Raw genomic sequence first — 105,763 nt, 5'->3', positions numbered from 1 at the left:
ACACCTGACAGCGGGGCCGAGTTCTACGACCAGCGGATGGCGGACGAGGCCGAGGAACGGCGCGTGGCCCGCTCTCGCCAGACCGTGCTTCGCGGGCTGTCCCGTGAAGAAGTCGAGGCGCGGGCGGCAGCCCTTGGCGATGCTCAACGTCGCGAGCGTGATGCTCGAAGGGGAGGCGCAGATGCTTGACCTGCTCTCGAACCCGCACCTGACAATCTGGGCGACGGCGATCATCGTCGGCGCGGCGGCCTCCCACTGCACTGCCATCCTGAGCACGTACCTCGCGGAGGCCGCACGGACGAAGCGCGATCAGGCTGACGCCGCTCGTGATGTCGGGCGCGCCGCCCTGATAGCCGCGCACGCCTACGCGGCCCGTCAATCGGCGCCGGCCCGCGATGGAGGCTTCGATGACGGCCGCTGACCGCCTCCTTGAAGTCTTGGCCGGCGCGGCGCCCACCGGCATGTCCAGCGCGGAATTGTGCAAGGCGACCGGCCTCGGCCCAGCCCGTGCCTTCCCGGCGCTGCACGCCCTCGAACAGCGCGGCGCGATCTCGTCCGAATGGGAGAAGCCGGAGCCGGGATTCGAGCCACGCCGCCGGCTCTACTGGATCGCGGGAGGCGCCGATGCCCCGTAGCGCGCGAATCCCCGACCGGGCCGAGGTCACGGACGACACGCCGTTGCGCCTGGACGTGGCCGCAGCCATCGCTTTCCCTGGCGGCGCGATGACCGGCGCCGGCCTGCGCCGAGAGGCGGCCCGCCAGCGACTTGCCGTCTCGCGCGTGGCGGGGAAAGACTGGACCACACTTCGTGCGATTGCCGAGATGATCGAGCTATGCCGCGCCGCTCCGAAGGCCCCCACCTCAAGCTCGAACGAGCGGAGACCGATACCCAAGGTCGGATCACCCGGCACGCGTCATGGATCATCCGAGACGGAAGACGGAAAATCCGCACAGGCTGCCGCGCTGATGAGGCTGGAGCGGCTGAAAAGCGGCTCGCCGCCTACATCGCCGAAAAGCACGAGCCCGCGCGCGAGAGCGATCGTGACCCCGCTCAGGTCTGGGTCGCGGACGTAGTTTCGGTCTACCTCGACGACATCGCCAGCAAGAAGGCCCGGCCGAAGGAGATCGCGGGCCGGCTCGGCAACGTCCTCTCGTTCTTCGAGGGCAAGCGCCTCTCCACCGTCACCGGCCGCGCCTGCCGCGACTATGCCGAGCATCGCGGACTCGCGGTCGCCCGGCGCGAGCTTGAGGACTTCCGAGCGGCGATCAATCACTACCACCGCGAGGGCCATCTCGCCTCGCCCGTGCCGGTGGTGCTGCCGGAGCGCGGCGCGGCCCGAGAGCGGTGGCTCACACGCTCCGAGGTCGCCAAGCTGATCTGGTCGGCGTGGCGATACCGAGAAGTGCAGAAGGGCCACGCCACCGGCCGCCGTTCGCGCCAGCACGTCGCCCGTTTCATCCTCGTCGCGCTCTATACCGGCACCAGGGCCGGCGCGATCTGCGGTGCCGCCATCCGGCCGACCGTCGGCAGCGGCTACGTCGATCTCGAACACGGCACCTTCTACCGGCGGGCACCGGGATCGCGGCAGACCAAGAAGCGGCAACCGCCCGCGCCGCTGCATCCGAGGCTCCTCGCCCACCTGCGGCGCTGGGAGCGGACCGGCATTGCCGAGCGCTTCGTCGTCGAATGGCAGGGCAAGAGGGTAGGGCGGATCAACAAGGCCTTCCGCGCGACGCGCGAGGAAGCGGGCTTCGGCGCCGACGTCATCCCGCACTCGTTCCGGCACACGGCGATCACGCTGGCCCTTCGTGGCGGCTGCCCACCGTGGGAGGCCTGCGGCTACTTCGGCGTGACGCTGGAGGTCCTGCAGGACGTCTACGGTCATCACTGCCCCGAGCACTTCCAGGGCGCCCTCAAGGCCATCGGTGGGCGTATGAGTACCGGGACGCCTACCGGGACGCTATCCCGTGCACCGAACGTGAACAAAGCGGGCTGATCACTTGCGCTTCCCTTCGCAGAAAAGCGGCAGGAACGCACGGAAACGCGTTCGGGACGTGGGGGTCGCAGGTTCAAATCCTGCCACTCCGACTAATCTTTCCCGAGATTTTGCCCCAAGCCGTCCTTTGCAGCGCGCCGCTTTAGGCAAGAAAAAGCCCGCACGGTGAAATCCGGGCGGGCTCTTTGCGATCAGCGAGTGCGAGACGCGCTTAGAAGATCCCGGGACGCCCATACCCGTAGCCGCGACCGTAGCCACGCCCATACCCACGGCCGTAACCGTAGCGGTGTCCGTAGCCACGGCCGTAACCGTAGCCGCGACCACGGAAGTGCGGGCGGCCGTAGCCCCGGGGGCCGTACCCGAAGCGGGGGCCGCCATACCCGTACTGCACCTCGTGCACCGCACTCGCCGTTTCAGGGACAGCGCCGACGCCGATCTGAGCCGCGGATGCCTGGACGGGCGCGAAAAGCATGCCGGCCGCAAACAAGCCGGCCGTGAATGTCGGTACGTTGAACAATGGCTTACTCCGGGCCCCACCTGCCAACCTGCGGTGTGGGCATAGACAAACCCGCCAGCTTGTCGGAGCGTTCCGGTTTCGCATCCGCCTTGCTGTGTAGGCGGGATCGTCTCTCGATGATCGCTGCCGCGGGCTGCCAATTTGCGCCCGAGATCCTCCGGCGAAACGCCTGCGCCGGGCGCCCGATACGACAAATTTTATAGTGAACCATTCATCAAAACTGGGATTGATGGGTCATGGAGGTCGCCATGACAATACGTCGTCGCCTGATCACCGGAATGGGTCTTTGTTGTGCTTTAGCGGCGCCAGCCCAGGCGCAGGACCAGCATAGAACGACTATAAACGACCCATTATCGACTGAAAAAGTGCCTAATACGACGGCAGTCGGCCAGACCAAGCCGCCAAGCCGCGATGCAAGCCCAACCTCAATAAAAGCAATCGACAAACCGACTTCGCGCCAAGTCGTCGATGACGCCATCACATCGAAGGTTTGTACGGGGTGCCGGCGCGATCCAGCCACGACCGGAACGCTATCGACGCCGCCAGCCCCGAAAGTGGCGGAAGAAAAGCGGGATGTGAAGCTCGATGAGCTTCACGCGCTCGCTCCGCCGCAGAAGCAGTCCGATCTCAACACGGTCGAGCTCGCCTCCGCGCACCGGGAGCAAGCAAAGTCGATGGAGGAAAAGACCGACGGGCTTTGGCAATCCTGGCTTGTGTCGGTCTGCGAAGGGTGCGGTGATCAGAAGCCCGCCCGGGCGATGCGGTTCGAAGAGTGGCCCGCCCGCGATGCCGCGTTGAAACCGGGATCGGATCAGAAGAAGACGGCGACCGCGAAACCGCACCCGGCCGGCGACGTGAAGGCCGTTGCTCAACGTCATGGCGCCATCGAAGCGGACCTGTCATCCGACAATCTGGAGTCGATCCGTCGTATGCCGGAACGATGACGATCCCGCCTCGTGGCACCCTTTGGTCGGCGTAGGCGGGGTAACTCGGCAGTTCGAATTCGAACCGCTTTCCACCTTGAGCGTTCCCAGGTCGCAACGAGGAGGAAGGCACCATGAAGGTAATCTCTACGACCATTTTGGGTTTGGCCCTGCTGAGCGGCCTGACCCCGGCGTTGGCGCAGCCCTATGGCGGACGTGACTACGGATACGACCGGCGCGATTACGACGGCCGTGATCGCGATTACGATCCCCGTGACCGGCGTGGCTACGACCGGGACTATGACCGGGGCTCGCGCGGCGGGCGCGGCGACTTCGCGTTCGATGAGCGCGAGTATCTGCGCTGCAATCCCGACGTGCGCCGGGCGGTCATGGGCGGACAGATGAGGTCCGGTCTGTTTCACTACCAGACGTCGGGACGCCGCGAAGGCCGTCGCCTCAGCTGCTGACCGAGCCGTTAGCCCTCTACAATCGGCACGCCCGGCGATACTGTCGCCGGGCGTGCCGTCAATGCAGCAATACGCTTCTAGATTCAGCTGTACCCGATCTCCATTCTGTAAACGTAAAAGATCGAGTCCTTCAACTTGAACCAGCGTTGATGCGTCATCCGGTCGAATCCGTTGACGCGGTTCGATTTGGCGATGGACCGGACCAGTCGGTTGGCTAAAGCCACGCTGTCGATGTCGTAAGCGACCAGTTCCGGCGGACGCCCCACGTCGCCTTTTCGTTCCTTGATGAAAATTGAGTGCGGCATGCTTGTCACCGGCAAACAACGCGATGCCGGTCAACCTACAACCTGTGAGCGAGTTCACGGAGCGCGCAGGCAGAGTAAATAAAATGCAAAAATAGACGTCTTTGGTGGGGCGTGCCGGGATATATATGTGATTCAAGTATGTATTATCGTGGATTTTGCATTCAGACCCTCCTCGCAGCGCAGGATAACGTCTTATTCCCGGCAATTAGGGGCAAAGTGATAACCCTCTATTTACTACAGGAACCGTCCAGAGGCGCAGCTTCTGCAACTCAAAATTGAATCGGGAGGTTGGGCGGGGAAACTGGAGGCTTTGATGTCCACATCTCCACTTTCCCTTCTCGGTTCGTCTTTGCGATCTCTGGAATGGCTCGGCGGGCCGGGCGCATTCCTGTCTTCGACCGCTCTCTCGACATCACAATTGGGGAGCCTCGGTCCGATTGCGTCCCTCGTGGAAGGAGCGACCGATACTGGGTCCGGCAATGCCGATCCGTCGGCGCTCCCGGATGCCCTTTCGGCGCCGGCCAACGAGATCGTCCTCGACACCCATGCGCAGCTTGAGACCGTTGGCCATGAGGTCGCCCCCGCGAATGGGCCGCTTCATGGGCTGACGGCCCTGGGCGAGACCATCGGGCTCGGCCATCTCGGCGAGAACGGCAATCTCCTGACCGATCTCGGCGGCGTCGCCGCGAACCCAGCCGATGCCGGCAACCTCGCTCCGATCCTGAACGATGCGGCAAGCGTCGCCACGAGTGCCAATGGGCTGGCCGATACGGTCGCAGCGGCGCCCGCGGCCGGTAACGGCCTTGTCGGCAGCGGCAGCGTCCTTGCGCCGGCGGAGACGATCCTCAATCAGGCCGTGCTCCAGACCCATGCCACCCTGGAGGAGGCTGGGCATCAGAACCCCGTGCTCAATGCGCCGCTCCATGCGGTGACGGGCCTCGGCGAGACGGTCGGCCTCGGCCATCTCGGTGAGGCGGGCACGCTGCTGACCGATCTGTCGACGCTGCCCGGCTCCGTCCTGGGCGGCGGCGGGCTGACCTCGGTGAGCCCGGTGCTGACCGATCTCGCCCATGCCTTCGGTGCAACCGACACGCTGGTGGGCTCCCTGACCGGGACGCTGGGCAATGGCGGCCTTCTGGCCGGCGATGGTCCGCTGGCGCCGATCACCAGCCTTGCCAATTCCGGCATCCTCAATCTCCACACGACCCTCGAGACCGTGGGGCACGAGGTGGCGCCGCTGAACGATACCATCCATGGTCTGACCGGCCTCGGCGAGACCATCGGGCTCGGCCATCTCGGGCAGAGCGGGACCCTCCTCACCGATGTCGCGGCCCTGCCGGGCGGGCTCGTCGAAGGGCAGGGGCTGTCCGCGCTATCGCCGATCCTGTCCGATACCGGCGCGGTAGCGGGCGCGGCCGGCACTCTCCTCGGCGGCGTCACCGGCCTCGCGAGCGGTCTCGGGGGCGCGGGAACGCCTCTCGGCGGAACGGGCAGCCTGCTGGGTCAAGGCGCTCCGGCGCAGCCCGTGACCGATCTGGCCAACCAAGTGATCGACGGGGTGCACGCGAACCTGGAGCAGGTCGGCCACGCCATGCCGGTCCTCAACGATCCCGTCCATTCGGTGATCGGTCTCGGCAACACCCTCGGCCTCGGGGAGCTGGGCGAATCCAGCAACCTGCTGACCGATGCCGCGAACCTGCCCGGTGCGGTTGCGGGCGGCAACGGGACCCAGGCCATCGGCCAAGCGGTCGCGGATGCCGGGCATGGGGTCGAAGCAGCGAGCGGGGTGATCGGCTCGGTGACGGGCCTCCTCGCCAATGCCGGATCGGGCGGCGCGGGGACTCCGCTCGGCGGCCTCCTCGGGGGGCTGACGGGCGATGCGGCGGGAAGCCATCCGCTGGTCGATCTCTCGGCCGGCCCGGCGACGGCGACGCCCGCCGCCGACGTCGCCGTCCTGTCGCCGGGCACGGACGCCTCCCACACCGTCCAGGCGAGCGCGTTGACCGCACCGGCCGGCGAGCCGAGCGCGGTCAGCGCCAACCTTCTCACGGGGGACCACATCGCCTTCCCCGCGACCGGCGCCACGGCCGATTCCCTCGTCGGGCAGCTCCACGACATCGTGCCGGTGGCGACGGCCGCTCCGGCAGAGGCTGGAGCCTCGCACGACCTGATGGGCGATCTCGGCCTCGCCTCCCTCGACCTCGGCGGCCATGCGCAAGCGGCTCATGCCGATCCGATGGCGCATAGCGCGACGACGGGCATCCACCTGCTCGGCCTCTGAGCCCCGGAGCCCCCGCCACGTACCGTGGCGGGGGCCACCCGACCGCACTGTCCCCCGCACTATCGAGAAGCTGGAGTTGCGTCCGTGAGCGACGAGCGTGAGGTGCGTGCCGCGACACGGCGGGAATTCTGGGCGGCGGCCTGGGCCGGACGCGCCTCCCTTGTGACGGTCATGGTGGCCAGCGGCCTCGTCAACGTGCTGATGCTGACGGCGCCGATCTTCATGCTGCAGGTCTACGACCGCGTGCTGCCGAGCCGCAGCGTCGCGACGCTGGTGGGCCTCGCCGGCATCGCGCTGATCCTGTTCCTCATCCAAAGCATCCTGGAAATCTTCCGTGCCCGGATCCTCGCCCGGTTCGGCCGCCTCGTGGAGGAGCGGCTCGGCGGGCGCATCTTCCGCACCCTGCTGGCGCGCGGCGCCGAGATGCCCCGCACCGACGACGGCCCGCAGGCCCTGCGCGACCTCGACACCGTGCGCGGCTTCCTCGCGAGCCTCGCCTTCACGGCGTTCTTCGATCTGCCCTGGGTGCCGCTCTACATCGCTGTGTGCTTCCTGTTTCACCCGTGGCTCGGCACGGCCATCGCCGCCGGTGCGGTGCTCCTGTGCCTGCTGACCCTCGTAACCGACTGGGCCACCGCCGCCTCGACCCGTGAGGGCGTGCGCGTGGTGGGGGAGCGCCGTGCCTTCATCGACATGGCGCACCGGACGGCGCCCCTCCTGTCGGCGCTCGGCATGCGCGCGCGGATGACGGCGCTTTGGCAGGACCGGAGGAACCGGACGCTCGATACGGCGATCACCGGCAACGACCTCGCCATCGGCTTCGGCGCCGCCGCGCGCCTCACGCGCACCGTGCTGCAATCGGGCATCCTCGGCCTCGGCGCCTATCTGGTGGTGCGGGAGGAGGCGACGGCGGGGGTGATGCTGGCCGCGACCGTCCTCTCTGCCCGCGCCCTGGCGCCGGTCGATCTCGCCATCGCCAACTGGAAATCCTTCTCGGCGGCCCGCCAGGCCTGGACACGGCTCGTCGTCTTCCTGCCCCGGCGGGAGCCGGCCGCCCTCACGCCCCTCCCGGCGCCGCGCGAGAGCGTGCGGATCACCGCCCTGACCATCGCCGCACCCGGCACGGACACGCTGGTTCTCCACGACGTCAACGTCGCCCTGGCCCCCGGAAGCGCGCTGGGGGTGATCGGCCCCAGCGGGTCCGGCAAGTCGACGTTCGCCCGCGCCCTGGTCGGCCTCGCCCGGCCCAGCCGGGGGGTGATCCGCTTCGACGGCGCCGCCATCGATCAATGGGACCCCGACGCACTCGGCCGCGCGGTGGGCTACCTGCCACAGGATATCGAGATGTTCGACGGCACCATCGCCCAGAACATCACGCGGTTCGACCCGGAGCCCGACCCGGAGGCCCTTCTCAGCGCATCGCGGGCGGCGGGCGTCCACGAAGTCGTGCTGCGGCTGCCCGGCGGCTACGATGCGCGCGTCGGGCCAGGGGGCCTCGGCCTGTCCGGCGGCCAGCGGCAGCGGATCGCCCTGGCGCGAGCACTCTACGGCGACCCATTCCTCGTGGTCCTCGACGAGCCGAATTCCAACCTCGATGTCGAGGGCGACCGCGCACTGTCGGCTGCCGTGCAGGCGGTGCGGGCCCGGGGCGGCATCGCCGTCGTGGTCGCGCACCGGCCGAGCGCCCTGACGGCAGTGGACCGGATCCTGGTCCTCGCCGACGGCCGGGTGCAACTGCACGGGCCGCGCGACGACGTGCTCGCCAAACTCAACGCGCTGACGCGGCAGGTCCCGACGAGGGTCGCATGACGAAGCCCGACACGCCCCCAGCCGCCGCCGATCCCACGGCCGGCACGCGCCGCTCGCTGAGGCGCCACATCGCCGGGGTCGGCGCCATCATCGCGGTGGCGCTCGGTGCGGGGGCCTGGACCGGGGCGACGGAACTCTCCGGCGCCATCATCGCCTCCGGCTCCCTTGTCGTGGAGAGCAACATCAAGAAGGTTCAGCATCCGACCGGTGGCGTAGTTGCTGACCTGCTGGCGGAGGAGGGCACGCGGGTGCAGGCCGGCGACCTCCTGATCCGGCTCGACGCCACGACGGCGCGGGCCACCTTCGACAGCGTGAGCAAGAGCCTGTGGGAGATCGCCGCCCGCAACGCCCGCCTGGAAGCCGAGCGCGACGGCCGCGACGCGGTCGCCTTCCCGGCCGATCTGGCGGGAGCGGGTGCGGAGGTCGCCCGGATCGTCGATGGCGAACGCAAGCTGTTCCGGTTCCGGCGCGATGCAAGGGATGGCCAGAAGGCGCAGTTGGAGCAGCGGATCGGGCAGTTGCGCGAGGAGATCAAGGGGCTCGAAGAGCAATCGGCCGCCAAGGAGCAGGAGACGGCGATCATCGGACGGGAGTACGAGGGCGTGGAAGGGCTCTGGAAGCGCAATCTCGTCCAGCTCAACCGGCTTACCAGCCTGGAGCGGGACATGTCCCGCCTGAAGGGCGAGCGCGGCGTCCTCGTCGCGACCATTGCCCAGACCAAGGGCAAGATCTCCGAAACCGAATTGCAGATCATCCAGTTGGAGCAGAACCTTCGCAGCGAGGTCGCGAAGGAGTTGGCGGAGAACCGGGCCAAGGCCGCGACCCTGACCGAGCAGAAGATCACCGCCTTCGACCAGTTGCAGCGCATCGAGATTCGCGCGCCGCAGACGGGCTACGTGCACGAGTTGTCCGTGCATACCCGCGGTGGGGTGATCACGCCCGGCGAGCCGATCATGCTCATCGTGCCCACGGCCGATTCCCTGGTGGTGGAGGTCCGCGTGGCGCCCCAGGACATCGACCGATTGCAAACCGGGCAGGCCGCCGGCCTGCGCTTCCCAAGCTTCGACCAGCGCACCACGCCGGAACTGAACGGGCGGGTGAGCCGCGTCGCCGCCGACGTGAGCGAGGACAAGCGGACGGGGAGTTTCTACTATCTCGTTCGCCTCGGCGTCACGAAGGACGAACTCGGCCGGCTGGACGGGGCGAAGCTGATTCCCGGCATGCCGGTGGAAGCCTTCATCCGCACCGCCGACCGGACGGTCCTGTCGTACCTGACGAAGCCCCTGGTCGATCAGGCCCGCCGCGCCTTCCGCGAAAAGTGAGCGGCCCGGCGGGCCAGCCGACGTTCAGGCTTTCACCTGTATCCAGCGGCGACAGGCTTCAGCGAGAGACGACGATTTGGGCCTTGCTCATGATCGTCTCGATGGTCGTCTGATCTTCCTGAACCTCGAAGTTGCTGATCAGCCTGCCTTCTTTGTTCCGTGTCGCCACGGTGTGCAGGATGCTGCCGCCGTTGAATCGATGATCTATTCGGACGATCTGGTCAGTATTGACGAGAACCTTGTGGTTCGTGCTGTCCGTCAGCTCAATCCAAGCCATTGACGCCTACTTGTAAGATCGAGCGCACCGCACCTTGCTTGCCCTCACTGCACGCCGCCTTCATCCTCGTTCAAGCCGGCGGCCTTGGCGGCCTGGAGTACATCGGGGCCGCTTTTAACGAGTTGGAGGCCACGCGAGCTTCCGGTGACCGTGTCTTCCAGGATGCGTCGCGCGTCCGAGAGCGCTCTGGCGATTACCAGACACTGCACCTGCGCCATTCCCTTTGGTGCGCTGGCGTCGGGGCGGTCCCAGGTGAAGCGGAAGCCCGTGTATGCAAGATCAGTCATCCCGCACAATGCCACGCTCACCCGCCGCGACCAAGCCGGAACGCGCTGAACCGACCGCCGATCTCGCTGCTGTTGAGCGGACGATCACGCCACGCGGAGCTCTTCGCGCGGGGCGGTCAGCGCGTGATACGCGGAGATCGGCTGCGGCTTGCCGCGCAGGTAGCCCTGGAATTCCGCGCACTGATGCTGTCTCAGAAACGCGAGTTGGTTCTCCGTTTCGATACCCTCCGCGATCACCGGAACGTTCAAGCTGTTCCCGAGGCTGATGATGGCTCTGACGATCGCGGCTCCCTTCTCGGTGATGCCGATTTGCCCGACGAACGAGCGGTCGATCTTGATCTTGTCGAACGGAAACGCCTGCAGCGTGGCCAGCGAGGAATAGCCGGTCCCGAAATCGTCGATCGAGATCCGGACGCCGAGGGCCTTCAGGTCGCGCAGGATCTCCTGGGACCGCGCCGTCCGTTCGAGGAACAGGCTTTCCGTCACCTCGAGTTCGAGGCGGCTGGGCAGAAGCCCAGTTTCGTCCAGCACCTCACGAACGAGGTCGCACAGATTGGCCTGCCGGAACTGGGCAATCGACAGGTTAACCGCGATGCCGAGGGGCTGCGCCCAGGTGACGGCGCTGCGACAGGCCTCGCGCAGCACCCATTCGCCGAGCGGCAGAATGAGCCCCGTCTCCTCCGCCAGCGGGATGAATTGCACGGGCGAAATCGGCCCGAGGACCGGGTGCGTCCAACGCAGGAGCGCTTCGAACCCGCAGGCCTCGTCCGTCGCGACGTCGAACTGCGGCTGGTAATGCAGCTCGAACTGGTCCGTCCCGAGGGCCGCCTTGAGATCGAGGGCCAATTGCTGCCGCTCGCGCGCGGCCACATCCATCGCCGGCTCGTAGAAACGATAGCCGCCCTTGCCCACGTTCTTGGCGTGGACCAGCGCCATGTCGGACGCCGTGAGAAGGCGTTCGTAGGTGTCCCCGTCGCCGGGATACGAGGCGATGCCGATGCTGCAACCGATGTCGATCTGCCGTTCGCCCTCCGCGTAAGGGATACAGAGCGCGTCGATCACCGCCTGCGCAGCCATGGCGGGCGTCTTGAGTGCGTCGAGGTCGGTCGCCAACACGGCGAACTCATCCCCGCCGAGGCGGGCGGCGATGCAGTTCTGGCCGAGGAGATCGCTGAGGCGTGCGGCGACGTCGATGAGCACATGGTCCCCGGCAGCATGGCCGAACATGTCGTTGACCTGCTTGAAGCCGTCGAGGTCGAGGCAGAGCAGGGCGAACTCACCACCCGACGCGGAACAGTCGGACAATTTCTGCGCGACCAAATCCTCGAACTGGATGCGGTTGGGCAGTCTCGTCAGCACGTCGTGGGTAGCAAGGTAGCGCAAGCGTTCCTCGCTCCGGCGCCGCTCCGTGACGTCCTCGTGGGTGCACACCCAGCCTCCGCCGGGGACGGGGGCGCGCAGGACGCTGATGTCGCGATGGGTGTTCGTCTGGACGATGACCGGCGAGACGGATTGGGCGTCCGCATCGGGCGAAGTCGCCACGCTGTCCCAATTGCCCATCGTCGTCCCCCGAAGGCTCAGGAGATAGCCGCGCACGTCCTCCGCCCTGACGCCCGGCTGCCGGAGGTGATCGGGGATGTCGTAAAGCTCGACGAAGCGGGCGTTCATGACGACCAGCCGCTGATCGGCGTCGAAGAGGCAGAGGCCCTGGATCATGTTGTCCAGCGCGACGCCGAACCGCTCGTAATGCGTCCGCAATTCGCGCTCGCCGCGCACGCGCTCCTCGGCACCCGCCATGCGCCGGTCGGCCCGCGCCTGCCGCAGGAGGAGCAGGAGAAAGCTGCCGATGCACGTCACCAGGAGGATCCCCGCCATTCCGACGGCGAACGCCTGCCGGCGGAAGGGGGCGAGGCTCACATCGGTCGTGCGGCTGATGCTGAGGATGATCGGATAGCGGGCGAGGGCCTTCGTTGCGATAAGGCGTTCGAAGCCATCGATCGGGCTGACGTTGCGCAGAACGCCGCCGGCCGGATTCTTGGCCGCGATCAGGGCAGCACCCGTGGTCGAGAAGACTTTGCCGACGACGTCCTCGCGGCGAGGATGGCGCACGAGCAGCATGCCGTCGTTGCGAAACATCGAGACGACGGCGTCGTCGCTGGGCGAGATTTGTGCGTAGAGGCGCTCGAAGTAGCCGAGTTCGACCGCGCCGAGGACGAGCCCGAGAAACGTCCCATCGGGAGCCGTGATCTTGCGGGCGATGTAGATGGTCCAGGCGCCGTCACCCCGGTTGCGCACGGGCTGGCCGATGAAGCGCCGCAGCTTGGGGTCCGCCGCGAGCGCTGTGAAGTAGTCCCGGTCCGAGATGTTCACATCCGGGATCGGCCAATATCGGCTGAAGTTGAGAAGCTTGCCTGTGTGATCGATGACCGTGATGGCATTCACCTGCGGCAGTGCGGCGATGCGGGCCTTGAGGTCGACGTGCAAGGTCTCCCGGCGGGCCATCGCGGCATAGGTCGCGGGCGTTGCGACCTTCGCATCCGTGAATTCCTGGATGATTGCGTCCTGCACCATCTCCATGGCTTGGAGCGAGCGGTCGGCCTGATCGGCCAGCATGGTCGAAAGCCCGACCAGATTGTGCTCGACCTCGTCCACCGCTTGCCGATGGATGTCGGCGAGGAAGAGCGTCGCGCCCAAGGCGATCGAGATGGTCAGGACGACGAATGCCGCCACGAGCACCGCGACGGGGCGGTGGTGAGAAGCAATGATCGGCCTGATCTGCGGCACCGGGAGCCCGCCCACCTTTTCCCAAGCGCATAATCTACCGGCGTCAAGTTACTTGGACGTTTAGACACCGTAACATGGGCTAGTTTGCCGCGTGGTCGGGGAATCGGCGAATACAGGCATCCCGCTCGGGTCGACAAAGAAAGATCGACCCCAATCACTTCTGCTTTAGAATGGAACACGATCTGGGGAGCCGGGACCTAGATCCGAAGATACTCCCTGCCGGCGTAGCGCAGCCGCGGCGGCCGTCACCCTCATCGCCAGGCGGCCATCTTGGACAGGTTTGAGATGGTCAGGAAGTCGGCATACGGCAACCGCCGGCTGACGGGAAAGCCTTGAACCTGATCGCATTGCTCGGCGGCGACGAACATACCACGAGGGCGATGGTGCTCGGCCAGCCCGCCGCATCGGTACACGCGGTGCGGAGCACCCAGGCGCCGAGTTGCGCGATCAGGCCGGTCTGACCGTCTGCCGCTCGTGACCGAGGGGGATCTTCTTCCGCAGCACGTGGACCGGAACAGAAAAGAAAAGTCCGACAGGCCGAGGCTCGCCATGATGGTCGGGGGGACGACGCCCATGTCCCAGACGACATGCCCCGTGACCCGGTAGGAGGCCCGATCATGCCGAGGCAGGATGGCCCGGCTCGCGAAAGGTGAACCTTGAGATCAGGTGCTCGATTTATCGCTCATTAATCGTTCTCTCCACGCTCTCACACAGGTCGAAGACTCTCGTCAGCTTCTGGTGATAGCAGTTACGACTAAACGGACAGCGCAAAAGAGCAGAGCGATGCAGGCGGTAGCGGGCGGCAAGGCTGACACCGGGACGGTTCAGCTGTCGGAGATCCTCGGCGCCCTGAGCCACGCCCTCGATCTCACGGAGGGCCAGCCGGTCGGCCATTGCGTCCGTGCGACCTGGATCGGCGCCCATATCGGGCAGCGATTGGGCCTGCCGGAGACCGAACTCTGGGAACTGTACCACACGGTCATGCTGAAGGACTTGGGCTGTTCCAGCAATGCCGCCCGGATCTGCGAACTTTATCTCTCCGACGATCTCGCCTTCAAGCGTGACTTCAAGACAGTGAGCGACAGCCTGCCGAAGGTTCTCGGCTTCGTCTTCACGCATACCGGCCTGAAGGCGGGATTGGCGGAACGCTTTCGCGCCGTGCTCAACATCCTGCAGAACGGCGGAACGATCGTCGACGATCTGATCCAGACCCGCTGTCAGCGTGGAGCCGAGATCGCGCGGCAGCTGCGTTTCCCCGCAGGCGTGTGCCGCGCCATCCATGCCCTGGACGAGCACTGGAACGGCGCGGGCCGACCGGACCGTCTCGCGGGCACCGCGATCCCTCTCTACGCGCGGGTCGCCCTCCTCGCGCAGGTCGTGGATGTGTTCCACACCGCCGCCGGTCCCGCCGCCGCGCTGGCGGAGGTGCGGGCGCGCTCCGGGACGTGGTTCGATCCGGAAATCGTCGCCTGCTTCGAAGCCGTGGCGGCCGATCCCGACTTCTGGAAGACGCTCGCCTCCCCGGACGTGGAGACGGCCGTGCTCGCCCTGGCGCCGGCCAGTCCCATCGTCGTGGATGAGGATTACCTCGACGACATCGCCCGGGCCTTCGCACAGATCATCGACGCGAAGAGCCCCTTCACCTGCGGTCACTCGGAGCGCGTGGCGGTCTATGCCGACATGATCGCGGCCGAACTCGGCTGCACGCTGGAGCGCCGCCGCTGGCTGAAGCGGGCCGCCCTCCTGCACGACGTCGGCAAACTCGGGGTGTCGAACGCCATCCTCGACAAGAACGGCAAGCTCGACGAGGCCGAGTGGCGCGACATGCGCAATCACGCCTCGCTGTCCGAGACGATCCTCACCCGTGTGGCGGCCTTCCGCGAGCTGGCGCGCATCGGCGGCGACCATCACGAGCGCCTGGACGGCAAAGGCTATCCACGGGGGCTGGCGGGCGAGGCGATCCCGTTCGAGACCCGCATCGTCTCGGTGGCCGATGTGTTCGACGCCCTGACGGCCGACCGGCCCTACCGGGCGGCGATGCCCCTGGACAAGGCCCTCGGCATCATGCGGGCCGATCTCGGCAGCGCCTTCGATCCGATCTGCTTCGCGGCCCTGGAGCGGGCCTTGGCGACCATCGAGGGCGATCTCGCTCGCGCGGCCTGAGCGACGACGAAAGACGTGTTCGGCGGCGAGGTGCGCGGCGAACGACCGAGCCAGTCAGTCTTCGAATTCGATTCCGAGTTTCCGGCCGTCGCGCCAGATCATCCGGTAGGCCCGATCCGCGTACAGTCGTTCGCAGATGAAACGACCGGAGTTCGACACTTCGGTTTCGTCTTCGACTTCGAGCATGGCGCCGAACATGCTCAGATTCCAAACGAGACAGTCGGCGCACTGACGGCCTTCCGCGAAGAAGAGCGTGCCGGTCTTGAATGCATCGTCGCGCCGTTGTCGTCGCCGCTCCGTGTCCATTGCACTTCTCTCGCCGAGGACGAAGACCATCGGAGTCACGCCCCGGTTAACAAATGCCGTTCAGCGGCTTCGTCGGGTCGTCATCACCGGGCGGCATCACTCCGCCATGTCCCGAAGTGCACCCGCCGGAGGCGGTCATGATCGGTAACAGCGGGTAACCGGGAAACCGCGTGTTCATCGCGTCTGGGCCGGACTCGACATCGCGCGGGCGGCGTGATGTGTGCCTATCCCATGCTGTCTTCTCCTGGGATGGGGCGGTGCTGACCGAAGCGCAGCGGCAGGCGCTCGTGGCGCTGGCGGAATGCTTTGCGGAAGACGGCATCCTCATCGATGCCCAGAACATCCGCGCCGCCCTGGCCGCCGCCAACGATGCCGAATTCCGCGCCGCCTCGGCGGAGGCCGACGGCGTGCGCCTGCGCTCGCAGCTCGAGGACGCCCGTCAGCGCGTCGCGGCCCTCGAAGCCGCCGCCCTCGCCGGGGGCTGGAAGCAGCGCGCGGAGGAGGCGGAGACCGAGATCGAGCGCCTGAAGCGCGAGCGCAACGACGCGCGGGCCACCGCCCAGGGGATCCTCGCGTCCCTCAAGGAACAGGGGGAGGCCGCCGACGCCGCCGAGGCCGCGGCGGCGATCCTCTCGGACCGCGTGGCGGAACTGGAATGGGCCTTGCGCGAGGCGGTGTCCGCCATGCGCGGCTGCGTCGCCCTCACGGCCGCCGGCGCGGCGGGGCGCGAGGGACGGAACGGGGCCTCAGCGGGCCACGCCGAAGACGCGGCTGCGGACGAAGCCGAAGACGCTGTAGCAGGCGATCAGGCAGCCGACGCTCATGGCGCCGAGGCAGCTGATGGTCTTCACGGGCTCACCGCGCGCCAGGACGATGGCGACGGTAAGGGGAATGACGGCGAAGATGAACAGAGCGGTCATCGCGAACTCCCATCCGGATCGCCGGGACCGTAGGGGTCGAATGGTTAACGGTTCGGGGCTTTTGCCATCCGCCCGCCGCTGCGCCGGCTCACGAAAGCGGGGGTCTCCGTTGACTCGCGCGAAAACGGGTCTCTAATTCCTGTGGCATCAGAAGCACAGGAGGGAGCATGAGGTCTCTGCGCGTCACCGGCCACGGGGTGGATCTCGGTGAGAGCCTGCGCACCAGGGTCGAGGAACGGATGGCGGCGACGCTGTCCAAATATCTCGACACCCACATGCAGGATGGCTGCACCGGCCACGTCACCCTTCGCCGAGACGGGAGCGCGTACCGCACCGATTGCGTACTGCACCTCGTCTCCGGCCTCACCATGGAGGCCGTGGGCGCCGCGCACGATCCGCGGGCGAGCTTCGAGCAGACCGCCGACCGGTTGGAGACCCGCCTCCGACGCTACAAGCACCGCCTGAAGGAACACGCCAGCGCCGCCCGGGACGACCCCGCGATGGAAGCGGCCTACGCCGTCTTCGCCGCGCCGGACGAGGAGGATGCCGAGACGGAGGAGGAGGGCGACGCCCATCCCCCGATCGTCGCCGAGAGCACCAAGACGCTGCAGCGGCACACGGTGGGGGAGGCGGTCACAGCCCTGGACATGACAGGATCGCCCGTCGTTGTTTTCGTCCACGCTGGCACCGGGCGCATCAACATCGTATATCGGCGCAGCGACGGGGCGATCGGCTGGGTCGATCCTCCGACGGGCGGCGCCTGACTCACATCGGGCGTGCGCAGAACAGAGCCGGAACCGTCCTCGTTATCCGACTATTGGATAGGGGCGTGTCCGGCTTACGGCGGGCACGGCGATCTTGAGGGGGCCGGCTCCCCGGGGTGCTAGGCGGCGGGGCAACGGTCGTTCCATGCCACTTCTCGAGTTTCTGGCCCCGGATGCGGTGGTCTGCGCGCTGCGCGCCCGCTCGAAGAAGCAGGTGCTGCAGGACCTTGCGGCCCAGTCCGTGCGGCATCTGCCGATGCTCTCGGACCGGGCCGTGTTCGACACCCTGCTGCAGCGGGAACGCCTCGGCTCGACCGGAATCGGCGAGGGCGTGGCGATCCCCCACGGCAAGCTGGCGGGGCTCGACAGGCTGTTCGGCCTGTTCGCCCGCTTCGACCGCCCCGTGGATTTCGAGGCGCTGGACGGCGAACCCGTCGACATCGCCTTCCTGCTTCTCGCTCCGGAAGGGGCGGGGGCCGACCATCTGAAGGCCCTGGCGCAGGTTGCGCGCGTCCTGCGGGAGCCGGGCATGCTCGGCAGCATCCGCGCCGCCCGCGACGAGGCGGCGCTGTTCGCGCTGCTCACCCGCAACGCCGCCTCCCGAGCCGCCTGATGCCGATCCGCCATGCGTTTGTGACGCTCGCCGTCCTCGGCTTCGTCGCGGTGCCCGCGTTCGCCCAGGGCGGCGACACGACCTGTCCCCGTGACGTGGTGGTCGCGCAATCGATGCAGCGGCAAGCCATCGACCAATTGGAGCAGGCCGACATCGGCGATGTGGCGAAGAGCTGCCGCGTCTGGCGGCGCCATGTCGACACGATGCGCCGGGTGGCCGCCGTCTACGCTCGCTGCCTCTCGGGCACGGAGCGCAATACGGGCCTCGCCCAGGTCCAGGGGTCCGAGAAGGAATTCGCGGAGGCGATCCGCACCCGCTGCAAGGGGAACTAGCGGCGACTCAGTCGATGCCGCGCATCAGCGGCTCGGCCACCATCTTGATCGGCTTACGCCGGCCCAGCACCACCGCCGCCCGCGACCGCTCCGGATCGTCCTCGAACCGGGTGCGCACCCAGCTCACGAGGAACTTCACGTATTCCGAGGCCACGAGCCGCGCGACGGGCGGGCTCCGCCACCACGCGCCGGCATCGAACCCCTCCGTCACCACCGGGTGCGGGACGATCCGCTCGCTCTCCTGCAACGCGTGGTCGAGTTCCACCAGCGTGCGCGGCATGTGGTAGTTCGAGGTGACGACGGCCACGGTGCTGAAATGGTGCGTGCGCATCCAGCGACGCGTTTCGATGGCGTTGCCGATCGTGTTGCGCGCCCGGTAATCGAGATCGACGCAACAGGCGATGAGTTGGCGCTGGGTCGGGTTGAGCCGGGCGATCTCCTCCCGGCTCGTGCGCTCGTTCACGCCGGTGATGAGGAGGCGACGGCCGTAGCCCGCCGCCAGCAGATCGATGGCATCGCCGATGCGCTGGGCGCCGCCGGTGAGGGCGACGATCCCGTCCGTGCGCCCCTCGGGGATGCGCTCCTGGCGGGCGAGAAGGGCGACGAAGGCAAGAAAGCCGGCCACGAAGGCGACGAAGCACAGTCCGGCCGCGGCGGCGCCGCACTGCAGGGCCAACTCCCGATTCGTCCTGCCCGGCACCCTGCCGGACCCGTCGCCCATCCCCTTGGCCGGGGAGGCGGGCGCCTGCTCGTTCCAGACCCAGCCGATGGCTTCGGTCGCGAGAGAGACGGGAGCGCGCGTCATCCGCGTGTTCATCCTCCGGAGCCTAGCGCCGAATGCGGCGACGTGGAGGCAGCCCCGACGGCTGCCCACAGATCACTCTCCCAACTGGTTGCCAAACACTTAAGGACTGGCGACGGTTCGCGACCGTGAATGGGCGATGCGCGATCCGTCGCAATCAGGAGAGGTATCTCCTCACCGTGATGCGCGAAACGGCGCCAGTGACGAGGGAGGCGATTCCCCCGATCAGGGCGATGCTGAGGTAGCCGCGCCAGCCGATCTGGAAGGCACCGAACAGGGCCTCGAGTTCCTGTCCCGCCGGCCCTGAGGAAGCCGAGCCGGTGATGAGCCCGGCGACGATGAAGGCGAGGATGGCGCAGGCCGCCCCGATGCCGCCGCCGCGCAGGCCGAGGCCGAAGAACCGGGCCTGGAAGGCGCGGGCGATGTAATCGTCCCCGGCGCCCACGAAGTGGAGCACCTCCACCACCTCCTTGTTGCCGGCCATGGCGCCGCGCGTGGCGAAGGTGACGGCGAGCCCGGTCGCCACCAGCACCAGCACCACGAGGCCGACGCCCGCGCCCACGAAGGCGTTGGCGGCGGTGGACAGTCGCTGCAACCACAGAGCGTGGTCGTCCAGGCTCGCGACGCCGGGCAGGGCGTCCGTGAGCCGGGTGCGCAACCGGCCGAGATCGGTGCGCTCCCCCGACATCTTGAGGGCGATGAGGCGCGGCACCGGCAGGTCGGTGAGGTCCAGGCCGGTTCCGAGCCAGGGTTCGAGCAGCCGTTCGGATTCGGCCTTCGAGAAGATCCGCGTCTGGGCGATGCCGGGCTCGTCCTTAGCGATGGCCTGCGCCTTGGCGACGTCGGCATCGACATCACGGCCGGGGCCGGGACGGACCTGGATCGTGACTTCCTGGGCGACGCTGGTCTGCCACTGGCCGGCATTGGCGGCGACCATCTCGGCGGCGCCCGCGCAGAGGCCCGCGAGGAAGGTGAGGATGGCGATGACCGCCGCCAGCGAGCGGCCGGCGGCGGTGTCCGTGGGGACGAGGGGCGCGTTGCGCCGGAGGTTGGCGGGGAGGGTGGGGTCCACCGGGAACGCCGCCGCCGCGCGGGCCCGTGCCTTGGCCGCGATGCTCATTCCTCGATCCGCAGCCGGCCGGCGTTCAACACCATGCGGCGGGCGTTCACGGCATCCATGATGCCGAAATCGTGGGTGGCGATGATCACGGAGGTGCCGAGCTTGTTCAGTTCGAGGAAGAGGCGCAGCAGCCGCCGCCCGAGGGCGGGGTCGACGTTGCCGGTGGGCTCGTCGGCCAGCAGCAGGTCCGGCCGGGCGATGAGCGCGCGGGCGATGGCGGCGCGCTGCTTCTCGCCGCCGGAGAGCAGGGGAGGGAGCGCGTGCATCCGCTCGCCGAGGCCGACCCAGCGCAGCAGTTCCACCACCTCGGCGCGGTAGCTCGTCTCCGAGCGGCCCTGCACCCGCAAGGGCAGGGCGACGTTCTCGTAGGTGGTGAGGTGGTCGAGCAGGCGGAAATCCTGGAACACCACGCCCATCCGCCGCCGGAGCAGGGTGAGCTTCTCGCTGGAGATGCCGGAGACCTCCTCGCCGAAGATCGAGACGGTGCCACGCGTCGGGCGGACGGAGAGCAGGATGAGCCGCAGCAGCGTCGTCTTGCCCGCGCCCGAGGGGCCCGTGAGGAACTGGAAGGAGTGCGGCGCGATGCGGAAGCTCACGTCGGAGAGCACTTCCGGCCCGAGGCCGTAGCGCATCCCGACATGCTCGAACTGCACTACGGGCCGTTCGGCCCCCGGCAGCAGGCTCTTCATGGTTGCCTGAACGTTCAACGCCGTCCCGCCGCTGGCCCGAGGGCTGATTCACGATACATGCCGGCGGGCCGCGCCGCGCGGAGGCGGGGCGCCGCTCGCGGCTTCACGCGAGGTTAACCCCGTTCACGCACCATTTCTCAAGAGTTTTTCTGCCGTTCGGCCCCCTCGAAGGGCCATCGCGGCCGCGTCGAGTCAGCCGCCGATGTTGATCACCTGCCCGACCTGCGCCAGCAGTTACCGCATCGATGCGGCGAAGATCGGGCCGGAGGGCCGCTCCGTCCGGTGTGCCGCCTGCCGGGAAACATGGTTCCTCACCCCCGACGCCGCCGTCGAGGAGCCGCCGGAGCCGGCCCCCGAGGCGCAGGACGATCCGGTGGCCGATGCCGCCTGGGCCGAAGCCGCCGCTGCCGTCCGCGACACCGCCCAGCCAGAGGCGGCGCCCGCCGACGAGCCGGCCCCGCGCAAGCGCAAGGTGCCGGCGAAGAAGGCGAAGCCGAAGCGGCGCGCCCTGCCGAAAAGCCCCATCCTGTCGCCGCCCGCGATTCTCGGCCTCAGCCTGCTCGCCGCCCTGCCGGTGGCCTGCCTTGCCCGCAACGCCATCGTCGGCCTCGTGCCGCACACCGCCTCGGTCTTCTCCGCCATCGGCCTGCCGATAAACCGGCGGGGGCTGGAGATCCGTGATGTCGTCGCCTTCCAGAACCCGGCCGGCGAGGATAGCCCCGCCGAACTGGTAATCGAGGGCGATCTCGTCGGCGTCGGGCGGGCCGGCGTGCCGGTGCCGCCCCTGCGGATCGAGATCAGCGACGCGGCCGGCAAGCCGCTCAGGTCGTTTCCCGCCCCGGCCCCCCGGGCGACCCTCGGCACGGGGGAATCGGCGCGGTTCCGGGCGAAGCTCGCCGATCCGCCGGCTCAAGGGCGGTCGGTCGCGCTGCGCTTCGCGGACGCGTTAGAGCGCAAGGCGGCGCCTTGAGCCGCGACAGTCGGTTTCGCCCGGCGGGCTGCGCGGCGGCGCGGTGCCCGCTATAGGTGCTCGCGCACCCCGCGCCAGGGGCCGCACCGACCGGGATCCGCCGCGATGTCGTCCAACACCCTCGTACTCATCGCCTGCCTCGCCGTGGCCGTGGTGCTGGTCCTCGGCCTCGCGAACATGATGCGCGGCGGCAGCGCGAGCGTGTCCCAGCGGCTGATGCGCCTGCGCGTACTGCTGCAGTTCATCGCCATTGTCTTCATCATGGGCGTGGTGTGGTGGCGTTCGGCCTGAATCGAGTGTGACACGGCTGCCGCAGGGGTGGGGTTTTCCTGACAGGGCCGGATGAAACGGGGCTCAACGGCCGAGCTCCGTGGTAAGTTCGGGCAACGTTTCGCCTTCGCTACGCCCACCGAGCCCGCATGACCGCCACTCTCCGCGCCTTCCTCGCCGGCCTCGTCACGGCTGCCAATCTGGTGCCGGCCGTCGCTGCCGATCTCGGCGCCGCTCCCGCCCCGGCCTCTTACTACGCGGCTCCGGCGCAGCCTCTCAGCTTCGTCTCCGAACTGCGCATCGGCGGCGCGGTGCAGGATCCCGGCAGCGCCGAAGGCAAGGCACGGGGCTTCGCGAAGGAAAACGTCAACGGCGAAATCCTGTTCGCCAAGCCCGTGATCTTCCAGGATCCCTTCTGGCAGGCGTTCATCCCGCGCCCGACCGTCGGCGGCAGCTACAACACCGGCGGCCGCACCAGCTACGCCTATCTCGGCGCCACCTGGACCATCGAGGTCTTCCCGGAGACCCTGGGCCGCAAGGTGTTCATCGACGGCTTCTTCGGCGGCGCGGCCCATAACGGCTACACCGGCCCGAAGGTGACGACGCCCTACGGCTTCAACACGCTCGGCTGCTCCCCGCTCTTCCGCGAAGCCGTCGCCATCGGCTATCGCCTGACGGAACATTGGAGCATCATGGGCACGGTCGAGCACATGTCGAACGCCGGTCTCTGCCCCAACAACCGCGGGCTGACGAATTTCGGCGGCAAGATCGGCTATACGTTCTAAGCGCCTCGGGCCGGTTCGGCGGGGGACGCGCAGGAGCCTCCCTTGGTCAAGTTGAACCGGATCTACACCCGCACGGGTGACAACGGCACCACCGCCCTGGCCGATGGCCAGCGGCGCTCGAAGGCGGATCTCCGCATCGAGACCTACGGCACCGTGGACGAGACGAATTCCTGCGTCGGCCTCGCCCGCCTGCATGCCGACGAACATCTCGACCGGATGCTCAGCGCCGTCCAGAACGATCTGTTCGATCTCGGCGCCGACCTCGCCACGCCCGAGGGACCGGAGCCGCTGCCCTACGAGCCCCTGCGTATCATCGCCTCGCAGGTCGAGCGGCTGGAGCGCGACATCGACGCGCTGAACGCGACCATCCCGGCGATCAAGTCCTTCGTGCTGCCGGGGGGCTCGGCTTGCGCGGCCTATCTCCATCTCGCCCGCACCGTGTGCCGCCGGGCCGAACGCCTCGCGGTGCATCTCGCCGCGATCGAGGGCGAGATCGTCTCGCCGGAAGCCATCCAGTACCTCAACCGCCTGTCGGACTTCCTGTTCGTCGCGAGCCGCGCAGCGAACAACAACGGGGCCGACGACGTGCTCTGGGTGCCCGGCGCCAACCGCTGAGTCCGCTCTCCTTGCGGCCGATCGCGGCGGCTCCACGGCCCTGCGTTGACAAGGCAGAAATGTGGCCGCTACGGTCCCGCCGCCATTCGCGGGGGGCCGTCACGCGCGCGCGATCCGCGCCGGCCCGCACCTCCGCGACCAAGAATAACAGCGGGAAGGATCGAGTCCGCCATGAAGGTTCTGGTGCCCGTCAAGCGGGTGGTCGACTACAACGTGAAGATCCGCGTGAAGGCGGATGGGTCGGGCGTCGAGCTCGCCAACGTGAAGATGTCGATGAACCCCTTCGATGAAATCGCCGTCGAGGAGGCGATCCGTCTGAAGGAGAAGGGGAAGGCGACCGAGATCGTCGCGGTGTCCATCGGCCCGCAGCAGGCGCAGGAGACCCTGCGCACCGCCCTCGCCATGGGCGCCGACCGCGCCATCCTCGTGAAGACCGACGTGAATTGCGAGCCGCTGGCCGTCGCCAAGCTCCTGAAGGCCGTGGTCGAGAAGGAGAGCCCGCAGCTCGTCATCCTCGGCAAGCAGGCCATCGACGACGACTCGAACCAGACCGGCCAGATGCTCGCCGCCCTGCTCGGCTGGCCGCAGGGCACCTTCGCCTTCAAGGTGGAGATGGGCGAGGGCACCATCGACGTGACCCGCGAGGTCGATGGCGGCCTGCAGACCGTCTCGCTCCAGATGCCGGCCATCGTGACGACGGATTTGCGCCTCAACGAGCCGCGCTACGCCTCGCTGCCGAACATCATGAAGGCGAAGAAGAAGCCGCTGGACGAGTCGAGCCCGGAAACGCTCGGCGTCGATGTCAGCCCGAAGCTGACCGTGCTGAAGACCGCCGAGCCGCCGGGCCGTTCGGCCGGCGTGAAGGTCGGCTCGCCCGCCGAGCTGGTCCAGAAGCTGAAGGTCGAAGCCGGCGTCATCTGACGAAACCGCCCTGCCTTGCCGCGCTCCCGCTGGTCGGTCGAGCGCGGCTCCCATGCCATCGGGATAACCGCACATGACCACGCTCCTCTTCGTCGAGCACGCCAACGGGCAGATCAAGGACGGGACGCTGAAGGCGCTCTCCGCCGCCAACCAGATGGGCGCGCCGGTGCACGCCCTGGTGGCCGGTGCCGGCACCCAGGCGGTGGCCGAGGCGGCCGCCAAGCTGGAAGGCATCGAGAAGGTGCTGCTGGCCGAGGACGCCGCCTATGATCACGACCTCGCCGAGCCGGTTTCGGCGCTGATCGAGTCCGTCGCCGGCCCCTACGACACCGTCATCGCGTCGGCATCCACGACCGGCAAGAATGTGATGCCGCGCGTCGCCGCCAAGCTCGACGTGGCGCAGGTTTCGGACATCATCAAGGTGGTCTCGGCCGACACGTTCGAGCGGCCGATCTACGCCGGCAACGCGATCCAGACCGTACAGGCCCCCGGCCCGAAGCGGGTGATCACCGTGCGCACGGCGGCCTTCAAGGCGGCGGGCGAGGGCGGTTCGGCCGGCGCGGTGGAGCCCGTCTCGGCTGCGGCGGGTGCCTCGGGCTCGACCTTCAAGGGCGAGGAGATCGCCAAGTCCGACCGTCCGGAGCTGGCCTCGGCGCGGATCATCGTTTCGGGCGGCCGCTCGCTCGGCTCGGCCGACAAGTTCCACGAGCTGATCGAGCCGCTGGCCGACACCCTCGGCGCGGCGGTCGGCGCGTCCCGCGCGGCGGTCGATGCCGGCTATGCCCCGAACGACTGGCAGGTCGGCCAGACCGGCAAGGTCGTGGCGCCGGATCTGTACGTCGCCGTGGGCATCTCGGGCGCGATCCAGCACCTCGCTGGCATGAAGGATTCGAAGGTCATCGTCGCGATCAACAAGGACGAGGACGCACCGATCTTCCAGGTGGCGGATTACGGCCTCGTGGGCGACCTGTTCCAGGTGGTGCCGGATCTCCAGGCCGAGATCGCCAAGGCGAAATAAGGCGAACATCACCCGCGCGCGCCCGATGGGCGACGCGCGGGCCGGATTATTGCAGTGCACGCCCCCCCTGGGTTCCTTCATCCCTTGCGATTGGTCTAGAAAGCTGAGACGGCATTTGAATTCACGTGCCGCCTCGCGGTCTCGGCCGAGCCGCAGGCCGGCGGCGGGGCGGGCACGGATCGGGGGCAAGGTCTTCAGATGGGCATCGAGATCAAGCGGGTCGGCATCATCGGCGCGGGCCAGATGGGAAGCGGCATCGCGCAGGTCTGCGCCGCCGCAGGTCTCGACGTGTACATCAACGATCGTGACGCGGCCCGGCTCGCAAACGGCATCGACTCGATCGAGAAGGGTTACGCCCGCCTCGTCTCCAAGGGCGCCCTGGACGAAGGCGACAGCCACGCCGCGCGCGAGCGCATCAAGGCGGTCGGCACCTTCGCCGATCTCGCGCCCTGCGATCTGGTGATCGAGGCGGCCACCGAGAACGAGGCGACCAAGCGGGACATCTTCACCAGCCTCTGCCCGGTGCTCAGCCCCGAGGCGATGGTGGCGACCAACACCTCGTCCATCTCGATCACCCGCCTCGCGGCCTCGACCGACCGGCCGGAGCGCTTCATCGGCATCCACTTCATGAACCCGGTGCCGGTGATGCAGCTCGTGGAGCTGATCCGGGGCATCGCCACCGAGGACCAGACCTACGAATCCGCCAAGGGCTTCATCGCGAAGCTCGGCAAGACGGCGACGATGTCGGAGGATTTCCCGGCCTTCATCGTCAACCGCATCCTGCTGCCGATGATCAACGAGGCGATCTACACGCTGTACGAAGGCGTGGGTTCGGTCGAGTCGATCGACACGGCGATGAAGCTCGGCGCCAACCATCCGATGGGCCCGCTGCAACTGGCGGACTTCATCGGCCTCGATACCTGCCTGTCGGTGATGCAGGTCCTGTATGAGGGGCTGGCCGATTCGAAGTACCGGCCATGCCCGCTGTTGGTGAAGTACGTCGAAGCCGGCTGGCTTGGGCGCAAGACCAAGCGCGGCTTCTACGATTACCGGGGTGTAAACCCCGTGCCGACGCGCTAGGCGCGGCTTACTTCGGGGTGCCGCCGTTGGCGTTCTGCTGCGCCGGCTGCGGGTAGGACGGATTACCGCCGGGCACCGCCGTCGAGTTCGAGGTCGACGTGTTGGACGTGCCGTTCACGGAGCCGGTGATCTCCTTGCGGGAGGCATCCTGGCTCTGCGAGGCGTAATCCTTCGGCGAGTTCGCGCCGTTCCACGTGAGCAAGCCGATGGTGGCGACCGCGAGGAGCACGAGGCTTCCAACGAGCACCCAGAGCATGGACTTACCGCGCTCGCCCTGACGACCTTCCTGCGGCGTAAGTTTCTCGACCATCGACCAGCCCTCGCTCAAGTCACGCGACGCGCTGTTGGAGCGGCCGCAACACGATTGTGTTATCGGTCGCCAACGCGAGGCCGGAGGAGGGGTTCCGGTTTGGGCCGCCTTAGCGGCCCGTCGTCAGCACGATCTTGCCGAGATGCGTGCTCGTCTCCATCAGTTCATGCGCCTCCCGTGCACGCTCCAGCGGGAAGGTGGCGTGCGTAACGGTGCGGATGCGGCCGCTGCCGAGGTGGGGCCACACGTCCTTGCGCAGCCCGGCGGCGATGGCGGCCTTGTCCTCCTTCGAGCGCGGACGCAGCGTCGAGCCGGTAAAGGTCAGGCGATTGCGCATGATCGGGGTGATGTTCAGCCCATCGACCTTGTAGCCGCCCATCAGCGCGATCATCACGAGGCGACCGTCCTGGGCCAATGACTTGAGGTTGCGCTGGAGATAGCTCGCGCCGATCATGTCGAGAATCACGTCCACGCCGCGCTTGTCGGTGAGGCGTTGGATCTCCTCCGCGAAGTCGCTCTGCTTGTAGTCGATGGCGGCGCTGGCCCCGAGTTCTTCGCAGAACCGGCACTTCTCGGCCGAGCCGGCCGTGGCGAAGACCTTGGCGCCGAACAGCTTCGCCATCTGGATCGCGGTGGCGCCGATGCCGCTCGATCCGCCATGAACGAGGAACGTCTCGCCCTCGGTGAGCCGGCCGCGCTGGATCACGTTGGAATAGACGGTGAAGAACGTCTCCGGCAGTCCGCCCGCGTCGGTCAGCGAAATCGCGTCCGGGCGGGGCAGGCAATGGGCGGCCTCGGCCACGGCGAACTCGGCATAGCCGCCGCTGATCACCAGGGCGCAGACCTCATCACCTTCGGACAAGCCCTGCACGCCCTCGCCGAGGGCGGCAATGCGACCCGCCACCTCAAGGCCCGGAATCTCCGTGGCGCCGGGCGGCGGCGGATAGCTGCCGGCGCGCTGGGCGACGTCCGGACGGTTCACCCCGGCCGCGACGACCTCGATGAGCACCTGGCCCGGCCCCGGCGTCGGCACCGGCGCGGACTCGACGGCGATGACCTCCGGCCCGCCCGTTCCGTCGTAGCGGATTCGGCGCATCGTCTCGGGCAGGGTGCGTCCCATGGTCGGTCTCCGCTCGCTCGGTCGAGGTTATCTGCGCGCCGGGTGGCGTCCGGCAAGGCCGGATCAACGCGTGCCGTACATCCGGTCGCCGGCATCGCCGAGGCCGGGGACGATATAGCCGTGCTCGTTCAGGTGGCTGTCGATGGAGGCGGTCCAGACCGGCACGTCGGGATGGGCGGCGGCCAGACGGGCTAGGCCCTCGGGCGCGGCGAGCAGGCAGACGAAGCGCAGATCGACGGCGCCACGCGCCTTCAGCCGGTCGAGGGCGGCCACCGCCGAGTTCGCCGTGGCGAGCATCGGATCGAGCACCAGCACGGTGCGGTCGGCGAGATCGGACGGGGCCTTAAAGTAGTACTCGACGGCTTCCAGCGTCTCAGGATCGCGGTACAGCCCGACATGGGCGACGCGGGCCGAGGGCAGAAGCGAAAGCATCCCGTCGAGGAAGCCGACGCCGGCCCGCAGGATCGGGGCGAGGACGAGCTTCTTACCCTGGATCTGCCGGCCGGACATCGGGCCGATGGGCGTCTCGATCTCAAGGGATTCGAGGGGGAGATCGCGCGTCACTTCGTAGGCGAGCAGCATACCGATCTCGTTGAGCAGGCGGCGGAAGCCCTGCGTCGAGCGGTCCTTGTCCCGCATCAGGGTCAGCTTGTGCTGCACCAGCGGGTGATCGACCACCGTGACTGTCCCGCTCGACATCGCCCCTCCCGTGCCGTGACGGGCGAGTCATGCCGGAGGGCCGGGCAGGGCGCAACGGCCGGGGCGCATGCCAAGGGGGGAAATCCAAGCCGCCGCGCCCCGCTGGGAGGGCAGGGCGCGGCCGGGTCACGATCAGACGGAGAGCGTTCCGTCGGTGCCGCCGGCACGGCGCTGGGCCATGAAGGCGTCGAACTGCTCGCGATCCTTGGCGCGCTTCAGTTCCTCGACGAAGTTCGTGAAGGCGCGGCTCTCTTCCTCGAGGGCGCGACGCTGGGCCTCCAGCCGGTCGAGTTCCGCGCGGCGGTACTCATCGAACGCTGCGTTGCCGGTGCCCCGGTTGGCGGCCTCGAAGGCGCGGGCGAGGCGTGAGGCGGGGCGTGCCGCGTCCCAGCTTCCGAAGTTCCGGCGGGCGGCGTCCCGCATTTCGTTGACGGCCGGGTAGCCCGTCAGCTTCCACGCGAGCAGCGCGAGGCCCACCGGCCACCAGTAGACAAAGCCAAGGACGATGGCACCGATCTCCAATGAGCGGCGAGGGAAGGGACCGGAGCGGCAAGCGCGCCCGGTGGCATAGGGAGGGGTCGAGGTCGTGTTCACGGGCAAGCTCCGCATATCATGTGAACGGAGTTAACATGCGGATCGCGGAAGAGCGTTTCAAGGGCCGCCGGATCGGCTCCTCAATCGCGCCGGGCGGCGCCGTGGACGAGGGCGAGGACGCCCGCGCGCAGAAGTTCGTACTTGTCGGGAATGCCGGGGCCGGTGGGCAATTGCCCGGCGGCCGAGAGGGTGGCGAGCCCGTGGGCCAGCGCCCAGACTTCGAGGGCGATGAAGCGCGGGGCCACTCCGCCGAACCCATCCGTGAAGGTCGCCTGCAACGCCTCGACCAGCAGGTCGAACGGGCTCGGGCGGCTCTCTGCCTGCGGCGCGGCGTGGATGCCGCGCGTCTCGAAGATCGCCGCGTAATAGGCGGGCTCTTCCTCCGCGAAGGTGAGGTAGACCTCGCCCATGCGGGTGAAGCGTTCGAGCGGCGTACCGCGTGAGGTCAGGGCCCGCGCGAGCCGGCTCGCCAACTCGTTGAAGCCGCGCCCGGCCAACTCTTCGAGGAGGGCTTCGCGGCCGCGGAAGTGACGGTACAGGGCGGCAGGCGTCACGCCCACGAGACGTGCGGCCTCGACCAGAGTGAAGCCCCCGATGCCGCGCTCAGCAATGAATCGCCGCGCGGCCTCTACCAGAGCCTCCTTCAGGTTGCCGTGGTGATAACCGCGCCGGTCGCCCGGCCCTTCCCGCCAGTGTCGCAAGACACCGATACTCCCACTCGATCCTCGTTCCAGGCAGAAAGCCCGGCAAGCCCGCAGGGCATTACGAGCGAGCGCCGGGTTCGTTGCAACAGAACCTGCCAAACTGCCACAACCAGCGGGGGACAACGTCCTTTATCCGGCGGCGGCACTCCGAGCGTCGCCAGTTGACGGCGGCGATGCAACACTGTTTCACACCGCCAGACAGTCCGGATCCGTTAGGAGGGATCGCCGATGGCCTTCGTGAGCCTCAAGGCGTGGCGTGCCCGCTCGGCCGAGCGATCGGCCGTGGCCGCGCGGCTGAAGGGTGAGATCGCCCCGAGCCTCGGCCTCGGTCCCGACGATGCGCTCTCCGTCAACGAGATCGCCTGCGCCGATCCCGGCTGCCCGGACATGGAGACTATCGTTCTTGTGATGCGCGTTGGCCAGCCGACGCGGGCGCTGCGAATCCGCAAGGCGATGGAGACAGTTGACGCCGCCGACATCGCCGCCCTCGCGGAGGAGGAGCGCACGGGTGCGGCGTGATGGCGATGCGCTCCTCCGGCGCGGCGCGTATAGGGTTCCGGGAGGACCGTCAGAGTCCGACCGGGGAAACAACCCATGACGACACGCCGCCACATCCTCGCCCTTACACTGCTCGCCCTCGCTGCCGGCCCGGCCTTCGCCGCCGAGCCGGTGCCCTACGATCCGGCCGCGTTCGAGGCCGCCCAGAAGGCCGGCAAGCCGATCCTGGTCGAAGTGAGCGCGCCCTGGTGCCCGATCTGCAAATCGCAGAAGCCAATCATCGCCAAGCTGACACAGGATCCGCGCTTCAAGGACCTCCAGGTCTTCGACGTCGATTTCGACAGCCGCAAGGATGTGCTGAAGCAACTCAATGCGCGGATGCAGAGCACCCTGATCGCCTTTAAGGGCCAGACGGAGGTGGGACGCTCGGTGGGTGAGACGCAGCCCGAATGGATCGAGGGTCTGGTCGAGAAGACCCTCTGAGACCCGTCCTTCGGTTCCCGTTCAGGTCGCCCAACCGATAAGCCGTCGCGTGCCAGTCTCCGGCGCCGACGAGATGATTCCATGACGAGTCCCGCCGCCATCGTCGCGGTCCCGGTGCGCAACGAAGCCGAGCGCATCGTCGCGTGCCTGCGGGCGATCGATGCCCAGGAGGGCCTCGCGCCCGGCGCCCTCGGCGTGGTGCTGTTCCTCAACAATTGCACGGACGGCACGGGCGAGATCGTCGCCGGCCTGCTGCCGTCACTGGCGGTGCCCGTGCGGGTGCTGAACGAGGACTTCGCCGGCGCCCATGCCGGCTGGGCCCGCCGCAAGGCGATGGACGAGGCCGCCGCGTGGCTCGGCGAGGCCGGCGGGGCGATCCTCTCCACCGACGCCGACAGCCGCGTGCCACCGAACTGGGTGGTCCGCACGCTCGCCGCCATCGAGGCCGGCGCGGATGCCGTGGCCGGGCGGGTCGAACTCGATGTCGAGGAGGGCAAGCTCCTGCCCGCCATGCTCCATGCCCGGGGCCGGCTGGAAGACATCTACGACGGGCTCATCACCGAGGCCGAGGCGCGGATCGACCCCGATCCACACGATCCCTGGCCCTGCCACCGCACCACCATCGGCGCGACCCTGGCCGTGACCCGCGACGCCTACCTCGCGGTTGGCGGCATGCCGGAGATTCCCCTTGGCGAGGACGGTGCCTTCATCGCGCGGTTGATCGCCCACGGGAAGCGCGTGCGGCACGCGCCGGATGTCTGCGTGACGATCTCGGCCCGCCTCACCGGCCGGGCGCCGGGGGGCGTCGCGGACACGATCCGCTCCCGCTGCGAGGAGCCGGACGCTCTCTGCGACGCGCGGATGGAGACCTTCGCCCGCTGCGTGCGCCGCTACCTGTGGCGGGCGCGTTTCCGGCAGATGCACGCCACGGGCGCTTTGGCGCGGGACAGGGCGTGGTCGGACTGGCTCGGGATCGCGCCGGAGGAGGCCGCCCGCATCGCCTCCCTACCGCTCGGGCACGCCATTGGGGAGGCCGAGAAGGCGAGCCCCCGGCTTGCCTACCGGCCCATCGGCCCCCGGCACTTGCCGGCGCAGATCCGCCTCGCGCGGATCGGACTCGTGGCGATCCGCGCCCTCACGGGATTGCGCGGCCGAGGCAAGGCCGCCGTGCCAGCGTCAGTGATCGCGACGCGAGCAGCCTAGGCCACCCGCGAGAGATTGCCATTGGCGGCGCTCGGCGCGCCGGCATTGGCATAGGCGCGGTTGCGCAACGCGTTCTCGCTCGGCAGTTGCGCCAGCACGTCGCCGGAGGTCGGATCGACCACCTGGAACACGATGGCGCTCGTGTCGACGTCGCGCACGAAGCGAGCCTCGTGCGAATCGCTGCCGATATCGACCTTCACCGCCGGCTCGAGGCTCTTCGTCGGCGTTTCCCGGTTCTCGGCGGTCTGAGGCGGTGGGGCGGCAGTGGATGCCAGGGCATCGAGGCCCTGCGGCCCCTGCGCCACCGCGGAAATGCTACGTATGTCCATGACAGGCTCCTACGATCCTGTGATGGTCGGATTGCATCACCCCGCCATTAAGCAGCGCTTAATACGGGCATGCCCTCACAGTCTTCGACAGCCCGTTTGTGAGACGGCCTCAATATTCGGTAAAGGCGGCGCCTCAATTCCACGACATCTGGCCAAATCCCAGCGTCTAAATGCTGACAATTCCGTCAGCATCGGCACCGATCCAGCGCGCCCGCCGGGTGGCGGGCGCGCTGGAAGCTGTCACTCCGCCGCGTCGACGTAGAGCTTGCCGCCCTCAGCGAGGAATTCGCGCGACTTCTCGCGCATCCCGGCCTCGGCCTCAGCCTGCGACATGGCGGGGGCTTGGCCGATCACCTGCCCGGCCTCTTCCATCGCCAGCACCTCGGCGCGCAGATCCTGCGTGATCTTCATCGAGCAGAACTTCGGCCCGCACATCGAGCAGAAATGGGCGACCTTGTGGGCGTCCTTCGGCAAGGTCTCGTCGTGGTAGGTGCGCGCCGTATCCGGGTCGAGGCTGAGGTTGAACTGGTCCTCCCAGCGGAAGTCGAACCGGGCGCGGCTGAGGGCGTCGTCGCGCAGCTGCGCGGCGGGGTGGCCCTTGGCGAGGTCGGCGGCGTGGGCGGCGATCTTGTAGGTGATCACGCCGACCTTCACATCATCGCGGTCCGGCAGGCCGAGATGCTCCTTCGGCGTGACGTAGCAGAGCATCGCCGTACCGAACCAGCCGATCATCGCCGCGCCGATGCCCGACGTGATGTGGTCGTAGCCCGGCGCGATGTCCGTGGTCAGCGGGCCGAGGGTGTAGAAGGGCGCCTCGCCGCACTCGCGAAGCTGCTTCTCCATGTTCACCTTGATCTTGTGCATCGGCACGTGGCCGGGGCCCTCGATCATCACCTGACAGCCCTTGTTCCAGGCAATCTTGGTGAGTTCGCCCAGGGTCTCAAGCTCGGCGAACTGCGCGGCGTCGTTGGCGTCGGCGATGGAGCCGGGCCGCAGGCCGTCACCCAGCGAGAACGACACGTCGTAGGCCCGCATGATGTCGCAGATCTCGTCGAACCGCTCGTAGAGGAACGATTCGCGGTGCCCGGCGAGACACCAGCGCGCCATGATCGAGCCGCCGCGCGAGACGATGCCGGTGACGCGACGCGCCGTCAGCGGGACGTGGGCCAGGCGCACGCCGGCATGGATGGTGAAGTAATCGACGCCCTGCTCGGCCTGCTCGATGAGCGTGTCCTTGAAGACCTCCCAATCGAGCTTGAGCGGGTCGCCGCCGACCTTTTCCAGCGCCTGATAGATCGGCACCGTCCCGATCGGCACGGGCGAGTTGCGGATGATCCACGAGCGGATGTTGTGGATGTTGCGGCCGGTCGAGAGGTCCATGACCGTGTCCGCGCCCCAGCGGATCGACCAGACCAGCTTCTCGACCTCTTCGGCGGCCGACGACGTGACCGCCGAGTTGCCGATGTTGGCGTTGATCTTCACGAGGAAGTTCCGGCCAATCGCCATCGGCTCGACTTCGGTGTGGTTGATGTTGGCGGGGATGATCGCCCGGCCGCGCGCGATCTCGTCGCGCACGAATTCGGGTGTGATGAAGGCCGGCACCGCCGCGCCGAAATTCTCGCCGTCTGCCAGGGCCGCCTCGGCGCGCTCCAGCATCTGCTCGCGGCAGAGGTTTTCGCGATGGGCGACGTAGATCATCTCCTCGGTGACGATCCCGGCGCGGGCGAACTCGTACTGCGTCACCATCTGGCCGGGGGCGGCCTTGCGGAGCACGCGCTCGGCGGGGCAGGGGGCGACGAGCTTGTCGGCCGAGGCGAAGCCGTTGTCCTCCGGCTTCACGGCGCGGGGCTCGGCGGTCGCGTAGCCGCGCGCGGCGATCCACGGGGCGCGGATCTGCGGCAGGCCCGCCGACAGGTCGATGCGGGCATCGGTCTCGGTGTAGGGCCCCGACGGGTCGTAGACCCGCACCGGCTCTTCCTTCGGGTCGGTCAGCACGATCTCACGGAACGGGACGCGGATGTCCTCCCGGCCACCGACGGTCGCGTAGACCTTCCGCGAGCCGGAGACCGGTCCCGTGGTCACGGTCTCGGGGCTTCCCTTCACATCCTTGGGCAGCACGGGTGCGTTCATTTGGCCTCTCCTGGCGCTGGAGCGGTCCAATTGCGTGACGACGATAGGGGTAAGGTGCGGCATCCCGTGGCCGCAGGTTCCCGTCCCTCCGCCGGTACGAACCGGATCAGGTTCAAGGGTCAGGGCATTACGCCCAATCTCAGCCCGGTCAGGGCCCCCCTCGGAACGGTTCGAAACTCCGTCGTTTGCCGGATGTTGTCAATGCCGACGGGCGAAACGCCATAACAGCGGGCTTTACTCTGCGGCCTGCCGTCCCGATCCACCGAAGACGCCGGGAGACGAGGCTTGGGCAGACGCGAGCGCCTGTGGCGCGATGACGATCCGACGACCCACGGCCCCCAGGCCGCGGCGCCGGTCATCTGCCCGCTCTGCGAGAGGCCGATCCCGCGCGGTTCGAAATCGAGCCTGCACCACCTCACGCCCAAGCTGAAGGGCGGCACCCATCGGGGTACGGTGCGGCTGCATCAGGTCTGCCACTCGGCGATCCACGCCCGCTACAGCGAGGCCGAGATCGCCCGGCGCCTCGCCGATGTCGAGGCCCTGCGCGCCGACCCGGAACTCGCGAAGTTCGTGGCCTGGGTGCGCACCAAGCCCGACGACTTTTACGCCCCGACGCGCATGACGCGGGACCGACGGGCGGGAAAGCGCAAGGACTGAGGCTGCCTTACCCGGAGAAGGCGATGCCCGCGCGCTTGCCGTTCTGCCACGCGACGCTCGCCTCGTGCGGTGCCGTCTCCGGGGCGAGGCGCACACGCAACCGCTCCGGCAGGTCCACGGCTTGCTCGATCTCGATCAGGGCGCCGGTCTCGGTCACGTCCCAGACGAGGCAGCCGATCTCCCCTGCGCCGGTCTCCACGGCCCCGAAGGTGAAGGCGTTGCGGCGATAGGCGCCGCGCCGGTCATCGGACATGCCGTCTGCCTCTCCGCTCCGAACCGCCGACACAGGCTCACTCATCGTCCGGCACGCTGCGATAGCGGCGGCGCTCTCGCGTATCGTCGAAATCGTCGCGGCGCGGGCGGTACTCGTCGCGGTCGACATCACGACGGGGGCGGTACTCGTCGCGAGGGCGGTCATCGTCCCGCGAGCGATACTCGTCCCGTGGACGATACTCGTCGCGGTCGTCGCGGCGGGGGCGCTCCCGGAAGCCGCCGCCCTCGTTGCCGGTAAGGCGAGGGGCGTACCAGCAGGCCTTGCGCTGGTTGGGCGCCGGATCGCCGAAGCTCTGGACGTTGCACGCCACCGTGCCGCCCTGCGGGAAGGGGCGGCCGTTGGTCTTGCCCGGCACCCCGAAATAGACATTCGTCGGATAAGGCATCCGGCAGATGCCGCCTTCCTCGGCACAGGCGATGGTGTTGACCGTATCGAGGCGGACCTGGGACCATGCCGGAAGGCTTCCGAGGCCGAATCCGGTCATCGCGACGAGAATGGCAACCCGCACGATAGTGCTCTCCCCCTGAAACGGGCGGCACCATACGGAGGGACCCGCGCCGAAACCAGGGGCGGCAGGCCGGAATATTGGTCTGGCTAGTCCATCCCAGGCCACCATCCCGACGCGGGCCGGGTATCTTAACGGCCCCTTAAACCGCCGCATTTACAGCGTCTCAGAACGCGTCCGCAGGGCCGCCGCGACGTCATGTCAACGTCCGGTTGCGCGGCCTCGCGCGCGGGCGAGCAGCTTCGTGACGGGTGTCGATGGCGCAGAAGCGTGGCAGAGCCGAGCCGAATTTCGATGTCCCGGAAGGGCGGATCGGCCAGCGCGGCGACCTCGACCTGCGCCTCTCCCGCGAGGATCGGGCCGGCGGCGCCGAGACAGGGAGCAAGGAACGCGTGAGCAGGCAACCGGCGAAGCGGTCCTCCCCGTCCCGTGGCTCCTCCGGGGGCCGGGGCTCGTCGGGCAGGGGGCGCAGCGCGAAGCGCCGCCGCTCGTGGCTCGGCCGCATCGTCTATGGCGGCGTGGTGCTCGGCCTGTGGGCCGTGATCGGCCTCGCCGGGCTCATCGCCTACCACGCGTCGCAATTGCCGCCGATCGACCAGTTGGCCGTGCCGAAGCGCCCGCCGAACATCGCGATCCTGGCGAGCGACGGCACGCTCCTGGCCAACCGGGGCGAGACCGGCGGCCGGGTGGTCTCGATCAAGGAATTGCCGCCCTACCTGCCGCGCGCCTTCGTCGCCATCGAGGACCGGCGGTTCTACCAGCATTTCGGTGTCGATCCGGTCGGCATCCTGCGCGCCATCGGCCAGAACCTGACCCGGCGCGGTGTCGCCCAGGGCGGCTCGACGCTGACGCAGCAGCTCGCCAAGAACCTGTTCCTGACGCCGGAGCGCTCGGCCTCGCGCAAGATCCAGGAGGCGATCCTCGCCCTGTGGCTGGAGCACAAGTACACGAAGGACGAGATTCTCGAACTCTACCTCAACCGCGTCTATTTCGGCGCGGGCGCCTATGGCGTGGAGGCGGCGGCACAGCGCTATTTCGGCAAGCCCGCCAAGGACGTGAGCCTCGCCCAGGCCGCGATGCTCGGCGGCCTCGTGCAGGCGCCCTCGCGGCTGGCGCCGAACCGCAACCTCCCGGCGGCCCAGGCCCGCGCGGCGCAAGTGTTGGCGGCGATGCAGGAGCTGGGCTTCGCGCAGCCGCAGGACGTGAAGGTGGCGCTCGCCCAGCCGGCCCGGCCCGCGAGCATCCGCGGCGGCGGCTCGGCTAACTACGTCGCCGACCTCGTGATGGACGTGCTCGACGATTACGTCGGCAAGTTCGAGCAGGACATCACCGTCCAGACCACCGTCGATACCTCGCTGCAGGCCACGGCCGAGCGGTCGCTGGTCGATGAGCTGAACAAGCAGGGCGCGCGCTTCAATGTCGGCCAGGGGGCGCTGGTCTCGATGCGCCCGGACGGCGCCATCCGCGCCCTGATCGGCGGGCGCGACTACGCGCAGAGCCAGTTCAACCGGGCGACCACCGCGAAGCGCCAGCCCGGCTCGTCGTTCAAGCCCTTCGTCTACCTCGCCGCCGTCGAGCGGGGCCTGACCCCCGACACGGTGCGCGACGACGCGCCGGTCAAGATCGGCAACTGGGCGCCGGAGAACTACTCCCACCGCTACGAGGGCCCCGTGAGCCTGCGCTTCGCGCTGGCGCACTCGCTGAACACCGTGGCGGTGCGGCTCGGCCAGGAGGTGGGCCCGAAGGCCGTGGTACAGACCGCGCAGAAGCTCGGCATCACCTCGCCGCTGCAGGCCAACGGCTCCATCGCGCTCGGCACGTCGGAGGTGACGCTGCTGGAGATGGTCGGGGCCTACGGCGCCTTCGCCAATGGCGGCACCGGGGTCATTCCCTACGTCGTGTCCTCGGTGAAGGGCTCCGACGGAAAGTTCCTCTACAAGCGCGCCGACAGCGGCCTCGGCCGGGTGATCAGCCCCGACGCCGACGGCATGATGAACGCCATGATGCACGAGACCTTCGTGAGCGGCACCGCCAAGAAGGCCGACATCCCCGGCTGGGAACTGGCCGGCAAGTCCGGCACCACGCAGGATTATAAGGACGCGTGGTTCATCGGCTTCTCCGGCAGCCTCGTCACCGGGGTCTGGCTCGGCAACGACGACGGCGAACTCACGAAGAAGGTGACGGGCGGCGGCCTGCCGGCGGAGGTCTGGAAGACCTACATGGTCCAGGCGCTCAAGGGCCAGAATCCAGTCCCGCTGCCCAACCTGAACCGCTGGCGCCGGGCGCCGGAGACGACCGCCTCGGTCGCCAATGCCGGCCCCGCCGACGTGCTGAACCAGATCATCGACGGCCTGACGCCGGCCCCGCAGGCGGAGGCTCCGGCCCGCCGTCGGCGGGAGCAGCGCGCCGAGCCGAACTTCTTCGAGAAGCTGTTCGGCATCGGCGAGTAGGCGGCGCCTACAGCATTGGCAGGATGCGCGGACGCGGCCCGCGCGGGAAATGGCTCTCGATCAGGGCGATCTCGGCGGCGTTGAGCTTGATCTCGGCGGCCGCCGCGTTCTCCACCGCGCGCTCCGCCCGCACCGTCTTCGGGATGGTGAAGACGTTCGGCAGGCGCAGCAGGAAGGCGAGCACTATGGCGTGCGGCGAGGTGCCATGCGCGTCCGCGATGCTCTTCAGGACCTGCCCGCCGGGGCTCGCGGGCTCCGGGAAATCGCCGCTGCCGAAGGGCGAGTAGCCGACCAGCGCCACCCCATGGGCCGTGCACCACGGCAGGACGGCATGCTCGATGGCCCGCTCGGTCGGGCAGTAATAGACCTGATTGCAGGCGATGCGGTCGGGCCCGGCGATGGCGAGAAGGCGTTCGAGGTCATCGACGTCGAAGTTGCTGACGCCCCAGGAGAGGATCTTGCCGGCCCGGCGCAGATCCTCGAACCCCGCCACCGTCTCCGCCAGGGGGTGGCTGCCCGGCCAGTGCAGCAGGTAGCACTCGATCCGGTCCGTCCGCAGCCGGCGCAGGGACGCCTCGCAGGCCCGCACCACGCCACGACGCGTCGCGTTGCTCGGCACCACCTTGGAGACGAGGAAGATCTCTTCCCGGCAATCGGCCATGGCCTCGCCGACGATGGCTTCCGCCTCGCCATACATCTCGGCGGTGTCGATGTGGGTCATGCCGGCATCGATCCCGGCCCGCAGGGCGCGCACGGCCTCGGCGCGCTCGCTGCCGTCGATCCGCCACGTGCCCTGTCCGATGACGGGCACGGCGACGCGCGCCGCCCCGAAGCCCCTCGCGTGCATGCCGCTGCCTCCCCGGTCCTACCGCTCAGCCGGCGGCTCGCCGTGCGCCTTACTCGCGCCATCATGGCCGGGTGAGCAAGGCCCCGACGCTACGCGCATTCGTAGACTTTAAGCTAGGGTCGTGTCCGTGTCCCCTGCGCTCGACGCGAATCGCGAGGTGCGTTGATGCTGCCGCCACATCGCTGGTTCTGGGTGCTCATCGTCCTGGCGGCGGGCGCCGCCGGACTGCTCTACAATTTCATCTTCGCGGCGGGCGCGTCGCCGCTCGCCGGCCTGACCTATGGCCTCTGCATGGGCGGGGCCGTGCTCGCCTTCGACCGGGGGCTGATCCTCGCCGGGCTGCAGGCCAAGATCCGCCGCTGGCCCGCCTGGGCCTACGTGCCGGCCGCCGAGGCGGCCTACGTGCTGATGATCGCGGCGGGCTGCGCGCTGGGTGGCGCGGTGGTCTGGGCTCTGGGCCTTACGGAGGACAACCTCTCCACCGCGACGCGGCTGACGCCGCGCGTGCTGGCCTATTCGCTCGGCGTCTCGGCGATGCTGGTCTTCGTGATCCGCATGCGCGACCTGATCGGCGGCGAGGTGTTCGTGAACTTCATGATCGGCCGTTATCACCGGCCGGTGGAGGAGGAGCGCATCTTCCTGTTCCTCGACGTGGTCGGCTCCACCGCCTTCGCCGAGGCCCATGGCGACCTGCGGGCGCAGGAATATCTCGGTGCGGTCTTCGCCGCTCTCGCGGAGCCCGTGCGCAGGCACAACGGCTCCGTGGACGATTATATCGGCGATCTCGCCATGATCACGTGGCCGATGAGCCGGGGCTTGGCGGACGCGAAATGCGTCTCATGCCTCTTCGCCGTGCTCGACCGGATCGAGGCCGACGCGGAGGCCTGGAAGGCCCGGTTCGGCACGGTGCCCCGCCTGCGCGCGGCGCTGCACGGCGGCTCGGTGGTAACGGCGGAAGTGGGCGTGGACCGGCACAAGATCGCGTATTTCGGCGATGCCGTGAACGTCACCTCGCGGATCGAGGCCCTGTGCCGCCCGCTCGGTGTCGGCATCCTGATCTCGCAGGATCTGCTGGAACGCCTCGACCGCCTGCCGGCCGGGATCCGGGCCCGGTCGCTCGGCTCGCATGCCCTGCGCGGGCGCGGTGCGCCGCTGGCGGTCGCGACCCTGGAACGGGGGACGGTGCTGGGAGAGCCGGCGAACGCCACGGCGCCAGCGGGCCTGCGGGTGGCGGGGGCGCGGTAGGCGCCGCGCCGGCCTCAACCGTGGCGGGCGACGAGGTCCTTGAGGGCCGCGTTGATGCGGTCCTGCCAACCGGGACCGTCCTTCTGGAAATGCTCCAGCACGGTGCTGTCGAGGCGCAGGGTCACGCTCTCACGCACGCCGGGCGCTGCGGCGGGAGCCGCAGGCGCAGGAGCGGGATCGACCGGCTTGGTGGTCGCCTTGCGGAACGCCGCCTCGGCGGCCGCGCGGGCATCCGTGGGGCGGCGACGGTCGCGGGTCTCCACCATGGCGAGCCTCAATCCTTCTTGGCGGTCTTGCGGGCAGCCGTCTTGCGGGCCCGGTCCTTCGCGGCCTTGGCCTCGTCTGCCTCCTGCTTGGCGGTGGCGGCGGCTTGGGCGTCGGAGGCTTCCTTGGCGAGGCGCAGGGAGCGGAGACGCTTCGTGCGCTCATCCACGGCGACCTGCGCAGCCAAGTGCTCGGCCATGGCCTGGGCGCCCTCGCGCGCCATGCGCTCGGCGCGCTCGGCCCGCTCCGCCTTGTTCTCGGCCTTCAGACGAGCTTCGGTTTCCGCAGCGCGGATCTCTTCCGCCTCGTCGAGGTCGGTTTCGATGTCGTCGCTCATTGCTTCCCTTTCGTCCCGCGCCGGCGCAGCCGGCCACATCGAGGAGACGCGGCGGTCGGGGCGGGTCCGGCCGGTTCGAGGAGGGGGGAGGAAGGGCCGGATATCCCGACCCGATCAGACCGCCGGGTGGCAGCCCGTTCAAGCCGGAATGTTAAGGCCTTTAGCATGCCGGTGTCGGGTCTGGCGAATCCGCCGGGCCCGAAGACTGCTCAACGCACACGGTAATTCAGCGGGATCGTCACGGATAGGCTCGGCTGCGTGACGCCGGCCGGCGCCGCCGGAAGCCCGCCGCGCACGGCGGCGAGCGCCGCGCTGTCGATCTGCCCGACCCCGCTCGACCGGGCGAGGCCGGCGCCGGTGACGGAGCCCGAACGCATCACCGTGAAGCGGATCACGGCCGTGCCGCCCGACGTGCCGGCGGCGGCGCCGGGGTTCATGCGACCATGGATCGCGGCGCTGATGGCGCCCGTCCACTGCCGGAGCGCGCTGGGATCGCTGCCCGCCGCCGCGCGGCCCGCCGCGTTCTCCCGCGAGGACGAGGCCGAGGCCCGCTCGGCGCCCTGCCGCGCCTTCACTTCCCGCGCCTTGGCCTCACGCGCGGCCCTGACCTTCGCCTCCTTGGCCTCCCGGATCTCTTCCAGCCGCTCGCGGCGCTCCTCCTCCTTGCGCTTCTCCTCGCGGATCTTGCGCAGGCGGGCTTCCTTCTCGGCCTTCAGCTTGGCAAGGTCGACCTTCGGCTTCTCAGGCTCGACGGGCTTCTCCTCCTCGACCGGCTTCGCGACCTGCTCGGGCGGCGCGGCCAGGGGCTCGGCCTGCTCGGCGGTCGAGGTAACGACCTGATCCTGCGGCTGGACCGGAGTGACCTCCGTCGCGGCGACGGGGGGCGCCTCCTCGGGAGCGATCTCGGTCATCTCCGTGGGCGGGGGCGGCTGGGTCGCCTCTTCGACGGGCTCCTCGATCGGCTTGGCCTCGGGCGGGGTCGCCTGGACGGCCTGCTGCTCGGCGGGGGCCTGGGTCGGGGCCTCGGTCATCACGGGGGCGAGGTCGACCGTCACCTGCTGCTCACCGGGAGGCGCCGGGGGCGTCAGCCGCAGGAACATCACCGCCAGCAGGGCGAGGGCGTGCAGCCCCAGGGCCACGAGGAAGGCGGCGAGCAACCCGGACGGGCGGCGCGGGGGCAGATGCGTCGAAGTCAGCGCGGTCATCGGCTCAGCGAGCGGCGGGGGCGGATGCGGGCGCGGCGGGGGCGCCGCCCGGCGATTGGGCGATGAGCGAGACCTTGGAGAAGCCCGCCTGTCCGACGAGGCCCATTACTTCCATGACCTTGCCGTAAGGCACGTCACGGTCGCCGCGGACCAGCATCACCTGGTCCTTGTTCTCGGCGGCCATCTCGCGCAGGCGCGGCACGATGGTCTCCATCGTGAAGATCTCCTTCGCGATGGACGGGTTGCCGTCCTTGTCGACGGTGATCTCCAGCGGCTTCTTCGCCTGCGCCACCTTTGAAGCCGTGGTCTTGGGCAGTTGCACCGGCACGCCGGTCGTCATCAGCGGCGCCGCGACCATGAAGATGATCAGCAGCACCAGCATTACGTCGACCATCGGCGTGACGTTGATGTCCGCCATCGGCGCTGCGTCGAGGCCGTCTTCGTCCGCGCCGTCGCTCGATCGGCTCGTCACCATCGCCATGGGATTCTCTCCTTCGCTCCCGTCCTGCGTCGCGCGGCTCGGCCTATTCGGCGGCGGCGCGGTGCTGGCCCGCCCGGTCGCGGGCGAGGCGGTTGCCGAGGGTCGAGATGCTGGAAGCGAAGGCGCTCTGGATGCCGCCCACGTCGGCGGTGAGCTTGTTGTAGGCCATCACCGCCGGGATCGCGACGACGAGGCCGATGGCGGTGGCGAACAAGGCCTCCGCGATGCCCGGCGCCACGACGGCCAGCGACGTGTCCTGGCTGCGGGCGATGGACGAGAACGAGTTCATGATGCCCCAGACGGTGCCGAACAGGCCCACGAACGGCGCCGTCGAGCCCGAGGTCGCGAGGAGCGACAGGCCGGTGCGCAGACGCTTCATCTCAAGGCCCAGCGCGCCGCGCATCGCCCGCTCGATGCGCTCCCGCCGCTCGGCGCGGGTCTCGCTCGAATCCTGGTCGCGCCACGCCTCGACGGCGGCAGTGGTGACGTGGCCGGCGATGCCCTTCAGGCCGGTGTCGAGGCTGCCGCCGGAGCGGACCATGGCCTCGAACGCCTTGGCCTGACGCCGCGCCGCCGCGAGGCGCACGATCTTCTCGAACACCACGGTCCAGCAGGCGATGGAGGCGATGACCAGCAGGATCATCACGCCCTTCACGATCGGATCGGCCTGGAGGAACAGGCCGAGGAACGAGAAATCGTGGGCTTCGAGCGGGGCGGCCTGGGTCGGATCCATGTCGGGCTCCTCAAACGTCTGTGGCTCGGGCCGGCGCGGCGGCCCGCGCAGCGCGCACCGTCAAAGCCGGAGGCGCCCGGGCGGAGGCCGCCCGGGCGTTCGTGTCGTCGTGTCGGTTCGCCCGCTCAGCGGTCGAACGGAATGGTCCCTTTGCTCTCGACTTCCGTGCGTTCGAGGCAGGCTTCGCGGGCTCCCTCGCCGCCATCGCAGGCAAGTACGTCGTTCAGAAGAATGCGCCCGACCTTCGAGCAGGCGATGCCGGGAAAATCGAAGATCTTGACTGTCGTCTTATGCGAGGCGACCGGGGCGAGTTCCACGGCCACGCGCTTCTGCGCGACGCCCTCCGTGTCGAACGCAAACAGATCGACCTTGAAGGTCTTGAGGGCGCTACCCTTGCTGTTGTCGACCACCATGGTGATGCGGCACGCATCGCCCGCATTCTCGGTCTTGTTCAGCTGAAGCTTGACCGGCGCGCCCTTGTCGCCCCCGGCCTCCTGCGCCATCGCGGGCACCGCGAGGGCGGCGGCGACGAGGCCGGAGGCGAGCGCCAGACGGGCGCGGCCCTGGAAGATACTCCGGTCAACCACGGTCGATCATCCCTTTCGTCATATCCGGCCGCCTTAATGGAGGATCTTAGGCCGGGGGCAGGAAGGCGCCAGCCGGACGGCCGCCGCATCGATGGTGCCGGCAGCGGCACGGACGGCGGCCGCAAGGCGCGGCGCCGCGCGCCCGGCCAGGGCGGCGGCGTCCTGCGCCACTTCGTCCCAAGCGCCCCGGCGGCCACGGCCGATCAGCGCGACGAGGGCGCATTCGTGGCCGGTCAGCCGGCAGCAACTCGCGGGCATGAAGGCCCAGTCGCCCTCACGTTCGACCCGCAGGGCGCGGACGATGCCGACCATTCCGGCGACGAACTGTCCGCCCTCGTGCGAGCCGAGCAATTCTTCGGCGCCGTTGAACGCCGCGTCCCAGCAGGCGATATCGCCGGTCATGTAGCCGGCCGCCACGAACCGGGCGACGGACAGGGCCAGGATCTCGGCCTCGTCTCCGCAGGCTTCGGCGACGCGCCGCATCGGAGGAGCGGCAGGCGGGATCGACGAGGGCAATCGAACCTCCTGAGAAGATGGGGGCCGGGACGGCGGCGCGTTGCGGAAGCCGAGGTATCGGGAACCGCCCCCGGCTTCAAGAGCCGGAGCAAAAATCAGAGCCGTTCCAAACTGTTAGCGGGAAAATCTGGCAATCTGGGTCCGGCACCGCCGAATTCCTGAACGGCGCCGGACCTTTGTGGGCCGTTCCGGTGGCGCGGCCTCACCGCGAACTGACGCCCCGTCGCTCCCTTGATGGCCCGGAACCGCTCGGCCATATCTCGCCTGTCCCGGCGGCTCCGCCGGGCGGAGCGCTGCCTGGCGCGGGCTCCGTGGCGCCGAGGCGCTCATCGGCCTGCCGGGCAGGGCGCCCGCAGGTCTGAGGCTTCGCACTGAGGGAACAGTCCCGCGATGACCCGACCGTCGCCCTTCGGGCACCCCTTTCTGCTCGGCTTCGATGAAATCGAACAGGCCCTCGACCGGGTGTCGAAGGCCGCCAACGACGGCTACCCCCCCTACAACATCGAGCGCCTGCCCCGCACCGATCAGGAACCGGAGCGCCTGCGCATCACCCTAGCGGTGGCGGGCTTCACCCGCGACCAGCTCGACGTGATGCTGGAGGAGAACCAGCTCCTCGTGCGCGGTCGGCAGGTGGACGACCGGGAGCGGCACTTCCTCCATCGCGGCATCGCCGCGCGCCAGTTCCAGCGGGCCTTCCTGCTGGCCGACGGGATGGAGGTCATGGGCGCCGACCTATCGAACGGCCTCCTCTCCATCGACCTCGTGCGGCCGGAACCGGAGCGTGTCGTGCGACGGATCGACATCCTGGCGCGGGACTAGGACGACCGGGCCAGAGATTGATCTCGCGGGGGCGATCACCACATGGGGATCGTACCCCCGGTCGCCTTCTGGGGCCGGGACCGACGCTCTGCCTCGAAGGAGGGCTTCCATGTCCGAACTGAACGTTGCACCCCTGACCGACGCCGATCTCGACGCCTCGGCCTTCCAGCCGGCGGACCTCGCCGTGCTCGGCGAGGGGCATATCGCCTATGTCCGCCCGATCCGGTCCGAGGAAGTGCGTCGCCTCTTCCCGCAGGCGCCCGATCTGACCCCCGGGCTCGACCTGTTCGCCTTGCTCTCCGCGAGCGGCGCGCCGATCATGCTCGCCGACACGCGGGATGCCGTCCTGGCCAATGCCATGGCGCAGGACCTGCACACGGTCAGCCTGCACTGACCTCAGGCGATTCCGGCCACCGCCGCCACCAGCCGCGCGATATCCTGCGGCCGGGACAGGCGGTGGTCGCCGTCGGCGATGAGGGTCAGCACGGTGTCCTCCGCCGGCAGCCGCTCCAGCAGGCGGAAGGCGTGGGACGACGGCACGTCCGGGTCGCGCCCTCCCTGCAGGATGTGGACCGGGCAGCCGAGCTCCACCGGCCCGTTCAGCATCAAATTCTCCCGGCCGTCCTCGATCAGCGCCATGGTGAAGACCGTCGGGCGCGGGTCGTACTCGCTCGGCACGGCGATCCGGCCCTTCGCCTGCATCGCCCGTTTCTGCACGTCGTCGAGGCCCGCCCAGATCAGTTCCTCGGTGAAGTCGAGCGCCGGGGCGATGAGCACGAGGCCCGCGGTGCGCTGGCCCTGCCGCGCGCGTTCGCGGGCGACGAGGCAGGCGACCCATCCCCCCATGGACGAGCCGACGAGAACCGGCGCCTCACCGGCATGGGCGTCGATCACCGCCCGCGCGTCGGCGAGCCAAGACGACATCACGTAATCTTCGAACGTGCCGCCGGAGACGCCATGCCCGGCATAGTCGAACCGGACGAAGCGCCGTCCTTCCTGCTCGGCCCAGGCGTCGATGGCGCTCGCCTTCGTGGCGTTCATGTCCGAGCGGAATCCCCCGAGCCAGACGACCGGCGGCCCGGCCCCGTCGCGCACCCGGACGGCGATGTCGCGCGCGGGACCATGGCCCTCGACTGTCATCGTGAAATTGGATTCAGGCATTCCGCGAACTCTCCTCGATTTGATGAGAAACGAACGGCGGGGCTTCAGACACCGTTTACCGGACCGTAAAGCGCGACCGCCATGCTGCGCCGATGGGGACAGGTCTTTACGTGGATACGTGGCAACGAACAGCCGCCTTCGGGCGGCTTCTCACGGGGGAGCCGGGCATGGCCGAGGAGGCGAGGGGAGGCCCGAGCTTTCCGGCGACCGAGGGGCAGCTCGCCGGAGCCTGCGTCCTGCAGATCATCCCCGATCTCGATGCGGGCGGCGCCGAGCGCACCACCGTAGACGTCGCGGCCGCCCTCGCGGCGGCGGGCGGCCGGGCGCTGGTGGCGACGGAGGGCGGGCGCCTCGTCGGCGAGTTGCAGGCCAAGGGCGGCCATTGGCTGCGCTTTCCGGCCGCCTCTAAGAACCCGCTCAAGATGGCTCTCAACACGGTGAAGCTCGCCGCCCTGTGCAAGCGCGAGGGCGTCCACCTGATTCACGCCCGCTCGCGGGCCCCCGCCTGGGTGGCGCTCGGCGCGGCACGGCGGCTCGGCCTGCCGTTCGTGACGACCTATCACGGCAGCTATTCCGGCCGCACCGGGGTGAAGGTGCTCTACAATTCCGTCATGGCCCGGGGCGACGTGGTGATCGCCAACTCGCGCTACACCGCGAGCCTCATCCAGCAATTGCACCCCGCCGAGGCCGGCGACCGCCTGCGGGTGATCTATCGCGGCACCGACCTCAGCGCCTTCAACCCCCATTCGGTCGGGCCGGGTCGCGTCGAGGCCCTGCGCCGGGCCTGGAACGTCGAGCCGCACCACCGCGTCGTGCTGCTCGCCGCGCGGCTGACGGCCTGGAAGGGCCATCGCTGCCTGATCGAGGCCGCCGCGCTGATGCGCCAGCAGGGCGTGCCGGACCTCGCCATCGTGCTGGCCGGCGATCCACAGGGGCGCACCAGCTACGAACGGGAGATCGACGCCCTCGTCGCCGCGCGCGGGCTCGACGGCATCGTCCGCCGGGTCGGCCATTGCACCGATATGCCGGCCGCCTTCCGCGCCGCCTCCGTCGTCGCTGTGCCCTCCATCGAGCCAGAGGCCTTCGGCCGTTCGGCCGTGGAGGCGCAGGCGCTGGGCACACCGGTCGTGGTCTCGGATCTCGGCGCCGTGCCGGAAACGGTCCTCGCGCCGCCGGACGTGCCGGCCGGGCAACGCACCGGCTGGCGCGTGCCCGCTGGCGATTCGGCGGCGCTGGCCGCCGCGCTGACGGAGGCTTTATCCCTCGGCGCCAGCGCCCGCGACGCCCTGGCCCGGCGCTGCCGGGCGCATGTGGAGGCGAACTTCTCGCTGGAACGGATGGTGGGGGACACGCTCGCCGTCTACGCGGATCTGCTGGGCCGCAGCGGCTGAGCCCACCTTGCGCCGACGCGCGCGACCGCACACATCAGGCCAGGGCGCGGAACCTCACGACGTTTCGCGCGCTGGATCGGTGAGCCAATTGGTCACGCAACCCGGTTGACTCGTGGCGCTGTTGCGTCAAGGTGTCGACTCCGGAAAAGACCGGAACGGCAGGCGGTCAGGGGATCTCGGGAGGGATTCGGCTTGGCCGCCGTTTGTCGTTGAAGCAGGAGAACACAGCCATTCGTAGACCGATGAGAGCCATGCCGGCCCCGCAGAAGGATGGGCCGCGCGCCAACCGCGACATTCGCGGGGTGCGAGACGTGCAGTTGATCGACGATACCGGGCAAAACCGTGGTGTCGTGCCCTTCTTCGATGCGCTGGCGCTCGCGGAAGAGGCTGGCCTCGATCTCGTGGAGATCGCGCCGAACTCCGTCCCCCCGGTCTGCAAGCTGCTCGATTACGGGCGCTTCCGCTTCAACGAGCAGAAGAAGCAGAACGAGGCGCGCAAGCGTCAGAAGACGGTCGAGGTGAAGGAGATCAAGCTCCGCCCCGGCATCGACAAGCACGACTACGACACCAAGATGAAGTCGGTGCAGCGCTTCTTCGAAGAAGGCGACAAGGTGAAGGTCACCCTGCGCTTCCGCGGTCGTGAGATGGCGCACCAGGACCTCGGCCTGAAGCTCCTCGAGCGGGTGAAGTCCGAGACGGCGGAGATCGCCAAGGTGGAGAGCGAGCCCATGCTCGAAGGCCGCCAGATGATCATGATCCTCGCGCCGCGCTGATCGCGAGCGACGCGCCGTCCACGGGCGGCGCGACAACAATCCGGGCCCATGGCTTTCGACACCGACGAGATCGAACGGTACGCGCGCCATCTCGTCCTTGCCGAAATCGGCGGGCCGGGACAGGCGAAGCTGAAGGCGGCACGCGTTCTCGTGGTGGGGGCCGGCGGCCTCGGCGCGCCCCTCATCCAGTATCTCGCGGCGGCGGGCATCGGCACGATCGGCATTGCCGACGACGACACCGTGTCCCTATCGAACCTGCAACGGCAGGTGATCCACGGCACGCCGGATCTCGGCCGCCCGAAGATCGAGAGCGCGGCCGATGCCGTGCGCCGGCTCAACCCGCATGTGACCGTCGAGGGACATGCCCAGCGGCTGGACGCGGAGAACGCCGCCGCCCTCATCGCCCTCTACGATGTGGTGGCCGATGGATCGGACAACTTCGCCACGCGCTACGGCGTGTCGGATGCCTGCTTCCATGCCCGCCGGCCCCTCGTGACGTCGGCCCTCGGCCGGTTCGACGGCACGCTCACCACGATCCGCGCCCACGAGACGGGATCGGACGGGCGCCCGAACCCGACCTATCGCTGCCTGTTTCCGAGCCCACCGCCGCCGGGCACCGTGCCGCCCTGCGCCGAGGCGGGTGTGCTCGGCGCCCTCGCGGGTGTCATGGGTTCACTCATGGCGATGGAAGTGATCCGCGCGGTCACCGGCTTCGGCGAGCCCCTGGTCGGCCGGCTGCTCATGGTCGATGCTCGCTCGATGCGCTTCGAGACGCTGCATTACGACTGGGATTCGGACAATCCGTTGAGCGGTATCGCGCGCGCCTGAACGCGCGGCCCAAGGCTTCTGCTCCGTTTCACGCGTCCGGCGAACGAACTTCGCCTCAACCCCGCCCACCTTTGGCAGCACATTCTCGCTGGCGGCTCCTATAGTCTTGGGGTGATCGACACCTCGACACACGGGAGCGGACGATGACCGGCATTGCGATGATGATCACCAAGACCTCGTGTTGTCGCTGCGTGCATTCGCAAGAGGAGAACCGCGTTTCGACACAGCCAAGACACGAGGCCGAGCACCATGCAGCCCCATGACTTCGTCCAGCCCGCATTAGACCCCGCCAGCCTGCGCTACGAGCGCGCCGCCCTGGCCAATGCCTTCGAGGACGGGCTGATGCCCGACGAGGTGCAGCAGATTCTCGCCGGGCGCAGGGTCGCCGAGGCGTTTCCGGTGCGCTGGGGCGAGAGCCCCGAAGCCTATGCCTCCCGCGCCGTATCGGAGATGTTCGTCTCCTACCTTCAGTAAGCCCGCTGAGGGAGCCCCATCTCCATGTCCAATCTCATTTCTAGCCGGCTTGGCCCGGTAGGGGTGGCCGCCTTCGGCCTCGCGCTGGCCCTCGCCATCGCCGGCCCCACGGACGGGCGAACCGTCGTCGCCTCGCCCGCCCTCACCGACGACACCGAGGTGCCGGCTCGCCTCGACCTCGCCTCCGGCGACCGGGAGCTGCGTCTCACGGGCGACTTCACCGAGGGCCTGTCGGATCGTGTCGCCGCCATGCTCGCCGCCCACCCGCAGGTGGAGCGTCTGACCCTCGACAGCGACGGCGGGCTCGTCGAGGAGGCCATCGCCGTCGGGCGGATCGTGCGGAACCGGGGGCTCGCCACCCATGTCCCGGATGCCTGCGCCTCGGCCTGCACCCTCGTGTTCCTCCAGGGGCGCTCGCGCACCCTGGGACCGGAGGGGCGGCTCGGATTCCACGCGCCCTATGCGGAGGGGGAGGACGGCGCCCGGCGCGCCGTCGACCCGGCGCCGGAGCGGGCGGCCTACCGCGCGGCGGGCCTGCCGGAGACGTTCGTGGCCGAAGTGATGCGCGTCGCCCCGGCCGATCTCTGGATCCCGGACCAGGGACAATTGCGCGCAGCCGGCATCGTCACCGGGATCTCACCGGCCGCGACGGTCCGCGCCGTCGCTTCGGCCGAGCCATATCCAAGTCTAAATGCCACGCAGAACAAGACTATAGCAGGCGCAGCACAATAATCCCATGCTGTACCCTGACCGAGGTTCCATTGGCCCGGACTTGACCTGAACCGCTGTGGGCAGTGCGACGGACCGCCCCCGAGACTGCCCACAACCGTCCCAATCCATGTTAGAGCCACGCCGATCCGGCGGAATTTGAGCCCCGTCGGATGGTCGCGTGAAGGGCGGCGGAGTCTTGACGGATTACAACGATGGCCGCCGCTTCGAAGCGGAGTTCTCCCGCACTGCCGCGAGTTCCGATCCATTCGTGTCGGCCGTGCGGGCGACCCGGATGCCGATGGTCATCACGGACCCGCACCAGCCCGACAACCCCATCGTCTTCGTCAACGCCGCTTTCGCCAAGCTCACCGGCTACAGCGAGACGGAGATCGTCGGCCGGAATTGCCGCTTCCTGCAGGGTCCGGAAACGGATCAGGCGGATGTCGCGAAGATTCGGAACGCCATCGCGCAGCGCGTGCCCATCGAGATCGACCTCCTGAACCACAAGAAGAGCGGCGAGGTCTTCTGGAACCGCCTCCTCATCTCGCCGGTCTTCGGGCAGGCTGGCGAGCTGACCTACTTCTTCGCCTCGCAGTTCGACGTGACCCTGGAGCGCGACAAGTTCGCCCGCGTCCAGCGGGACCGCGACGCCCTCGAAGTGGAGGTGGAGCGCCGGACCAGCGACCTGATGCGCAGCGAGGAGCGCCTTCGCTTCATCTTGAAGGCGGGTCGGCTCGGCTCGTGGACCCTCGACCTCGCCGACAAGCGCCTTCTGGCCTCTGACGGGTGCAAGCTGAATTTCGGCCGCCCCCTCGACCGGCCCTTCACCTACGAGGACCTGCTCGAAACCGTCCTGCCGGAGGACCGCGCCCGGATGCAGGCGGCGGTGCAGGCCTGCGTCGAGACCGGCGCGGATTACGACATCGAGTACCGGGTGCGCTGGCCCAACGGGGAGGTGCGCTGGGTCCAGATTCGCGGGCAGACCTTTTATTCCGCGGAGGGCGAGCCGCTCACCATGGCGGGCGTCAGCATCGACGTGACCGACCGCAAGCGCGCGGAGGAACATCGCGCGCTGCTGGCCGACGAATTGAACCATCGCGTGAAGAACTCGATGGCGACGATGCAATCCATCGCGCACCAGACCCTGCGCAACGCCGCCTCCCTGGAGGACGCGCAGAAGACGCTCGACGCGCGGCTGCAATCGCTCTCGCTCGCTCACAACGTGCTCACCCGGGTGAGCTGGGTCGGGGCGCCCCTGGCCGACGTGGTCGAAGCCGCGTTGCAGGCGTTCCGGGGCGGGGCGGAGCAGCGGTTCCACATCGCGGGGCCGGAGGTGTGGCTCACGCCGCGCCTGACGCTCGCTCTGTCCATGGCCCTGCACGAACTCGCCACGAACGCCGTCAAGTACGGCGCCCTCTCCACCGACCGGGGGAATGTGACCCTCGCGTGGGAGGTCGAGGGCGAGCGGCCGGCGCAATTGCGCCTGCGCTGGGAAGAGGCCGGCGGGCCGCCGGTCGTGGCCCCTGCCCGCAGCGGCTTCGGCTCGCGCCTGATCGAGCGGGCGCTCGCCGCCGAGGTGGGCGGCTCGGCCTCCATCGACTATGCGCGCGACGGCGTGGTCTTCACCCTGGAAGCGCCGCTGCCGGAGCGCATCCCCTCGGCCGCCAATCCCCACTCGGGCTGACGGGCGGGGCGCCCTATATCCCGGCTCCACTCCGCCGGGGCCGCGCCCATGGACAAGTTCGTCTACTACCTCGTCACGCTGGTCGAATCCGTGCTCGGCGTGTTCGGCGTGCGGGCGCTCTACGAGCAGCCGCGCTATTCCGTGGTCCAGCACCTGGACCGGGGCGTCGAGATCCGCGCCTACGAGGGGCGCTTGGCCGTCGAGACCGATTCGCGCGGCCAGGGCGACGGCGAAGCGTTCGGGCGGCTGTTCCGCTACATCACGGGGGCGAACCGCACGGGCGGGCTGATCGCCATGACCGCGCCGGTCGAGGCCGGCGGCCAGCGGATCGCGATGACGGTGCCCGTGGAGCAGGGCGCCGGGGGCACCATGCGCTTCTTCCTGCCCCGCGCGGTGGCCGAGGCCGGCGCGCCTGAGCCGACCGAGAAAGGCGTGCGCCTCGTGCAGGTGCCGCCGGAACGGATCGCCGCCCTGCGCTTCACCGGGAGCCTGTCACCAGAGGCGCGGAGCGTTCACGAGCGGACGCTGACGGACGTCCTGGCGGCTTCCAATCAGAAGTTGCAAAGCCCGCCGTTCTTCATGGGCTACGATCCGCCTTTCTCAGTCCCGTTTCTGCGTCGGAACGAAATCGCGGCCCGCCTAACTTCGCCCTGAAGTTGTATTCGCGCAAGCCAGAATGAAGTCTCGCCCGGACGAAGACATGCAGGTGCTCTGGGATTCCCAACCTGCGTTTCATTTCTTTCCGTCCGAGAAAGCTCGACTTGCCGATGCGCTAAATTCACTGTGTGTGGTCGTATTTTAACTTCTGCGATTAACGCGTCTCCCACACTTTCCTGCGAGAACGGTTGTCGGGTTTGCGGGTAAGGGTAGCAGCGGGATGGCGGGTGCCGATGGAGCAGTGCGGCCCCGTCGCCTGTCCGCGATCGGCAGGGGCACTGAGCGCCTTTGCGCCCTGGTGCGGAACCGCCGGGGCGGCGTCGCACTCACCTTCACCCTCGCGTCGCCGGTCCTGTTCGGCCTCGTCGGCGGCGGCATCGACTATGCCCGGCTCGTGGCCCGGCGCTCGCAGTTGCAGAATGCCGTGGATGCCGGGGCCCTCGCGGGCGGCAACGCGCTGAAGCTCGCCTCCTCGAACGCCGCCTCGGTGAAGGGCGTCACGGAGCAGATCATCGTCACCAACGCGCCGACCCCGGCCAACAACCCGCTGGCGATCACCGTCACCGTCGCGGACGACAAGACCAGCGTCTTCGCCCGCGCCGAGGACCGGGTCTCCCTGACTTTCGGCCGCTTCCTCGGCCTCAGTAACCAGACCGTGGCGGCCCAGGCCAAGGTCACGATCGTGGGCAAGATGCGCCTGTGCATGCTCACCCTCGATCCGGGCGCACCCGGTGCCTTCAACCTTCAGAAGAATGCACAGGTCACCGCGCTCGGCTGCTCGCTGTACTCCGACTCGCTGAGCAACAACGGCATGGTCGGCGGCGCGAATGCCATGGCACGGGCCGACACGATCTGCTCGGCCGGTGGCTATTCCGGCGCCCGAGCGAACTTCTCGCCGCCTCCGCAGACGGAGTGCCCTGTGATCCAGGACCCGCTGCAAGGCCGCCCGACGCCACCCATTGGTTCCTGTGCGACACTGCCCTTCCCGTTCAACCTCCTGCCGCTCGGCAAGATGCCGAGCATCGACAAGGACGTGGTCCTCGAACCCGGCACATACTGCGCGGGCCTGACGATCAAGAAGAACGCCGTCGTGACGTTGAAGCCCGGCATCTACGTTTTCAAGGACGGCCCCCTCATCGTGAAGGACAACGCGACGCTGACAGGAGCCGATGTTGGGCTCTATTTCGCGGGCGATAAGGCTGGCCTGCTCTTCGACAAGAAGACGACCATCAGCCTATCGGCGCCGACGACCGGCGTGATGGCGGGGATGCTGATGTCAGAGCAAACGTCTCTGACCAATCCTCTCGATCCGGCCCTCGGGCTCATCGACGACCTCACGGGGGCGCCGGTGCCCCTGACACCTGCGCCACTGGGTCAGACAGGTCCGATGCGGATCTACCGGATCATCAGCAATAACGCTCGTAACATGCTCGGGACGATCTACCTGCCTGCGGGCCGCCTCGTGATCGATGCTGATAAACCCGTCGCGGACCAATCCGCCTACACCGTCGTCGTCGCGCGGCAGGTCAACCTCTACGAGGGGCCGAACCTCTATCTGAACGCGAATTACGAGGGCACCAGCGTGCCCGTGCCGAAGGGCGTCGGCCCCCTGAACGGACGGGTGGTGCTCTCGCAATGACGATCGTGCTCATCATCGACGATTCCGAGATGAACAACCTGCTGATGGTGCAGGCGCTGAAGCCCGTGGCCGGCTGCGAGCCCGTGTCCTTCACCTGCCCGAAGGCCGGGCTCGCCTTCCTGCGGGAGAATGTCGAGCGGATCGGCGTCGTCGTCACCGATTACGACATGCCCGAGATGACTGGGCTCGACGTGATCACGGCCGCGCGGGAGGTGCCCGGCTTCGCGCATGTTCCCATCGTCATGGTCACGAGCATGGACCAGCGCAGCCTGCGCCATCAGGCCCTGCGCGCGGGGGCGACCGATTTCCTGGGCAAGCCCTGCGACCCGGTGGAGATCCAGGCGCGGATCACCAACCTGATGACAATCAGCGCCGCCCACCGCGAGGAGCAGGACCGCGCCGCGTGGCTCGCCCGCGAGGTGGCGGCGGCGGTGGCGGTGATCGAGGACCGGGAGCGGGAGATCATCGCCCTGCTCATGCGCGCCGCCGAGCACCGCGACACCGACACGGGCGACCACATCGCCCGCGTGTCGTCCTATGTCGGCATCATCGCCCGCAACCTCGGCTTCGATCCGGTGCAGCTTCGGACGCTCAAGCTCGCCTCCACCATGCACGATGTCGGCAAGATCGGCGTGCCGGACTCGATTTTGCTGAAGGAAGGCCCGCTCTCCGCCGAGGAGCGCGCCGAGATGCAGAAGCATGCCGAGCGCGGGCGCCGCATTCTCGAGGGCAGCCAATCCGAGATCCTGCGCCTCGCCGCCGAGATCGCCGAGAGCCACCACGAGCGCTGGGACGGCACCGGCTACCCGCGAGGTCTGACGGGGGAGGCGATCCCCCTCAGCGGCCGCATCGTGGCGGTGGCGGACGTGTTCGACGCCCTGGTCTCGGAGCGCCCCTACAAGAAGGCGTGGCCGATGGAGCGGGCGCGGGCCTTCATCACCGAGCAGGCCGGGCTGCATTTCGACCCGCTCTGCGTCGAGGCCTTCCTCGCCGGCTGGGGCGAGGTGGAGCAGACCTGGGCCAAGGCCGCCTGACGCCGACGAACGGGAGCGCTTCGTGAACCACGCATGGTTGAGGCCGGGCCGCTCCGTGGCGGGCCGGATCGCCCTCGTCGTCACGGGCGCGGTGACGGCGGCCCTGATCCTCGCCGCGACCCTGTCGGTCTGGCGGGAGATCGACCGCTACACCGAGGAGCAGCGGACGCATCTCGATACGATCGCGGAGGTCTTCGCCCATGGCAGCGCGCAGGCCGCCGCCGCCGGAGACCGGAATGCCCTGAACGCCACCCTCCGGGCCATCGGCAAGGTCGAGCAGGTCGTCTACGGGGCCGTCATCGCCTCGGACGGCACGATCCTCGGCGAGCAGGGCCTTGCGCTACGCCTCGACAGCGACGCCGCCCTCGACGGCAAGCCGGCCTCGATGTGGAGCATCTTCGGCACTTACAATTTGCGCGGCGAGGCGGCGATCAGGGAGAACGGCGCCGAGATCGGCCGCGTGGTGCTCATCCGCAAGACCAAGTTCCTCACCGACCGGGTGGCGGAAGCCGCCCTCAATGCCGCCCTGGCGGCGCTGCTCGCCGTGGCCATCGGCATCGGCGTGTCCCTGCAATTGCAGCGCAGCGTCATGCGGCCCCTGGCGCTGCTGGCCGGCACCATGGACGCGGTTCGCCTGCGCCACGATTACACCCGCCGCGCCCCCGTGACGGGCGACGACGAGGTCGGCCGACTGGCCCGGACCTTCAACGATCTGCTCTCGGCCGTGAACGAGCGCGACGACCGGCTCGCCGCCCACAGCGCCCATCTCGAAAGGGAGGTCGAAGCCCGCACCGCCGACCTCAGCGAGGCCAAGCTCGCGGCCGAGTCCGCCAACGCCGCGAAATCCACCTTCCTCGCCACGATGAGCCACGAGATCCGCACGCCGATGAACGGCGTCCTCGTGATGGCGGAACTGCTCGCGGGCTCCGACCTGCCGCCGCGCCAGCGCCGCTACGCCGACGTCATCGCCCGCTCGGGCAAGTCCCTGCTGGCGATCATCAACGACATCCTCGATTTCGCGAAGGTCGAAGCCGGCAAGCTCGATCTCGAAAGCGTGCCGGTGAGCCCGGCCGAGGTGGCGGACACGGTCGTCACGCTCTTCGCCGAGCGCGCCCGCGCGGCGGGGCTCGGCCTGACGGCCCAGATCGCGCCGGAGGTGCCGGCGGCCTTCCTCGGCGATCCCGTGCGCCTCGGGCAGGTGGCGAGCAACTTCGTGTCGAATGCGCTCAAGTTCACGGCGGCGGGGGAAGTGTCCCTGCGCATGGCGATCGACCCGGCCGACGGTTTCCTCGTCCTCTCCGTCACGGACACGGGCATCGGCATTCCGCAGGACAAGCTCGGCACGATCTTCTCGGCCTTCTCCCAGGCCGATCAATCCACCACTCGGCACTTCGGCGGCACCGGGCTCGGCCTGTCCATCGCGCAGCGCATCGTGGAGGCGATGGGCGGCAGCGTCGGCGTCGAGAGCGAGGTCGGGGTGGGCTCGACCTTCTTCGCGCGCTGGCCCATCGAGGCGGTCGAGGCCGTCCCTGTCGCCGCGAACCAGCCTGCCACGGCCCTGCCGCGCTTCCCCCATGCCCGCGTGCTCGTCGCCGACGACAGCGCGGTAAACCGCGAGGTCGCGGTCGAGGCCCTGTCCCGCTGCGGCGTGACGGCCTTCGTGACCGTCGAGGACGGGCTCGCGGCGACCGAGGCGGCGGCGGCGACCCCGTTCGACATCATCCTGATGGACGGCAGCATGCCGGTGATGGACGGCTTCACCGCCTCCAAGACCATCCGCCAGCACGAGGCGCAGACGGGAGCCCGGCGCACGCCAATCATCGCGCTCACGGCCCATGTGCTGGCCGATGCCGCCGACGCGGCGCGGGATGCCGACATGGACGGGATCCTGCCCAAGCCCTTCACCCTGGCGCAGCTCGCGCAGCTGCTCCAGCACCATGACACGGGCGACGGTTCGGCCGTCGTCATCGACGCGCCTGCCCCGCAGGCGGACCCGGACGCGCTCCTCGATGGGGAAGTCATCGAGGGCCTGTTGAGCCTCGGTGACGGCGCCTTCCTCGCCCGCGTCGTGGACCTCTACCGGGCACAGGCACCCGTCGCCCTGTCGGCCCTGCGGGAGGCCATCACGGCGGCGGATCAACCCGCCATCGCCAAGGCGGCGCACAGCCTGAAATCCATGAGCGCCAATATCGGCGCGCACGTCCTCGTCGGGCGGCTCAAGCCCATCGAAAGCACGGCGCGCGACGGCGCCTCCACCGCCACGCAGGGCGATTGTGACGCCCTGGATTCCCTGCTCCGCGCCACCATCCTCCTTCTCGACCGGCAGACGACGGAGAGCCGGGCGGCGGCGTAGAGGATGCCATGGATCGAGTCCCCAGCCGGCGCGACATCGGCGCGGCGGCTCTTGCCGCCAGCCTCCTCGCAGCACAGCCGGTGAGGGCGCAGGCCAGGCCGGTGCGCATCGCCATGCTGCTCTATCCCGGCATGACGGCCCTCGATGTCGTTGGGCCGCAGGAGTTGCTGGCGGGGCTCGCTCCGGGGAGCCTGAGCCTCGTCGCGCGGACGAAAGGGGCCGTGGCCAGCGACACCGGGCTCGCCCTGGTCGCCGATACGGATTTCGACGGCTGCGCGAGGGACCTCGACGTGCTGTTCGTGCCCGGCGGCGACGGCACGCCCGCGCAGATGCGTGACGCCAAGACACTGGCCTTCCTGCGCGACCGCGCCTCCCGCGCGGCCTGGGTGACGAGCGTCTGCACCGGCTCGCTGATCCTCGGCGCAGCGGGGCTGCTCCAGGGCTACCGGGCGACGAGCCATTGGTCCGTCCGCGACCGGGTGCTTCCGCTACTCGGCGCCACCCCGGTGGCCGAACGCGTCGTGTTCGACCGCAACCGCGTGACGGCGGCGGGTATCTCGGCCGGTCTCGATTTCGCGCTGGCGCTGGCGGCCCGCCTTCGGGGCGATGATTACGCCCGCACGGCGCAACTGGTAGCGGAATACGCGCCGCGGCCGCCCTTCGCGGCCGGAAGCCCGGCATCGGCAGGGCCAGCGATCACTAAAGAGGCCGAGGCGATCCTGCGCAACCTCGTCGCCGGCTCCCTCGCGGCGGCCGAGGCGCGGTGACGCGCCGTCGCGGGTTCTGGCCAGACGCGACGGATCGTCTACATTCCGTCCCGGTTCGCATTGCGCCCCACACGACCGGGAGTCCTGCTATGCCTTCGTCCCCCCTCGGAACGGTCCAGCGCCGTCAGGCGCTCATGCTCGTCGGCGCCGCGATGGCGGGCGGCCTCGGCCACGCCCAGGCCGGCGAGACGCGCGCCGGGGCCTTCTCCTTCGAGAAGCCGGAGGGCGGCGTGCTCCCCCTGGCGAGTTACGCCGACAAGCCGATCCTCGTGGTCAACACCGCCACCGCCTGCGGCTATGCCGGCCAGTTCGTCGGCCTGCAGGGCCTCTGGACCCGGTTCGGCTCGCGCGGGCTGATGGTCATCGCCGTGCCCTCACCGGATTTCGGCAATCAGGAACCCCTCGACGGCGTTGCCATCGCGGAGGCTGCCCGCAAGAACCACGGCGTCACCTTCCCCGTCGTCGCGAAGGTGCATGTGAAGGGCCCGGCGGCCCATCCGTTCTACCGCTGGGCGGCGACCGAGAAGCCCGGCTCGTCGCCCGGCTGGAACTTCCACAAGTACCTCGTCGCCCGCGACGGCACGCTGCTCGCCTCGTTCCCGCACACGATCGACCCGACCGACCCGCGCATCATCACGGCCATCGCCAGCCAATTGCCGGCAGCCTGATTGCGGACACGACGAAAGCCCCGGCCGCAGGATCACTGCGGTTGAGGCTTTAACGACGTCAGGTTTTCAGAAAAGAGGTGGCTGGGGGACCTGGATTCGAACCAGGACTAGAGGAGTCAGAGTCCACCGTTCTACCGTTAAACTATCCCCCAATAAGCCTTTGTGGCGGCTCAGTCTCCCGTTCCCTTGTCCGAACGGGAGAGGTCCCGAGGCGTTGCCGTCGGGATGCCGTCAGATAGGGGGAAAGGCCGGACGGGTCAACTGGCCCGGCGGGCCTTTATGCTATCGGCCCATGCTGGCCCACAGCAGGGCCAGGATCGCCGCGCCGATGAGGTTGTAGGCGGCGGCCCAGAGCCAGACACCCTTGAACACCCTGGTCGGGATCCGCGGCCGGTGCGCGCCCGTGCGGTGGCGGTTGCGATCCTCCGGCGTCGGCCAGATCGCGCCCTTCGGCCCCTTGAGGTGCCGCGTCAGGCTGTCGGGCAGGCGGGGCTCGTCCGGATCGGGCCGTTCCATCCTTCCGCCTCCCGCCCCCGTTCTATCCCGCCCCGCGTCGTCGCAGGCGCCCGCTCAGTGCCACCTTGCGGAAGGCCCCCGCCACCTGCTCGGCGGAATAGGGTTTGCGCACCAGATCGAACCCGTGATCGTCCTCGCGGGCCAGCACGTCGCTGTAGCCGGAGGTGAGGATCACCGGCAGGTCCGGGTGGCTCGCCCGCAAACGCTTCGCGAGCTCGATCCCGCCCATGCCCGGCATCACTACGTCGGAGAACACCGCTTCGAACCGGAACGGCACCCGTTCGATCTCTTCCAGGGCCTCCTCGGCGTTATGCGCCCAGACGGTCGAGTGGCCGAGATCTTCCAGGATCTGGGTGCAGAAGCGCCCGACCTCAAGGTTGTCCTCCACCACCAGCACGCAGAGGCTGCGCTCCTCCGGCTCCGGCGCATCGACGACCGCCTCCGGTTTCGCGTGCGGGGTCGCCTCCGCTTCGGGCAGGTAGAGGGTGAAGACGGTGCCCTGGCCGAGGGCGCTCGTTACGTCCACGTCGCCGCCCGATTGCTTAGCGAAGCCGATCACCTGGCTCAGGCCCAGCCCCGTGCCCCGGCCGACCTCCTTCGTGGTGAAGAACGGCTCGAAGATACGGGAAAGGTGCTCCTGCGGAATGCCGCAGCCCTCATCGACCACGGAGACGGCGACGAAGGGGCCGGGCGCCCCGGCATGGCCGCGAATCGGCGGCAGGTATTGGCCGCGCGCGATGCGGATCACCATCTCGCCTTCGCCGCGCATGGCGTCGCGGGCGTTGACGGCCATGTTGACGAGGGCGGTCTCGAACTGGCTCGCATCAGCGCGGACGTGGCAGCGCGTGTCGGGCTGCTCGGTGCGCACCTGGATGCGGGCGCCCGTCACGGAATTGAGCATGTCCGCGACCTCGTCGAGGCGCGCCCCGACATCGAACACCTCGGGCTTCAGGGCCTGGCGCCGGGCGAAGGCGAGAAGCTGCCCGGTGAGCTTGGCAGCCCGGTCCACCGTCTCGGACATCGCGTCCATGTAGCGGACGCGCCGCTCCTCCGGCAGGTTCGGCCGGCGGAGGAAATCGACCGACGAGCGGATGATCGTCAGCAGGTTGTTGAAGTCGTGGGCGACGCCCCCGGTCAGCTGGCCGACCGCCTCCATCTTCTGCGCCTGCCGCAGGGCGTCCTCGGCGTTGGCCAGCGCCTCGGCCTGCTCCTTCATCACGGTGACGTCGCGCACCGTGGAATAGATCTTCCCGTCCTTGGAGACGGCGTTCCACGACAGCCACCGGTAGCTGCCGTCGCGGTGGCGGTAGCGGTTCTCGAAGGCGAGTTGCGGTGCGCCGCGCGTGAGGCCCCGTGCGGCGTTGCGCGTCGTCTCCTTGTCGTCCGGGTGGACGAAGTCGAGGAAGGGGCGGGCGGTCAGTTCATCGGCGGACCAGCCCAGCGTCGCCGCCCAGGCGGGGTTGAGGCTGACGATGTAGCCCTCGAAATTCGCGACGCAGAGCAGGTCGGTCGAGGCCCTCCAGATCTGGTCGCGCTCGGCGGTGCGCTCCGCGATCTGCTGTTCCAGCGTCGCGTTGAGGTCGCGCAACGCCTGCTCGGCGGCGCGCAGTTCGGCGACGTCGGTGTTCGTGGCGAACCACCGCTCAATGGAGCCGTCGGCGTTGCGGATCGGCACCATGCGCGTGAGGAAGGGGCGGAACGTGCCGTCCCGGCCCCGCAGGGGGAAGGTCATCTCGAACGGCTCCCCCGTCGAGAGGGAGCGGTTCCAGCGGCTCAGCACCTCCGGCAGGATCGTGGGGTCGTGCGCGACGGTCCAACCCCAGCCGAGGAGGGAGCCAGACTCCGCGCCGGTGTAGTCGTACCAGCGGCGGCTGCACCAATGGACGTGACCGTCCGCCCGGCTCATCCAGCACAGGATCGGGATGTTGTCGGCCAGGACCTCGAACTCGAAGGCCTGCTCGCGCAGGGCCGCGCGAACCCGGTCGCGCTCCTGCACGAGGGAGCGGCGCTCATCGAGGTCGATCAGCACGCCGGGGAAGGCGAGGGGCCTCCCGTCCGGCGCGCAATCGACCCGGCCGTTGGCCTCCAGCCAATAGTAGTTCCCGTCCGCGCGGCGGACGCGATACTGGTGCGCGTAGCTGCCGCCCCGCGCGATGGCCTCCTCAATGGCTTCCGCGAGGGCCGGCTTGTCGTCAGGGTGAACGGTGTCCACCACCTGCGACAGGCTCAGGCCGGTCCGCCCCAGGGCGGGGTCCAGCCCGAAGCTGCGAGCGAAGCCCTCGTCCACGGTGAAGCGGTCGGCGGTCAGGTCCCAGAACCACGTGCCGATGATCGCCCCCGCCGAGAGGGCGATCTGGACCCGGTCGGCATTCTCCCGCGCCAGGGCCTCGCTCGCCCGCAGCCGCTCTTGTTGCGCCACGCGGGCGGTGATGTCGCGGTAGAACAGGGCGAGCCCGTCGCCGACCGGATAGGCGCGGATGTCGATCCAGGTGATGCGCCCGTCGCCGGCCGAGGCGGCGTGCTCCATCGTGAAGGGCTCCCCGTCGCGCAGGGCCTTCCGGTAGGCCGTTTCGAGAACGGGATCGGCCTCCGGATAGGCCTCGCGGTAGGGCCGCCCGACGATCTCGCCGGGGCCGCGCCCATCCATGCGCAGGCCCTCAGCATTGATGTCTGCGATCGTCATGTCGCGGCTGAGGAGGGCGAAGGCCTCGCCCATGTTGTCGAGCACGTCGTGCGCCCGGTCGCGCTCGGCGCGCAGGGCATCCTCGAAGTCGCGCTGGCGGCGCTCGGCCTTCACGCGCTCCGTGGTCTCGTTGGTGAGGATGAACAGGCCGGCGATCTGCCCGTCCGCGTCGAGGATGCGCGAGTAGGAGAAGCTCCACCACGTCATCGCGTCGCCGCGATCCGTGTCGAGGGTCCAGGGTAGGTCGTTGAAGCGGGTGGAGCGGCCGGCGAACGCGTCGTCGATGATCGGCTTCGCCTGATCCCAGCCGTCCGCCCAGACCTTGTCGAACCGCTCGCCCATCGCCCAGGGCAGGCGCGGCCCGAGGAGCGGGAAGTACGTCTCGTTGAAGAAGAAGATGAGGTCCGGCCCCCAGGCCAGGATCATGCTCTCGGGCGAGTTCAGCACGAGGCTCAGCGCCGTGCGCAGTTCCGGCGGCCAGGTCTGCGGGGGGCCGAGGGGATGGCCGGTCCAGTCCCGCTCGCGGATCATCCGCGTGGCCTCGCCGCCGCCGGCGAGGAAGGCGAGGGGATCAGACAACGGATTCGTCCCGCGCGGAGGGCATCCACGACGACGGAAAGACGGATCCTGGCATCGTAAGCCGCATAGGGGGCCTATGACCAAGGCGTAAGCCGCGCGCAAGGGCGCGGAAGCCTCACACGCAGGCCGCGAACGCTCCGAGCGGCTTCGCGCCTCAGGCGATACCGAGGAAGCGGATCAGCGCAAGGCTGATGGCAACCAGGACCACGAGGGAGCCCGTCACCGCCAGCGTCACCCGGCCGCCGACGCGGGCGAGGACGCGGACATCCACACCGAGCCCGAGGGCCGCCATGGAGAGCACGGTGAGGAAGCCCGCGAACTGGGTGAGCGGCTTCACCGCCGCATCCGGGATGAGACCGAGCGAGCGCAGGGAGGCGAGGACGAGGAAGCCGAGGATGAACCACGGCACCAGCTTGGTGAAGCCGAGCCTGCCGCCCCTGCGCGGCACCGCGCCGCCATCTTCGGCGGGCAGGCGCGGGGCGATGAGCGAAAAGGCGACTACGACGGGGCCGAGCATCAGCACGCGCACGAGCTTCACCAGGGTGCCGACCTGGGTGGCGAGGAGGCTCACCGGCACGGTGGCGGCCAGCACCTGCGGCACCGCGTAAACGGTGAGGCCGGCGAGCACGCCGTATTGGTTGTCGCTCATCCCGGCGAGGGGCACGAAGAGCGGCAGGCCGAGCACCATCAGCACGCCGAGCACGGCGGTGAACGCGATGGAGGCGGCGATGTCCTTCGGCTCGGCGCCGATCACCGGAGCGACGGCGGCGATGGCCGAGTTGCCGCAGATGGCGTTGCCGCAGGCCACGAGGATCGCCATGCGCGCGGGCAGGCCGAGGAGCCGGCAGATGCCGTAGCTCGCGGTGATGCCGATGGCGACGGTGCCGACGATGCCGGCGATCAACGCCGGGCCGGAGGCGAGGATCGCCCCGAGGCTCAACGAGGCGCCGAGCAGGGTGACGGCCACTTCCAGCAATTGCTTGGCCGAGAAGGCGATGCCGGTGCGGAAGCGCGCGCCGGGCGTCCAGAGGGTGCGGACGGCGATGCCGAGGAGGATCGCGAGGACCAGGGCCTCGACGTAGGGATGAGAGAAGATCCTTTCTTCCATCGCTTGTCCCGACACGGCGATGAGGGTGATGGCGAGGCATACGCCGATGCCGGGCAGGATCGAAGGGGACCGGACGGCCTCGCCCTGCGCGGGCGTCTGCGAGGATGCTTGCGAACTCACGATCTGCCTTCCCAGCCTCCGGAAAAGAAAATGTTCGTCGGGCGCCCGCTGGAGAGAAGGACACTCTCTCAAGCGCCGCAAGTTCGGAATACGCCTCCATTGCACGAAAGGGGTCCGAGCGCGACATTTCCCAACATGCGCAACACGTCCGCCATGGCGACTTTCTCTCAGGCCGAGACCGCCTTCGACCCGTTCGGTGAGCCCGTCACCGAGGGCGTCGCGTCCGCCTGCACGAGCAATGCCGGCGACCGGACCGCGCGGCGGATCGGCGGGGCGGTGTTCTGGAGCCTCGCCCTCGCGATACTGGCTGGCCGCGTCTATGCCTACGACCTGCCGGTGACGCAGACCGTCGTGGCCTACGCGACGCAGCTGGTCTCGATCCACTAGGCGCGCTTTTCCGGTCAACGCCGCGCGCGCGATGCCGTAAGGCTGGCGCGAGCGAGCGGTGAGCCATGTGCAATCTTTACAGTCTCGGCCGGCATGGTCCTGCGGCCCTGCGCGCCTACTTCGGCGCGGAGCGCGACGAGACCGGCAACATGCCGGAACTGCCCGCGATCTTCCCCGACCAGATGGCCCCGGTTGTCGTGGCGGGGGAGGGGGGCCGCACCCTCACCATGATGCGCTGGGGCATTCCCGGCCCGAAGGCGTTCGGTGAACGGCCCGTCACGAACGTGCGCAACGTGGCCTCGCCGCATTGGCGGCCCTGGCTGAAGCCGGCCTATCGCTGCCTCGTGCCCGTGACGGCCTTCTCGGAATACGCCGACACCAAGCCGCGCAAGACGCCCGTCTGGTTCGCTCTCGACGAGGAGCGCCCGCCCTTCGCCTTCGCCGGCATCTGGCGCCCCTGGACGGGGGTTCGCGGCACGAAGGCCGAGAACCCCGACCGGGTGGAGGAGGAGCACCGGCTCTTCTCCTTCCTCACCACCGAGGCGAACGGCGTCGTCGGGCCGGTGCACCCGAAGGCGATGCCGGTCCTGCTGACGAAGCCGGAGGAATGGGCAGCGTGGCTCGAAGCGCCGACCGCCGAGGCGATGACGCTTCAGCGTCCGCTGCCCGACGACGAGATGGTCGAGGTGGCGAGGGGTGCGCGAAAAGACCCCTGATCTCCGAGATCAGGGGTCGCGTTCGCGTCAGGAGGCGAGGCGCGTGGTGCTCGGCGAACCGAGGCCGTTCGCCTTGGCGAGGCTCGACCGCCGCTCGCTGTAGGCCGCCGCCACCATCGGGTAATCGGCCGGCAGGCCAAATCGCTCGCGGTAGGTCTCCGGCGTCAGGCCGTTCGCCGTGAGATGGCGCTTGAGGGTCTTGTACGACCGGCCGTCGATGAAGCTGATGAGCCGGTCGTGCTGGACCGACTTGCGAATCTGCGCCGCGGTGATCGCGGGCGCGGGCTCCTCCGCCGGGGAGGCGCGGCCCTCGCCCAGGGCCACCAGGGCGGCGTGAACCTTGTCGATCAGGGCCGGCAAGTCGGCGATGGCGACATGGTTGTGTGCGACGTACGCGACGACGACGTCGCTGGCCATATCAATGTAAGCGGAGCCCTGCTCCATCGCATCCTCGGTCGTTTGTTGATGTTCGATATTCCCCGCCCATGATGTGTCAGAGCGCCGCACAACTCAAGTTGGATTTATTATGCAGGAGCGTGCGTGGCGACATCAGCAAGAGACGCAACTCCACTTGCCAGTGCTTCCCGTTCAGCAGCCTTTGCAGATCGGCGAGCCCGCGGACTTGCCACCGTTGATTAGGTTCTGCATGGCGGCCTCGCGGTCATAGTTCGCGCCCGTTGCCGGCCCTGCGGCCGAGGCGGCGGCGGGGGTGCTCGGCCCCCCGGCGTCCTTCGTACCGGCACCGAAGGCCGGCACATTCGCCCTTGCCGTGCCGGGCTTCAGCTTCTCCCAGTGATCGCGTGCCCGGGCCGATTCGCTCAGCGCGGATAGCGGGTTCACATGCGCGGCGGCGCCCTCGGGGATCGACCGCGTGGGATCGCCCGGCATCCGGGCGGGGACTTCTTCGAAATCGGGAGGGAGCGCGGCGACCCGCGCCGCCTCGGGTGTGGCCACGGTCGCGGCGGTCACATCCGGCTGAAGGGAACTGTAGGTGCTGGAGCCTGTCGGCGAGCGCAGCGAACAGCCTCCGGTCGCCAGGGCAAGACCGGCGACGGCGATAAGCGTCATTCTCATGGCTTTGCGCGGGTGCCCCTTGCGGCGGAAAACTACTGAGCTTGGCTTTAACACTTCGGTAGGGATCGGTGCAATTTTCGCTCCATGCATCATCGCAGACGCAACCGGTGGGGATGATTGGCGAACCGATCGAAGGCTACCGTCCTGCCATCTGGCCAGTCGTGACGGATGCAACCGCTAGCGCCGAAATGCGACCGTTGTGAGCCCAGTGCGGCGCAATCGCCGCGCCGGTTCGTTCGAACCGGAACAGGTACTATTGTACCAGTGACAACGCATAACTTTGTGGTGACGCCAAGTCGGTATATTATTCGCAGACGAGGTTACCGGAAGGTTAGGCCGTGGCAAGCCCAGAGAGCAGCACACTAGCCGAACCTCCGCCGATCAGAACACTTCAGAAGATCGCGGACGTGCTTGGCTGCACGATCAGCGATTTCGCGGGCGAACGGGATGCAGCGTGTCCACCGTCCGGCGTCGAGTTACTCAAGTTGTGGGAACGTCTGCCCGACGAGACCGCGCGACGGCAGGTGTTGGCCGTCGCGCGCGCCTTGGCGAAGTAGCGGCCGGTCAAACCGGCAGGCGGCCATCCGGCGAATAGCGGTCGATGGCCGAGGGCAGTTCCCGCGAGAGGCGCGAGAGCAGTGCGGCGCGGCTCAGGCCGGTCTGACGGGTCAGATGATCCAGCGTCTCCGGGCCGATGACGCGCTCCAGTTCCGCTTCGGGGATGTCGCGGTTCGGGCCGTGGTTGACCCAGGAATTGGCGGCCTCGCCGTGGCCACCCTTAGTGAAATGGTCCACCAGTTCGCTGAGGCCGCTGGCGATCAGTCCGCCGACGCCCGCCGACCCCACGCCGCCGAGGATGCTCGACAGGTTGGACGGGGCATGGGAGTCGCGCACCGGGGGCGGCACTTGGCGCTGCGGCTCGGTCGAATGATGGCCGAGCCATTCCGCGATCTTGTCGCGGTTCTGGAAGCCCGCCACGGCCAAGAGGCCCAGCAGAGCGGTCATCGAGGGATATCCCTTGCTCATCCTATGCTCCTTCGCCGTGGAAGAATGACGGTGCGGCGGAGCCGATGGGCCCCGCCGCCTGTCCGAACGCTCAGCGGCCGGTGATCTTGTCGGCGATGTTCTTAGCGCCGTCCTTGGCGTCGCCGACGGTCTTCTGGGTCTCGCCCTTCAGCTCCTGCGCCTTGCCCTCGGCCACGAGCTTGTCGTTGCCGGTCACGTTGCCCACGCCCTGCTTGACGTTGCCGACGGCCTCGTTGGCCAAACCCTTGAGCTTGTCGGTGGTGCTGCTCATCGTGTGCGCTCCTGCTTGGTGGGGAAGGCCGGAGGTTCCGGCCGGGGGATGACCCCCGCCCTGGGGCGGGGGCCGGTGGAAGGGGTTCAGACGCGGCGGGCGTCGTAGGTCGAAACCAGCGTCGCCGGCTTCGGGGCGCCGAGGCGGCCGCCGAGGAACGCGGCCAGCGCGCCGAGGACCAGGGCGATGGCGGCGTAGAAGGCGCCCTGCGTGGCGGCCGACTTCGCCGTGACGGCAGCGGCCTCGGCCTTCTGCTTGGCGGTGGCGACGGCCTGATCGTACTGCTTCTCGTAGTCGTTGATCTGGGCCTTGGCCTGATCGGGGGAGATGCCCTTCGCCTTGGCCAGCGCGTCGGCGGCGCGGTTCTTGGCCTGCTCCTTCTGGGCCGGATCACCGGTCAGCACGGCGCGCACGGCCGCCACGGCGGCGTCCTTGGCGGCCTGCGGATCCTGGCCGGCGGCCTGCTGGCGGACCGTCTGCTCGATGCCGTCGATCGGGTTGGAGATCTTCGACAGCGAGGGCGCGGCAGCCTGCGCGGCGGTCTGGACGGTGCCGCCGACGAGGTTGCCCGCGCCGCCCAGCGCGCCCGAGACGGTGCTCAGGGTGCCGCCGACGAGGCCGCTGGCGGCGGAGGTGAGGAGGTACAGGACGACGAGGGTCGTCACCGCCCAGGAGACGAGGCCGTGCAGGGCAGCGGTGCCCGGCAGCGTCTTGCCGGAGAGCCGACCGGCGATCAGGCCGCCGATCAGCGAGGCGATGATGCCCGACACCACGAACCAGATGCCGGCGCCGGCCGAGACGGTCGAGGCGGCCGGGTTGTCCGTGGCGTTGACTCCGACGCTGGCGAGACCCACCCCGACGCCGATCAGGTTGATGACGGCCTGAGACACCAAGGCGATGGTGGCGCCGGCGAAGATGGCGCCCCAGGACACTTGGTTGAGGAGGACGGCATGCGTATCCGCGTGGGCCTCCGTGCCGAGGGGGGAAACGCTCGTCTGTGTGGTCACGCTGTCACTCCGGGTCGTTCGTGGGGTCGGGAATCGGGATCAGTCGCGGGTCGCGTTGACGAGCAGGCCCAGGCCGAAGCCGACGGCACCCGCGATCAGCAGCGAGGCGAGGGGGTACTCGGCGACCTGATGGCCCACTTCGCGGGAGCCCCGGCGCAGGTAGTGGCCGCCACGCTCGTAGGCGTCCTCGGCGTACTCGTAGGCATCGTCGGCGAAGTCGCGAGCGGTGTCCTTGGCCTGGCCGTAGAGGTTTTCGGCCCGACCGCCGGCCTCGCGCAGGCGGCCCTCGGCGGAATCGCGGTGAGAGCCGGTGACGTCGCCGAGGGCACCCTGCACCTTGCCGCCGAGTTCCTTCGCAGCGCCGGTGAGCCGATCCGTATCCACCATGTCGATCTCCTTGTTGTGTCGGGTGTCCGGCCTTTGACGCCCGGCATTCGTGGCGCCGTGCCAAAGACAAACTTGTGACTTTTTCGAACCGCGCGGCGATCTCTCGCGACGCGGCCGAGCCACGGGGCAGATGATCGTTGAGCCCCGCGGTTCGATGGTAGAAAACTACCGGTATGCTGAAATTCACGTACCGGAGAGATGGACGGGGAAACCGTTCTCGCGGCCCCAGACCACGGCCTCGGTGCGCTTGTGGACGCCGAGCTTGCGATAAAGGGCGGCACCGTGATTGCGCACGGTGTTGCGGGACAGGCCGAGCTTGCGGGCAATCGCCCCGTCATCCAGGCCCGAGCAGATGAGGTTGAGGATCTGCCGCTCCCGCGCCGTGAGGTCGGGAACGGAGGGATCGAAATCCGGCCGGCTCGGTCGCCGCAGGTTGGCAAGCTTCTCGATGAGCCCCCGGCTGAACCAAGAGGTATCGGCCATCACCGTCTCGATGGCCTCGAACAGCTCTCGCTCCGTGTGCTTCCGGTCGGTGATGTCCTGCATCACCAGCAGCACGAACGTCGTGTCGTTGATCTCGACCCGCTCGGCCGAGACGAGGCAATCGAGATTGTGCCCGGTCTCATGGTGCATGCAGACCTCGACGCCCAGGACGTAACCCTGGCGTTCGAGGGCGGTTTCGAAATTCACGCGCTGGGTGTCGTTCACCCAAAGCCCGGTCTCGACGAGTGTCCGGCCGAGCATCCGGTCCTCGCCTAAGCCGAACACCCGGCTGAACGCTTCGTTGATGCTCGTGACCTGCAGGTCGTTCGCTCGCGCCAGCACCGTCGGGACCGGCGTGAGGCGGAATGCCTTGGCGAAGCGCTCCTCGCTCTGGCGGAGCGCCGTCTCCGCCTTCCGGCGCAGTTCGAGGTCGGCGAAGGTGAAGAGCATGCACGGCTCGTCGCCCATCTCGATGGGCTGGCCGGCGACGATGACGAAGCGGTTGCCCCCATCGGGCAGATCGAGGCACGCCTCCATCTGCGGGACCGTGACGCCCTCGTTGAGGCGCGAGACGGCGAGGTCACGGTTGCGGGCGCCCGCCAGGACATCGACTTCGTAGACGCTCCGTCCGATCACATCTTCGCGGGTGTGCCCGGTCATTTCCAGAAAACCGTGGTTCACCTTCACGTGACGCAGATCTGACAACCGCGTGATCACGGCGGGTGCCGGATTGGCGGCGAACGTCTTTTCGAACCGGTCCTCAGCCTCGAACTGATCGGTGACGTCCTTCAGGATCAGCGCGAGGCAACTTGGCTTGCCCTCGTGATCGGTGGCCACGAGGCTGCGCAGTGAGTGCACGAAATCGAGGTCGGGCTTGTCCGTCCGCGTCACCTCCACGATCACGTCGTGGAATCGCTCGCCGGCCACGACCCGCTCGATCGGGTAGCTCTCGGGGGCCCGCTTGTTGCGGTACCGTAAGGCGAATTTCTCGCGGTAGGCGTCGATGGTCTCGCCGAGTTCGTCCAGGCTCTCGGCGCCGTGCATCGCGAGTGCGGCCTCGTTGGCATAGGCGATGGTCTGATCGGGCTCGACCAGGATCACGCCCTCGCTGAGGCCGGCGATGATCTGCCGAAGTTCATGCCTGTCGACGCCCGACGTCACGGTTCGCCACGCCCTTCTTCGCTACCGACTGCCATCGCGGCAGCCGGGCAAAAACGGGTTGCGCAAGACCCGGTTCCATTAAAATGTGCTTGTTCACTGGTATCGTCGTATCATTGACGGCGGGAAGAGCGATCAAAAATAAGTCGTCTCCCGGCCACTCCCGCACTGTAGCGGTGCAGGCGGCTGTCCCTCGACACAACGAGCGGTGCATCCTTGCAGCCAGCAGTCGAAGATCACGATTCGGTGTCCGCATCGGACGACGTGCTAGCGTTCGTCAACGCGCAGTTGGGTCGCCGCCTCCGTGAATACTACCCACAGGTTGTGGCGGTCGAACCAGATTCGCGCCTAGGGCGAGTTCTGGGGCGGCTCACCGAAGTTCTGCTCAAGGCCGATGGCGGCCGCATCCCGACGGCGTTCCGCGACGACCTGATCGCGATGGTGCCGCGCCTGCGCCGCTACGCCATCTCGCTCACCCACGATGCGATCGAGGCGGACGACCTCGTGCAACTCACGCTGCTCAAGGCATGGGAGTTCCGCGACCGGTTCGAGCCGGGCAGCAATCTCGTGGCGTGGCTTTTTACGATCCTGCGCAACGGCCACATCAACGGCCGGCGCAAATACTGGCGCGAGGTGGCAGACCCGGACGGCGCCCATGCGGGCACGTTGTCCGAGCCGGCAGCGCAGGAACACACGATCGGCCTGCGCGATCTGCAACTGGCCCTCGACCGGCTCGATGCCGCCCATCGCGAGGCGCTGACGCTGGTGGCGGTGGAAGGGCTGACCTACGAGGCGGCCGCCGCGATCATCGGATGCCCGCCCGGCACCGTGAAGAGCCGGGTCAGCCGCGCCCGCGATCGTCTTTCGCAAGATCTCGGACAGGTGTGATTCCGTACTGGCCCGAAATCGCTGGGGCGAAATTCGTCTCGTACCGGTAGATCTGTCTCAGGCGAGACGCCAAAACGTACCCACATGGCGTCCAACACAGTTCAAGAGGTTGTGCCGGGCCTTCGACCCCTTCAGGGCTCGGCACGGCCGCGGAGCCGGGCGCTTGAGCCGCTCCGGGTGTGCGCCCGGCCCGTTGCCTTTCCCGCCGTGCCGCGTTGTAGCGACGCGGATCGCTATGAGGAGATCATGACAATCATTCGGCTCGCGGCTCTCGCGCCGCTCGCATTCTTCGCCACCGCCACCCTCCCTGCGGAGGCAGCGGGACGTTTCGACGGCGCGTGGTCCGTCGTCGCGACGAGCAGCGAGTCGTCCTGCACGGGACCGTACAACTACCCGATCGTGATCCGCGATGGGCAGGTGGACGACGTCGGCGGCAACGACGTCGATGCGAGCGGTCGGGCGGGAGCCGATGGCGGCATCACCGGCACCATCCGCAAGGGCCTCGCGGTGGTGACGGTGAGCGGCAGGCTGAAGGGCAAGGCCGGCAGCGGGCGCTGGACGCTCAGCGGCCTCGCGTCCTGCTCGGGCCGCTGGACGGCCCGCCGGACGAGCTGACGCCCGCCGCTACTTCTTGCCGGCGCGGCCGAAGCCGAGTTCCTTGGCGAGCGTCGAGCGGCGCTGCGCGTAGCTCGGGGCGACCATCGGATAATCCGGCGGCAGCGAGAACCGCTCGCGGTAGCTGTCCGGCGTGAAGCCGTGCTTCGTCAGGTGGCGCTTCAGGGTCTTGTAGGTCCGGCCGTCGAGGAAGCTCACGAGGCCCGCCGCCTGGATCGACTGGCGAATCTCCGAGGCGGACACCTTCTCGCGTCCCGGCTTCGGCTCCGCCGGGCGCGGCGCGTGCAGGGCGCGAACCGCCTCGTGCATCGTGGCGATGAGGGCGGGCAAGTCGCCCGGGCGGACGGCGTTGTTGCTCACATAGGCAGCGACCATTTCGGCCGTACGGCCGATGGAGGCGATGGCGGTGTCGTCGGTCGTCATGGGTCTGCCATGGGCTTTTGACAGCCTCCGAAACCGGTCGAGCGGGTTTGCCCGGCCGGCGATGAAGGGCTGCGGTTCACTACCCACGACTGTATGAATCGGCACGCATCGCGCTTGCCTGTAAGCGCGGTATCGTTTGTCTTACCGCGCGGTAGGCCGATTCGGGACAGATGTATCGATGCGAACGGTGTTCTCGACCGATGGAATTGCAGAAAGAAGGAAGTTCGACCGGTGGAGTGAAATCATCCACGATCGGCTAGTGCCGGTAGACCAGTCACAATTAGGTGATGAACCTTTCATCGGCATCATTGAAGCCGCCGACGTCGGCCCCCTCGCGATCTCGCGGATCACGCAGGGCGCGCTGCGGACGGAGGCGACACCGGACACGATCCGGCGGCACGCCAAGCACGACACACTCTCGGTGGCGATCAAGCTCGAAGGCGTTTCGAGCGTCACGCAGGACGGGCGCCACGCGGTCCAGCGGCCCGGCGACCTCGTGGTAATCGAGCGCCGCCCGACCGTGCTGCATTCGAGCGTCGGAAGTTGCTCCTACCTCCTCGAAGTGCCCCGGCGGCGCCTCGAAGGCGCGCTGGGCTCGGCCCGGCTCTACACCGCCATGACCGTGGACGGTGCCCTGCCGGGGGCATCCCTGGTGCGGACCTTCATCGAGGAACTGGTGCGGGTCCACGCGACGCTGACGCCGGACATGGCCGAGCGCATGGCCTCGATCGGCATCGACCTGATTGCGGCCAGCCTCGCCGAGGGCTTGGCGCGGGAGACGCCGAAGCCCCTCCAGGGCGACGTGCTCGTGCAGCGGGCGAAGGCCTTCATCGTAAGCCGCTACGGCGATCCGAACCTCGACCCCGCCGCCGTCGCCGCCGGGATCGGCGTTTCCCTCCGGCGGCTGCAGGAGGTGTTCCAGGGGCGGGAGCGCTGCGTCTCCGAGTGGATCTGGGACCGGCGCCTCGACAGCGCGGCCAAGCGGCTCGCCGACCCGGCCTGCGCCCATATCCCCATCGGGACCCTGGCCTACGATTGCGGCTTCTCGAACCAAGCCCATTTCTCGCGCCGCTTCCGCGCGCAGTTCGGCCGCTCGCCGAGCGAGTTCCGCCGCGAGAGCCTTGTCGGATCGGCCGGGGCGATCTAGCCGGGGCGGGCCGGCCGGACCCTCCGGCCCCCCGCTCACCGTGCCGTTCCCATGTCCGCGTCCCCGGCCCCCATCCCCGATCCGCCGCGCCGCGCGCCGAGCACCCTCGGGAACGCCGCCCTCGGCCTGACGCAGATCATCCTGTGGGGCGGCTCGTTCTTCCTCGTCGCGGTGATCGTCGCGCCGGTGGTGGATTCGACCGGGTGGCCGCAGGGAGCGGTGATCGGCGCCCTCTCGCTGGCCATCCTCATCTCCGGCCTGCTCTCGCCGTGGGTCGGCCGGCAGATCCGGCGGGTCGGGGGCCGCCCGGTCCTCGTCGCCGGCACCCTCATCATGGCCGCCGGCCTCGTGCTGATGGCGATGGCCGGGAGCCTGCCCGTCTTCCTCGCCGCCTGGGCGGTGATGGGCGTCGGCATGGCGGGCGCACTCTACGACCCGCTCTTCGCGGCGATCGGGCAGGCCTATGGCGCCTCCGCACGGGGCGCGATGACCCAGATCGCCATCGCCTCCGGCTTCGCCATCACCCTGTGCTGGCCGGCGTCGAGCTTCCTCGTGGCGCATGTCGGCTGGCGGGGCGCCTGCCTTGCCTACGCGGCCCTCGCGGCCTTCGTGGTGGCGCCGATCTTCGCCCTCGCGCTGCCGGGCGGGAAGGTCGCCGCGCCGGCACGGATCGCCGTCGCGCCCGGCATCAAGGCGCCACGCTTGCCGGGGGAGGGGATCCTGGCGCTCACCTTCACCACCGCCGCCATCCTGATGACGGCGGTGTCGGTGGAACTGCTGCTGCTCCTGCAATCCCACGGCATCCCGGCCGCCTCCGCCGTGGCGCTCGCGGCCCTCATCGGTCCGTCTCAGGTCGGCGCCCGCGTGCTCGAACTCGCCTTCGGCCAGCGCGCTCACCCGATCCACCTGCTCTTGATCTCGGCGGGGAGCGTCGCCCTCGGGCTGTTCCTCCTCGTCGTGGCGCCCGGCTTCGCGTGGCTCGCGATCCTGCTCTATGGCGCCGGCAACGGGATGCGCACCGTGGTCCGGGGGACGCTGCCCCTGGCCCTCTACGGACAGGCCGAATACGCGGCGTTGATCGGCCGGCTCGCGCGGCCGCCGCTCCTCGGGCAGGCGGCGACGCCGCTCGCCTGCGGCTACGCGATGGAATGGTTCGGGATCGAAACGCTGGCCGTCGTCATGGTCGCGGTCGCCCTCCTGAACCTCGGTTTGTCGCTTCTCGTCGCCCGACAGGTCGCGCAGCAGGCAAACAAAGGCGCTTAGCACCTTCGCGGATGCCGCGTTTCCGCTCATTACACTGACTAAAGTAGGATAGATTCCGCATGTTTTCTTAAAGCGGCTCGGCGAAATTGCGGGACCGATACGGCGAGAGATCGCCAAGTCCCATGCACCCGCGACGAGGTGGAGACTTGCTCAGTATCGGCTTTCCGAACGCGCCGGCCCCTCCGGTGACGGGCGGCGCAAACGGCCGGAAGACTGAGATCATGGACGCGCTTCTCGTCGACGACAGTTCCACGGTCCTGATGCGCTTCCAGCTCCTGCTGGAGCGGCAGCACGGCGTGAACGTCGCCGCCTTCACGCATCCCGGCGCGGCCCTTCTCCGGGCGCAGATGCAGGCGTTCGACCTCGTGCTGGTGGACCAGCACATGCCCGGCATGGACGGCACGGAATTCATCCGTCGCCTCTGCGAGATCCCGCATTACGCGCAGGTGCCGGTGGTGATGATCACCTCCGATACCTCGGAGCGGGTCAAGCTCGCGGCCCTCGAAGCGGGGGCCACGGACTTCCTCGACAAGCAGACGGACGGCACGGAATTCCATGTGCGCCTGCGCAACCAGATCCGCCTCGCCGCGGCCATGCGCCGGCTGGACGATCAGGCGGCGGAACTCACCGGGAAAGTGCGGACCGCCGAGTGCCACGTCCACGAGCGCGAGGAGGAAATCATCTTCCGCCTCGCCCTGGCCGTGGAATATCGCGACAACGACACCGGTCACCATACGTGGCGCGTCGCCCGCTACAGCCAGATCATGGCCCAGGCGCTCGGCCTCGATGCCGACCTGTGCCACCGCATCTACCTCGCCTCGCCCCTCCACGATGTCGGCAAGGTCGCCATCCCCGACGACGTCCTGCTCAAGAAGGAGCGGCTGACCGCCGAAGAGATGGCGACGGTGCGCACCCACGCCGCCATCGGTGAGCGTATCCTGGGCGAGAGCCCGTCCAGACTGATCCGCCTCGCCGCCGAGATTGCGGGCGGGCATCACGAGCGCTGGGACGGCACCGGCTACCCACGCGGCATCGCCGGGCTCGCCATCCCCCTCGCGGCGCGGATCGTGGCGGTGGCCGACGTGTTCGACGCCCTGACCACCGTGCGCCCCTACAAGGACGCGATGCCGCCGGAAGAGGCCCTGCGCCTGATCGAAGACGAAGCCGGCCAGCATTTCGACCCAGCCTGCGTCGCGGCCTTCGTCTCCGGCTGGGACGAAATCCTCGACATCTGCGCCACGAGCGCCCGGAGCCAGGGCTTCCGGGGCGAGCCGCGCCCCCGCGACCGGGACATGCCCCAGGCGGTGGCGGCCCAGTAGGACGTAGCCTTGGCCGGGGCGCCCTCGGCGGTGTCGATGGCCTGCGGGCGGAGCGGCGGCTCCGGCCCGGCGAGCCCCGCCGAGAGTCCCCCGCCCAGGGCGGCCTGAAGGGCGAGCGCGTCTACCGGCTAAGGTCGCCCCGGCGGGGAGGTCAAGGAGCCTGTGGTGGCGCGCGGACCTTTTCCCGGCGCTGTGGCCCGGAAGCCCCCCCCGCAAGCCTTCGCATGACGACGCGGCCCGCTGCCCCCCCGACGCCGCCAATATAGGCGGTAGACGCAGGGCAGCCATGACGTGACACGGCGCACGCCTTCAATGGGAATAAAAATAGTTCTCCCTCGTCAAGAATAGAGTTGGCGGTTAAATCCGCCTAAATGCGAGACCGAGGGCTTATGGAATTAGACGAAAGCGAAGGACACAATTGGTTTGTGACCCACATGATCGACATCATCCAGCGGATCAGGGATCTGTATGTGGTCTGCCAGGGGAACGACATGGCGGGCCAAAATGCAGACCTGGACGACAACTGGATCAGGATCCATGACCTGCTGATTCAGCTTCATGAGCACGTGAACGCGGATGCCGGCCGGGAAATCCTGTCGCCCCTGGTCATGCGGCTCGGCGCGGAACTCTCGGCGATCGAGGGGCTGGTCGGCGCCTTGTCGTCGTCGCGACGCTGCCAGCCCCTACATTGAGATCGCGTCCGTCATGCCGCGACGGAGCACCGAGCGAGGGACCGATGATCCGCAAGGCGACGCGTAGCACCGAGGACGCCATCGATTCCGGACGGTTCACCGCCAGGGCCTATTTCCCCGGGCATCTCCTGCCGGGGCATCCCGACCATGGTCTCGGCCCCCTCGCGACGATCATGGAATCGTTTCTGGCGCCGGGCACGCACATCAAGCTGCACGAGCATGTGCAGGACGAGATCGTGTCCTGGGTTCCGGCCGGCGTGATGCGCCACGACGATCCCCAGGGTGAGCATCTGGTGATCGACGGCGATCACCTGATGGTCATGAACGCCGGATCCGGTTTTCAGCACGAGGAGCGGACGCGCGAGGACGACCCGCCCCTTCGGATGCTGCAGATTTTCGTCCGCCCCCATTCCCGCGATCTGGAACCCGGCATCCAGTTCGGCCGCCTGCCGGCCCCCGTGCCGAATGCGTGGCGGCCGGTGTTCGGGCCGCAGGGCGGCGATGCGCCGTTCCACGTCCGCAACGCGGTCTCCTGCTACGACCTCCGCCTCGGGGCCGGGGAGGAGGCGGCGCTGCCGACGCGGCCGGACCGGCACACGTATTTCTTCGTGTTCACGGGCTGCTTGACGGCCGGCGGCGAGACGTTCGGCGAGGCCGAGACCGGACTGGTCTCGGATGAGGCCGCCGTCACGCTGCGCGCCACCGAGGCCTCCCTTGTCGTAGCCTTCGTGGTGGATCCCGACGCACCGATCTGCCGCGAGGGCAGCGTGGGCGACGGCGAGACCGTACACCGGATGGCTGCCCGCGCGCGGACGGCGTGACGAGGAGGAGAACAGCCTGGCGGAAGGGGTGAGATTCGAACTCACGGTGGAGTTGCCCCCACGGCGGTTTTCAAGACCGCTGCCTTAAACCACTCGGCCACCCTTCCCGGCGCAGGCGTGCTGATCTACGGCCGCGCCGGAAGCGCCGTCAACCGGGGCGAGGCCGGACACAATTCTTGAAACGGCGCTTGCCAAGTTCGGCGCGACCCACTAGAAGCGCGTCAACCCCGGCGCGCAGCTGTCGCTGCCGCGGTTTAGGCGCCCGTAGCTCAGCTGGATAGAGCACCAGACTACGAATCTGGGGGTCAGAGGTTCGAATCCTTTCGGGCGCGCCAACATACTTCTTCCTAAGCTTTCGCCGATCACCGCAAGAGCTTCCCTGTTCTTGGGCGGTGCATCTGAGCTTCGCTACAGATGCTTCAGGCCGAAGCTTTCCAGCAGTGGTAGCAACTCGTCCCGCGCCCTGAGCCGGTGATCGTGCAGGCGGTCGTGGGCTGCCGCCGGGTCGCCCCGGTGGATCGCGTCGATGAGGGCGCGGTGCTCGGCGACCGAGGCCCCGAGTTCACGACGCAACTTCAGCGTCAGCATTCGTGCCCGGTGCGATTGATCGTTGATGGTCTGGATGATCCGGGTCATCCGGCCGTTGCCTGCGCGCTCGACCAGCGTCCGGTGGAACAGCGCGTCGGCCTGCCCCCAGGCGGGGAGGTCCCCCGCATGCCACGCCGCATCCATCGTGTCCGTGTGCGCGGCAAGGTCGCCCGCCACGGCGTCGCGGTCGGCAGCGGGGAGGGCGGCCAGCAGCTCGGCGGCACGGCCCTCGATGGCGACGATCACGTCGTAGATCTCGCGCATGTCCGCGGGCGCGAGGGCGCAGATCAGCACGCCCTTTCGCGATAACACCCGGACCAGACCCTCCTCCTGCAAGCGAATCACCGCCTCGTGGACGGGGGTGCGACTCATGCCGAGGCGGTCGGCAATTTCCTGCTCCGACGCTTGGTAGCCGGGCGCAAAGCTCGAATCCTGGATCGCCCGCTTCATCGCCGCATAGGCGTCGTCGACCATCGAGGGACGGCGATCAACCTCCTGCACCGGCACCGCTTTTGCGGTTCTGCGCCTCGTCGCCATCTCATCCCCCAGCAGTCCGAAATGTCGTACCAACTTCCATGCAAGGTGCAATGCAGGATTGACAGAGCATCCCGTTGCGCGCGAGAAAACTCCATCTTGCATGCAAGCTGGCGCACAAAGACCGGCGCATCGCGCACTCGGAGGAAACGATGGATCACTCGCTGGAGCGGGCGACCATGCGCAGGGTCGCGTGGCGCCTGATCCCTTTCATATGCCTTCTGTACTTCATCGCCTTCATCGACCGCGTGAACATCGGCTTCGCGGCGTTGACAATGAACAAGGATCTCGGCTTCTCCTCGGCCGTGTTCGGCTTCGGGGCGGGAGTCTTCTTCTTCGGCTATTTCTTGTTCGAGGTGCCGTCGAACATCATCCTCGACAAGGTGGGCGCGCGGATCTGGATCGCGCGGGTGATGATCACCTGGGGGCTGATCTCGGCGGCCTTCGCCTTCATCAAGGGCGAGTACAGCTTCTACGCCCTGCGCTTCCTGCTCGGCGCGGCCGAGGCGGGGTTCTTCCCCGGCATCATCCTCTATCTCAGCTTCTGGTTTCCGGCGCGATACCGGGCAGGGGTCGTCTCACTGTTCATGGCGGCGGCGCCCATCTCGGTGGTGCTGGGTTCGCCGCTCTCGGGCGCGCTCCTCGAACTGGAGGGCGTGATGGGCCTGCACGGCTGGCAGTGGATGTTCCTCGTGGAGGCGGTGCCCGCCGTGCTGCTCGGCGTCGTCGTGCTGTTCTACTTGACCGACCGGCCGGAGAAGGCGACGTGGCTCGCCCCCGACCAGCGCGAATGGCTCGTCGCCGAGATGGAGGCCGAGCGTGCCGCGCGGGGGAGCGTCGCCAAGCACGGCATCCTCGCCGGTATGGCGGATCCGCGCGTGCTGGCTCTGGCGCTCGTGTATTTCGGGACCTCGGCGGGGCTCTACACCCTCGGCATCTGGGCGCCGCAGATCATCCGTGGCTTCGGCCTCTCGCCCATGGAAGTCGGCTTCCTCAACGCCATTCCGCCGACCATCGCCGTGGTGGCGATGATCCTGTGGGCCCGCCATTCCGACCGGACGGGGGAGCGCACATGGCACGTGGTCATCGCCTGCCTCGTTGCGTCGGCGGGGCTGATGCTCGCCGGGGCGGCCTCCTCCGTCGTCGCGGTGATCGCCGCCCTCAGCCTCGTTAACATCGGGATCAGCGCGGCCAAGCCCCCGCTCTGGGCCATGCCGACGATGTTCCTCTCGGGCTCGGCCGCCGCCGTCGGCATCGCCACCATCAACGCCATCGGCAATCTCGGCGGCTTCGTCGGGCCCTGGGTGATCGGCTGGATCAAGGACAGCACCGGCAGCTTCGCCGGCGGGCTCGTCTTCGTCGCCGCGCTCCTCGTCCTGTCGGCGGTGCTGAGCCTCGTCGTCGCCCGGGTCGGGCGGCGCCCCGAACCGGCCGGCGCTGTCGCCCGCTGATTCTTCTCAATTCATTCGGAGACACACGATGAAGACCTACAGGATCGCCGCCATCCCCGCCGACGGCATCGGCATCGAAGTCATCGCCGCCGGCATCGAAGCGCTGAACGCGCTGGCCGAGAAGACCGGCAGCTTCGGCTTCCACTTTGATCACTTCGATTGGGGCTCGGACTACTACAAGCAGCACGGCGTGATGATGCCCGCCGATGGCCGGGACCAGATCCGCCACCACGATGCGATCTTCTTCGGCGCGGTCGGCGCGCCGGACGTGCCGGATCACATCAGCCTGTGGGGCCTGCGCCTCGCGATCTGCCAGCCCTTCGACCAATACGCGAACGTCCGCCCGACGCGCATCCTGCCCGGCATCACGAGCCCGCTGCGCCACGTCTCGGGGCCCGAGCTCGATTGGGTGATCGTGCGCGAGAATTCCGAGGGCGAGTATGCCGGCGTCGGGGGACGCGTGCACCAGGGCCATCCGAACGAGGTCGCCACCGACGTCTCGATGATGACCCGCTCCGGCGTCGAGCGGATCATCCGCTACGCGTTCGAGCTGGCGCGCTCGCGCCCGCGCAAGCTCCTCACCGTCGTCACCAAGTCGAACGCCCAGCGCCACGCCATGGTGATGTGGGACGAGATCGCCGCCGAGGTCGCCGCCGGCTACCCCGACGTGACGTGGGACAAGATGCTGGTCGATGCGATGACCATGCGCATGACGATGAAGCCGCAGACGCTGGACACCATCGTCGCCACGAACCTGCATGCGGACATCCTGTCGGACCTCGCGGCGGCGCTCGCCGGCTCGCTGGGCATCGCGCCGACCGCCAACATCAACCCGGAGCGGACCTATCCCTCGATGTTCGAGCCGATCCACGGCTCGGCCTTCGACATCGCCGGCAAGGGCATCGCCAACCCGGTCGCGACCTTCTGGACCGCCTGCCAGATGCTGGAACACCTCGGCGAGACACCCGCCGCCGACCGGCTGATGCGCGCGGTGGAGCGCGTCACCGCCGACCCTAGCCTGCACACGCCGGACCTCGGCGGCAAGGCGACGACGCGGCAGGTGACGGATGCTGTGATCGCCGCGATCCAGGGCGACAACGAGTAGGGGCGGCCTCGCAAGTTTCCCTGCGGTGCCGGGCGGTGGCATCATCGCCCGGCGGAACATCCGCACAGACGAGCGATTCTCCGCGCGATCCGATCCCTCCTGTCGAGGTTGCCATGCGCCGACACCGCTACGCCAAGATCGTCGCCACCGTCGGGCCGGCGAGCCATTCGCCGGAGATGCTGAAGGCCCTGTTCCTGGCGGGTGTCGACACGTTCCGGCTGAACTTCAGCCACGGCACGCAGGACGACCACGCCAAGGTCCACGCGGCCATCCGCGCGCTGGAGGAGGAGGTCGGGCGGCCCATCGGCATCCTGCAGGATTTGCAGGGGCCGAAGATCCGCGTCGGCACGGTGCGGGACGGGCGCCTCGATCTCGCGGCCGGGGAGCGCGTGCGTTTCGTCCTCGACGGGGCCGAGGGCGGCAAGGATGCAATCCCGCTGCACCACCCGGAGATCTTCGCCGCCGTGGTGCCGGGGCAGGACCTTCTCATCGACGACGGCCGCGTGCGGGTGCGCGTCGTCGGGCTGGAGTCCGACAGCATCGAGGCCGAAGTGATCACGGCGGGGGTGATCTCGAACCGCAAGGGCGTGAACCTGCCCGGCACGCTGCTCGATGTCTCGCCGCTCACGGCCAAGGACCGCGCCGACCTCGCCTTCGGCCTGGAACTCGGCGTCGATTGGGTGGCGCTGTCCTTCGTGCAGAAGCCCTCGGACGTGATCGAGGCGCGGGGCCTCATCGGCGAGCGCGCCGGGCTCATGACCAAGGTCGAGAAGCCCCAGGCCCTGGAGCGGATCGACGACATCATCCGCCTGTCGGACGCCGTGATGGTGGCGCGCGGCGATCTCGGCGTCGAGATCCCGCACGAGGACGTGCCCGGCCGCCAGAAGGAGTTGATCCGCGCCTGCCGGCTTCAGGTGAAGCCGGTCGTCGTGGCGACGCAGATGCTCGATTCGATGGTGAACGCCCCGGCGCCGACCCGCGCGGAGGCCTCCGACGTCGCCACCGCGATCTATGACGGCGCCGACGCGGTGATGCTCTCGGCGGAATCGGCGACGGGGCGCTACCCCGTCGAGGCCGTGGGGATGATGGACCGCATCATCCGCTCCGTGGAGCGGCACAAGCTCTACCACTCGATCATCGCCGCCTCGGAGCCGGGGGAGGAGGAGACCCCGCCCCACGCCGTGGCCACCGCCACCGCCACCCTCGCCGAGGCCGTCCACGCCGCCGCCATCGTCGCCTTCACGAAGAGCGGCACCACCGCCGCCCGCGTGGCGCGCAAGCGGCCCGCCGTGCCGATCCTGGCGCTGACGCCCGATCTCGACACGTCGCGCCGCCTGAGCCTGCTCTGGGGGGCCCACAGCGTGCGGACGGACGATGTCGATTCCTACGAGGAGATGACCACCGCCGCCTGCCGGCATGCGCGGGACGAGGGTTTCGCCAAGCCCCACGACATCATCGTCACCGCCGCCGGCATCCCGTTCCACACCACGGGCAACACCAACAACATCCGGGTCATTCAGGTCTGAATGCGCCCGGCGGGCAGGGGCGTCTGCCGGCCGCGCCGGTAGATCGCCAGCGTCGCGCCGAGGCCACAGAGCCCGCCGAAGGCCATCCACATGCCCGGCGCCGCCTTGTTGCCGGTGGTCTCGATCAGCCAGGTCGAGACCAGGGGCGTGAAGCCGCCGAGGAGCGCGGTCGCCAGCGAATAGGCCAGGGAGAAGCCCGACGTGCGCACGTTCGCGGGCACGATCTCCGTGAGCGCCACCACCATCGCGCCGTTGTAGCTGCCATAGAGGAACGACAGCCACAGCAGCACGGCGAGCATGTTGCCGAAGCTCGCGTTCACCACCAGCCACGCCAGCGCCGGATAGGCGGTCAGCACGGTGAGGGCGGAGAAGGTCAGCAGGATCGGCCGGCGTCCGACCCGGTCGGACAGGGCGCCCATCACCGGCAGCCAGAACAGGTTCGACAGGGCCGTGCAGAAGGTGACGAGCAGGCTGTCCCGGTCGGAGAGCTTCAGGACGCTCTTGCCGAAGGTCGGGGTGTAGACGGTGATCGTGTAGAACGAGATCGTCGTCATGCCGACGAGCAGCATGCCGAGCAGGACGATGGACCAGTTCTGCGTCAGCGAGCCGAAGACCTCTTTCATGTCCGGCCGGTGCTTGCGCTTCAGGAACTCCTCGGTCTCCTCCAGCGAGCGCCGGATGTAGAACAGGAACGGGACGATGGCGCAGCCGATGAAGAACGGGATGCGCCAGCCCCACGCGTTCATGTCGGCCGGGGTCAGCACGCTGTTCAAGGCGAAGCCGATCAGCGCCGCGACCATGATCGCGACCTGCTGGCTGCCCGATTGCCACGAGACGTAGAAGCCCTTGTTGCCGGGCGTCGCCATCTCCGCGAGGTAGACCGACACGCCGCCGAGTTCGACGCCCGCCGAGAACCCCTGCAGCAGCCGCCCAACGAGGACGAGGAAGGGGGCGAGCAGACCGATGGACGCGTAGCCCGGCACGAAGGCGATCAGGATCGTGCCCGTCGCCATGATGCCGAGGGTGACGATGAGACCCTTCCGCCGGCCGATGCTGTCGACATAGGCGCCGAGCAGAACGGCGCCGAGGGGGCGCATGAGGAAGCCGGCGCCGAAGGTCATGAAGGTCAGCATCAACGAGGCGAACTCGTTGCCGACCGGGAAGAACGTCTTTGAAATGTAGGTTGCGTAGAAACCAAACAGAAAAAAATCGAACATTTCAAGAAAGTTGCCGCTGGTCACGCGCAGGACCGTGGCGACTTTCGAACCCTGGGGCGTCGTCGGACTCATTCTGTCCTCCCTTGTCGCGCTTCTCGTTAGGCGCCCGCCGGGCAAAACGGAAGCGCGGTCGGAACAGTCCTTGGGAGGGCGTAAGCGTGCGAATCCGCACGGGAAATAGGCGCCGGCTGTTGGCGAAAGAGGCAGTGCTGCCCACTTGAGGATCATAATGTGCGCCAGCCATGCGGCGGCGCCGGAACCTACCTCGGGATGCCCGCCATGTCCGTCCGTCTTCTCGTTGGGGCCGCCCTCGGCGTCCTCGTCTCGTCCACCGCTTTCGCGCAGAGCTACACCGCCCCCGCCGGCACCCCGGCCGTCACCGCCCCCGGCGGTCTCGAAGGCCGCGCCGCCGGCCCGAACCTCTACGACGGGCGCAATGTCGGCCGGGCCGGCGTTCTGTTCGGCGACGAGGACGGCGTGGCGACCACCGGCTCGATCCATCACCGCGCGGCGCCCTACGGCGCCTACCGTCTGCGCTAAGCCTTCGTCGCACCGAGGAGCCGCGAGACCGTCGCGGCCCCTCGGCGTACATGCTCCCCGATCTCGCGTACCTTGTCGTCGGACAGCCGGTGCGTGGGGCCGGAGACCGAAATACCCGCCACCGCCTCACCGTGGACGTTGAGAATCGGCGCGGCCACGCAGCGCATCCCCATGGTGCGCTCCTCGTCATCGATGGCGTAGCCCCGCGCGCGGGTGGCCTCGATGTCCTCGCTGAGCTGAACCAGCGATCCGATCGTCTTGGTCGTGAAGCGCTCGAACTCCCGGCCCCGGAACAGGCGCTCGATCCGTGTGGGGTCGAAGGTGCTGAGCAGGGCCTTCCCGATCCCCGATGCATGCAGCGGCGAGAGCGAGCCCGGCGGGAAGAACGCGCGGATCGTCTCGTGCGTCTCGACCTGGCTGACGAACAGCACGCTCCCGTCCTTCTCGACGCCGAGATTGGACGTCTCGCCGGTTTCCTGCATCAGCGTCCACATGGCCGAGCGGCTGCGCTCCACCACGTTGCCCCGCCGCAGGAAGGCCGCGCCCAGGCGATAGGCCTCCGCGCCGACGTGCCATTCCTGCTTGTCGGCGCTGATCTCCACGAAGGCGCGGCGTTCCAGGGTCGCCAGCACCCGGTGCATCGTCGCCACCGATTGCCCGAGCTTGCCCGACAGTTCCGAGAGCGTGAGCCCGTCCCCGTCCGCGAGCACTTCGAGCACGTCGAGGGCGCGGTCGAGGGCTTGGATCGTCCCGGCCGGCTTCGCCCCGCCGAACCCTTTCGGCCGTCCGCGCCGACGATTCCCCGCCTCCATGCGCACCTCCCACCCCTTCGCTGCACGCCGGCTTAGGGTGGAAAAATTTTTCAATCAACGGAAAAAGATAACTTGCTGCCGCAACGCGGTTTTCTTCTCCGTTCGCTTAAATGAAAAACTTTTTCAAAAAAATATCAAATGGGGAGCCGCGGTGCTAGCTTCGTCGGCAACGGAGGAGATCGCCCGACCATGTTTGCGCAGAACCCTGTCTTCATCCCCGGCCCCACCAACATGCCGGAAGTGCTCCGCCGGGCGGCGGACATGCCGACCCTCGATCACCGCTCGTCCCTGTTCGGGGAGATCCTTCAGCCGGCACTCGCCGGGGTGAAGGCCGTGCTGAAGACCGCCGATGCGCAGGTCTTCGTGTTTCCCTCCACCGCGACCGGCGGCTGGGAGACGGCGCTCGCGAACACCCTCAGCGAGGGCGATGCGGTGCTCGCCGCCCGTTACGGCATGTTCAGCCATCGCTGGATCGACATGGCCCGCCGCCACCGGCTCGATGTCCGCGTGATCGAGGCGCCGTGGGGCGAGGGCCTGCCGGCCGACCGTTTCACCGAAGCCCTCGCCGCCGACAAGGAGCACGCGATCAAGGCGGTGCTCGTCACTCACAACGAGACCGCGACGGGCGTGAAGTCGGATGTCGCCGCCGTGCGCCGCGCCCTCGACTCCACCGGCCATCCGGCGCTGCTGCTCGTGGACGGGGTCAGCTCCATCGCCTCCATGGATTTCCGCATGGACGAGTGGGGCGTCGATGTCGCCGTCACCGGCTCGCAGAAGGGCTTCATGCTCCCCGCCGGCCTTGCCATCGTCGGCTTCTCGCCGAAGGCGATGGACGCCGTGACCCGCGCCGACCTGCCCCGGACCTATTTCGACATCCGCGACATGGCGAAGGGCTACGCGAACAATGCCTATCCCTACACCCCGGCCGTCGGCCTGCTGAATGGGCTGAAGCTCTCCACCGAGTTGCTGCTGGCCGAGGGCCTTGAGAACGTCTTCGCCCGCCACCGCCGCATCGCGGATGGCATCCGCGCGGCCGTCGCCGCCTGGGGGATGCCCCTCTGCGCCGCCCACCCGGATCTCTATTCCGACACGGTGAGCGCCATCCGCACGCCGGAGGGCTTCGACGCCACGCAGATCGTCACCCATGCCGCCAAGAAGTACGACGTCGCGTTCGGCGTCGGCCTCGGGGAGGTCGCGGGCAAGGTGTTCCGCATCGGCCATCTCGGCAGCCTCACGGACGTGATGGCGTTGTCGGGCATCGCCGCCGCCGAGATGGCGATGGCCGATTGCGGCCTGCGCATCGAACTCGGCTCCGGCGTGGCGGCGGCGCAGGCGGTCTATCGCGGCGAGGCATCGGCCTCCCTGCGGGCGGCGGCGTGAGGGAGGCGGGCAGGATGGTCACTCCCTCCCTCGACGATGTGCTCGCCGCGCATGAGCGCATCCGGCCGTACATTCATCTCACCCCGGTCCTGACTTCGCGGATCATCGACGAGGCGGCCGGCGCCTCGCTGTTCTTCAAGTGCGAGAACCTGCAGAAGGCCGGAGCCTTCAAGGCGCGGGGTGCCTCCAACGCCGTGTTCAGCCTCACCGAGGCGCAGGCGGCGAAGGGCGTGGCGACCCACTCCTCGGGCAACCACGGCACCTGCCTGTCCTACGCCGCGAGCCGGCGGGGCATCCCGTGTACGGTGGTGATGCCCCATACCGCCCCGCAGGCGAAGAAGGACGCCGTGCGTGGCTACGGCGGGCGCGTGGTGGAATGCGAGCCCTCCACCTCCTCCCGCGAGGCGGTGTTCGCGGAGGTCGTCGCGCAGACTGGCGCCGAGTTCGTTCACCCCTACAACGATCCGCGCGTCATCGCGGGGCAGGCGACCTGTGCGCGGGAGCTGATCGAGCAGGTTGACGACCTCGACGCGGTGATCGCCCCCATCGGCGGCGGCGGGATGGTGTCGGGCACCTGCCTGACGCTGGCGGGCCTCGCGCCGCATATCGCGGTCTACGCCGCCGAGCCGGAGCAGGCGGACGACGCCCATCGCAGCCTGAAGGCGGGCCATATCATCGCCGACGACGCCCCCGTCACCGTGGCGGACGGGCTGAAGGTGCCGCTCAAGGACCTGACGTGGCACTTCGTGCGCAACCACGTCGAGGATATCCTCACCGTGTCGGAGGCCGAGATCGTCGCTGCCATGCAGCTGATCTGGAAGCGGCTGAAGATCGTCATGGAGCCGTCGAGCGCGGTGGCGCTGGCGGCAGTGCTCAAGAACCGACCCGTCTTCGCCGGCAAGCGCGTCGGCGTGATCATTACCGGCGGCAACGTCGATCTTGACAAGCTGCCTTGGCAATAAGGGGAAAGACGCCATGAACGCCCACACCCGTATCGATGAACTCGAAGTCGGCTACGATGTGCCCGCGCTGCCCGGCATGCGCGAGGACGAGATCCAGACCCCGTGCCTGATCCTCGATCTCGACGCGCTGGAATCCAACATCCGCAAGATGGGCGATTACGCCAAGGCGCACGGCATGCGCCACCGCGCCCACGGCAAGATGCACAAGTCGGTGGATGTGCTGAAGCTTCAGCAGGACCTAGGCGGCGCCTGCGGCGTCTGCTGCCAGAAGGTCTCGGAGGCCGAAGTCTTCGCCCGCGCCGGCATCAAGGACATCTTGGTCTCGAACCAGGTGCGCGATCCGGCCAAGATCGACCGGCTCGCCCGCCTGCCGCGCTTCGGCGCGCGGATCATCGTCTGCCTCGATGATGTCGCCAACGTCGCCGACCTCTCGGCCGCCGCGCAGAAGCACGGCACGCAGCTCGACTGCTTCGTTGAGATCGATTGCGGCGCGGGCCGCTGCGGGGTGAAGACGACGACGGAGGTGGTGGCCATCGCCAAGGCGGTCGCCGCCGCGCCGAACCTGCGCTTCGCCGGCATCCAGGCCTATCAGGGCGCCATGCAGCACATCGACGGGTTCGCGGAGCGCCGCGCCAAGCTCGATGCCGCCATCGCCCAGGTGAAGGACGCCGTCGAGGGGCTGAAGCGCGAGGGGCTGGAGCCCGAACTCGTGAGCGGCGGCGGCACCGGCAGCTATCAGTTCGAGAGCGGGTCGGGCGTCTACAACGAGCTGCAATGCGGCAGCTACGCCTTCATGGACGCCGATTACGGCCGCATCCTCGATGAGGACGGCAAGCGCATCGATGCCGGCGAGTGGAAGAACGCTCTGTTCATCCTGACCAGCGTGATGAGCCACGCCAAGGCCGACAAGGCGATCTGCGATGCCGGCCTGAAGGCGCAATCGGTCGATTCCGGTCTGCCCTTCGTCTACGGGCGCGACGACGTGAAATACATCAAGTGCTCCGACGAGCACGGAGTGATCGAGGATGCGCAGGGCAAGCTGAAGGTCAACGACAAGCTGCGCCTCGTGCCGGGCCATTGCGACCCGACCTGCAACGTCCACGATTGGTATGTCGGCGTCCGCAATGGCAAGGTCGAGACGCTGTGGCCGGTCTCGGCGCGCGGCAAGGCCTATTGAGGCGGGTGAGGCAGCGATGATCATCGTCCCCGAGAACCGGATCGACGGCCTTCTCACCGAAGCAGAGTGCTTCGACGCGGTGGAGAAGGTCTTCGCGTCGATGGCCCGGCGTACGGCCTCCAACTTCCCCGTGGTGCGCGAGGCCATCGGCCATGCCGACGCGCTCTACGGCTTCAAGTCCGGCTTCGACCGGGAGAGCTTGGCGCTCGGCCTCAAGGCCGGCGGCTTCTGGCCGGGCAACGCCGCGAAGGGGCTCACCAACCACCAATCGACGGTGTTCCTGTTCGACGCGGATACCGGCCGCTGCCGGGCGGTGGTAGGGGGCAACCTCCTCACCGCGCTCCGCACGGCGGCGGCCTCCGCGATCTCGATCCGCCATCTGGCGCGCAAGGATGCGCGGGTGCTCGGCATGATCGGCGCGGGCCACCAATCGGCGTTCCAGCTCCGCGCCGCCCTGGCGCAGCGCCCGTTCGAACGAGTGCTGGCCTGGAACCTCCACCCCGGCATGTTCGGGCGGATGGAGGCGGTGGCGAAGGAGCACGGCGTGCCGTTCGAGGCGGTGGAGCTCGACCGACTCGGCGCCGAGGCGGACGTGATCGTGACGATCACCTCCTCCTTCGCACCGATCTTGAAGGCGTCGCAGGTGAAGCCGGGCACCCATGTGGCGTGCATGGGCACCGACACGAAGGGCAAGCAGGAGGTCGAGGCCGAACTCCTCGCCGCCGCGACGGTGTTCACCGACGAGGTCGCGCAATCGACCGGCATCGGCGAGGCGCAGCACGCGGTGGCGAAGGGATTGATCGCGCCGGACTCCATCGTGGAGATCGGCGCGGTGATCAACGGCGACCATCCCGGCCGCACCTCGGACGCGGAGATCACCCTGTTCGACGGCACGGGCGTCGGCCTTCAGGACCTCGCGGTCGCCTCGGCGGCCGTGGACCTCGCCGTGGCGAAGGGCTTGGCGATCGAGGTGGAGTTCTGAAGGTAGACGCGCTTTCCCCTCTTCCCGCTCGCGGGGAGAGGGGATGCTGTCTCAGAATACGTGGAAGGCGAAGCCCGCCAGGAAGCTCTTCTCTTCCGTACCCTTGAAGGTCGCTGTCTCGACATTGCCGAACTTGTTCAGCCAGTACTGGAAGCCGATGAACACATCGACCTTGTTCGGCTGGTCATAGACCAGCTTGCCGAGGTCGAGAACGAGGTTCGTGCGCGACAGGAATTCCAGCCCCCGCTTCGGGTTGAACGCGAAGTCCGCGACGTTCTGCACCCCCCGGCCCTTGGGCAGGACGATGTTGTTGAACCCCGTCACGCTCAGGGGCAGGCCGGTGAACGTCAGCGGGAAGTTGTAGACGAGCTCGAACTCGGGGACGACGTCGAAGCTCTGGTCGCGATCCGGCTGCACGTTGAAGCCGTTGCGGTTCCACTCCTTGTAGGCGTGGACCGACAGGTTCAGGAACCCGGCCGGCACGTCGAAGGCGAAGTTCAGGCCGCCGACCACGTCGCGCTTCTTCGAGCCGAAGGCGTCGTTCTGCGAGTTGGCGTCGAAGCCGAAGGCCAGCGACACGTCCTTGACGAGGCCGGGGATGGCGAAGGCCTTCGTGTTGGTGAGCGCGTTCAGGCTGAGCGTGCCGCGATAGAGACCGTAGGCTTCGGTGTTGCCGTAGTCCTGGAAGAACGGGTTGCCGATCGTGCCGGGCGGGTTGGTGGTGCCGGCGGGGAATTGCGAGCCCGACTTCAGGATGTCGAGAGAGAAGAAGTTGGTGCCGTAGGCCCAGGCGTCGGCGTGGGAGATGTTGAGGATCTGCTTCGGGGCCTCGCGAGAGACGAAGCTGCCGTCGCCGCGCTGGATCTGCACGCCGGGGGAGACGGTGGGGAACTGGTAGCGGTAGCCGACCTGAGTGTCGGCGAAGAGGAAGAACGGCGCCTCCACCGGTGCCGCCTCCGTCTTCACCGTGGCGACGTCGGCGGCCTGCGCCCCGCACGCCATCCCAAGCGGCAGCAGAGCCGCCGCGACCCGACCGAGTGTCTTCATGTCCGCCCCCAATCCCGTTCCGGCCGCCTTCAGTTCGAAGCGTCGGCCCTGTGTCCCGCGCGCAGCCGCGCCACCTCGTCCGGCGTGACGGCCTTGTCCTGCCCGCCCCATTGCGCCCGCATCCACGTCGCGAGGTCGGCGAGCGCCGCGTCGTCGAGGAGCGTCGCGAAGCCCGGCATCGCCTCCATCCGCTCGTTGTCGGGGAAGCGCTGCGCCGGCAGTCCGTGCAGCGTCGCCCGGATCAGGCCGCTCGCGCCGGAGACGCGCATCAGCGCGTTGCTGCGCAGGGGCACCGAGACGTGGGGAATGCCCTCGCCGGCCTGACCGTGGCACCCGGCGCAGAGCCCGTCGTAGCTGGCGCTCGCCCGCATCGCGACTGCCTGCGGGACCGCCACGGGAGCGGGGGTGGACGGACGCTCCGGCTCGGCGGGGAGGGCGTCGCGGTCGAAGAGATAGGCCGAGAGGGCGGTGAGGTCCGCCTCGTCCATGTGCTGCGTCGAGTAGTGCACCACGTCGAACATCTGGTGCGTGGCACCGCCCTGGGCCGAAAGGCCCTTGGCCATGAACCGCGTCAGGCTGTGCGGGTCGAAGCCCATCCGGCGCAGGCCGGCGGGTGTGATGTCCGGCGCCTCGACGCTCTCGATCACCGCGCCCTGGAGCGCCGCATCGGTCCGCATCGCCTGGAGCGGATTGCGCGGCGTATGGCACTCGCCGCAATGGCCGAGGGCGTCGGCGACGTACTGCCCCCGGTTCCAGAGGTCCGACCGCTTAGGGTCCGGCGTCACGACCTGCGCGGGCAGGTTGAGGACATTCCAGCCGGCCAGCGTCCAGCGCTGATCGAAGGGGAAGGCGAGGGTGCTCGCCTTGTTCGCCACTGCGACCGGCGGGCGGCTCATCATGTAGGCGTAGAGGGCGTCCACATCGTCGGACGTGAGGCCCCGGTACGAGGTGTAGGGCATGGCCGGGTAGAGATGGCGCCCGCCCGGCGCGATGCCGTCGCGCAGCGCCCGGTGGAAGTCGGCCCGGCTGTAGCCGCCGATGCCCTTCGCGCTCGGGGTGATGTTGGTGGCGTAGATCGTCCCGAAGGGCGTCTCCAGCGGCAGGCCCCCGGCATAGGGGGCGCCGCCGCGCGCGGTGTGGCAGGCGAAGCAATCGGCGGCGGCGGCGACCTTCGCCCCGCGCGGGGCAAGGGCGCGCATCGCCTCCTGGGTGAGCGGCGCCTCGACCTCGGGCGAGACTGCGCTGCGTTCGAGCACGCCCGAAGCCACGAGGGCGGCCCCGACGAGGGCGCTCGCCACGAGGGCGGCACCGAGGCGCTTGGCGGGGAGGGAGCGGGGGAGCATCGGCATGGCGGTGCTCAGGCCGTCGTGAGACCGGGGGTCGCCAGCACGAGGTCGCGCACGGCCTGGTGGTAGCGGACGTATCCGGTGCAGCGGCAGATGTGCGGGTCGAGCGCCTCGGTGACGACGCGCTCGACCTCGTCCCGGCGGACGGGCTTCCGCTTCAGCCGCTCGACCAGCACGCTCGCCCCGGTGACGAAGCCCGGCGTGCAGTAGCCGCACTGGAAGGCGAAGTTCTCGATGAACGCCGTCTGGACTGGCGACAGCACGAGGGACCCGTCCGGCGCCGTATGGGCATGGCCCTCGACGGTGCGGACGCTGCGGCCCTCGAACCAATGCGCCCCGGTGATGCAGGAGCGCATCTCGCGCGGGCCGGCCTCTTCCTCCACCATCACGGTGCAGGCGTGGCAGATGCCCTGGCCGCAGCCCATGCGGCTGCCGGTGAGGCCGAGCCATTCGTGCAGAAAGTCGAGGAGGCTCGTCCCTACGGGGACGGGGAGGGGGCCGACCGTCTGGCCGTTCACGCGCAGCGTCAGGTCGCGGGTCTCGATTGCGGCGCTCATGCCAGTGCCTCGCGGATGCGCTCGGGCCGGATGGGGAGTTCGTGGAAGCGGTGGCCGATGGCGTGGGCCACGGCGTTGGCCAGCGCCGGGACGACGGCGATCATCACCACCTCGGCGATGCCCTTGGGCGGGTCCGTCTCCGAGAGCGGCGGAAGAATCTCCACCGTCTGGTTCCACAGGGCCACGTCGCGGGCGCGGGGCAGCTCGTAGCGGTTCCAGTTCCAGGTGCCGTCGCCGGGGCCGTCCTCGTAGAGGGGCAGCACCTCTTTCAGCGCGTGGCCGATGCCCATGGCGAGCCCGCCCTGAACCTGTCCCGAGACCAGTTCGGGCACGATCTGCCGGCCGCATTCGAGGATCGAATGGTGCGAGAGGATCGTGACCTCGCCGCTGCCCGTGTCGACCGCGACCTCCGCCAGCGTCGCCATGGGCGAGTAATAGGTGCTGCCGACGTTGTTGCGCTGGGTCGGCGGGTAGAAGACCGCCGCGCGGGGCAGGAAGTGCCAGCCAGCGGTGCTCATCAGCGCCCTGCGCTCGGGCGCCGCACCTGCGCCGTAGCGGAGCGAGAGGGCGTCGATGGGCAGCCGCGTGCGGCCGGTCGTGCCCGGCAGGTCGAATTCGGCCTCGGCCCATTGCCAGCGGTTGAACGTGTGCAGCGTGACGCCGACCGGCAGGCCGAGCCGGTGCGCCTCGGCCGCGACCTCCGCCAGCGACAGGGCCGGCAGGCCACCGCCGAGCACCTTACCGTTCGCGAGGCGAAGCGAGTCGCGGGTCAGCTCGTTGTACGAGGCGAGCGCCCCGCCCTTGCCACCCCGCGCCCAGAGGGAGCGTGCGGCGGGCCAGATCGCGTGATCGGCCAGGAACCTCGCCGCCGTGCGGGTGGCGTGGCCGAGGTAGTAGGCCGAGTTCGTCGCGCTCATCGGCGAGGTGAAGCGGGGCACCCAATGGGGGTCCTGCGCCCGCTTGTCTTCCTCGGCCTGGGGCGTGGTGTAGGGCTGATCGGTGGTGTGCAGCGGCATCTCCGGCCAGCGGACCACGCCGAACTCCGTCCGCGCGGGCACGCGGCCGAGGATGTCGCCCACCATCGCCGCCTGCGAGGTGGTGACGCCCGGCCCCATCTCGTGGGCGACGTGGCGCAGAGACAGGGCGCCCTGCGCATCGAGTTCGAGGGAGCACACGGCCGCCTCCGCGCCCGTGCCGTAATCCTTATGGACCTGGGCGAAGCCGACGCCGTAGCGCCGGCCGGGATGGGCGGCCTCGTAGGCGGCCTTGCGCGCCTGACGCTCCCGCCACAGGGGATGCGCGGCGGCCTTGTGCAGGATCTCCTCGTTGCGCAGCGCGCCGGCCGGCACCGCGCCCTGGCTGTTGCGCTGGCCAGTGCGGAGCACGTTGCGCAGGCGCAGATCGATGGCATCCAGCCCAAGGAGCGCGGCCGCCTCGTCCACCATCATCTCGGTGGCGGACATCGTTTGCAGGGTGCCGAAGCCCCGCGTCGAGCCGGCCTCGACGGCGCGCGAGGCGTGGGCGATGGCTTGGAAGTCGCTCTTCGGCAGGTAGTAGATCGATTGCGCGGCGGTGGCGCCGACGAAGGACACCGCCACCGAGTAGTTCGGCCGCCCGCCGCCATCGCAGGCGTAACGCCCGGTCATGGCGCGGAAGCGACCGGTCTTCCGGTCCACCAGCAGGGCGTTGTCCATGCGGAAGGCATGGCGCTTCAGCCCGTTCTGGAACTGCTCGAACCGGTCGTTGGCCAGCCGTACCGGGCGCCCGTCGCCGTAGAGCGCGGCCACGACGCAGAGGAACGGGAAGATGTGGTGGTCCTTCGTCCCGTAGCCGACGGTGTAGCCGACCTTGAGATCGACCTCCTTGAGGGGAAAGCGGGACGTCGCGACCAGGGAGGCGGCGGCCTCGGCCACGTCGTAGGGCGATTGCGTCGCCATCATCAGGTGGAGGATGCCGGAGGCCGGATCGTACCAGACATTGCCGTTGTCGGCTTCCATGGCCGAGGCGTCGGTCGATTGCGACAGGTAGGTCCGCCGCATCACGAGGGCGTCGTCGCCCGCCGCGTCGATCTCGGCGGCGATGGTCTGCGCCGCCGCCATGCCTTGGGCGAAGGCGCCATCCTGGCCGGGCTGTGGCCAAGCAGGCTCATCGCCGGAAAAGCCCGCGAAGATCGGCGAATGCTCGTAGGGCGAGAAGCGGTCGGGGCCGTCGGCCGTGTCGCCCTCGATGCGCACCCAGCGCGAGGCGCCGTAATGGGCGGGCGGCTTGGCGCCGGTCTCAGCGCCATACTGCACCACATCGTCGGCGAAGCGCAGGCGGCGCTTGGCGGCGCTGAAGCGCGGGAAGTCGTGATAGATCAGGATCGCCACCGGCTGGCCGAGGAGGCGCGGGGTCTCGCCCGCCGGCACGAGGAACCAGTCGCCGAAGAAGTCGGCATGGGGCACCGCCACCTTGTCCACCACCAGATCCTCGTGCCGGACGATCCGGTCGGGCTGCAGCGAGGGCGGCAGGCGGGAGAGGTCGAGCCCGGTGAAGGCGCGGTCGGCGCGGGTCGCGGCGATGAGGAAGGCGTGGGCCTGAGTCGTGGGCCAGCCCGCCAGATCGCGGGACCGGTAATCCCGCGAAAAGGTCTTGGAGCCCGTCGCCTTGGCGATGGCGTCGAGCCGGTAGCGGGGGCGGCCGGGGGCGGCCCAGGCGGGGCCGTCCGAGGGTCTGGCCTCGAGGAGTTGGGCCCTGGCGGGGGGCGCCAGGAAGGAGACCTTCACGGCGATGCCCGCCGCGGCCCCGGCCTTGAGGAAGTTGCGCCGCGAGAGCGGGGCGTGGTGCGAAGCGGGCATGGATGTCCCTCTCAGGCGCGGTCGAGGGCGGCGTGCGGGAAGGCGGGTTCCCGGTCGGCCGGATGGGGCTCGACCCCCTCGCCGAGGCGATCCGAGTTGAGCAGCAGGTTGAGGACGATGGCGCCGATGGCGCCCAGCGTGATCCCGCTGTGCAGGATCGGCCCGGCCCAGGCCGGCGCGGTGGCGGCGAAGAGCTTCGGCGCGGCCATGGGGATGAGGCTGAGCCCGATGCTCACCGCCACGACGATCTGATTGCGCCGGTCGCCGAGGTCGGCCCCGCCGACGATCTTCAGGCCCGCCGCCGCGACCATGCCGAAGATCACGATGCCGGCGCCGCCGAGGACGGCGGGCGGGATCGAGGCGACCACGAAGGCCACCTTCGGCATCAGGCTGACGGCGAGGATGATGCACCCGGCCGCGACGGTGACGTAGCGGCTGCGGACCCGCGTCATGTTCACGAGGCCGACGTTCTGGGAGAACGAGGTGTGCGGGAAGGTGTTGAGGCAGCCCGCGATCAGGGTGGAGAGTGAGTCCGCCATCAGGCCGCGCGTCAGGGTGCGCTTGTCCACCGGCTTGCCGACGATGTCGCCGACCGCGAGGAACATGCCGGTCGACTCGACCAGCGTGACCATCATCACGATGCACATGGCGGCCACCGCCGTGACGTGGAAGGTCGGCCAGCCGAAGTGGAACGGCGTGACGAGGGCGATGAGCGGCCGGTCGCCGAGGCCGTCGAGGCGGAACAGGCCCAGCGGCCATGCGAGGCACAGCCCGGCGATCAGGCCGATCAGCACCGCGATGTTGGCGACGAACCCGGTGGCGAAGCGGCTGACCACGAGGATCACCGCCAGCACGAAGGCCGCGACGCCGAGATGGACCGGCGCGCCGAAATCGGGGGCGCCGAAGCCGCCGCCTGCCCAGTTGATGCCGACCGGCAGCAGCGTCACCCCGATGATGAGGATGACCGTGCCGGTCACGAGCGGCGGGAAGAAGTTCGCGAGCCGCGCGAAGAACGGCCGCAGTAGCAGGCCGAAGATCCCGGCGCCGATCGTGGCGCCGAAGATGCCCGGCAGGCCGATGGTCGGGTCCTGCGCCATCGCCACCATCGGGCCCACCGCCGCGAAGCTGACGCCCATGATGACCGGCAGGCGCACGCCGAACATGCCGATGCCGAGCGACTGGATGAGGATCGCGAGGCCCGTCACCAGCAGGTCGCAGTTGATGAGGTAGGCGACGGTCTCGGCCGGCAGGTTCATCGCCGCGCCGAGGATCAGCGGCGGCGCCACCGCGCCCGCGCTCATCACGAGAACATGCTGCATCCCGTAGGCGAGGAGCTTCGGGAGGGGCGGGATGGCATCGACCGCGTCGACCTCGCGCGGCGTCCTCAAGGTGTCGGTCATGGGCGTAACCTCCGGGGGCCGCGCCGGGCCGGACCTCTGGCGGGTCCGTGTCGTCCGGTGCGGGATCGCGGCCCGCCGGGGGGGGGGCGAGGCCGAGCATGCGCCGCCGAAATGGCTGGCCCCTAAAAGTTGCATGACGGCTAAGGAATGCTACGCGCGATTTTCGGAAGCACTTTGCGAAAAATCGCCAAGGTCCGTCGGGGCATGCTCCCGTATGCTCGGCCTCGCTGACGGCCCCGAGAGGGTGCGCCCGGCACGGTGTTCCTGTCGCCATGGGGCGGCATCTGGCCGTGCGGGGAACGCGCGTTGCATCGACGGCGCTTCCCCCATGCGGCGCGCCCGGAGAGTGAAGCGATGACGTCCCTGCTCCTGAGGAACGCCGACATCCTCGTGACGATGGACGAGGCCCGGCGCGAGATTCGCGGCGGCGCGGTCTATGTTGAGGACAACCGCATCGTCGCGGTGGGTCCCGCAGCCGAGGTTCCGGCCCAGGCCGACACGGTGCTCGACATGGCGGGCCACGTGGTCATGCCCGGCCTCGTGAACACCCACCACCACATGTACCAGTCGCTCACCCGCGCGGTGCCCGCCGCGCAGGATGCCGAGCTGTTCGGCTGGCTGAAGGCGCTCTACCCAATCTGGGCGCGGCTGACGCCGGAGATGGTCCGCGTCTCGACGCAGACCGCCATGGCCGAACTGATCCTGTCCGGCTGCACTACGTCGAGCGACCATCTCTACATCTACCCGAACGGCTGCCGCCTCGACGATTCCATCGAGGGCGCCGAGGAGATCGGGATGCGCTTCCACGCCGCCCGGGGCGCCATGAGCGTCGGCGAGAGCGACGGCGGCCTGCCGCCCGACTCGGTGGTGGAGAACGAGGCCGCGATCCTGAAGGACACACAACGCCTCATCGAGCGCTGGCACGACCCGTCCCGCTTCGCCATGCGGCGGATCGTGGTGGCGCCGTGCTCGCCCTTCTCGGTGAGCCGGGGGCTGATGCGCGACTCGGCGGATCTCGCCCGGCGCTACGGCGTCTCGCTCCACACGCACTTGGCCGAGAACGACAACGACGTCAGCTACAGCCTCGAAAAGTTCGGGATGACGCCGGCCGAATACGCCGCCGACCTCGGCTGGACCGGCCCCGACGTGTGGCACGCCCACTGCGTGAAGCTCGACGCGGCGGGCATCGCCCTGTTCGGCCGCACCGGCACGGGCGTCGCCCATTGCCCGTGCTCGAACATGCGCCTCGCCTCCGGCATTGCGCCGATCCGGCAGATGCGGTGCGAGGGCGTGCCGGTGGGGCTCGGCGTCGATGGCTCGGCCTCGAACGACGGCGCGCACATGCTGGGTGAGGCCCGTCAGGCCATGCTCCTCGCCCGCGTCGGCTTCGGGCCGGCGGCGATGACGGCGCGGGAGGCCCTGGAGATCGGCACCCTCGGGGGCGCCAAGGTGCTGAACCGCGACGACATCGGCGCGCTCGCCCCCGGCATGGCCGCCGACATCGTGGCCTTCGACCTGCGCGGCCTCGACATGGCCGGCGCCCTGCACGATCCGGTGGCGGCTTTGGCCTTCTGCGCGCCGCAGAAGGTGGCCTGGAGCATCATCAACGGCCGGATCGTGGTGCGCGAGGGCCGGCTCACGACCCTCGACACGCGGGCGCTCGCCGCCCGCCACAACGCACTCGCCGCCACGCTGGTGAACGGCGAGGCGTGAGACGCCTCAGGCGGTCGCCTCCGGCAAGGCGACCGTCCACGGGTCGGTGAAGGTGAACTCTTCGAGGTTCACCCCGGCGCCGGCGCGGTCCACCACCACGAAGTCCTGCCCCTGCCCGAAGGGCGTGAGCACGCCGTGCCACGTGTTCCGGGCGTAGCAGACGCCCTGCCACGGGGCCGTGACGAAGGCCTGCGGACGGCCCGGCTTCCCGTCCTCGTCGGGGCAGACGATGACGAGGAACGGCGCGTCGGTGAGCGGAATGAAGGCCTGGGCGCCGAACGGGTGACGCTCCACCAGCCGGAACACCAGCGGCAGCGGATAGGCCTGCGCCTCCACGAGCCCGACCACCACGCGGGATTCCTCGCCGGAGACGAGGATGTCCGCGAGGTCGTGGAAGCGGCTCGCCTTGCCGGCATTCATCGGGCGCGGCTGCGTCACCGACTTGTCGATGACCTGCCCGAACGGCGCGAAGGCCTCGGCCGTCAGGGGCCGGGCGACGAGGGTGCGGTCGCTCATCGGCGGCCTCCCAGGACACGGAGGGACGGATGACGGTTCACGTCCTTGTAGAGCAGATAGCGGAACGGCCCCGGCCCGCCCGCGTAGCAGGCCTGCGGGCAGAAGGCGCGCAACCACATGAAGTCGCCGGCCTCGACCTCGACCCAGTCGCGGTTGAGCCGGTAGACCGCCTTGCCTTCGAGCACGAACAGCCCGTGCTCCATCACATGGGTCTCCTCGAACGGGATCGAGGCGCCCGGCCGAAGGGTCACGATGTTGACGTGCATGTCGTGGCGCAGGTCGTCGGGGGAGACGAAGCGCGTCGTCGCCCAGGCCCCGTCCGTGCCGACCATGCTTACGGGCTCGACGGCGGATTCGTGCGTCACGAAGGAGGTCGGCCGGTCGAGGCCCTGCACCGGCTCGAACGCCTTGCGCACCCAATGGAAGCGCACGCTCTCGCCCGCCTCGTTGCGCAGCGACCACGCGGCGCCGGGGGCCAGATAGGCGTAGCTGCCCGGCCGCAGGGCGTGGGTGCCGCCGTCGAGGGTGAGGCGGGCTTGGCCCTCGACCACGAAGAGCACGCCTTGAGCCTGCGGGTCCGGCTCGGGCTGCTCGCTGCCGCCGCCGGGGCCGACCTCCATCAGGTATTGCGCGAAGGTCTCCGCGAAGCCCGAGAGCGGGCGGGCGATGATCCAGGCGCGGGTGCCGTCCCAGAAGGGCAGGGCGCTCGTCACGATGTCCCGCATCACGCCGTGCGGGATCACCGCATAGGCGTCCGTGAAGACGGCGCGGCCGGTCATCAGCGCGGTCTGGCCGGGATGGCCGCCGCTCGGTGGGTTATAGGGGGAATGCGTCATCGCCCGATCCGACACTGGTTCCGGCCGCCCCGAACGGGAGGCGCCTCGGCGACAGCTTAGCCGCCTCGCTCCCGGAGAGCCCGGAGGAAATTTCGTTGACAGTTTCAAACGGCTTCTGAAGATCCCATCACATGATCTCGCTCGAGAGCATCCGCATCTTCATGCGCTCGGCGGAGAGCGGCAGCTTCTCGGCGGCGGGGCGCTCGCTGCGCCTCTCGCCCTCGGTCATCAGCTACCGCATCCAGACCCTGGAGGAGCATCTCGGCTGCCTCCTCCTCACGCGCACCACGCGGCGCATGAGCCTGACGGAAGCCGGGCGCCTGTTCTACGACCGCTGCCTCGACATCACCGCCGCCGTCGAGCAGGCCGAGAAGAGCGTGGAGCAGGCCGGCGCGGCGCCGCGCGGTGCCTTGAAGGTGACGGCACCGATCGGCCTCGGGCGGCGGGTGATCGCGCCGCTGGTGCCGCACTACCGCGCCCGCCACGGCGAGACGGACGTGCGGCTGCGCCTGTCCGAACACCTCCTCGACCTCGTGCAGGAGGCGGTGGACGTGGCGGTCCGCCTGTCGCAGATGCGCGATTCCACCTTCACCCTGCGCAAGGTGGCCGAGATCGAGCGGGTGCTCTGCGCTGCACCGTCCTATCTCGACCGCAATCCGGCGCCCGCCGAGCCGGCGGGCCTGCTGACGCACGATTGCCTGCTGCTGCGCTTCCCAGGTTCGGAGCAGTTCCGCTGGACGCTGGTAGACGGTGAGGAGACGGTGACGCTGCCCGTCTCCGGCCACATCGATTCCGATGACGGCGACACGCTCACCGAGTGGGCGCTCGCCGGGGAGGGGATCGTCCTCAAGCCGCTGTTCGAGGTGGCGGCGTATCTCGCCGAGGGGCGCCTCGTCACCGTCCTCGAACACACGCCGCCGACCACGGCGACGCTCGGGCTGCTCTACCCCTCGCGAAAGATGCTGTCGGCCCGAACAAAAACTTTCGTGGACATGGCCCACGAGGCCCTGCGCGCCCATGTCGGCGAGGGGCTGGCGCGCCTCGGCAAGCGGGTGGCCTAGTCGGCGATCAGGGCTTCGAGGCGCAGCGCCCCGATCCGGCCGACCTGCCGCAGGGCCTCCTGCCGCTCGGCCTCCGGCGTGTTGCCGAGACGCGCTTCGAGCCGGGCGAGGATCGTGTCGCGGTCGAGGCCCTTCACGGCGATGATGAAGGGGAAGCCGAATTTTTCGGAGTAGGCCGCGTTCAGCGCCTGCATCCGCTCGACGGAGGGGGCAGGCGCCTCCAGCAGGCCGCTGCCGCCCTGCTCGCTCATCGAATGGGCGGTCAGCTCGCCCCGGAGGGCGGCACGGCTCGCCAGTTCCGGGTGGGCGCGCAGCAGGGCAAGGCGGCGCGCCTCGTCGGCGCCCGCTACCGCCGCCTCCATCGCCGCGTGCAAGGCGGTGCGGGAGGCGAAGGGACGATGCGCATACGCGGCTTCCGCGACCCAGGACGAGTGCTCGTAGATCTCGGCGAGGCGGGCGACGAACTCGCTCTTCGGCAGGTCGTTCAGCGCGGCGATGGCGATCACGGAGTGGCGTCCTTCTCAGGCCCCGGCGGGGTGGTGCTCGGCCCAGTGGCGGGCGATGTCGATCCGCCGGGTCACCCACACGTCGGGATGGCTCAGCACGTGGTCGAGGAAGCGGGCCAGGGACGGCAGCCGCGCGGGGCGCCCGACGAGGCGGCAATGCAGCCCGATGGAGAGCATCTTCGGCGCGGTGGCCCCCTCCGCGTACAGGCAATCGAAGGCGTCGCGCAGATGCGCGAAGAACTGCTCGCCCGTGGGGAAGCCCCCCGGCACCGAGAAGCGCATGTCGTTGGTGTCGAGGGTGTAGGGCACCACGAGGTGCTGCTTCCCGCCAACGCGCACCCAGTAGGGCAGATCGTCGGCGTAGCTGTCCGAATCGTAGAGGAAGCCGCCCTGGTCCACCACGAGCCGCCGCGTGTTCGGGCTGTCGCGGCCGGTGTACCAGCCGAGCAGCTTCTGGCCGGTCAGGCCCTGGATCGTCTCCACAGCGCGGGCCAGATGCTCGCGCTCGATCTCCTCCGGCACGTCCTGATAGGACAGCCAGCGCCAGCCATGGCCGGCGATCTCGTGCTCGTCGCGCAGGAAGGCTTCCACCACCATCGGGTTGCGGGCCAGGGCCTGCGCCACGCCGAAGATCGTGAGTGGCACGCCGCGCTCGCGGAACAGGCGCAGCACCCGCCACACCCCCGCGCGGGCGCCGTACTCGTACAGGCTCTCCATGCTCATGTGGCGGTTGGGGAAGGGCAGGGCGCCCGCGATCTCCGACAGGAAGACCTCCGCATGGGGATCGCCGTCGAGCACGGAGCGCTCGCCGCCCTCCTCGTAGTTCAGCACGAACTGCACCGCGACTCGGGCGCCGTTGGGCCAGCGGGGGTTGGGGGGGGTCGGGCCGTAGCCGATGAAGTCGCGGGGGGCGTCGTCGCCGGGAAACGGAGCGGTCACGGGAGAGGATCCTGCGAAGGGGGCGGAAGGGTTAGCGCGCGGCGAGCCAGCGTGCGAGTTCCGCCCGTTCCTCGGGCTGAATGTCGGTGATGTTGTTCGGCGGCATGGCGTGGGTCAGCACCGCCTGCATGCGGATCGCCGAGGCGAAGCGCGCCACATGCTCGGGGGTGTCGAGGAGCACGCCCTTGGGCGGGCTCACCATGTCCGGCCATTGCGGCTCGGCGGCGTGGCACATGGCGCAGCGGGTGCCGATGACGTTCATCACGCTCTCGTCCACCGGCGGGTGCGCGGCCGAGGCGAGGCTGACCGGCTGCACGGGGGCGGCCTCGGCGGAGGCGGTCCAGCCGATCCGCTCGCGGGCGACGGGGGAGGAGGCGATGCTGATCACCGCCGCGATGGCGACGCAGGCCGTGGCCACGCCCCAGGTCCACCAGCGGTCGCCGCCCCCGGCGTTGCGGACGTTGAAGAAGTGGCGGACCACGCCCCCCGCGATCACCACGAGGCCGACGATCATCCAGCTATAGGGCGAGGACCACGCCAGCGGGTAATGGCCCGACAGCATGAAGAACAGCACCGGCAGGGTGAGGTAGTTGTTGTGCGAGGAGCGGTTCTTCGCTTGCTTGCCCCAGGCGGGGTTCGGCACGCGGCCCGCGACCAGTTCCGCGATGGCCTTGCGCTGGTTCGGCATGATGACGAAGAACACGTTGCCGGTCATCCAGGTGGCGATCACGGCGCCCGTGTGCAGCATCGCCGCCCGGCCGGAGAAGACCTGCTGGAAGCCGAAGGCGAAGGCGACCACCGTGAGGAACACCGCCGTGGCCAGCAGCGGCGGCCGGTTGGCCAGGGGCGAGCGGTTCAGCCCGTCGTAGATCAGCCAGCCGAGGGCCAGGGCGCCGATGCCGATGAGCGCGCCGGTCATCGGCGTGATCACCCGCACCGCCGGGTCGATCAGGTAGAGGTCGGCCTGTCCGTAATAGACCCAGCACAGCAAGAAGAAGCCCGACAGCCAGGTCGAGTAGGATTGCCATTTGTGCCAGATCAGGTGCTCCGGCATCCGGTCTGGGGCGACGAGATACTTGCGCACCTGATAGAAGCCGCCGCCATGGACCTCCCAGGCCTCGCCGCCCTTCCCAGCGGGGATCGCGGGAATGGCGCGCAGGCTGGCGTCGAGGTGCATGAAGTAGAACGAGGCGCCGATCCAGGCGATCGCCGCGACGACATGGGTCCAGCGAATGAGGAAGCCGCCCCATTCGTGCAGGATCGGGTACATGGGACGGGTCCCTCTCAGGCGGGTGATGCCGGCCGGGCTCGGCGCGGGATCGCAGCAAGAGGTGTGCCCCGAAGCCGGGCCGGCGGCGACCCGTCCGGCGGGTAAGGTCTTTCAAAACGCTTCGAAAGATGGAGGGCGGTTTTCGGGTTGCGCCGCCGCCGCGCCGCGTGCTCGTCTCGCGCATCCTCCGCGAGACCTTATCCCATGGGCCACCTGTCCACCCACGTCCTCGACACCACCGCCGGCCGCCCGGCCGCCGGGGTCGCCATCGAGCTGCGCCGCCTCGGCGCCGACGGGGCGAGCGAGCGCGTCGCCTCCACCGTCACCAACGCGGACGGCCGCACGGACGGGCCGCTCCTCGAAGGCGCGTCCCTGCAGGCGGGCACCTACGAACTGCTGTTCCATGTGGGCGCGTATTTCGCCCGGACGGGGGCGGGGCCGGAACAGCCGTTCCTCGACGTGGTACCTGTGCGGTTCGGCGTGACCGACCCGGCGGCGCGCTATCACGTCCCCCTCGTCGTCACGCCGTGGAGCTATTCCACCTATCGCGGAAGCTGAAGCCGCGATTGCGCGACGGGGCGTTTCGCGCGAGATTGACGCCAGCCGCAGGAGACGCGACCATGCGCGCCCTCACATCCGCCGCCATCCCATCCGCCGAGATCCGGCCGGCGCGGACGATCCTCGTTCTGGCGACGATCCTCGCGCTCCTCGTCGCGGGCGCGGCGGCGCTGCGGGCTCCCGCCGCGATCCCCGACCCCGACCTCGCGCGGTTGCTCCGCTTCATGGCGGCGATGAAGGGGGTCTTCGCCCTCGCGGCGTTCACCGCCTGCTACTGGCGCCTCGCCCGGCCCGCGACCGCGTGGCGGGTCGCCGTCTACGTCGCCGGGCCGCCGGCCATGGCGGGCGGGGCGCTCGCCCTGTTCGCCTTCCAGAACGTCGCCCTGGCGGCGGGGGGCCTGCATCTCGGCCTGTTCGCCGTTCTGGCCGCCGCGCTCACCGACCGCGACTTTCTGCCCGACTTCCCACGCCGCCCAAATCGACCCGTCGATTTGGACTAATTCGACTTTTAGTGCACGTTCCGCGTGTACCGAGCTGCTGCCATGCCTCCCTAAGAAGGCACGATGCTTGGGCGCGGAGGAAACATGAACGAAATCGTCAAGCCGGACTCGCTGATCGTCGCCCAGGCCGAGAGCCTGACGGAGACCTTCTTCGGAGGCTGCCCGCACGATTGCCCCGATACCTGCTCCATGCTGTTCGACGTCAAGGACGGCCAATTGCAGGGCGTCCGCGGCAACCCCGACCACCCGATGA

113 protein-coding genes, 3 tRNA genes and 1 riboswitch (1 of these 117 cut by a window edge) are annotated in these 105,763 nt (G+C 68.9%); of the genes, 64 read left to right on the top strand and 52 right to left on the bottom strand.

The window, feature by feature from the left end; all coding sequences use genetic code 11:
- From AAHF99_RS05365 to AAHF99_RS05340, 6 genes are all read left to right on the top strand, one after another.
- Positions 1-189, top strand: the end of a protein-coding gene (locus tag AAHF99_RS05365) for a hypothetical protein (protein ID WP_342163009.1). 372 nt of this gene lie to the left of the window's left edge; the window shows 189 of its 561 coding nt (coding positions 373-561); the start codon falls outside the window, past its left edge; the stop codon is at positions 187-189.
- The gene (locus tag AAHF99_RS05360; protein ID WP_342163007.1) at positions 182-421 is read left to right on the top strand and encodes a hypothetical protein; all 240 of its coding nucleotides are present in this window, start codon (positions 182-184) and stop codon (positions 419-421) included. The genes AAHF99_RS05365 and AAHF99_RS05360 overlap by 8 nt, the downstream gene beginning before the upstream one ends.
- Positions 408-635 (top strand): helix-turn-helix domain-containing protein, encoded by a 228-nt coding sequence (locus tag AAHF99_RS05355; protein WP_342163005.1) that lies wholly within the window; start codon positions 408-410, stop codon positions 633-635. The genes AAHF99_RS05360 and AAHF99_RS05355 overlap by 14 nt, the downstream gene beginning before the upstream one ends.
- Positions 636-833: 198 nt before the next feature.
- Positions 834-1,997, top strand: a complete 1,164-nt coding sequence (locus AAHF99_RS05350) for a site-specific integrase (protein ID WP_342163004.1) — start codon at positions 834-836, stop codon at positions 1,995-1,997.
- A 753-nt stretch (positions 1,998-2,750) separates the two neighbouring features.
- Positions 2,751-3,458 (top strand): hypothetical protein, encoded by a 708-nt coding sequence (locus tag AAHF99_RS05345; protein WP_342163002.1) that lies wholly within the window; start codon positions 2,751-2,753, stop codon positions 3,456-3,458.
- A 113-nt stretch (positions 3,459-3,571) separates the two neighbouring features.
- Positions 3,572-3,904 (top strand): hypothetical protein, encoded by a 333-nt coding sequence (locus AAHF99_RS05340; protein WP_342163001.1) that lies wholly within the window; start codon positions 3,572-3,574, stop codon positions 3,902-3,904.
- Positions 3,905-3,987: 83 nt separating this feature from the next.
- Here the strand turns inward: AAHF99_RS05340 and AAHF99_RS05335 are convergent, their stop codons facing one another.
- Positions 3,988-4,209, bottom strand: coding sequence for a hypothetical protein (locus tag AAHF99_RS05335; RefSeq protein WP_342162999.1), 222 nt, complete (start codon positions 4,207-4,209; stop codon positions 3,988-3,990).
- A gap of 448 nt (positions 4,210-4,657) precedes the next feature.
- Here AAHF99_RS05335 and AAHF99_RS05330 point away from each other — a divergent pair, with 448 nt between their 5' ends.
- From AAHF99_RS05330 to AAHF99_RS05320, 3 genes are all read left to right on the top strand, one after another.
- Positions 4,658-6,490, top strand: a complete 1,833-nt coding sequence (locus AAHF99_RS05330) for a hypothetical protein (RefSeq protein WP_342162998.1) — start codon at positions 4,658-4,660, stop codon at positions 6,488-6,490.
- Between the two features lie 84 nt (positions 6,491-6,574).
- Positions 6,575-8,299 carry a type I secretion system permease/ATPase gene (locus AAHF99_RS05325; RefSeq protein ID WP_342162997.1) on the top strand — a complete coding sequence of 575 codons (1,725 nt, stop codon included), beginning with the start codon at positions 6,575-6,577 and terminating at the stop codon, positions 8,297-8,299.
- Positions 8,296-9,621: an HlyD family type I secretion periplasmic adaptor subunit gene (locus AAHF99_RS05320; protein ID WP_342162995.1), complete on the top strand. Its 1,326-nt coding sequence runs from the start codon at positions 8,296-8,298 to the stop codon at positions 9,619-9,621. The genes AAHF99_RS05325 and AAHF99_RS05320 overlap by 4 nt, the downstream gene beginning before the upstream one ends.
- A gap of 58 nt (positions 9,622-9,679) precedes the next feature.
- Here the strand turns inward: AAHF99_RS05320 and AAHF99_RS05315 are convergent, their stop codons facing one another.
- From AAHF99_RS05315 to AAHF99_RS05305, 3 genes are all read right to left on the bottom strand, one after another.
- Positions 9,680-9,898, bottom strand: a complete 219-nt coding sequence (locus AAHF99_RS05315; RefSeq protein ID WP_342162994.1) for a hypothetical protein — start codon at positions 9,896-9,898, stop codon at positions 9,680-9,682.
- Between the two features lie 44 nt (positions 9,899-9,942).
- The gene (locus tag AAHF99_RS05310; protein ID WP_342162993.1) at positions 9,943-10,185 is read right to left on the bottom strand and encodes a hypothetical protein; all 243 of its coding nucleotides are present in this window, start codon (positions 10,183-10,185) and stop codon (positions 9,943-9,945) included.
- An 84-nt stretch (positions 10,186-10,269) separates the two neighbouring features.
- Entirely contained in the window at positions 10,270-12,984 is a 2,715-nt protein-coding gene (locus AAHF99_RS05305) for a bifunctional diguanylate cyclase/phosphodiesterase (RefSeq protein WP_342162991.1), read from the bottom strand.
- A 768-nt stretch (positions 12,985-13,752) separates the two neighbouring features.
- Here AAHF99_RS05305 and AAHF99_RS05300 point away from each other — a divergent pair.
- Entirely contained in the window at positions 13,753-15,132 is a 1,380-nt protein-coding gene (locus AAHF99_RS05300; RefSeq protein WP_342162990.1) for an HD-GYP domain-containing protein, read from the top strand.
- Between the two features lie 54 nt (positions 15,133-15,186).
- Here the strand turns inward: AAHF99_RS05300 and AAHF99_RS05295 are convergent, their stop codons facing one another.
- Positions 15,187-15,468 carry a pilus assembly protein PilZ gene (locus AAHF99_RS05295; protein ID WP_342162989.1) on the bottom strand — a complete coding sequence of 94 codons (282 nt, stop codon included), beginning with the start codon at positions 15,466-15,468 and terminating at the stop codon, positions 15,187-15,189.
- Between the two features lie 227 nt (positions 15,469-15,695).
- Here AAHF99_RS05295 and AAHF99_RS05290 point away from each other — a divergent pair, with 227 nt between their 5' ends.
- From AAHF99_RS05290 to AAHF99_RS05275, 4 genes are all read left to right on the top strand, one after another.
- Complete coding sequence (locus tag AAHF99_RS05290; protein WP_342162988.1) at positions 15,696-16,391, top strand: hypothetical protein; 696 nt, start codon at positions 15,696-15,698, stop codon at positions 16,389-16,391.
- Positions 16,392-16,525: 134 nt separating this feature from the next.
- A complete protein-coding gene (locus AAHF99_RS05285) occupies positions 16,526-17,122 on the top strand; it encodes a ribosome hibernation promotion factor (protein ID WP_342162987.1) in 597 nt (198 codons plus the stop codon).
- Between the two features lie 145 nt (positions 17,123-17,267).
- A complete protein-coding gene (locus AAHF99_RS05280) occupies positions 17,268-17,735 on the top strand; it encodes a PTS sugar transporter subunit IIA (protein WP_243951852.1) in 468 nt (155 codons plus the stop codon).
- Positions 17,735-18,067 (top strand): hypothetical protein, encoded by a 333-nt coding sequence (locus AAHF99_RS05275; RefSeq protein WP_342162986.1) that lies wholly within the window; start codon positions 17,735-17,737, stop codon positions 18,065-18,067. The genes AAHF99_RS05280 and AAHF99_RS05275 overlap by 1 nt, the downstream gene beginning before the upstream one ends.
- Positions 18,068-18,074: 7 nt before the next feature.
- Here the strand turns inward: AAHF99_RS05275 and AAHF99_RS05270 are convergent, their stop codons facing one another.
- The 3 genes from AAHF99_RS05270 to ftsE form a co-directional block, all read right to left on the bottom strand.
- Positions 18,075-18,872: a YdcF family protein gene (locus tag AAHF99_RS05270; protein ID WP_342162985.1), complete on the bottom strand. Its 798-nt coding sequence runs from the start codon at positions 18,870-18,872 to the stop codon at positions 18,075-18,077.
- A gap of 154 nt (positions 18,873-19,026) precedes the next feature.
- Positions 19,027-19,989 carry a cell division protein FtsX gene (locus AAHF99_RS05265; RefSeq protein WP_342162984.1) on the bottom strand — a complete coding sequence of 321 codons (963 nt, stop codon included), beginning with the start codon at positions 19,987-19,989 and terminating at the stop codon, positions 19,027-19,029.
- The gene (gene ftsE, locus AAHF99_RS05260) at positions 19,986-20,678 is read right to left on the bottom strand and encodes a cell division ATP-binding protein FtsE (RefSeq protein WP_243951864.1); all 693 of its coding nucleotides are present in this window, start codon (positions 20,676-20,678) and stop codon (positions 19,986-19,988) included. Before ftsE ends, AAHF99_RS05265 begins: the two co-directional genes overlap by 4 nt.
- Positions 20,679-20,880: 202 nt before the next feature.
- Between ftsE and AAHF99_RS05255 the strand changes: the two genes are divergently transcribed.
- From AAHF99_RS05255 to AAHF99_RS05225, 7 genes are all read left to right on the top strand, one after another.
- Positions 20,881-21,648 carry an MJ0042-type zinc finger domain-containing protein gene (locus AAHF99_RS05255; RefSeq protein WP_342162983.1) on the top strand — a complete coding sequence of 256 codons (768 nt, stop codon included), beginning with the start codon at positions 20,881-20,883 and terminating at the stop codon, positions 21,646-21,648.
- A 105-nt stretch (positions 21,649-21,753) separates the two neighbouring features.
- Positions 21,754-21,939 carry a twin transmembrane helix small protein gene (locus tag AAHF99_RS05250; protein WP_342162982.1) on the top strand — a complete coding sequence of 62 codons (186 nt, stop codon included), beginning with the start codon at positions 21,754-21,756 and terminating at the stop codon, positions 21,937-21,939.
- A 128-nt stretch (positions 21,940-22,067) separates the two neighbouring features.
- Positions 22,068-22,703: an acyloxyacyl hydrolase gene (locus AAHF99_RS05245; RefSeq protein ID WP_342162981.1), complete on the top strand. Its 636-nt coding sequence runs from the start codon at positions 22,068-22,070 to the stop codon at positions 22,701-22,703.
- Between the two features lie 42 nt (positions 22,704-22,745).
- The gene (locus tag AAHF99_RS05240) at positions 22,746-23,318 is read left to right on the top strand and encodes a cob(I)yrinic acid a,c-diamide adenosyltransferase (RefSeq protein WP_342162980.1); all 573 of its coding nucleotides are present in this window, start codon (positions 22,746-22,748) and stop codon (positions 23,316-23,318) included.
- Between the two features lie 171 nt (positions 23,319-23,489).
- Positions 23,490-24,239: an electron transfer flavoprotein subunit beta/FixA family protein gene (locus AAHF99_RS05235; protein ID WP_342162979.1), complete on the top strand. Its 750-nt coding sequence runs from the start codon at positions 23,490-23,492 to the stop codon at positions 24,237-24,239.
- A 73-nt stretch (positions 24,240-24,312) separates the two neighbouring features.
- A complete protein-coding gene (locus AAHF99_RS05230; RefSeq protein WP_342162977.1) occupies positions 24,313-25,257 on the top strand; it encodes an electron transfer flavoprotein subunit alpha/FixB family protein in 945 nt (314 codons plus the stop codon).
- 198 nt (positions 25,258-25,455) lie between these two features.
- Positions 25,456-26,337 (top strand): 3-hydroxybutyryl-CoA dehydrogenase, encoded by an 882-nt coding sequence (locus AAHF99_RS05225; RefSeq protein WP_243951842.1) that lies wholly within the window; start codon positions 25,456-25,458, stop codon positions 26,335-26,337.
- A 7-nt stretch (positions 26,338-26,344) separates the two neighbouring features.
- On the opposite strand, the gene AAHF99_RS05220 is transcribed toward AAHF99_RS05225, so the two are convergent.
- The 5 genes from AAHF99_RS05220 to AAHF99_RS05200 form a co-directional block, all read right to left on the bottom strand.
- On the bottom strand, positions 26,345-26,647 hold the full coding sequence (locus tag AAHF99_RS05220) for a hypothetical protein (RefSeq protein ID WP_342162975.1): 303 nt from the start codon (positions 26,645-26,647) through the stop codon (positions 26,345-26,347).
- 109 nt (positions 26,648-26,756) lie between these two features.
- Positions 26,757-27,767 carry an NAD(P)H-quinone oxidoreductase gene (locus tag AAHF99_RS05215; protein ID WP_342162974.1) on the bottom strand — a complete coding sequence of 337 codons (1,011 nt, stop codon included), beginning with the start codon at positions 27,765-27,767 and terminating at the stop codon, positions 26,757-26,759.
- A gap of 63 nt (positions 27,768-27,830) precedes the next feature.
- Complete coding sequence (gene upp, locus AAHF99_RS05210; RefSeq protein ID WP_243951839.1) at positions 27,831-28,466, bottom strand: uracil phosphoribosyltransferase; 636 nt, start codon at positions 28,464-28,466, stop codon at positions 27,831-27,833.
- A gap of 132 nt (positions 28,467-28,598) precedes the next feature.
- Complete coding sequence (locus AAHF99_RS05205) at positions 28,599-29,060, bottom strand: DUF2852 domain-containing protein (protein WP_342162973.1); 462 nt, start codon at positions 29,058-29,060, stop codon at positions 28,599-28,601.
- 80 nt (positions 29,061-29,140) lie between these two features.
- Positions 29,141-29,761, bottom strand: coding sequence for a TetR/AcrR family transcriptional regulator (locus AAHF99_RS05200; RefSeq protein WP_342162971.1), 621 nt, complete (start codon positions 29,759-29,761; stop codon positions 29,141-29,143).
- 231 nt (positions 29,762-29,992) lie between these two features.
- Between AAHF99_RS05200 and AAHF99_RS05195 the strand changes: the two genes are divergently transcribed.
- The 3 genes from AAHF99_RS05195 (at position 29,993) to AAHF99_RS05185 (ending at position 31,948) form a co-directional block, all read left to right on the top strand.
- Positions 29,993-30,283 (top strand): hypothetical protein, encoded by a 291-nt coding sequence (locus AAHF99_RS05195; RefSeq protein WP_342162969.1) that lies wholly within the window; start codon positions 29,993-29,995, stop codon positions 30,281-30,283.
- Positions 30,284-30,358: 75 nt separating this feature from the next.
- On the top strand, positions 30,359-30,745 hold the full coding sequence (locus tag AAHF99_RS05190) for a thioredoxin family protein (protein ID WP_342162968.1): 387 nt from the start codon (positions 30,359-30,361) through the stop codon (positions 30,743-30,745).
- Between the two features lie 81 nt (positions 30,746-30,826).
- Positions 30,827-31,948: a glycosyltransferase family 2 protein gene (locus tag AAHF99_RS05185; RefSeq protein WP_342162966.1), complete on the top strand. Its 1,122-nt coding sequence runs from the start codon at positions 30,827-30,829 to the stop codon at positions 31,946-31,948.
- Here the strand turns inward: AAHF99_RS05185 and AAHF99_RS05180 are convergent.
- Both AAHF99_RS05180 and thiC read right to left on the bottom strand, forming a co-directional pair.
- Positions 31,945-32,277 carry a hypothetical protein gene (locus AAHF99_RS05180; RefSeq protein ID WP_342162965.1) on the bottom strand — a complete coding sequence of 111 codons (333 nt, stop codon included), beginning with the start codon at positions 32,275-32,277 and terminating at the stop codon, positions 31,945-31,947. The genes AAHF99_RS05185 and AAHF99_RS05180 overlap by 4 nt on opposite strands.
- 240 nt (positions 32,278-32,517) lie before the next feature.
- Positions 32,518-34,407 (bottom strand): phosphomethylpyrimidine synthase ThiC, encoded by a 1,890-nt coding sequence (thiC, locus tag AAHF99_RS05175; protein WP_342162964.1) that lies wholly within the window; start codon positions 34,405-34,407, stop codon positions 32,518-32,520.
- Positions 34,408-34,473: 66 nt separating this feature from the next.
- A riboswitch (TPP riboswitch) is annotated at positions 34,474-34,578 on the bottom strand.
- Positions 34,579-34,692: 114 nt separating this feature from the next.
- Here thiC and AAHF99_RS05170 point away from each other — a divergent pair.
- On the top strand, positions 34,693-35,064 hold the full coding sequence (locus AAHF99_RS05170; protein ID WP_342162963.1) for an HNH endonuclease family protein: 372 nt from the start codon (positions 34,693-34,695) through the stop codon (positions 35,062-35,064).
- A 7-nt stretch (positions 35,065-35,071) separates the two neighbouring features.
- Here the strand turns inward: AAHF99_RS05170 and AAHF99_RS05165 are convergent, their stop codons facing one another.
- Both AAHF99_RS05165 and AAHF99_RS05160 read right to left on the bottom strand, forming a co-directional pair.
- Complete coding sequence (locus AAHF99_RS05165; protein ID WP_342162961.1) at positions 35,072-35,317, bottom strand: PilZ domain-containing protein; 246 nt, start codon at positions 35,315-35,317, stop codon at positions 35,072-35,074.
- 37 nt (positions 35,318-35,354) lie between these two features.
- Positions 35,355-35,846 carry a hypothetical protein gene (locus AAHF99_RS05160; protein ID WP_342162959.1) on the bottom strand — a complete coding sequence of 164 codons (492 nt, stop codon included), beginning with the start codon at positions 35,844-35,846 and terminating at the stop codon, positions 35,355-35,357.
- A 254-nt stretch (positions 35,847-36,100) separates the two neighbouring features.
- On the opposite strand from AAHF99_RS05160, the gene AAHF99_RS05155 reads away from it, so the two are divergent.
- Positions 36,101-38,293, top strand: a complete 2,193-nt coding sequence (locus AAHF99_RS05155) for a transglycosylase domain-containing protein (protein WP_342162957.1) — start codon at positions 36,101-36,103, stop codon at positions 38,291-38,293.
- A gap of 7 nt (positions 38,294-38,300) precedes the next feature.
- Here AAHF99_RS05155 and AAHF99_RS05150 read toward each other — a convergent pair whose 3' ends face one another.
- A complete protein-coding gene (locus AAHF99_RS05150) occupies positions 38,301-39,140 on the bottom strand; it encodes an aldo/keto reductase (protein WP_342162955.1) in 840 nt (279 codons plus the stop codon).
- Positions 39,141-39,305: 165 nt separating this feature from the next.
- Between AAHF99_RS05150 and AAHF99_RS05145 the strand changes: the two genes are divergently transcribed.
- On the top strand, positions 39,306-40,385 hold the full coding sequence (locus AAHF99_RS05145) for an adenylate/guanylate cyclase domain-containing protein (RefSeq protein WP_342162954.1): 1,080 nt from the start codon (positions 39,306-39,308) through the stop codon (positions 40,383-40,385).
- A gap of 14 nt (positions 40,386-40,399) precedes the next feature.
- Here the strand turns inward: AAHF99_RS05145 and AAHF99_RS05140 are convergent, their stop codons facing one another.
- The 7 genes from AAHF99_RS05140 to AAHF99_RS05110 form a co-directional block, all read right to left on the bottom strand.
- Positions 40,400-40,651 carry a BrnA antitoxin family protein gene (locus AAHF99_RS05140; RefSeq protein ID WP_342162953.1) on the bottom strand — a complete coding sequence of 84 codons (252 nt, stop codon included), beginning with the start codon at positions 40,649-40,651 and terminating at the stop codon, positions 40,400-40,402.
- Positions 40,652-40,659: 8 nt separating this feature from the next.
- Positions 40,660-40,986 carry a hypothetical protein gene (locus AAHF99_RS05135; protein WP_243951824.1) on the bottom strand — a complete coding sequence of 109 codons (327 nt, stop codon included), beginning with the start codon at positions 40,984-40,986 and terminating at the stop codon, positions 40,660-40,662.
- A gap of 209 nt (positions 40,987-41,195) precedes the next feature.
- On the bottom strand, positions 41,196-42,191 hold the full coding sequence (locus AAHF99_RS05130) for an energy transducer TonB family protein (protein WP_342162952.1): 996 nt from the start codon (positions 42,189-42,191) through the stop codon (positions 41,196-41,198).
- A gap of 4 nt (positions 42,192-42,195) precedes the next feature.
- A complete protein-coding gene (locus AAHF99_RS05125) occupies positions 42,196-42,672 on the bottom strand; it encodes an ExbD/TolR family protein (protein ID WP_342162951.1) in 477 nt (158 codons plus the stop codon).
- A 43-nt stretch (positions 42,673-42,715) separates the two neighbouring features.
- Positions 42,716-43,405, bottom strand: a complete 690-nt coding sequence (locus AAHF99_RS05120; protein ID WP_243951821.1) for a MotA/TolQ/ExbB proton channel family protein — start codon at positions 43,403-43,405, stop codon at positions 42,716-42,718.
- A gap of 125 nt (positions 43,406-43,530) precedes the next feature.
- On the bottom strand, positions 43,531-43,908 hold the full coding sequence (locus AAHF99_RS05115) for a Tat pathway signal protein (RefSeq protein ID WP_342163444.1): 378 nt from the start codon (positions 43,906-43,908) through the stop codon (positions 43,531-43,533).
- A 117-nt stretch (positions 43,909-44,025) separates the two neighbouring features.
- Positions 44,026-44,475, bottom strand: coding sequence for a hypothetical protein (locus tag AAHF99_RS05110; protein WP_342162949.1), 450 nt, complete (start codon positions 44,473-44,475; stop codon positions 44,026-44,028).
- A 423-nt stretch (positions 44,476-44,898) separates the two neighbouring features.
- Between AAHF99_RS05110 and AAHF99_RS05105 the strand changes: the two genes are divergently transcribed.
- Positions 44,899-45,327: an Hsp20 family protein gene (locus tag AAHF99_RS05105; protein WP_243951818.1), complete on the top strand. Its 429-nt coding sequence runs from the start codon at positions 44,899-44,901 to the stop codon at positions 45,325-45,327.
- A gap of 109 nt (positions 45,328-45,436) precedes the next feature.
- A complete protein-coding gene (locus AAHF99_RS05100; RefSeq protein WP_243951817.1) occupies positions 45,437-45,721 on the top strand; it encodes a BQ00720 family protein in 285 nt (94 codons plus the stop codon).
- 2 nt (positions 45,722-45,723) lie between these two features.
- On the opposite strand, the gene AAHF99_RS05095 is transcribed toward AAHF99_RS05100, so the two are convergent.
- Entirely contained in the window at positions 45,724-46,488 is a 765-nt protein-coding gene (locus AAHF99_RS05095) for an alpha/beta fold hydrolase (RefSeq protein ID WP_342162947.1), read from the bottom strand.
- A 167-nt stretch (positions 46,489-46,655) separates the two neighbouring features.
- On the opposite strand from AAHF99_RS05095, the gene AAHF99_RS05090 reads away from it, so the two are divergent.
- From AAHF99_RS05090 to AAHF99_RS05035, 12 genes are all read left to right on the top strand, one after another.
- On the top strand, positions 46,656-47,879 hold the full coding sequence (locus AAHF99_RS05090; protein WP_342163443.1) for a glycosyltransferase family 4 protein: 1,224 nt from the start codon (positions 46,656-46,658) through the stop codon (positions 47,877-47,879).
- Positions 47,880-48,130: 251 nt separating this feature from the next.
- Positions 48,131-48,652 (top strand): translation initiation factor IF-3, encoded by a 522-nt coding sequence (gene infC / locus AAHF99_RS05085; protein ID WP_243951815.1) that lies wholly within the window; start codon positions 48,131-48,133, stop codon positions 48,650-48,652.
- Between the two features lie 48 nt (positions 48,653-48,700).
- The gene (locus tag AAHF99_RS05080) at positions 48,701-49,480 is read left to right on the top strand and encodes a HesA/MoeB/ThiF family protein (protein WP_342162946.1); all 780 of its coding nucleotides are present in this window, start codon (positions 48,701-48,703) and stop codon (positions 49,478-49,480) included.
- A gap of 249 nt (positions 49,481-49,729) precedes the next feature.
- Complete coding sequence (locus AAHF99_RS05075) at positions 49,730-49,954, top strand: hypothetical protein (protein WP_342162945.1); 225 nt, start codon at positions 49,730-49,732, stop codon at positions 49,952-49,954.
- Between the two features lie 24 nt (positions 49,955-49,978).
- Positions 49,979-50,686 carry a COG3904 family protein gene (locus AAHF99_RS05070; RefSeq protein WP_342162944.1) on the top strand — a complete coding sequence of 236 codons (708 nt, stop codon included), beginning with the start codon at positions 49,979-49,981 and terminating at the stop codon, positions 50,684-50,686.
- A gap of 175 nt (positions 50,687-50,861) precedes the next feature.
- The gene (locus tag AAHF99_RS05065; RefSeq protein ID WP_342162943.1) at positions 50,862-52,349 is read left to right on the top strand and encodes an HWE histidine kinase domain-containing protein; all 1,488 of its coding nucleotides are present in this window, start codon (positions 50,862-50,864) and stop codon (positions 52,347-52,349) included.
- Positions 52,350-52,397: 48 nt separating this feature from the next.
- Positions 52,398-53,003 (top strand): SOUL family heme-binding protein, encoded by a 606-nt coding sequence (locus tag AAHF99_RS05060; protein WP_342162942.1) that lies wholly within the window; start codon positions 52,398-52,400, stop codon positions 53,001-53,003.
- A 301-nt stretch (positions 53,004-53,304) separates the two neighbouring features.
- Positions 53,305-54,645 (top strand): TadE/TadG family type IV pilus assembly protein, encoded by a 1,341-nt coding sequence (locus AAHF99_RS05055; protein WP_342162940.1) that lies wholly within the window; start codon positions 53,305-53,307, stop codon positions 54,643-54,645.
- Positions 54,642-55,679 (top strand): HD domain-containing phosphohydrolase, encoded by a 1,038-nt coding sequence (locus AAHF99_RS05050; protein WP_342162939.1) that lies wholly within the window; start codon positions 54,642-54,644, stop codon positions 55,677-55,679. The genes AAHF99_RS05055 and AAHF99_RS05050 overlap by 4 nt, the downstream gene beginning before the upstream one ends.
- Before the next feature lie 22 nt (positions 55,680-55,701).
- Positions 55,702-58,032 carry an ATP-binding protein gene (locus AAHF99_RS05045; protein ID WP_342162938.1) on the top strand — a complete coding sequence of 777 codons (2,331 nt, stop codon included), beginning with the start codon at positions 55,702-55,704 and terminating at the stop codon, positions 58,030-58,032.
- An 8-nt stretch (positions 58,033-58,040) separates the two neighbouring features.
- Complete coding sequence (locus tag AAHF99_RS05040; RefSeq protein ID WP_412759838.1) at positions 58,041-58,799, top strand: DJ-1/PfpI family protein; 759 nt, start codon at positions 58,041-58,043, stop codon at positions 58,797-58,799.
- Between the two features lie 89 nt (positions 58,800-58,888).
- A complete protein-coding gene (locus tag AAHF99_RS05035; protein WP_412759837.1) occupies positions 58,889-59,467 on the top strand; it encodes a glutathione peroxidase in 579 nt (192 codons plus the stop codon).
- A gap of 78 nt (positions 59,468-59,545) precedes the next feature.
- Here the strand turns inward: AAHF99_RS05035 and AAHF99_RS05030 are convergent.
- From AAHF99_RS05030 to AAHF99_RS05015, 4 genes are all read right to left on the bottom strand, one after another.
- Positions 59,546-59,619 (bottom strand) — tRNA-Gln (locus tag AAHF99_RS05030).
- 130 nt (positions 59,620-59,749) lie between these two features.
- Entirely contained in the window at positions 59,750-59,983 is a 234-nt protein-coding gene (locus AAHF99_RS05025; protein WP_243951807.1) for a hypothetical protein, read from the bottom strand.
- Between the two features lie 22 nt (positions 59,984-60,005).
- Positions 60,006-63,245: a hybrid sensor histidine kinase/response regulator gene (locus AAHF99_RS05020; protein ID WP_342162937.1), complete on the bottom strand. Its 3,240-nt coding sequence runs from the start codon at positions 63,243-63,245 to the stop codon at positions 60,006-60,008.
- A gap of 154 nt (positions 63,246-63,399) precedes the next feature.
- Complete coding sequence (locus AAHF99_RS05015; protein ID WP_342162936.1) at positions 63,400-64,473, bottom strand: YeiH family protein; 1,074 nt, start codon at positions 64,471-64,473, stop codon at positions 63,400-63,402.
- Between the two features lie 135 nt (positions 64,474-64,608).
- On the opposite strand from AAHF99_RS05015, the gene AAHF99_RS05010 reads away from it, so the two are divergent.
- Together AAHF99_RS05010 and AAHF99_RS05005 are read left to right on the top strand one after the other, a co-directional pair.
- Positions 64,609-64,860 carry a hypothetical protein gene (locus AAHF99_RS05010; RefSeq protein ID WP_342162935.1) on the top strand — a complete coding sequence of 84 codons (252 nt, stop codon included), beginning with the start codon at positions 64,609-64,611 and terminating at the stop codon, positions 64,858-64,860.
- 65 nt (positions 64,861-64,925) lie between these two features.
- Positions 64,926-65,576 (top strand): SOS response-associated peptidase, encoded by a 651-nt coding sequence (locus AAHF99_RS05005; protein ID WP_342162934.1) that lies wholly within the window; start codon positions 64,926-64,928, stop codon positions 65,574-65,576.
- A gap of 27 nt (positions 65,577-65,603) precedes the next feature.
- On the opposite strand, the gene AAHF99_RS05000 is transcribed toward AAHF99_RS05005, so the two are convergent.
- From AAHF99_RS05000 to AAHF99_RS04970, 7 genes are all read right to left on the bottom strand, one after another.
- Positions 65,604-66,020 carry a Ros/MucR family transcriptional regulator gene (locus tag AAHF99_RS05000; RefSeq protein WP_342162933.1) on the bottom strand — a complete coding sequence of 139 codons (417 nt, stop codon included), beginning with the start codon at positions 66,018-66,020 and terminating at the stop codon, positions 65,604-65,606.
- 144 nt (positions 66,021-66,164) lie between these two features.
- Complete coding sequence (locus AAHF99_RS04995) at positions 66,165-66,644, bottom strand: hypothetical protein (protein ID WP_342162932.1); 480 nt, start codon at positions 66,642-66,644, stop codon at positions 66,165-66,167.
- A gap of 570 nt (positions 66,645-67,214) precedes the next feature.
- The gene (locus AAHF99_RS04990; protein WP_342162931.1) at positions 67,215-67,676 is read right to left on the bottom strand and encodes a YidB family protein; all 462 of its coding nucleotides are present in this window, start codon (positions 67,674-67,676) and stop codon (positions 67,215-67,217) included.
- A 70-nt stretch (positions 67,677-67,746) separates the two neighbouring features.
- Positions 67,747-67,947, bottom strand: a complete 201-nt coding sequence (locus tag AAHF99_RS04985; protein ID WP_342162930.1) for a CsbD family protein — start codon at positions 67,945-67,947, stop codon at positions 67,747-67,749.
- An 86-nt stretch (positions 67,948-68,033) separates the two neighbouring features.
- Positions 68,034-68,954 (bottom strand): PhnA-like protein, encoded by a 921-nt coding sequence (locus tag AAHF99_RS04980; RefSeq protein ID WP_342162929.1) that lies wholly within the window; start codon positions 68,952-68,954, stop codon positions 68,034-68,036.
- A gap of 39 nt (positions 68,955-68,993) precedes the next feature.
- A complete protein-coding gene (locus tag AAHF99_RS04975; protein ID WP_342162928.1) occupies positions 68,994-69,341 on the bottom strand; it encodes a CsbD family protein in 348 nt (115 codons plus the stop codon).
- 183 nt (positions 69,342-69,524) lie between these two features.
- Entirely contained in the window at positions 69,525-70,985 is a 1,461-nt protein-coding gene (locus AAHF99_RS04970; RefSeq protein ID WP_342162927.1) for a helix-turn-helix transcriptional regulator, read from the bottom strand.
- Between the two features lie 243 nt (positions 70,986-71,228).
- Here AAHF99_RS04970 and AAHF99_RS04965 point away from each other — a divergent pair, with 243 nt between their 5' ends.
- Together AAHF99_RS04965 and AAHF99_RS04960 are read left to right on the top strand one after the other, a co-directional pair.
- Positions 71,229-71,870, top strand: a complete 642-nt coding sequence (locus AAHF99_RS04965; RefSeq protein ID WP_342162926.1) for a sigma-70 family RNA polymerase sigma factor — start codon at positions 71,229-71,231, stop codon at positions 71,868-71,870.
- 246 nt (positions 71,871-72,116) lie between these two features.
- On the top strand, positions 72,117-72,485 hold the full coding sequence (locus AAHF99_RS04960; protein ID WP_342162925.1) for a hypothetical protein: 369 nt from the start codon (positions 72,117-72,119) through the stop codon (positions 72,483-72,485).
- Positions 72,486-72,494: 9 nt separating this feature from the next.
- Here the strand turns inward: AAHF99_RS04960 and AAHF99_RS04955 are convergent, their stop codons facing one another.
- On the bottom strand, positions 72,495-72,908 hold the full coding sequence (locus AAHF99_RS04955) for a Ros/MucR family transcriptional regulator (protein ID WP_342162924.1): 414 nt from the start codon (positions 72,906-72,908) through the stop codon (positions 72,495-72,497).
- A gap of 178 nt (positions 72,909-73,086) precedes the next feature.
- On the opposite strand from AAHF99_RS04955, the gene AAHF99_RS04950 reads away from it, so the two are divergent.
- The 5 genes from AAHF99_RS04950 (at position 73,087) to AAHF99_RS04930 (ending at position 78,150) form a co-directional block, all read left to right on the top strand.
- Positions 73,087-74,055, top strand: coding sequence for a helix-turn-helix domain-containing protein (locus tag AAHF99_RS04950; RefSeq protein WP_342162923.1), 969 nt, complete (start codon positions 73,087-73,089; stop codon positions 74,053-74,055).
- A 51-nt stretch (positions 74,056-74,106) separates the two neighbouring features.
- Entirely contained in the window at positions 74,107-75,318 is a 1,212-nt protein-coding gene (locus tag AAHF99_RS04945) for an MFS transporter (protein ID WP_342162922.1), read from the top strand.
- A 221-nt stretch (positions 75,319-75,539) separates the two neighbouring features.
- Positions 75,540-76,637 carry an HD-GYP domain-containing protein gene (locus tag AAHF99_RS04940; protein WP_342162921.1) on the top strand — a complete coding sequence of 366 codons (1,098 nt, stop codon included), beginning with the start codon at positions 75,540-75,542 and terminating at the stop codon, positions 76,635-76,637.
- Between the two features lie 434 nt (positions 76,638-77,071).
- Positions 77,072-77,329, top strand: coding sequence for a hypothetical protein (locus AAHF99_RS04935; protein ID WP_342162920.1), 258 nt, complete (start codon positions 77,072-77,074; stop codon positions 77,327-77,329).
- A 44-nt stretch (positions 77,330-77,373) separates the two neighbouring features.
- Positions 77,374-78,150, top strand: coding sequence for a pirin family protein (locus AAHF99_RS04930; protein ID WP_342162918.1), 777 nt, complete (start codon positions 77,374-77,376; stop codon positions 78,148-78,150).
- A gap of 17 nt (positions 78,151-78,167) precedes the next feature.
- Here AAHF99_RS04930 and AAHF99_RS04925 read toward each other — a convergent pair.
- Positions 78,168-78,257: transfer RNA gene (locus tag AAHF99_RS04925), tRNA-Ser, on the bottom strand.
- Between the two features lie 151 nt (positions 78,258-78,408).
- On the opposite strand from AAHF99_RS04925, the gene AAHF99_RS04920 reads away from it, so the two are divergent.
- Positions 78,409-78,485, top strand: a tRNA-Arg gene (locus tag AAHF99_RS04920).
- Between the two features lie 73 nt (positions 78,486-78,558).
- On the opposite strand, the gene AAHF99_RS04915 is transcribed toward AAHF99_RS04920, so the two are convergent.
- Positions 78,559-79,275: a GntR family transcriptional regulator gene (locus AAHF99_RS04915; RefSeq protein ID WP_342162917.1), complete on the bottom strand. Its 717-nt coding sequence runs from the start codon at positions 79,273-79,275 to the stop codon at positions 78,559-78,561.
- 149 nt (positions 79,276-79,424) lie between these two features.
- Between AAHF99_RS04915 and AAHF99_RS04910 the strand changes: the two genes are divergently transcribed.
- From AAHF99_RS04910 to pyk, 3 genes are all read left to right on the top strand, one after another.
- The gene (locus tag AAHF99_RS04910) at positions 79,425-80,723 is read left to right on the top strand and encodes an MFS transporter (protein WP_342162916.1); all 1,299 of its coding nucleotides are present in this window, start codon (positions 79,425-79,427) and stop codon (positions 80,721-80,723) included.
- Between the two features lie 28 nt (positions 80,724-80,751).
- Positions 80,752-81,828 carry a tartrate dehydrogenase gene (locus tag AAHF99_RS04905; RefSeq protein WP_342162915.1) on the top strand — a complete coding sequence of 359 codons (1,077 nt, stop codon included), beginning with the start codon at positions 80,752-80,754 and terminating at the stop codon, positions 81,826-81,828.
- Positions 81,829-81,941: 113 nt separating this feature from the next.
- Positions 81,942-83,354 (top strand): pyruvate kinase, encoded by a 1,413-nt coding sequence (pyk, locus tag AAHF99_RS04900; RefSeq protein WP_342162914.1) that lies wholly within the window; start codon positions 81,942-81,944, stop codon positions 83,352-83,354.
- Here the strand turns inward: pyk and tcuC are convergent.
- Positions 83,345-84,643, bottom strand: a complete 1,299-nt coding sequence (gene tcuC, locus AAHF99_RS04895) for an MFS transporter (protein ID WP_342162913.1) — start codon at positions 84,641-84,643, stop codon at positions 83,345-83,347. The genes pyk and tcuC overlap by 10 nt on opposite strands.
- Before the next feature lie 207 nt (positions 84,644-84,850).
- Here tcuC and AAHF99_RS04890 point away from each other — a divergent pair, with 207 nt between their 5' ends.
- Positions 84,851-85,111, top strand: coding sequence for a hypothetical protein (locus AAHF99_RS04890; RefSeq protein ID WP_342162912.1), 261 nt, complete (start codon positions 84,851-84,853; stop codon positions 85,109-85,111).
- Here AAHF99_RS04890 and bhcR read toward each other — a convergent pair.
- Positions 85,108-85,923, bottom strand: coding sequence for an HTH-type transcriptional regulator BhcR (gene bhcR, locus AAHF99_RS04885; protein ID WP_342162911.1), 816 nt, complete (start codon positions 85,921-85,923; stop codon positions 85,108-85,110). The two genes, AAHF99_RS04890 and bhcR, sit on opposite strands and share 4 nt — an antisense overlap.
- Before the next feature lie 189 nt (positions 85,924-86,112).
- Here bhcR and bhcA point away from each other — a divergent pair, with 189 nt between their 5' ends.
- The 4 genes from bhcA to bhcD are packed head-to-tail and all read left to right on the top strand — an operon-like array spanning position 86,113 to position 90,424.
- Entirely contained in the window at positions 86,113-87,303 is a 1,191-nt protein-coding gene (gene bhcA / locus AAHF99_RS04880; RefSeq protein ID WP_342162910.1) for an L-aspartate--glyoxylate aminotransferase BhcA, read from the top strand.
- A 14-nt stretch (positions 87,304-87,317) separates the two neighbouring features.
- Positions 87,318-88,265 carry a beta-hydroxyaspartate dehydratase BhcB gene (gene bhcB / locus AAHF99_RS04875; RefSeq protein ID WP_342162909.1) on the top strand — a complete coding sequence of 316 codons (948 nt, stop codon included), beginning with the start codon at positions 87,318-87,320 and terminating at the stop codon, positions 88,263-88,265.
- Between the two features lie 13 nt (positions 88,266-88,278).
- The gene (gene bhcC, locus AAHF99_RS04870) at positions 88,279-89,442 is read left to right on the top strand and encodes a 3-hydroxy-D-aspartate aldolase BhcC (protein ID WP_342162907.1); all 1,164 of its coding nucleotides are present in this window, start codon (positions 88,279-88,281) and stop codon (positions 89,440-89,442) included.
- A 16-nt stretch (positions 89,443-89,458) separates the two neighbouring features.
- Positions 89,459-90,424, top strand: coding sequence for an iminosuccinate reductase BhcD (gene bhcD / locus AAHF99_RS04865; protein WP_342162906.1), 966 nt, complete (start codon positions 89,459-89,461; stop codon positions 90,422-90,424).
- A gap of 51 nt (positions 90,425-90,475) precedes the next feature.
- On the opposite strand, the gene AAHF99_RS04860 is transcribed toward bhcD, so the two are convergent.
- The 5 genes from AAHF99_RS04860 to AAHF99_RS04840 all read right to left on the bottom strand — a co-directional run bounded on the left by AAHF99_RS04860 (position 90,476) and on the right by AAHF99_RS04840 (position 97,611).
- Entirely contained in the window at positions 90,476-91,426 is a 951-nt protein-coding gene (locus AAHF99_RS04860; RefSeq protein ID WP_412759846.1) for a hypothetical protein, read from the bottom strand.
- Between the two features lie 74 nt (positions 91,427-91,500).
- Complete coding sequence (locus AAHF99_RS04855; RefSeq protein ID WP_342162904.1) at positions 91,501-92,820, bottom strand: cytochrome c; 1,320 nt, start codon at positions 92,818-92,820, stop codon at positions 91,501-91,503.
- A gap of 8 nt (positions 92,821-92,828) precedes the next feature.
- Positions 92,829-93,374, bottom strand: a complete 546-nt coding sequence (locus AAHF99_RS04850; RefSeq protein WP_342162903.1) for a (2Fe-2S)-binding protein — start codon at positions 93,372-93,374, stop codon at positions 92,829-92,831.
- On the bottom strand, positions 93,371-96,211 hold the full coding sequence (locus tag AAHF99_RS04845) for a xanthine dehydrogenase family protein molybdopterin-binding subunit (RefSeq protein WP_342162902.1): 2,841 nt from the start codon (positions 96,209-96,211) through the stop codon (positions 93,371-93,373). The genes AAHF99_RS04850 and AAHF99_RS04845 overlap by 4 nt, the downstream gene beginning before the upstream one ends.
- An 11-nt stretch (positions 96,212-96,222) precedes the next feature.
- Positions 96,223-97,611, bottom strand: a complete 1,389-nt coding sequence (locus tag AAHF99_RS04840) for a nucleobase:cation symporter-2 family protein (protein WP_342162901.1) — start codon at positions 97,609-97,611, stop codon at positions 96,223-96,225.
- A gap of 354 nt (positions 97,612-97,965) precedes the next feature.
- On the opposite strand from AAHF99_RS04840, the gene AAHF99_RS04835 reads away from it, so the two are divergent.
- Complete coding sequence (locus AAHF99_RS04835; RefSeq protein WP_342162900.1) at positions 97,966-99,324, top strand: 8-oxoguanine deaminase; 1,359 nt, start codon at positions 97,966-97,968, stop codon at positions 99,322-99,324.
- A 6-nt stretch (positions 99,325-99,330) separates the two neighbouring features.
- On the opposite strand, the gene AAHF99_RS04830 is transcribed toward AAHF99_RS04835, so the two are convergent.
- Together AAHF99_RS04830 and AAHF99_RS04825 are read right to left on the bottom strand one after the other, a co-directional pair.
- A complete protein-coding gene (locus tag AAHF99_RS04830; RefSeq protein WP_342162899.1) occupies positions 99,331-99,840 on the bottom strand; it encodes an ureidoglycolate lyase in 510 nt (169 codons plus the stop codon).
- On the bottom strand, positions 99,837-100,676 hold the full coding sequence (locus AAHF99_RS04825) for a bifunctional allantoicase/(S)-ureidoglycine aminohydrolase (protein ID WP_342162898.1): 840 nt from the start codon (positions 100,674-100,676) through the stop codon (positions 99,837-99,839). Before AAHF99_RS04825 ends, AAHF99_RS04830 begins: the two co-directional genes overlap by 4 nt.
- Before the next feature lie 131 nt (positions 100,677-100,807).
- Here AAHF99_RS04825 and AAHF99_RS04820 point away from each other — a divergent pair, with 131 nt between their 5' ends.
- On the top strand, positions 100,808-101,737 hold the full coding sequence (locus tag AAHF99_RS04820) for a LysR family transcriptional regulator (protein WP_342162897.1): 930 nt from the start codon (positions 100,808-100,810) through the stop codon (positions 101,735-101,737).
- On the opposite strand, the gene uraD is transcribed toward AAHF99_RS04820, so the two are convergent.
- Genes uraD through AAHF99_RS04805 form a run of 3 tightly spaced genes read right to left on the bottom strand, consistent with a single transcriptional unit; the run spans position 101,734 to position 104,452 of the window.
- A complete protein-coding gene (uraD, locus tag AAHF99_RS04815) occupies positions 101,734-102,243 on the bottom strand; it encodes a 2-oxo-4-hydroxy-4-carboxy-5-ureidoimidazoline decarboxylase (protein WP_342162896.1) in 510 nt (169 codons plus the stop codon). The genes AAHF99_RS04820 and uraD overlap by 4 nt on opposite strands.
- Before the next feature lie 15 nt (positions 102,244-102,258).
- A complete protein-coding gene (puuE, locus tag AAHF99_RS04810) occupies positions 102,259-103,182 on the bottom strand; it encodes an allantoinase PuuE (RefSeq protein WP_342162895.1) in 924 nt (307 codons plus the stop codon).
- A 31-nt stretch (positions 103,183-103,213) separates the two neighbouring features.
- Positions 103,214-104,452, bottom strand: coding sequence for a urate hydroxylase PuuD (locus AAHF99_RS04805; protein WP_342162894.1), 1,239 nt, complete (start codon positions 104,450-104,452; stop codon positions 103,214-103,216).
- A gap of 204 nt (positions 104,453-104,656) precedes the next feature.
- Between AAHF99_RS04805 and uraH the strand changes: the two genes are divergently transcribed.
- The 3 genes from uraH to AAHF99_RS04790 form a co-directional block, all read left to right on the top strand.
- A complete protein-coding gene (uraH, locus tag AAHF99_RS04800) occupies positions 104,657-105,010 on the top strand; it encodes a hydroxyisourate hydrolase (protein ID WP_342162893.1) in 354 nt (117 codons plus the stop codon).
- Between the two features lie 62 nt (positions 105,011-105,072).
- On the top strand, positions 105,073-105,510 hold the full coding sequence (locus AAHF99_RS04795) for a hypothetical protein (protein ID WP_342162892.1): 438 nt from the start codon (positions 105,073-105,075) through the stop codon (positions 105,508-105,510).
- Positions 105,511-105,594: 84 nt separating this feature from the next.
- The coding region (locus AAHF99_RS04790) for a hypothetical protein (RefSeq protein WP_342163437.1) at positions 105,595-105,763 on the top strand (169 nt) is incomplete at its 3' end.

Source organism: Methylobacterium litchii (genome assembly GCF_038442315.1).
Taxonomy (GTDB): Bacteria; Pseudomonadota; Alphaproteobacteria; order Rhizobiales; family Beijerinckiaceae; genus Methylobacterium; species Methylobacterium litchii.
This window is presented reverse-complemented; position numbering and strand designations above follow the sequence as displayed.

What these genes read in the sequence shown, in the direction of transcription:
- AAHF99_RS05090 (WP_342163443.1), top strand. Translation starts at nt 46,656, where the DNA reads ATGGCCGAGGAGGCGAGGGGAGGCCCGAGCTTTCCGGCGACCGAGGGG.
- AAHF99_RS05195 (WP_342162969.1), top strand. Translation starts at nt 29,993, where the DNA reads ATGGCCTTCGTGAGCCTCAAGGCGTGGCGTGCCCGCTCGGCCGAGCGA.
- AAHF99_RS05235 (WP_342162979.1), top strand. Translation starts at nt 23,490, where the DNA reads ATGAAGGTTCTGGTGCCCGTCAAGCGGGTGGTCGACTACAACGTGAAG.
- AAHF99_RS05075 (WP_342162945.1), top strand. Translation starts at nt 49,730, where the DNA reads ATGCAGCCCCATGACTTCGTCCAGCCCGCATTAGACCCCGCCAGCCTG.
- AAHF99_RS05105 (WP_243951818.1), top strand. Translation starts at nt 44,899, where the DNA reads ATGACCCGACCGTCGCCCTTCGGGCACCCCTTTCTGCTCGGCTTCGAT.
- AAHF99_RS04905 (WP_342162915.1), top strand. Translation starts at nt 80,752, where the DNA reads ATGAAGACCTACAGGATCGCCGCCATCCCCGCCGACGGCATCGGCATC.
- AAHF99_RS05270 (WP_342162985.1), bottom strand. Translation starts at nt 18,872, where the DNA reads ATGACGCGCGCTCCCGTCTCTCTCGCGACCGAAGCCATCGGCTGGGTC.
- AAHF99_RS05005 (WP_342162934.1), top strand. Translation starts at nt 64,926, where the DNA reads ATGTGCAATCTTTACAGTCTCGGCCGGCATGGTCCTGCGGCCCTGCGC.
- AAHF99_RS05155 (WP_342162957.1), top strand. Translation starts at nt 36,101, where the DNA reads ATGGCGCAGAAGCGTGGCAGAGCCGAGCCGAATTTCGATGTCCCGGAA.
- bhcD (WP_342162906.1), top strand. Translation starts at nt 89,459, where the DNA reads ATGATCATCGTCCCCGAGAACCGGATCGACGGCCTTCTCACCGAAGCA.
- tcuC (WP_342162913.1), bottom strand. Translation starts at nt 84,643, where the DNA reads ATGAGTCCGACGACGCCCCAGGGTTCGAAAGTCGCCACGGTCCTGCGC.
- AAHF99_RS05350 (WP_342163004.1), top strand. Translation starts at nt 834, where the DNA reads ATGCCGCGCCGCTCCGAAGGCCCCCACCTCAAGCTCGAACGAGCGGAG.
- AAHF99_RS05335 (WP_342162999.1), bottom strand. Translation starts at nt 4,209, where the DNA reads ATGCCGCACTCAATTTTCATCAAGGAACGAAAAGGCGACGTGGGGCGT.
- AAHF99_RS05145 (WP_342162954.1), top strand. Translation starts at nt 39,306, where the DNA reads ATGCTGCCGCCACATCGCTGGTTCTGGGTGCTCATCGTCCTGGCGGCG.
- AAHF99_RS04915 (WP_342162917.1), bottom strand. Translation starts at nt 79,275, where the DNA reads ATGGCGACGAGGCGCAGAACCGCAAAAGCGGTGCCGGTGCAGGAGGTT.
- AAHF99_RS05230 (WP_342162977.1), top strand. Translation starts at nt 24,313, where the DNA reads ATGACCACGCTCCTCTTCGTCGAGCACGCCAACGGGCAGATCAAGGAC.
- AAHF99_RS04960 (WP_342162925.1), top strand. Translation starts at nt 72,117, where the DNA reads ATGACAATCATTCGGCTCGCGGCTCTCGCGCCGCTCGCATTCTTCGCC.
- AAHF99_RS05220 (WP_342162975.1), bottom strand. Translation starts at nt 26,647, where the DNA reads ATGGTCGAGAAACTTACGCCGCAGGAAGGTCGTCAGGGCGAGCGCGGT.
- AAHF99_RS04795 (WP_342162892.1), top strand. Translation starts at nt 105,073, where the DNA reads ATGCGCGCCCTCACATCCGCCGCCATCCCATCCGCCGAGATCCGGCCG.
- AAHF99_RS04910 (WP_342162916.1), top strand. Translation starts at nt 79,425, where the DNA reads ATGGATCACTCGCTGGAGCGGGCGACCATGCGCAGGGTCGCGTGGCGC.
- AAHF99_RS04985 (WP_342162930.1), bottom strand. Translation starts at nt 67,947, where the DNA reads ATGAGCAGCACCACCGACAAGCTCAAGGGTTTGGCCAACGAGGCCGTC.
- pyk (WP_342162914.1), top strand. Translation starts at nt 81,942, where the DNA reads ATGCGCCGACACCGCTACGCCAAGATCGTCGCCACCGTCGGGCCGGCG.
- AAHF99_RS05140 (WP_342162953.1), bottom strand. Translation starts at nt 40,651, where the DNA reads ATGGTGGAGACCCGCGACCGTCGCCGCCCCACGGATGCCCGCGCGGCC.
- AAHF99_RS04945 (WP_342162922.1), top strand. Translation starts at nt 74,107, where the DNA reads ATGTCCGCGTCCCCGGCCCCCATCCCCGATCCGCCGCGCCGCGCGCCG.
- AAHF99_RS04835 (WP_342162900.1), top strand. Translation starts at nt 97,966, where the DNA reads ATGACGTCCCTGCTCCTGAGGAACGCCGACATCCTCGTGACGATGGAC.
- AAHF99_RS05185 (WP_342162966.1), top strand. Translation starts at nt 30,827, where the DNA reads ATGACGAGTCCCGCCGCCATCGTCGCGGTCCCGGTGCGCAACGAAGCC.
- AAHF99_RS04890 (WP_342162912.1), top strand. Translation starts at nt 84,851, where the DNA reads ATGTCCGTCCGTCTTCTCGTTGGGGCCGCCCTCGGCGTCCTCGTCTCG.
- AAHF99_RS05125 (WP_342162951.1), bottom strand. Translation starts at nt 42,672, where the DNA reads ATGGCGATGGTGACGAGCCGATCGAGCGACGGCGCGGACGAAGACGGC.
- upp (WP_243951839.1), bottom strand. Translation starts at nt 28,466, where the DNA reads ATGTCGAGCGGGACAGTCACGGTGGTCGATCACCCGCTGGTGCAGCAC.
- AAHF99_RS05190 (WP_342162968.1), top strand. Translation starts at nt 30,359, where the DNA reads ATGACGACACGCCGCCACATCCTCGCCCTTACACTGCTCGCCCTCGCT.
- AAHF99_RS05040 (WP_412759838.1), top strand. Translation starts at nt 58,041, where the DNA reads ATGGATCGAGTCCCCAGCCGGCGCGACATCGGCGCGGCGGCTCTTGCC.
- AAHF99_RS05315 (WP_342162994.1), bottom strand. Translation starts at nt 9,898, where the DNA reads ATGGCTTGGATTGAGCTGACGGACAGCACGAACCACAAGGTTCTCGTC.
- AAHF99_RS05355 (WP_342163005.1), top strand. Translation starts at nt 408, where the DNA reads ATGACGGCCGCTGACCGCCTCCTTGAAGTCTTGGCCGGCGCGGCGCCC.
- AAHF99_RS05180 (WP_342162965.1), bottom strand. Translation starts at nt 32,277, where the DNA reads ATGGACATACGTAGCATTTCCGCGGTGGCGCAGGGGCCGCAGGGCCTC.
- AAHF99_RS05215 (WP_342162974.1), bottom strand. Translation starts at nt 27,767, where the DNA reads ATGGGACGCACCCTGCCCGAGACGATGCGCCGAATCCGCTACGACGGA.
- thiC (WP_342162964.1), bottom strand. Translation starts at nt 34,407, where the DNA reads ATGAACGCACCCGTGCTGCCCAAGGATGTGAAGGGAAGCCCCGAGACC.
- AAHF99_RS05255 (WP_342162983.1), top strand. Translation starts at nt 20,881, where the DNA reads ATGTTGATCACCTGCCCGACCTGCGCCAGCAGTTACCGCATCGATGCG.
- AAHF99_RS05025 (WP_243951807.1), bottom strand. Translation starts at nt 59,983, where the DNA reads ATGGAACGGCCCGATCCGGACGAGCCCCGCCTGCCCGACAGCCTGACG.
- AAHF99_RS05345 (WP_342163002.1), top strand. Translation starts at nt 2,751, where the DNA reads ATGGAGGTCGCCATGACAATACGTCGTCGCCTGATCACCGGAATGGGT.
- AAHF99_RS05120 (WP_243951821.1), bottom strand. Translation starts at nt 43,405, where the DNA reads ATGGATCCGACCCAGGCCGCCCCGCTCGAAGCCCACGATTTCTCGTTC.
- AAHF99_RS04820 (WP_342162897.1), top strand. Translation starts at nt 100,808, where the DNA reads ATGATCTCGCTCGAGAGCATCCGCATCTTCATGCGCTCGGCGGAGAGC.
- AAHF99_RS05295 (WP_342162989.1), bottom strand. Translation starts at nt 15,468, where the DNA reads ATGGTCTTCGTCCTCGGCGAGAGAAGTGCAATGGACACGGAGCGGCGA.
- AAHF99_RS04825 (WP_342162898.1), bottom strand. Translation starts at nt 100,676, where the DNA reads ATGACGCATTCCCCCTATAACCCACCGAGCGGCGGCCATCCCGGCCAG.
- AAHF99_RS04930 (WP_342162918.1), top strand. Translation starts at nt 77,374, where the DNA reads ATGATCCGCAAGGCGACGCGTAGCACCGAGGACGCCATCGATTCCGGA.
- AAHF99_RS04855 (WP_342162904.1), bottom strand. Translation starts at nt 92,820, where the DNA reads ATGCCGATGCTCCCCCGCTCCCTCCCCGCCAAGCGCCTCGGTGCCGCC.
- AAHF99_RS05280 (WP_243951852.1), top strand. Translation starts at nt 17,268, where the DNA reads ATGCCACTTCTCGAGTTTCTGGCCCCGGATGCGGTGGTCTGCGCGCTG.
- AAHF99_RS05275 (WP_342162986.1), top strand. Translation starts at nt 17,735, where the DNA reads ATGCCGATCCGCCATGCGTTTGTGACGCTCGCCGTCCTCGGCTTCGTC.
- AAHF99_RS04975 (WP_342162928.1), bottom strand. Translation starts at nt 69,341, where the DNA reads ATGGTGGATACGGATCGGCTCACCGGCGCTGCGAAGGAACTCGGCGGC.
- AAHF99_RS05100 (WP_243951817.1), top strand. Translation starts at nt 45,437, where the DNA reads ATGTCCGAACTGAACGTTGCACCCCTGACCGACGCCGATCTCGACGCC.
- AAHF99_RS05135 (WP_243951824.1), bottom strand. Translation starts at nt 40,986, where the DNA reads ATGAGCGACGACATCGAAACCGACCTCGACGAGGCGGAAGAGATCCGC.
- AAHF99_RS04950 (WP_342162923.1), top strand. Translation starts at nt 73,087, where the DNA reads ATGCGAACGGTGTTCTCGACCGATGGAATTGCAGAAAGAAGGAAGTTC.
- AAHF99_RS04845 (WP_342162902.1), bottom strand. Translation starts at nt 96,211, where the DNA reads ATGCCCGCTTCGCACCACGCCCCGCTCTCGCGGCGCAACTTCCTCAAG.
- bhcC (WP_342162907.1), top strand. Translation starts at nt 88,279, where the DNA reads ATGAACGCCCACACCCGTATCGATGAACTCGAAGTCGGCTACGATGTG.
- AAHF99_RS04995 (WP_342162932.1), bottom strand. Translation starts at nt 66,644, where the DNA reads ATGACGCTTATCGCCGTCGCCGGTCTTGCCCTGGCGACCGGAGGCTGT.
- AAHF99_RS05250 (WP_342162982.1), top strand. Translation starts at nt 21,754, where the DNA reads ATGTCGTCCAACACCCTCGTACTCATCGCCTGCCTCGCCGTGGCCGTG.
- AAHF99_RS05300 (WP_342162990.1), top strand. Translation starts at nt 13,753, where the DNA reads ATGCAGGCGGTAGCGGGCGGCAAGGCTGACACCGGGACGGTTCAGCTG.
- AAHF99_RS05310 (WP_342162993.1), bottom strand. Translation starts at nt 10,185, where the DNA reads ATGACTGATCTTGCATACACGGGCTTCCGCTTCACCTGGGACCGCCCC.
- AAHF99_RS05035 (WP_412759837.1), top strand. Translation starts at nt 58,889, where the DNA reads ATGCCTTCGTCCCCCCTCGGAACGGTCCAGCGCCGTCAGGCGCTCATG.
- AAHF99_RS04990 (WP_342162931.1), bottom strand. Translation starts at nt 67,676, where the DNA reads ATGAGCAAGGGATATCCCTCGATGACCGCTCTGCTGGGCCTCTTGGCC.
- AAHF99_RS04840 (WP_342162901.1), bottom strand. Translation starts at nt 97,611, where the DNA reads ATGACCGACACCTTGAGGACGCCGCGCGAGGTCGACGCGGTCGATGCC.
- AAHF99_RS04805 (WP_342162894.1), bottom strand. Translation starts at nt 104,452, where the DNA reads ATGTACCCGATCCTGCACGAATGGGGCGGCTTCCTCATTCGCTGGACC.
- ftsE (WP_243951864.1), bottom strand. Translation starts at nt 20,678, where the DNA reads ATGAAGAGCCTGCTGCCGGGGGCCGAACGGCCCGTAGTGCAGTTCGAG.
- AAHF99_RS05000 (WP_342162933.1), bottom strand. Translation starts at nt 66,020, where the DNA reads ATGGAGCAGGGCTCCGCTTACATTGATATGGCCAGCGACGTCGTCGTC.
- AAHF99_RS05110 (WP_342162949.1), bottom strand. Translation starts at nt 44,475, where the DNA reads ATGCGGCGCGTCGCCGAAGCCTGCGGAGACGAGGCCGAGATCCTGGCC.
- AAHF99_RS05010 (WP_342162935.1), top strand. Translation starts at nt 64,609, where the DNA reads ATGCGCAACACGTCCGCCATGGCGACTTTCTCTCAGGCCGAGACCGCC.
- AAHF99_RS05360 (WP_342163007.1), top strand. Translation starts at nt 182, where the DNA reads ATGCTTGACCTGCTCTCGAACCCGCACCTGACAATCTGGGCGACGGCG.
- AAHF99_RS05095 (WP_342162947.1), bottom strand. Translation starts at nt 46,488, where the DNA reads ATGCCTGAATCCAATTTCACGATGACAGTCGAGGGCCATGGTCCCGCG.
- AAHF99_RS04850 (WP_342162903.1), bottom strand. Translation starts at nt 93,374, where the DNA reads ATGAGCGCCGCAATCGAGACCCGCGACCTGACGCTGCGCGTGAACGGC.
- AAHF99_RS05115 (WP_342163444.1), bottom strand. Translation starts at nt 43,908, where the DNA reads ATGGCGCAGGAGGCCGGGGGCGACAAGGGCGCGCCGGTCAAGCTTCAG.
- AAHF99_RS05080 (WP_342162946.1), top strand. Translation starts at nt 48,701, where the DNA reads ATGGCTTTCGACACCGACGAGATCGAACGGTACGCGCGCCATCTCGTC.
- AAHF99_RS04935 (WP_342162920.1), top strand. Translation starts at nt 77,072, where the DNA reads ATGATCGACATCATCCAGCGGATCAGGGATCTGTATGTGGTCTGCCAG.
- AAHF99_RS05245 (WP_342162981.1), top strand. Translation starts at nt 22,068, where the DNA reads ATGACCGCCACTCTCCGCGCCTTCCTCGCCGGCCTCGTCACGGCTGCC.
- AAHF99_RS05320 (WP_342162995.1), top strand. Translation starts at nt 8,296, where the DNA reads ATGACGAAGCCCGACACGCCCCCAGCCGCCGCCGATCCCACGGCCGGC.
- AAHF99_RS04940 (WP_342162921.1), top strand. Translation starts at nt 75,540, where the DNA reads ATGGACGCGCTTCTCGTCGACGACAGTTCCACGGTCCTGATGCGCTTC.
- AAHF99_RS04955 (WP_342162924.1), bottom strand. Translation starts at nt 72,908, where the DNA reads ATGACGACCGACGACACCGCCATCGCCTCCATCGGCCGTACGGCCGAA.
- infC (WP_243951815.1), top strand. Translation starts at nt 48,131, where the DNA reads ATGCCGGCCCCGCAGAAGGATGGGCCGCGCGCCAACCGCGACATTCGC.
- AAHF99_RS05150 (WP_342162955.1), bottom strand. Translation starts at nt 39,140, where the DNA reads ATGCACGCGAGGGGCTTCGGGGCGGCGCGCGTCGCCGTGCCCGTCATC.
- bhcB (WP_342162909.1), top strand. Translation starts at nt 87,318, where the DNA reads ATGGTCACTCCCTCCCTCGACGATGTGCTCGCCGCGCATGAGCGCATC.
- AAHF99_RS05265 (WP_342162984.1), bottom strand. Translation starts at nt 19,989, where the DNA reads ATGAGCATCGCGGCCAAGGCACGGGCCCGCGCGGCGGCGGCGTTCCCG.
- AAHF99_RS05130 (WP_342162952.1), bottom strand. Translation starts at nt 42,191, where the DNA reads ATGACCGCGCTGACTTCGACGCATCTGCCCCCGCGCCGCCCGTCCGGG.
- AAHF99_RS05050 (WP_342162939.1), top strand. Translation starts at nt 54,642, where the DNA reads ATGACGATCGTGCTCATCATCGACGATTCCGAGATGAACAACCTGCTG.
- AAHF99_RS05070 (WP_342162944.1), top strand. Translation starts at nt 49,979, where the DNA reads ATGTCCAATCTCATTTCTAGCCGGCTTGGCCCGGTAGGGGTGGCCGCC.
- AAHF99_RS05225 (WP_243951842.1), top strand. Translation starts at nt 25,456, where the DNA reads ATGGGCATCGAGATCAAGCGGGTCGGCATCATCGGCGCGGGCCAGATG.
- AAHF99_RS05285 (WP_342162987.1), top strand. Translation starts at nt 16,526, where the DNA reads ATGAGGTCTCTGCGCGTCACCGGCCACGGGGTGGATCTCGGTGAGAGC.
- AAHF99_RS05060 (WP_342162942.1), top strand. Translation starts at nt 52,398, where the DNA reads ATGGACAAGTTCGTCTACTACCTCGTCACGCTGGTCGAATCCGTGCTC.
- AAHF99_RS04830 (WP_342162899.1), bottom strand. Translation starts at nt 99,840, where the DNA reads ATGAGCGACCGCACCCTCGTCGCCCGGCCCCTGACGGCCGAGGCCTTC.
- AAHF99_RS05165 (WP_342162961.1), bottom strand. Translation starts at nt 35,317, where the DNA reads ATGTCCGATGACCGGCGCGGCGCCTATCGCCGCAACGCCTTCACCTTC.
- AAHF99_RS05340 (WP_342163001.1), top strand. Translation starts at nt 3,572, where the DNA reads ATGAAGGTAATCTCTACGACCATTTTGGGTTTGGCCCTGCTGAGCGGC.
- AAHF99_RS04860 (WP_412759846.1), bottom strand. Translation starts at nt 91,426, where the DNA reads ATGGCGTGCGGGGCGCAGGCCGCCGACGTCGCCACGGTGAAGACGGAG.
- bhcR (WP_342162911.1), bottom strand. Translation starts at nt 85,923, where the DNA reads ATGGAGGCGGGGAATCGTCGGCGCGGACGGCCGAAAGGGTTCGGCGGG.
- uraH (WP_342162893.1), top strand. Translation starts at nt 104,657, where the DNA reads ATGGGCCACCTGTCCACCCACGTCCTCGACACCACCGCCGGCCGCCCG.
- bhcA (WP_342162910.1), top strand. Translation starts at nt 86,113, where the DNA reads ATGTTTGCGCAGAACCCTGTCTTCATCCCCGGCCCCACCAACATGCCG.